General features: G+C 53.2%; 83 protein-coding genes (2 of these 83 only partly in view). 43 read left to right on the top strand and 40 right to left on the bottom strand.

The window, feature by feature from the left end; genetic code table 11:
* The 3 genes from DQG23_RS17435 to DQG23_RS17425 all read right to left on the bottom strand — a co-directional run.
* A protein-coding gene (locus DQG23_RS17435) for an S-layer homology domain-containing protein (RefSeq protein ID WP_113032141.1) crosses the window boundary here: on the bottom strand, positions 1-1,834 show its 5' end (the start). Its footprint begins 3,221 nt before the window's first position; 1,834 of the gene's 5,055 nt are visible here — the first part of the coding sequence; the start codon lies at positions 1,832-1,834; its stop codon lies beyond the left edge, outside the window.
* A complete protein-coding gene (locus DQG23_RS17430) occupies positions 1,827-2,075 on the bottom strand; it encodes a hypothetical protein (RefSeq protein WP_113032140.1) in 249 nt (82 codons plus the stop codon). Before DQG23_RS17430 ends, DQG23_RS17435 begins: the two co-directional genes overlap by 8 nt.
* Positions 2,076-2,736: 661 nt before the next feature.
* On the bottom strand, positions 2,737-5,748 hold the full coding sequence (locus tag DQG23_RS17425; RefSeq protein WP_113032139.1) for an efflux RND transporter permease subunit: 3,012 nt from the start codon (positions 5,746-5,748) through the stop codon (positions 2,737-2,739).
* 499 nt (positions 5,749-6,247) lie between these two features.
* On the opposite strand from DQG23_RS17425, the gene sigJ reads away from it, so the two are divergent.
* The 3 genes from sigJ (at position 6,248) to DQG23_RS17405 (ending at position 11,194) form a co-directional block, all read left to right on the top strand.
* Positions 6,248-7,147 (top strand): RNA polymerase sigma factor SigJ, encoded by a 900-nt coding sequence (gene sigJ / locus DQG23_RS17420; protein WP_158560573.1) that lies wholly within the window; start codon positions 6,248-6,250, stop codon positions 7,145-7,147.
* A gap of 289 nt (positions 7,148-7,436) precedes the next feature.
* On the top strand, positions 7,437-8,273 hold the full coding sequence (locus DQG23_RS17415) for a sugar phosphate isomerase/epimerase family protein (RefSeq protein WP_113032137.1): 837 nt from the start codon (positions 7,437-7,439) through the stop codon (positions 8,271-8,273).
* A 1,673-nt stretch (positions 8,274-9,946) separates the two neighbouring features.
* A complete protein-coding gene (locus DQG23_RS17405) occupies positions 9,947-11,194 on the top strand; it encodes an MFS transporter (RefSeq protein ID WP_113032135.1) in 1,248 nt (415 codons plus the stop codon).
* A 266-nt stretch (positions 11,195-11,460) separates the two neighbouring features.
* Here DQG23_RS17405 and DQG23_RS17400 read toward each other — a convergent pair whose 3' ends face one another.
* From DQG23_RS17400 to DQG23_RS17380, 5 genes are all read right to left on the bottom strand, one after another.
* On the bottom strand, positions 11,461-12,654 hold the full coding sequence (locus tag DQG23_RS17400; protein WP_113032134.1) for a class I SAM-dependent methyltransferase: 1,194 nt from the start codon (positions 12,652-12,654) through the stop codon (positions 11,461-11,463).
* Between the two features lie 153 nt (positions 12,655-12,807).
* Positions 12,808-13,233, bottom strand: coding sequence for a hypothetical protein (locus tag DQG23_RS17395; RefSeq protein ID WP_113032133.1), 426 nt, complete (start codon positions 13,231-13,233; stop codon positions 12,808-12,810).
* Between the two features lie 397 nt (positions 13,234-13,630).
* Complete coding sequence (locus DQG23_RS17390) at positions 13,631-15,184, bottom strand: extracellular solute-binding protein (RefSeq protein ID WP_113032132.1); 1,554 nt, start codon at positions 15,182-15,184, stop codon at positions 13,631-13,633.
* Between the two features lie 40 nt (positions 15,185-15,224).
* A complete protein-coding gene (locus DQG23_RS17385) occupies positions 15,225-16,100 on the bottom strand; it encodes a carbohydrate ABC transporter permease (protein WP_113032176.1) in 876 nt (291 codons plus the stop codon).
* Positions 16,101-16,139: 39 nt separating this feature from the next.
* Positions 16,140-17,111, bottom strand: a complete 972-nt coding sequence (locus DQG23_RS17380) for an ABC transporter permease (RefSeq protein ID WP_113032131.1) — start codon at positions 17,109-17,111, stop codon at positions 16,140-16,142.
* Between the two features lie 213 nt (positions 17,112-17,324).
* On the opposite strand from DQG23_RS17380, the gene DQG23_RS17375 reads away from it, so the two are divergent.
* From DQG23_RS17375 to DQG23_RS17325, 11 genes are all read left to right on the top strand, one after another.
* Positions 17,325-19,622: a helix-turn-helix domain-containing protein gene (locus tag DQG23_RS17375; RefSeq protein WP_158560572.1), complete on the top strand. Its 2,298-nt coding sequence runs from the start codon at positions 17,325-17,327 to the stop codon at positions 19,620-19,622.
* Between the two features lie 131 nt (positions 19,623-19,753).
* Positions 19,754-20,755, top strand: coding sequence for an AAA family ATPase (locus tag DQG23_RS17370; RefSeq protein WP_113032129.1), 1,002 nt, complete (start codon positions 19,754-19,756; stop codon positions 20,753-20,755).
* Complete coding sequence (locus tag DQG23_RS17365) at positions 20,752-21,855, top strand: DUF58 domain-containing protein (RefSeq protein ID WP_113032128.1); 1,104 nt, start codon at positions 20,752-20,754, stop codon at positions 21,853-21,855. The genes DQG23_RS17370 and DQG23_RS17365 overlap by 4 nt, the downstream gene beginning before the upstream one ends.
* Positions 21,842-23,293 (top strand): DUF4129 domain-containing protein, encoded by a 1,452-nt coding sequence (locus DQG23_RS17360; RefSeq protein ID WP_113032127.1) that lies wholly within the window; start codon positions 21,842-21,844, stop codon positions 23,291-23,293. Before DQG23_RS17365 ends, DQG23_RS17360 begins: the two co-directional genes overlap by 14 nt.
* A 572-nt stretch (positions 23,294-23,865) precedes the next feature.
* Complete coding sequence (locus tag DQG23_RS17355) at positions 23,866-24,975, top strand: PRK06851 family protein (RefSeq protein WP_113032126.1); 1,110 nt, start codon at positions 23,866-23,868, stop codon at positions 24,973-24,975.
* A gap of 474 nt (positions 24,976-25,449) precedes the next feature.
* On the top strand, positions 25,450-26,532 hold the full coding sequence (locus DQG23_RS17350; protein WP_113032125.1) for an ABC transporter substrate-binding protein: 1,083 nt from the start codon (positions 25,450-25,452) through the stop codon (positions 26,530-26,532).
* 110 nt (positions 26,533-26,642) lie between these two features.
* Entirely contained in the window at positions 26,643-27,473 is an 831-nt protein-coding gene (locus tag DQG23_RS17345) for an ABC transporter permease (RefSeq protein WP_113032124.1), read from the top strand.
* On the top strand, positions 27,473-28,219 hold the full coding sequence (locus DQG23_RS17340) for an ABC transporter ATP-binding protein (RefSeq protein ID WP_113032123.1): 747 nt from the start codon (positions 27,473-27,475) through the stop codon (positions 28,217-28,219). The genes DQG23_RS17345 and DQG23_RS17340 overlap by 1 nt, the downstream gene beginning before the upstream one ends.
* Before the next feature lie 162 nt (positions 28,220-28,381).
* Complete coding sequence (wrbA, locus tag DQG23_RS17335; protein ID WP_113032122.1) at positions 28,382-28,996, top strand: NAD(P)H:quinone oxidoreductase; 615 nt, start codon at positions 28,382-28,384, stop codon at positions 28,994-28,996.
* A gap of 255 nt (positions 28,997-29,251) precedes the next feature.
* Positions 29,252-29,830, top strand: a complete 579-nt coding sequence (locus DQG23_RS17330) for a thymidine kinase (protein ID WP_113032121.1) — start codon at positions 29,252-29,254, stop codon at positions 29,828-29,830.
* Positions 29,831-29,907: 77 nt separating this feature from the next.
* Positions 29,908-31,029: an MGDG synthase family glycosyltransferase gene (locus DQG23_RS17325; protein WP_113032120.1), complete on the top strand. Its 1,122-nt coding sequence runs from the start codon at positions 29,908-29,910 to the stop codon at positions 31,027-31,029.
* Positions 31,030-31,043: 14 nt separating this feature from the next.
* Here the strand turns inward: DQG23_RS17325 and DQG23_RS17320 are convergent, their stop codons facing one another.
* Positions 31,044-31,253, bottom strand: a complete 210-nt coding sequence (locus DQG23_RS17320; RefSeq protein ID WP_146762327.1) for a hypothetical protein — start codon at positions 31,251-31,253, stop codon at positions 31,044-31,046.
* 150 nt (positions 31,254-31,403) lie between these two features.
* On the opposite strand from DQG23_RS17320, the gene DQG23_RS17315 reads away from it, so the two are divergent.
* Positions 31,404-33,236 (top strand): PAS domain S-box protein, encoded by a 1,833-nt coding sequence (locus DQG23_RS17315; RefSeq protein ID WP_113032118.1) that lies wholly within the window; start codon positions 31,404-31,406, stop codon positions 33,234-33,236.
* Positions 33,237-33,575: 339 nt separating this feature from the next.
* Positions 33,576-34,505 carry a DMT family transporter gene (locus tag DQG23_RS17310; RefSeq protein ID WP_113032117.1) on the top strand — a complete coding sequence of 310 codons (930 nt, stop codon included), beginning with the start codon at positions 33,576-33,578 and terminating at the stop codon, positions 34,503-34,505.
* 767 nt (positions 34,506-35,272) lie between these two features.
* Here the strand turns inward: DQG23_RS17310 and DQG23_RS17305 are convergent.
* The 11 genes from DQG23_RS17305 to DQG23_RS17255 form a co-directional block, all read right to left on the bottom strand.
* Positions 35,273-37,216: an ABC transporter permease gene (locus tag DQG23_RS17305; protein WP_113032116.1), complete on the bottom strand. Its 1,944-nt coding sequence runs from the start codon at positions 37,214-37,216 to the stop codon at positions 35,273-35,275.
* Positions 37,191-37,967: an ABC transporter ATP-binding protein gene (locus DQG23_RS17300; protein WP_113032115.1), complete on the bottom strand. Its 777-nt coding sequence runs from the start codon at positions 37,965-37,967 to the stop codon at positions 37,191-37,193. Before DQG23_RS17300 ends, DQG23_RS17305 begins: the two co-directional genes overlap by 26 nt.
* Positions 37,968-38,214: 247 nt before the next feature.
* Positions 38,215-39,339 (bottom strand): sensor histidine kinase, encoded by a 1,125-nt coding sequence (locus tag DQG23_RS17295; RefSeq protein WP_238177920.1) that lies wholly within the window; start codon positions 39,337-39,339, stop codon positions 38,215-38,217.
* Positions 39,340-39,657: 318 nt separating this feature from the next.
* Positions 39,658-40,356 carry a response regulator transcription factor gene (locus tag DQG23_RS17290; protein ID WP_113032114.1) on the bottom strand — a complete coding sequence of 233 codons (699 nt, stop codon included), beginning with the start codon at positions 40,354-40,356 and terminating at the stop codon, positions 39,658-39,660.
* Positions 40,357-40,522: 166 nt separating this feature from the next.
* Positions 40,523-42,622, bottom strand: a complete 2,100-nt coding sequence (locus DQG23_RS17285; protein ID WP_113032113.1) for an alpha-amylase family protein — start codon at positions 42,620-42,622, stop codon at positions 40,523-40,525.
* Between the two features lie 91 nt (positions 42,623-42,713).
* Positions 42,714-49,124: a DUF4838 domain-containing protein gene (locus tag DQG23_RS17280; RefSeq protein WP_146762326.1), complete on the bottom strand. Its 6,411-nt coding sequence runs from the start codon at positions 49,122-49,124 to the stop codon at positions 42,714-42,716.
* Positions 49,125-49,755: 631 nt separating this feature from the next.
* The gene (locus tag DQG23_RS17275) at positions 49,756-50,946 is read right to left on the bottom strand and encodes a M24 family metallopeptidase (protein WP_113032111.1); all 1,191 of its coding nucleotides are present in this window, start codon (positions 50,944-50,946) and stop codon (positions 49,756-49,758) included.
* 20 nt (positions 50,947-50,966) lie between these two features.
* Positions 50,967-51,647, bottom strand: a complete 681-nt coding sequence (locus DQG23_RS17270) for a PIG-L deacetylase family protein (protein WP_113032110.1) — start codon at positions 51,645-51,647, stop codon at positions 50,967-50,969.
* A gap of 57 nt (positions 51,648-51,704) precedes the next feature.
* Positions 51,705-53,729 (bottom strand): alpha-amylase family protein, encoded by a 2,025-nt coding sequence (locus tag DQG23_RS17265; RefSeq protein ID WP_146762325.1) that lies wholly within the window; start codon positions 53,727-53,729, stop codon positions 51,705-51,707.
* A 148-nt stretch (positions 53,730-53,877) separates the two neighbouring features.
* Complete coding sequence (locus DQG23_RS17260; protein ID WP_158560571.1) at positions 53,878-55,032, bottom strand: hypothetical protein; 1,155 nt, start codon at positions 55,030-55,032, stop codon at positions 53,878-53,880.
* Positions 55,033-55,162: 130 nt separating this feature from the next.
* Complete coding sequence (locus DQG23_RS17255) at positions 55,163-56,299, bottom strand: aminotransferase class V-fold PLP-dependent enzyme (protein WP_113032107.1); 1,137 nt, start codon at positions 56,297-56,299, stop codon at positions 55,163-55,165.
* A gap of 255 nt (positions 56,300-56,554) precedes the next feature.
* Between DQG23_RS17255 and DQG23_RS17250 the strand changes: the two genes are divergently transcribed.
* The 7 genes from DQG23_RS17250 (at position 56,555) to DQG23_RS17215 (ending at position 63,255) form a co-directional block, all read left to right on the top strand.
* On the top strand, positions 56,555-57,259 hold the full coding sequence (locus DQG23_RS17250; protein ID WP_158560570.1) for a GntR family transcriptional regulator: 705 nt from the start codon (positions 56,555-56,557) through the stop codon (positions 57,257-57,259).
* Positions 57,260-57,283: 24 nt separating this feature from the next.
* Positions 57,284-58,588, top strand: coding sequence for a M20 family metallopeptidase (locus tag DQG23_RS17245; protein WP_113032105.1), 1,305 nt, complete (start codon positions 57,284-57,286; stop codon positions 58,586-58,588).
* A gap of 28 nt (positions 58,589-58,616) precedes the next feature.
* Positions 58,617-59,636, top strand: coding sequence for a zinc-dependent alcohol dehydrogenase (locus DQG23_RS17240; RefSeq protein WP_113032104.1), 1,020 nt, complete (start codon positions 58,617-58,619; stop codon positions 59,634-59,636).
* A gap of 12 nt (positions 59,637-59,648) precedes the next feature.
* Entirely contained in the window at positions 59,649-60,644 is a 996-nt protein-coding gene (locus DQG23_RS17235) for a Gfo/Idh/MocA family protein (protein ID WP_113032103.1), read from the top strand.
* Positions 60,645-61,127: 483 nt separating this feature from the next.
* Positions 61,128-62,663: a hypothetical protein gene (locus DQG23_RS42165; protein ID WP_158560569.1), complete on the top strand. Its 1,536-nt coding sequence runs from the start codon at positions 61,128-61,130 to the stop codon at positions 62,661-62,663.
* 26 nt (positions 62,664-62,689) lie between these two features.
* A complete protein-coding gene (locus tag DQG23_RS17220) occupies positions 62,690-62,875 on the top strand; it encodes a hypothetical protein (RefSeq protein WP_113032100.1) in 186 nt (61 codons plus the stop codon).
* A 5-nt stretch (positions 62,876-62,880) separates the two neighbouring features.
* Complete coding sequence (locus tag DQG23_RS17215; RefSeq protein WP_113032099.1) at positions 62,881-63,255, top strand: aspartyl-phosphate phosphatase Spo0E family protein; 375 nt, start codon at positions 62,881-62,883, stop codon at positions 63,253-63,255.
* A gap of 164 nt (positions 63,256-63,419) precedes the next feature.
* Here DQG23_RS17215 and DQG23_RS17210 read toward each other — a convergent pair whose 3' ends face one another.
* The 4 genes from DQG23_RS17210 to DQG23_RS17195 form a co-directional block, all read right to left on the bottom strand.
* The gene (locus tag DQG23_RS17210) at positions 63,420-63,710 is read right to left on the bottom strand and encodes a hypothetical protein (protein ID WP_113032098.1); all 291 of its coding nucleotides are present in this window, start codon (positions 63,708-63,710) and stop codon (positions 63,420-63,422) included.
* Positions 63,711-64,136: 426 nt separating this feature from the next.
* Positions 64,137-65,300, bottom strand: a complete 1,164-nt coding sequence (locus DQG23_RS17205; protein WP_113032097.1) for a Gfo/Idh/MocA family protein — start codon at positions 65,298-65,300, stop codon at positions 64,137-64,139.
* Between the two features lie 103 nt (positions 65,301-65,403).
* Entirely contained in the window at positions 65,404-66,282 is an 879-nt protein-coding gene (locus DQG23_RS17200; RefSeq protein WP_113032096.1) for a metallophosphoesterase, read from the bottom strand.
* Positions 66,283-66,393: 111 nt separating this feature from the next.
* Positions 66,394-67,374: a Gfo/Idh/MocA family protein gene (locus tag DQG23_RS17195; protein WP_113032095.1), complete on the bottom strand. Its 981-nt coding sequence runs from the start codon at positions 67,372-67,374 to the stop codon at positions 66,394-66,396.
* Positions 67,375-67,801: 427 nt separating this feature from the next.
* Here DQG23_RS17195 and DQG23_RS17190 point away from each other — a divergent pair, with 427 nt between their 5' ends.
* From DQG23_RS17190 to DQG23_RS17180, 3 genes are all read left to right on the top strand, one after another.
* The gene (locus DQG23_RS17190) at positions 67,802-68,983 is read left to right on the top strand and encodes an MGDG synthase family glycosyltransferase (RefSeq protein WP_238177919.1); all 1,182 of its coding nucleotides are present in this window, start codon (positions 67,802-67,804) and stop codon (positions 68,981-68,983) included.
* A 153-nt stretch (positions 68,984-69,136) separates the two neighbouring features.
* On the top strand, positions 69,137-70,522 hold the full coding sequence (locus tag DQG23_RS17185; RefSeq protein WP_113032094.1) for a polysaccharide deacetylase family protein: 1,386 nt from the start codon (positions 69,137-69,139) through the stop codon (positions 70,520-70,522).
* 123 nt (positions 70,523-70,645) lie between these two features.
* A complete protein-coding gene (locus DQG23_RS17180; protein WP_113032093.1) occupies positions 70,646-71,317 on the top strand; it encodes an oxidoreductase in 672 nt (223 codons plus the stop codon).
* Positions 71,318-71,347: 30 nt separating this feature from the next.
* Here DQG23_RS17180 and DQG23_RS17175 read toward each other — a convergent pair whose 3' ends face one another.
* The 3 genes from DQG23_RS17175 to DQG23_RS42160 form a co-directional block, all read right to left on the bottom strand.
* Complete coding sequence (locus DQG23_RS17175; protein WP_113032092.1) at positions 71,348-71,833, bottom strand: nucleotidyltransferase domain-containing protein; 486 nt, start codon at positions 71,831-71,833, stop codon at positions 71,348-71,350.
* A 161-nt stretch (positions 71,834-71,994) separates the two neighbouring features.
* Positions 71,995-72,240, bottom strand: a complete 246-nt coding sequence (locus DQG23_RS17170; RefSeq protein ID WP_113032091.1) for a hypothetical protein — start codon at positions 72,238-72,240, stop codon at positions 71,995-71,997.
* A 63-nt stretch (positions 72,241-72,303) separates the two neighbouring features.
* Positions 72,304-72,471, bottom strand: a complete 168-nt coding sequence (locus DQG23_RS42160) for a hypothetical protein (protein WP_158560568.1) — start codon at positions 72,469-72,471, stop codon at positions 72,304-72,306.
* 223 nt (positions 72,472-72,694) lie between these two features.
* Here DQG23_RS42160 and DQG23_RS17165 point away from each other — a divergent pair, with 223 nt between their 5' ends.
* Entirely contained in the window at positions 72,695-72,976 is a 282-nt protein-coding gene (locus DQG23_RS17165) for a hypothetical protein (RefSeq protein WP_238177918.1), read from the top strand.
* Positions 72,977-73,193: 217 nt separating this feature from the next.
* Here the strand turns inward: DQG23_RS17165 and DQG23_RS43440 are convergent, their stop codons facing one another.
* The 4 genes from DQG23_RS43440 to DQG23_RS17150 form a co-directional block, all read right to left on the bottom strand.
* Positions 73,194-73,319 carry a hypothetical protein gene (locus DQG23_RS43440; RefSeq protein ID WP_272949051.1) on the bottom strand — a complete coding sequence of 42 codons (126 nt, stop codon included), beginning with the start codon at positions 73,317-73,319 and terminating at the stop codon, positions 73,194-73,196.
* A gap of 56 nt (positions 73,320-73,375) precedes the next feature.
* Entirely contained in the window at positions 73,376-73,828 is a 453-nt protein-coding gene (locus DQG23_RS17160) for a DUF2269 family protein (protein ID WP_113032090.1), read from the bottom strand.
* Positions 73,829-74,103: 275 nt separating this feature from the next.
* Positions 74,104-75,159: an HD-GYP domain-containing protein gene (locus DQG23_RS17155; protein ID WP_113032089.1), complete on the bottom strand. Its 1,056-nt coding sequence runs from the start codon at positions 75,157-75,159 to the stop codon at positions 74,104-74,106.
* Between the two features lie 14 nt (positions 75,160-75,173).
* Complete coding sequence (locus DQG23_RS17150) at positions 75,174-76,637, bottom strand: sensor histidine kinase (protein WP_158560567.1); 1,464 nt, start codon at positions 76,635-76,637, stop codon at positions 75,174-75,176.
* Between the two features lie 62 nt (positions 76,638-76,699).
* Here DQG23_RS17150 and DQG23_RS17145 point away from each other — a divergent pair, with 62 nt between their 5' ends.
* Positions 76,700-77,404, top strand: a complete 705-nt coding sequence (locus DQG23_RS17145; RefSeq protein ID WP_113032087.1) for a response regulator transcription factor — start codon at positions 76,700-76,702, stop codon at positions 77,402-77,404.
* A gap of 220 nt (positions 77,405-77,624) precedes the next feature.
* On the opposite strand, the gene DQG23_RS17140 is transcribed toward DQG23_RS17145, so the two are convergent.
* Together DQG23_RS17140 and DQG23_RS17135 are read right to left on the bottom strand one after the other, a co-directional pair.
* Complete coding sequence (locus tag DQG23_RS17140; protein WP_158560566.1) at positions 77,625-78,068, bottom strand: DUF2663 family protein; 444 nt, start codon at positions 78,066-78,068, stop codon at positions 77,625-77,627.
* A gap of 127 nt (positions 78,069-78,195) precedes the next feature.
* Positions 78,196-78,993: a helix-turn-helix domain-containing protein gene (locus DQG23_RS17135; protein WP_113032085.1), complete on the bottom strand. Its 798-nt coding sequence runs from the start codon at positions 78,991-78,993 to the stop codon at positions 78,196-78,198.
* 140 nt (positions 78,994-79,133) lie between these two features.
* Here DQG23_RS17135 and DQG23_RS17130 point away from each other — a divergent pair, with 140 nt between their 5' ends.
* From DQG23_RS17130 to DQG23_RS17070, 13 genes are all read left to right on the top strand, one after another.
* Positions 79,134-81,386 (top strand): FAD-dependent oxidoreductase, encoded by a 2,253-nt coding sequence (locus tag DQG23_RS17130; protein ID WP_113032084.1) that lies wholly within the window; start codon positions 79,134-79,136, stop codon positions 81,384-81,386.
* Positions 81,387-81,444: 58 nt separating this feature from the next.
* Entirely contained in the window at positions 81,445-81,687 is a 243-nt protein-coding gene (locus DQG23_RS17125) for a YkuS family protein (protein WP_113032083.1), read from the top strand.
* Positions 81,688-81,922: 235 nt separating this feature from the next.
* The gene (locus tag DQG23_RS17120) at positions 81,923-84,094 is read left to right on the top strand and encodes a helix-turn-helix domain-containing protein (protein ID WP_158560565.1); all 2,172 of its coding nucleotides are present in this window, start codon (positions 81,923-81,925) and stop codon (positions 84,092-84,094) included.
* A 183-nt stretch (positions 84,095-84,277) separates the two neighbouring features.
* The gene (locus tag DQG23_RS17115) at positions 84,278-85,837 is read left to right on the top strand and encodes a type 2 periplasmic-binding domain-containing protein (RefSeq protein WP_113032081.1); all 1,560 of its coding nucleotides are present in this window, start codon (positions 84,278-84,280) and stop codon (positions 85,835-85,837) included.
* Positions 85,838-85,865: 28 nt separating this feature from the next.
* Positions 85,866-87,527, top strand: coding sequence for an ABC transporter substrate-binding protein (locus DQG23_RS17110; RefSeq protein WP_113032080.1), 1,662 nt, complete (start codon positions 85,866-85,868; stop codon positions 87,525-87,527).
* A gap of 130 nt (positions 87,528-87,657) precedes the next feature.
* Positions 87,658-88,617: an ABC transporter permease gene (locus DQG23_RS17105; RefSeq protein WP_113032079.1), complete on the top strand. Its 960-nt coding sequence runs from the start codon at positions 87,658-87,660 to the stop codon at positions 88,615-88,617.
* 16 nt (positions 88,618-88,633) lie between these two features.
* Positions 88,634-89,506 carry an oligopeptide ABC transporter permease gene (gene opp4C / locus DQG23_RS17100; RefSeq protein WP_238177917.1) on the top strand — a complete coding sequence of 291 codons (873 nt, stop codon included), beginning with the start codon at positions 88,634-88,636 and terminating at the stop codon, positions 89,504-89,506.
* 26 nt (positions 89,507-89,532) lie between these two features.
* Positions 89,533-90,540, top strand: a complete 1,008-nt coding sequence (locus DQG23_RS17095) for an ABC transporter ATP-binding protein (RefSeq protein ID WP_113032078.1) — start codon at positions 89,533-89,535, stop codon at positions 90,538-90,540.
* Positions 90,537-91,607, top strand: coding sequence for an ABC transporter ATP-binding protein (locus tag DQG23_RS17090; RefSeq protein ID WP_113032077.1), 1,071 nt, complete (start codon positions 90,537-90,539; stop codon positions 91,605-91,607). The genes DQG23_RS17095 and DQG23_RS17090 overlap by 4 nt, the downstream gene beginning before the upstream one ends.
* Before the next feature lie 151 nt (positions 91,608-91,758).
* The gene (locus DQG23_RS17085; RefSeq protein ID WP_113032076.1) at positions 91,759-93,165 is read left to right on the top strand and encodes a hypothetical protein; all 1,407 of its coding nucleotides are present in this window, start codon (positions 91,759-91,761) and stop codon (positions 93,163-93,165) included.
* A gap of 18 nt (positions 93,166-93,183) precedes the next feature.
* Positions 93,184-94,626: a hypothetical protein gene (locus tag DQG23_RS17080; protein ID WP_113032075.1), complete on the top strand. Its 1,443-nt coding sequence runs from the start codon at positions 93,184-93,186 to the stop codon at positions 94,624-94,626.
* Positions 94,589-96,058, top strand: coding sequence for a hypothetical protein (locus tag DQG23_RS17075; RefSeq protein WP_113032074.1), 1,470 nt, complete (start codon positions 94,589-94,591; stop codon positions 96,056-96,058). The genes DQG23_RS17080 and DQG23_RS17075 overlap by 38 nt, the downstream gene beginning before the upstream one ends.
* 118 nt (positions 96,059-96,176) lie before the next feature.
* Complete coding sequence (locus DQG23_RS17070; protein WP_113032073.1) at positions 96,177-97,373, top strand: trans-sulfuration enzyme family protein; 1,197 nt, start codon at positions 96,177-96,179, stop codon at positions 97,371-97,373.
* Positions 97,374-97,908: 535 nt separating this feature from the next.
* On the opposite strand, the gene DQG23_RS17065 is transcribed toward DQG23_RS17070, so the two are convergent.
* From DQG23_RS17065 to DQG23_RS17035, 7 genes are all read right to left on the bottom strand, one after another.
* Positions 97,909-100,614, bottom strand: coding sequence for a GAP1-N2 domain-containing protein (locus tag DQG23_RS17065; RefSeq protein ID WP_146762323.1), 2,706 nt, complete (start codon positions 100,612-100,614; stop codon positions 97,909-97,911).
* Between the two features lie 2 nt (positions 100,615-100,616).
* Positions 100,617-101,885: a TRAFAC clade GTPase domain-containing protein gene (locus tag DQG23_RS17060; protein ID WP_113032071.1), complete on the bottom strand. Its 1,269-nt coding sequence runs from the start codon at positions 101,883-101,885 to the stop codon at positions 100,617-100,619.
* 519 nt (positions 101,886-102,404) lie between these two features.
* Entirely contained in the window at positions 102,405-103,055 is a 651-nt protein-coding gene (locus tag DQG23_RS17055) for a beta-mannanase (protein ID WP_238177916.1), read from the bottom strand.
* 22 nt (positions 103,056-103,077) lie between these two features.
* Positions 103,078-104,355 (bottom strand): vWA domain-containing protein, encoded by a 1,278-nt coding sequence (locus DQG23_RS17050; protein ID WP_113032070.1) that lies wholly within the window; start codon positions 104,353-104,355, stop codon positions 103,078-103,080.
* A gap of 75 nt (positions 104,356-104,430) precedes the next feature.
* The gene (locus DQG23_RS17045) at positions 104,431-106,782 is read right to left on the bottom strand and encodes a hypothetical protein (protein WP_113032069.1); all 2,352 of its coding nucleotides are present in this window, start codon (positions 106,780-106,782) and stop codon (positions 104,431-104,433) included.
* 271 nt (positions 106,783-107,053) lie between these two features.
* Positions 107,054-110,446: a tubulin-like doman-containing protein gene (locus DQG23_RS17040; protein ID WP_113032068.1), complete on the bottom strand. Its 3,393-nt coding sequence runs from the start codon at positions 110,444-110,446 to the stop codon at positions 107,054-107,056.
* 12 nt (positions 110,447-110,458) lie between these two features.
* The gene (locus tag DQG23_RS17035; protein WP_192894603.1) at positions 110,459-112,255 is read right to left on the bottom strand and encodes a vWA domain-containing protein; all 1,797 of its coding nucleotides are present in this window, start codon (positions 112,253-112,255) and stop codon (positions 110,459-110,461) included.
* 1,452 nt (positions 112,256-113,707) lie between these two features.
* On the opposite strand from DQG23_RS17035, the gene DQG23_RS17030 reads away from it, so the two are divergent.
* Entirely contained in the window at positions 113,708-114,709 is a 1,002-nt protein-coding gene (locus DQG23_RS17030; protein WP_113032067.1) for an ABC transporter substrate-binding protein, read from the top strand.
* A gap of 253 nt (positions 114,710-114,962) precedes the next feature.
* Positions 114,963-115,343: the start of a FecCD family ABC transporter permease gene (locus tag DQG23_RS17025; protein WP_113032066.1), read on the top strand. 630 nt of this gene lie beyond the right edge of the window; the window shows 381 of its 1,011 coding nt (coding positions 1-381); the start codon lies at positions 114,963-114,965; the stop codon falls past the right edge of the window.

The following is a 115,343-nucleotide window of genomic DNA, read 5'->3' as shown; positions in this document are numbered from 1 at the left end:
TTGCGGCATTCGGAATGGCCTCCCCGATTTCCCCAGTTTTATGAGCCCGAACCGTAATGGATATCTTTTTCATCTGTTCTTTAGTTATGTAAGAGGCGGCAAGCAAATCGATCCGTTGCCCGTTCGCATCCAGCAGTTCCACATCCAGTTCCTTTCTCGGGAGCACCTCAAATGCAGCTTCACCCAAAACCTCAATCTGACTCTGATCGTTTATTGGACTTGCATAAAACTTTACCGTGTAGGTTCCCGTCTCAAAAGGAGAAAAACTCCATGCATAGACTAGCCTCTCGCCGTTAGGCGAGTAAATCTCGGAAGGGGGTACTTCACTGCTTTTTGCAATTTGTTTATCGCCCTGCATCACATCCGCAAAAATTTTTCTGCTGAAATCGACTTGCGTTCCCTCGCTATCTTTTGCATCTAAAACAACCGCTGCCGTTTCACCGAGCATATAGCTTTGCCGTTCCGGTAAATTTAAGTAAGTATAATAATAGCTGTGGTCGTCGTATTTACGTATCCCCACATCGGCCAGCTCGCCTGCCCGAAACTCGTATGTATCCGCCGACGGCACAAACTCCCGGACCAGGGTGGCATCGTCGCCGTATCGATTGACCGCGGCATTAAGTTTATACAGCTTTTCATTCTTCTTGACGAAGAGCCTCTTGCCGTGCTGCAAATCGATGATCGTTTCGTTATAGTTCAAGTTGTCGTTCATATACCCGACGCGAATTTTAGCTTTGTCATTGTCTGTATACTCCGCTTCTACTGCAATTCCGGTATAATCGGACGACTGCGCATTGTAGCCGCCGACCGCAGAACTCCCGTTCGGAGCCAGAAGCTCACGGAACATCACCTTGTCCCCCGACTGAAGAGTCCCTACGGTCGTCATTTGATAGGCCGATCCATTGGCCACATAAACGTTTCCGTCATTTGGAAACGATAATTTGCCGATGAAATAGTCCCTATAGATAAGCCTATCCAAGCTATCGTCAATAAGAGAAACTTCATCGATCCTTACCGGTAGTCCGTTCCAAGTGTGCTGAAATGAAACCTTTGAAAAATTTCTGCCGTCCACGATAACGGTTTTCTTTTTTCCCTGCTGAGGAGGCTTTAAATCTTGCGGGCCTAGCGAAAACCAATACTGATCGTTACCGCTTTGAATCGAACCGCTCACCTGCGGCATCGAAGTGGATTTATCTAAAATAAACACGCTACCGCTCAAGAAACGCTGGACTCCGGTTATATATTTCCAGTTGGGGGATACATTCGATATAAACGCACCGTTCCGATCCAAAAAACGGGTTTCGATCAGATAGCTGTCCGGATATTGTTGATCGAAGAGGTCTTCCACGAACATATTTTCCGAAGCAAGCAATTCTTTTGCCCTTATCGAAATGGAAAAATCGTACGAAGCGCCCTCGTTGAGCAAAGCAGGCTTGCCGTTCCGGAAAACGACCAGTTTCCCGTCCGAATCGGTTACCGTTTGAACCCAATTGCCGAAACCGTAATCGACTTCGACATACCGGTTGGCGTAGGGCAACCCGTAAGCATCCTTGACGGCAACCGCAACTTCTTTATCGTCCGATCGAATAAATCCGTCTTCGGCATGCACGGGAGCCATTCCGTCTTTCGCCGTTCTTTCCACCATTATGGATGGCCTGGCCGAAGGAATAAGGTTGAAGGATTGCTCCTGTTCCAGCATGCCCGCCGCACCTTGATAAGTCGCTTTTATACGGTAAGCTCCGTCATTCAATCCAGGGATGAGGAAGCTGTAATCGATTGTGTAAACGGAGTCTTTGACCGTCGATTGAAGCTCGTTTTTGGGGACGCTAAACATACCGACCCGCGACCCGCGACCCGTTCCCGTTATAAACGGCATAGGTCACATCGCTGAGCCGTTCCCAATCCGGCGCCGCCACATCCAGAATGCTATTCACCGAAGCGGTTGCTTGCCCGCCGGGATTTTTGTCAACCCGAACGACTGACGCCTGGCTTGCGGCCGCGGCCGGCAAAGCGCCCGTCATGACCAGCAGAATGGATAACAGGCATAAAAATAATCTGCTCGTTCGCTTGCGCATTTTTTCTAACTCCCCTTTTTGTCAAGTGCCTTCGGATTCGTGAACCCTCGGACCTATTCCTTTGAGTATAGAGGATAATGATACAGAAATTTGTCAATATTTGTCGTAAGTGAATATTTTTGCGGATATTTGTCGAGGACTGGTGTGAGGTGCTAACATACAATGCTTGGAGCGGTACGAAAAATGTTGTTAGACAGCTTGAGATGCTCGGCCACAGGCTAAGACGAATACACCGCCTCTCCGCACATTGTTGGCAGAACGTTCGCCTCGGAGTCACGCAGCCTTCTTCGATTGTTGCCTGCAAACGCTGCAATCCGATTTCGCCCAATTGAACTCGTACCTTGTTTCCTTTCCTCGTCTGCAGTACGAAAACGCCAGCTTACAGCGGCTATTTGACAAGGCATACCGATAAATCGGCTCTCCAAGAAGGCGGAATCTGACTGCAGCGCAAGTAAGACCTCGGCGACTTGTTCTAAGCGGGCAAACTCGAACAACAGCAAAAGGCGTCTTTCGGACTACAGCAAAATACTACTAACGTATCGGGAAGGTTAAGCCGAACAACCGCCAGGTATACGCTTTGATGTGAACAAAACAGAACGCCGAAAACCATTAATGGTCTTCGGCGTTCTTGTATTCGACTAGCAAGCCGGCGTACTTTCTATTAAGCAGCCAGCGTCTGCGAAGCTTTCTGCTCGCGGCGCTGCTTGCGCGACTTGCGGAAGTGGAGCAGCTCGTAGGCGACAGGCACGACGACCAGCGTCAGCAGCGTCGATACGGTCAAGCCGCCGATGACGACGACCGCCAAGCTTTTGGAGACGATGCTGCCGTCCGCACCGCTTTTGAACAGAAGCGGCAGCATGGCGCATACGGTGGCGACAGCCGTCATGATGATCGGGCGAAGGCGTGTAGCGCCCGCTTCGAGAAGCGAGTCACGAATCGACATCGTCTCTTCGTTGTGCTTCACCCGCTCCAGCAATACGATCGCGTTCGTCACGACGACGCCGATGAGCATGAGCGCCCCGATCATTGCGGACGGATCGACCTGCACTCGGAAAACGACAAGTCCAAGGACGGCGCCGACAGCCGCAAGCGGCAGCGAGAACAGGATGGCAAGCGGTGCGCGGAGCGTTTTGAACGTCAGCACCATGATCAGGTACACGATTCCGATCGAAGCCAGCATCGTCATGCCCATATCGGCAAATTCCTTTTGCTGCGCTTCGCTCGCGCCGCCTTGCTGCAGCTTCACGCCGTCAGGCAGCTTGAATGCAGCCACTTGCTTGTTGATTTCCGCGGATACCGCACTCAGCTTATCCGAATTGATTATCACGTTGATACGCAAATACTGATTGCCGTCTTTCCGGAATACGCTGCTCGCTTCGTTCGTTTTCACGATTTTAGCGACTTTGGACAGCTCCGTCGGCCCTTGCGCAGTCGTTACCAGGATGTTTTTCAGCGCATCCTCGGAAGCCGGGTCAGCGAACGCTTGAAGAATGACAGGCGTGTCTTTGCCCTCTACTTTGATCGTTCCGATCGGCATCCGGTTCAGAAGCATTTGCAGCTCGCCCGCGATCTGCTGGGCGTTCGCCAGCGACGGATCGACTTCAATGTTGTAAATCGGCTTCGTTTCTTGCTGATTTCCAATGATTTTATCTACGCCGTCGATCCCTTTGAGCGAATCGATAATCGTACCGGACGATTTGACGAGCTCGTCGACATTGCTGCCGACCAGGTCGAGCGTGATGGTCGAGCTGGCGCCGCCGGTCATCGATTGCGTTGCGATTTCAAACTGCGCGCCTTTATAGTTCTCTTTCTCTTTTTTCATTTCGTCGATAAAATGCTGCGCATCCGCGCCCTCTTTCATCGTCACGTAGTATTCGACCTTCGTTGCCGACTTGACTTCGCCCCATTTGGCGTCATCCGAGCTGTTGCCGGACATCATCATGACCATTTTTACTTCAGGCTGTTCCTTTAACGTCTTCTCAAGCTTCGTTCCGTTGCTCAAAACCTCGGCAACCGGCGTATCGCTGGGATACTCGATCGACATCTGCACCATGCTGGAATCCGATGCGCTGATCGTGCCTTTCGGCATCGCAAAGTATGTGCCGATTGCACCGGCCGTGAGTACGATCGCAATTGTGATCGGCACCCACTTATGATTCAGGCTGAAACGCAGCATGTTCATATAACGTTTCGGTTCTTTATGCTTCGGCATACTCGCTTTCTGCAGCAAGCCTTTGCTCATAAGCGGCACCACGGTCAACGCTACGAGCAGCGAAGACAGCAGCGCATACGTAACGGTCAAGGCGAAAGGAAGCATGAAATCATGCAGCGAGCCTTGCACAAGACCCATCGGCAGGAAAACGGCTACCGTCGTCAAAGTCGAAGACGTAATGGCGCCGCCCACTTCTTTAACGGATTGCGTGATCATTTCGCGGTTTAACGCCTCGCCCTGCTGGGCTTTCCGGAATATATTCTCGATGACGACGATACTGTCGTCAACCAGCCGGCCTACGGCAACGGCTACGCCACCCAGCGTTAAAATGTTCAAAGTAATACCCGTTTGGTCAAGCAGGAACAGCGTCAAGCCGAGCGACAAAGGAATCGATACGATCGTGATCAATGTCGTTCTGATGCTTCTCAGGAAAAGAAGAATGACGATTGTGGCGAACAATGCCCCCATGCCTACTTCTTTCATCATGCTGTTCACGGAATTTTTCACTTGGTCTGCGGATGCCCAGAACACGCTCGCTTCCAGATTCGCATTTTCTTTATTCAACTCATCGATCTTTTTGGCAACGCCTTCGCCTACGGCAACCGCATTTTTACCGGCTTCCTTCATGACGATGGCCATCAGGGCGTCTTTCTCGTTGACGCGGGTGACGTTCTCCGCATCCAGCTTCGATTCGATTTTTGCGATATCGCCCAGCTTGACGCCCGGAACGACCGCGAGATTTTTCAATGCGTCGACGCCGTTCAGGCTGCCCGTTACTTTAATGTTGCTCGCTTTGCCGTCGATCGTCTTGCCTGCGACCGCAGCCGTCATGTTCTGCCCTTGCAGAACGCCCATTACCGCATGCAGCGGAAGGTTCAGCTCCGTCATCTTGGCCTTGTCGAGCGTGACGCTCACGTTCGAAGCGGCACGGCCGTAAATCGATACCGACGATACGCCCTCTACGCCTTCAAGCGCCGGCACGATCTTTTTGTCGAGATACTCCATGTTCGTTTCTGTAATGCCGTCCTTAAACGCAATCGTAATTTGCGAAATCGGAATCATGCTCGTATTCAGCTGAAGGATCATCGGTTTGTTGACGCCCTCCGGAAAAGCAATATCGGCGAGCGCTTCCTGTACCTCCGCTTTGGCCGCCTTCATATCGGAGCCGGAAGTGAAGTTGATGTCTACACGCGAGAAGCCGTCGCCTGTCGTGGAGAACACCTCGGTTTTATGCTTGACGTTCTGCACGGCCTTCTCGATCGGTTCGGTCACGTTCGCCGTCATCGACCCTGCGTCATGACCTTGTCCGAGCGTCGTTACCGTTACTTGCGGCATATTCGCCTCCGGTAAATATTCGAGCGGAAGCTTGAAGTAGCTCATCACGCCGACCGTCATAACCAGCAGCACCATCAGGATAACGGACGCTTTGTTTTTAAATGCCCATTTCGTAAACCAAGTCACGTTCTTTTCCCCTTTCTTCTCGCAAACACCCTTATTTATCTGTTCTTCCTGCTGCAACCCTCGGTGTTTAGCCGTTCGCAATATCATGCTTTTACGTGTTTAAGATTACCGTCTGCGGGTCATATGCGGTTAGTGCCGCCTGTCACAACCTCGGTCATGAGCGAGTCAATCGAGTCACGAGGGATTAATGCCGAAATCAGGAAACCGGTGCGGCAGTCACATGACTGTGAGCCGCCGGTCATATGACGAGGGCATATCGGATGCAGAGCGAAATGACCGCTTTCGGGAAAGGGCGTCAATAACGACAAATATCCGCATATTAATAGCGTGAAATGTACATGATAGTAACTTTTCGGAAGTACGGCTGCATGCCCTCGAAAAAAATAGGCCGCATTTGTCACAAATCTGCTCCCTGCTTCGTTCTATATACGGCCGTTGCACGGCCCTGCGGGGATGCTACAATAGAAACAACACGTTTCGCAGGAACGGAGGAATGACGATGATCGCCATGAACGCCCAAGCGTCAGATTTATATACAACCCATAAGCCGCTTTTGCTTTCGCTTGCTTACCGGATGCTCGGCAGCATGAGCGAGGCCGAAGATATCGTGCACGAAGCGTTCCTTGCCTTCGATGCGTCCGCAAACGAATCGATCGATAACGTTCGTGCCTACCTGTGCAAAATCGTAACCAACCGCTGCATCGACCGTTTGCGCAAACTCAAAAAAGAGCGCACCGCTTATATTGGCCCGTGGCTGCCCGAGCCGTGGGTGGATGATAGCGGCGCAGCCGATCCGCAGCAAAGCCTCGAACGGAAGGATACCCTGTCGACCGCTTTTCTGCTGCTGCTGGAAAAACTGACGCCCGCCGAGCGGTCCGTATTCGTGCTTCGCGAAGCGCTCGATTACGAATACGGCGAAATCGCAGGCATCGTCGGCAAAAGCGAAGCCAACTGCCGCCAGCTGCTTCGCCGCGCCCGCATGAAGCTTGCCGGCTGGGAAGAGGCGCAGCAACCCCGGACGGCACGGAGCAGCGCGCTCGTCGACGAATTCGTCGCTGCGCTGTCCGCCGGCGACGCCGGCCGTTTGATGCGCGTCTTCACTACCGATGCGGCGCTGCTCTCCGACGGCGGCGGCAAAGTCATCGCCGCCAAACGGCCGATTCTCGACCCGCAGCTTATCGCGACATTCCTCGTTTCCGTCAACGAGAAGCGGAAAGAAGCGTCAGGCATCGAAATGACGACGGTGAACGGACTGCCCGGCTTTATCCAGCACGTCGGCGGCTCCGTGCATGGCGTTTATTCCTTCGCCTTACGCGACGGGCTAATCTCGGCGATTTATATCATGCGCAATCCGGAAAAGCTGCGCCATATCCAAATAAGCGCGAGTCATGGAGCTTGAAGAAGCATTGGCCCGACCGCGTACACAACAGGTAACGATGAGAAGCCGGCACGACTGCTCTATGAGCGGTATGCCGGCTTTTTTGTCATTCCCGCGCGGGCTGGTTGTGCCGCCCCCTCTCCGGCGGTACGCTGCGCAGACTCTCGCAGCATCTTGCAAAAAAACACAACGCCCGGAAATGACCGCGCAAATTGTGACGGTTGCCGGAAATAACCAAGGGGTCTACTATGAAGCTGAATCCTCGAAAACCTTTTAACCGAACAACACTAAAGAGCGGAGTGTGACAAGTATGGAGTCGGGTAATCAGAAGGGACGAACAAATCCCGCCGATTGGAAAATAGCGACCTCATGGGGGCTGCGGAGCGAATTCTCGCCGGCGGACATGAAGGCCTCCGGGCTTAGCGGCGTGGAGCTGGTGCTGGAATACAGAAATCTTGAGGAGATCCCTTCGGACGAAAAGCGCCAATCCTATGAAAAAGCGGTGCAGGAAATAAACGATCAGCAGTTGGAGCTGTGGTCGATCCATTTGCCTTTTACGCGCGAGTTGGATATTTCGGTCACGGATCCGGTCCACAGACGCGCCGTGATCGAAGCGCAGGCGGAGCTGCTTCGGATGGCCGCTCCTTGGGGTGCACGACACGCGGTTATTCATCCGAGCTACGAGCCGATTCCGGAAGAAGAGCGGGAAGCGAGGATCGCAGCATGCCGCGAAGCGCTTCGCGAGCTCAGCACGATTGCCGCATCCGTCGGGATCAAGCTGGCGGCCGAATGCTTGCCGCGCACCTGCTTGGCCAATAACAGCGAGGAATTGCTGCGGATTCTCGAAGATGCGCCGGAGTGCGGCATTTGCTGCGACGTGAATCATTTGTATCAAGAGACTCCGGAGTCGTTTATCCGCAAGATGGGGAACCGGCTTACGACCGTTCACATGTCCGATTTCGACGGAATCGACGAGAAGCACTGGATGCCCGGAAAAGGCGTCATCCAATGGCAGGAGGTGCTGGACGCATTAGCGTCAATCGGCTACGACGGTCCGTTTTTGTTTGAAGTTTTCCCTGCCGACCCGGAATCGCTGGCGGCATGCTACAATGAGTTATTGGACGGTTACAATAGAAGGAATAAGTAGTTGCCGCACGGTCAAGTGTTAATGGCAAATTACCTAATAGAGTATGTACGGTCGGCCAATAATGAAAAGTTGCTGCTGAATCCACAATTTTCGGGTCGATCGAGTTCGGCTGTTCGCAGATCACAAGCGTCCGGGTAAGGGAATGAGTGAAATTAATGGCCGGCGATGCTAACCTTGCTGATTTCCGCCCCTCCGCACTCGTTTGGTAAGGGGTAATGAGTCAAATCAATTGCCGGTGATGCTAACCTTGCTGACTTTCGCCCATCTGCACTCGTTTGGTAAGGGGTAATGAGTCAAATCAATTGCCGGTGATGCTAACCTTGCTGACTTTCGCCCATCTGCACTCGTTTGGTAAGGGGTAATGAGTCAAATCAATTGCCGGTGATGCTAACCTTGCTGACTTTCGTCCATCTGCACTCGTTTGGTAAGGGGTAATGAGTCAAATCAATTGCCGGTGATGCTAACCTTGCTGACTTTCGTCCATCCGCACTCGTTTGGTAAGGGGTAATGAGTGAAATCCATTGCCGGCGATGCAAACCTTGCTGACTTTCGTCCATCCGCACTCGTTTGATAAGGTAATTATTGTTAGTGACGCTAACTTTGCCGGTTTTCGCTGATCGATACACGGTTGGTGACTTCATGAATCACAGACTGTGCGATTAGTGGAGAAAACCTTATTGTTTATGAGGCTGTCCTCACTATTCCACCGGTAAAATGATCGTTCTCGCCCATTAGTGAGGCAAATAACACTATCAATTTCGTTTGCCTCACTAATAATTGCGTTTGCCTCATTACCTCGCTTGAACACGGGTTATCGGCGAGAAATAGTAAGGCTTGCCTCACTAATAATAACCTTTGCCTCATTATGCCTTCAGAACACGGGTTATCGGCGAGAAATAGTAAGGCTTGCCTCACTAATAATAACCTTTGCCTCATTATGCCTTCAGAACACGGGTTTTCGGCGAGAAATAGTAAGGTTTCCTCACCAATAATAACTTTTGCCTCACTTTGCCCCCCAGAACACGGGTTTTCGGCGAGAAATAGTAAGGTTTGCCTCACTAATAATAACCTTTGCCTCATTATGCCTTCAGAACACGGGTTATCGGCGAGAAATAGTAAGGTTTGCCTCACCAATAGTAACTTTTGCCTCACTTTGCCCCCAGAACACGGGCTATCGCGGGAGATCGTTAGGTTTGCCTTATTAGCGGCAGCCTTTTCCTTACTAGTTTTCCAGGACACAAGTCATCAGCGACATGGTGATGCATCTACAGCTCTCTGAAGGCTGGATGGCGACGACTTTCTAATGCAAAAGCAAGTGCCTTACCCCTTAATAAAATCAATAGTAAAAGTGCTGAAATGCTGCTGGCCGGCGGGACGAGGTTTGACCGCCGACGTGTGACCGAGCACCGCGTGCCGCGATGGCACCGTGCGCCGGGAGGCGCTCACGGTACAGAAAAATCTAACCCGTTAAATAGTGAGATCGCCCAATGAACAGTGAGTTTTTCTTCACTAGGGCTTCTAAAAGATAGTTTACTTCCGGGAAACATCGCTGCGGCGCAAGCAAGGACTTAACTTGCATCGCACTTGTCATCCTCAAAAAACGCCCTATTATCCAATATAGAAGGGGCGAAGAAAGACCACGGCTTCTTTTCGCGAAAGGGGAACGCGCAAACGTGACAACGACCAACAACAAACGGCCGGTCATCGTCATATCGCTTATCACGGCTATTTGTCTGCTTGGCGATTCGATGCTTTATGTCGTACTGCCGATCTGGTGGCGGGACTTCGGCCTTACCTCTTTATGGGAGGTCGGTATCCTGCTGTCGGTCAACCGGCTTGTCAGGCTCCCGCTCAACCCGCTGATCGGCTGGCTGTATAGAAGGATGTCCAAGCGGTCGGGCATCTTGCTGGCGATATTGCTTACCGCCGTAACTACCGCATCGTACGGCATCGCAGGGAGCTTCTGGCTGCTGTTCGTCCTGCGCTCGGTTTGGGGGCTCGCATGGAGCTTTCTTCGGTTGGGCGGCTATTTTACGATTATCGAGCTGTCGGATAAAACGAATCGCGGCCAATTTATGGGCACGTTCAACGGGCTGACCGGTATCGGCAGTCTCGTCGGCATGCTGGCCGGCTCGTTCGCTGTGGAGCTGTTCGGCATCCGGAACGTCGCCTTTGTTTTCGGCCTTGCCGCATTGGCCGCCATACCTTTCGTGCTCAAATACGTTTCGGCAGGCAAAACGGAATCGGAGCAAAGCGCTTCAAGAACGGACGGCGGGCAGCCGGTCAAGCCTTGGCAGGAGCCGGTCGTCGTCTGGACCCTTATCTCGGGTTTGCTGACGGCCATGGTGTTCCAAGGCATGTATAATTCGACGCTCAGCCGGCTCATTCAAGTGCACGAATCGACTTACGTGCAGCTGTGGACGCTCTCGATCGGCGCCGCATCGCTTGCCGGCATTTTGCAGGCGCTGCGCTGGGGGCTGCAGCCCTGGCTGTCGCCATGGATCGGCAAAAAGTTCGACGCCTCCAATAATCAGAACCGCATGTTCGTCGTCTTGCTTGTCTGCTCCGCTTGCTTGCTGGCGATCGTGCCGTTCGGCATGCCTCTTGCGGTATGGCTTATTTTGCTCATAGGCTTGCAGCTTACCGTCACCGCCGTCACTACAATCATCGATGCGCTCGCGACCAATGCAGCCGAGCGCGCATCGAAGCTTGCCGTCATGACCTCCTATACGGTCGCGACCGATCTCGGCGCATCGTTAGGCCCGTCCATCGCGTATACGCTGGATGAAGTCGTGGGCACCTCGGCCATCTACTGGTGCGCAGCCGGCGTTCTTCTTCTTCTCTCGAGCCGATGGCTGGCGCCTTTCCGCGAGCGAAATCGCGCGGCCCGCACATCGTCGTTGCAAGAGCGACAGCTGTAGCCGGCGCTACAGCTGACACTCCCGTAAATGGAACGGCATCTCCGGTTCCCGAAAAACGCATAAAAGAAGCCTTCGCGTCCACTGTCTGGTGGAAAACGGAGGCTTCTTTCCGCACCGCGTGCGCCTCCCGGCGCGCGGTGCCATCGCGGCACGCGGTGCTCGGTCACACGTCGGCGGTCTAACCTTCTTTTCATGCCGACTCGACAGGCTACTGAACCGAAACTGGCTCGGGCCGTTCCCTTCTAGCTAGCCGTTCGGGACAGCTCTTACGTTTCTTGCGCTTGCGCCAGAAGCGGCGCCAGCTTATCCTGCAGCGCGCGTTCCAAGTACGGCGAGACATGCAGAAACTGTGCGTACTCGCGATATTCCGCCGCCAGCTTGCGCAGAGCCGCGGCAGGCTGCGCCTGTTTGACGGCGCGGATCAGCAGGTTCTTCGGCGTATGCTCGAGATCGATAAATTCGAGCATTTGCGTTTTGTAGCCGACGAGCTCCAGCAGCCTGGCGCGGGCGGCGTCCGTCGCAAGAGCGGCGAAGCGCTCCTTGAGAATGCCGTGCGTGAGCAGCGGCGCGAGCGCCTGGCTCTCGATTTGGCCGAATAGCTCGTGCTGGCAGCATGGAACGGACAAAATCACATTCGCCCCCCAGCGCACGGCCTTCTCGAGCGCCGCATCGGTCGCGGTGTCGCAGGCGTGCAAGGTGACGACCATATCGACGTTAGAGCGTTCCTCGTAGCGGCTTATATCCCCTACGAGGAAACGCAGCCCGTCGTACCGCAGCTTCCATGCCAGCGCCTCGCAATGCGCGATGACGTCGGCCTTCAGGTCGAGGCCCGTTACGTCGATATCAAGTCCGCGCACTTGCGTCAAATAATGATACAACGCGAATGTCAAATACGATTTGCCGCAGCCGAAGTCGATGATGTGCAGCTTCCGCCCTTCCGCCAAATGCGGCGCGACGTCGTCGATCATCTCGAGAAACCGGTTGATCTGGCGGAACTTGTCGTATTTGGCCGCCAGTACTTTGCCTTCCGCGTTCATGACGCCAAGCTCGACGAGAAAAGGCACCGGCTTGCCTTCCTCGAGCACATAACGTTTTTGGCGGTTATGCGTCAGGCTGGCCTCTTTCTTCGTCGCCTGCTTTTTTAAAATTTGCGCCTTCTCCTGGCGGTTGACGAGAATCTGGTAGTCGGCGTCCTTCGCCTGCACGAGCCCTTGCTTGAAGCCCGTGCGCAGCAGCTCCGCAAGCTTGTCCGCCGCCTCTTCCGGCTCAACGTTCTCGTGACGCTCCTGCGGACCTACCGTATATGCGAACTGCACGTGCAGCCGTCCTTTCAAAAGAACCGGCTTCGCCTTCACCTTGCTGGGCTGCTCGGCGTCCTTGCGCCGGGGATTGCTGAGCGTCGCCTGCAGCAGCGACTGCTCCCCGATCAGCTGCTTGAGCAGCGTCAAAACCTTTTCCATGCCTGTTCATACTCCGTTCCGATAGCTTGTCGGGCGTTCGCCCGCATGAGTTCCCGCCTGCCACTCCTGCCGTTCCTTGCCGCTTCAAGGCAGGCAATGCCTTGATCGATCTTGCATGTAGCAGTATATCAGCTTGCCGCCGGCATGCCAACCTTACCGGATCGACCGTTTGCGGTGGGCATAAATCCAATATTTTTTCATATCGCGGACAAGATCGTCTTCATACTCCAGCACCTTGTCGACGTAGTCGTCGAACGTTGCGAACCGGTGCGGCTCCACCTCGAGCGGTTCCCCTTCTCCGTTCAGCTGCAGCCTCCCCCGTCCGCGGTCGGCCAGCAGATGAGCAAGCCTCATGAGCAGAAAGTCCTCCCACGTCGTCGCGTCCTCCTCGCGGCACACCTTGTACCCGTCGGCAAGCTTGAACAGAAACAAACCGTGCTTGCGCAGCATCACTTCGGGATAAAGCACGTACCTGTCCTCCAGCGGCACCAGCTCGCACTCCCACGTCTTTGCAAACTCCTGCAAAAACGGCTCCAGCAGCACATGCGCCGCTTGATTTCGAATATGCAGCTCAGGCATTGTTCCCGCCTCCTTCGGCGACCGGCCGCGTAACAGACGGCTCCCGGCATTTTCCTAAGAAATCTCTTCCTTCATATTATGTCATCCGCCTCAAAAGGACAATCATACCAAGGATAAACGGCTTCGCCGTCCTAAACGCTTTCGAAGAAAGCGGCTTCGTAAGCATAAGCTAAGGATTCGGGCGTTTACCGGGAAATCGAACAATCAGCGGAGATATACTTTCTGCCCTGAAATAACGATATTTCATTCGTCAGTGGTGCCGTGAAGCGGCATGGAAGTCTGCGATTTGCAAAAAGACCATCCGGAAAATACCCGGATGATCCTGATTCGTTACCGATGCCTCCCGCCGGTCATTCACGACGGTTTGCTTTTTGCGGCTGCATCTCATGCCGTCTCGTTATTTCCCGCTCAGCTCGACTTTCTTCTTGTACTCGGCGTTCATTTCCTCGACTACTTTTTTGTAATTCGCGTCTTCTTTCATTTTCTTGACGAATTGATCGTAGGTTTCGATCGTTTCCTGACCGAGGATGACCTTCACGCGGAAATCCGTAATTTTCTTGCTTATGTCCGACCAGTATTTGTTATACGCATCCGAGACGACACCGAGCGCAGGATCCGTGAGGTAAGACTTCGACCGTTCCTCGATTGTCTTCTTGTTCTGCTCGTATACGTCATTCGCAATCCCGACGCTGTCTATAACCTGCGCATAGCCGAGCGGCCGCCAAATGCTGCCCAGGTTGCCGCCCACTTTAACGAGATCCTTCTTGGCTTGCTCCGTGGAAACTTTACGGCCGTCCTTCTCTTCGTAATGAACGCCCTTGATGCCATAGTTGGCCAAATCGTTCCCTTCCTGGCTGTACCCGTAATCCAGGAACTTCAGAATGCTTTTCACCTTGCTCTCCGGAACCTTCTTCGGAATCAAATAAGCCCCGTAAAACCCGCCTGTGGCCGGCACGTATTTAACCCCGTTATCACTCTTAAGATAAGGCAGCGCCCGGAATTCGGCCTTCGGATTCGTATTTCTCAATTCGCCGGTAACCTCCCAAGCGTAGGCCATCGATAGCGACGCCGATCCGGCTTTGCTCCCTTTTACCGCCTCAAGCACCTGATTCAGCTTCAAGATGGCGATATCAGACGAAATGAGTCCTTCATCATACAGCTTTTTGACATAGATCAGCGCATCTTTGGATTTGTCCTCGGTAAGGATCGGATGAATGCTGCCGTCCCGCAGCTTCCACGCGCCGCCCGATTCGTTCATAATATTGTAAACGAAGTTGAAGGAGCCTAGGTAACCGGCCATCCCGATCGTATCCTTCTTGCCGTTGCCGTCCGGATCGTTCTCGGTAAACGCTTTAAGCACCTTGTAGAGATCGTCGAGCGTTTCCGGCGTTTTCATCCCGACCTTGTCGAGCCAGTCCTGCCTCAACATCGGGAACAGCCCGCCCCCGACAATCGGGTAATAGCGCGGAATGACGTAATGCTTCCCGTCGATTTTGCTGTTCTCCCAGGTTTCTTTAGGAAGCTTGCTCATATTCGGATAATCCTTGATGAACGGAGTCAGGTCCCAGAAAACGCCCTGCGAGATCAAGCTGCGGATTTGCGGCGTATCGATGCTCTCGACATAGGTCATTTCGGGCAAATCCCCGGAAGCGAGCATGACGTTCAGCTTTTCCTCAAACGACGCCTCCGGAATCCAGGTTAGCTTGAGCTTCGTATTCGTCTGCTTCTCGAGCTCTTTCCATACGACGTTGTCCTCGCCCACCATGTCCGCTTCGTAGTTCATGATGGCCGTCGTAATTTCGGTCGGCTTCTCCGACGGTTTGCCCGCTTCCTCTCCTTGCTTTCCGTTCGTGCCGCCGGCGGATTCGCCGCTCCCGCAGGCCGTCAGTACAAGCGATAACGTAAGCGGTGCGGCAATAGCCAAGCGGGTCATTCTGGTGCGTCTTTTCATTTCTTTCTTCCTCCCTTAGTTATATTGTACCTCTATGTGATCATTCCTTCACAGAGCCGACCATTGCCCCCTTGGCAAAGTGCTTCTGGAGAAACGGATACACCAGCATGATCGGCAGCGTCGTAACGACGACCGCGGCCATTTTGAGCGTTTCGGAAGGCATTTTTTTGGCGCCCTCGCGCAGCTGCTGCATCCCGTCGCCCGACATCGCGGAGGAAGGATCCGTCAGCATATTCCTTAGCAAAACCTGCAAGGGCCATTTCGTATGATCGCTGATGTACATGACCGCGCTGAAAAACGTATTCCAATAGCCCACCGCATAAAACAAGCCGAAAGCGACCATAGCGGGCAAGGACAAGGGAAGAATGATTCTGAACCAGATGCCGATTTCGTTGCAGCCGTCGATTCGCGCCGCTTCCTCCAGACTGTCGGGAATGCTGTCGTAGAAGCCTTTCATCAGCAGCACGTACCAGCCGCCCGTCAAACTCGGAATGATGAGCGCCCAAACGCTGTTCAGCAAACCGAGCTCGCGTACGACGAAGTAGGTTGGAATCAAGCCGGGCGAGAACAAAATCGTCAGCAAAATCAGAAACATCAGCGGTCTTCTGAAGCGAAGTCTTTTTCTCGACAGCATGTAGGACAAGCCCGAGGTTACAGCCAGGCTCAGAAGTGTTCCCACCGTAGCCAAAAAACCGCTGACGCCGATCGCATTCATAAAGGTTTTCGTCGAAAGCAGGTACCGGTACGCCTCCAGCGTCCATTTCGAAGGAAAAAGCGTCAATTTGCCCTGGTAATATTCGGTCGGGTCCATGAAGGACAGGACGACCGTGTAGTAGATCGGGAAAAGCGTGGCGAGTCCGACTGCGGCCAGAAAAGCGATATTGCATATCTCGAAAAGGCGGTCGCCCATTTTCATCTTCACGTCAGCTTCATTCTCCTTTGGCGAAAAATCGGGTTAAAATACCCCGTCTTGTCCGAACTTCTTGGCGAGGAAATTGGCAGCGCATACAAGGAAAACGCCGACAACCGATTTGAACAGGCCGACCGCCGTGCTGTAGCTGAACTGCCCCTGCTGAATCCCGGAACGGTACACGTACGTATCGAACACGTCCGCCACCTCGGATACGGCTCCGTTCGTCATCAAGTACACCTGCTCGAAGCCCGTTTCCATGATCGAACCAAGCTGCAAAATAAGCAGGATCATAATGATGTTCCGGATGGCGGGCAGCGTGATGTGCCATATTTTGCGGAAACGGCCCGCTCCGTCGACGGTGGCCGCTTCATAAAGCTGAGGATCGACTCCGGCGATGGCGGCAAGGAAAATAATCGTCCCCCAGCCGGCTTCCTTCCACATCGACTGCATGGTAAGCATCAGCCAGAACGAGTCGGCATTCGTCAGAAACCCGATTTTGGCCATGCCGAGCGCTTCCAGCAGCTTGTTGACCAGTCCCTCGCTCTGCGAAAGCATAAGATAAGTCAGCCCCGCGATGATAACCCAAGAGAAGAAGTGCGGAATATACACGATCGATTGAATGATTCTTTTGTAAACCGCGCTTCTCAATTCATTGAGCAGTAAGGAGAGGATGATCGGGAACGGAAAGAAAAACAGCAAATTCATCAGGCTGATCGCCAGCGTATTTCGCAGCAGCAGGTAAAAGTCGTCATTTGAAAAAAACCGCTCGAAATGCTCGAACCCTACCCACGGACTTTTGAGAATGCCGAAGTACGGGCTGTAATTTTCGAACGCGATGATAAGCCCGCTGAACGGAATGTACTTGAACAGCAAAAAATAGATGATTCCCGGCAAACCCAGCATATATAAGTATTTATCCCGCTTGACGTCCGACCAGGCTCTTCGCAGCGAGGATTTTGCCGTCGTGCGCACCTCCGGGGCCGGAAGCGATGCATTGCCAGCCTTCATATTCATCCGTGTACCTCCATTTCGTCTGTGATTGTGCATGACTGCATGATTCATTCTAGGAAGGCGGCTCCGTTTCCGGCAACCGATGACTTTTTGCACGGGCGTTTCCGTCCGTTGCATTCTTTTGCAAACGCAATTTATGAAGGAAATGTAATTGCTGAACGGCTTCGCGGGGTATACAATAAGATTCACCCTGGCGAACGGAGGCGGTCGGAACGAATGGTTGAAGCGAAAATAAAAAGGGGCCTTACTTACTGGAAAAACATGGTCATCGTTTTGCTGGCCACCTGTCTGCCCGCCGTACTGATCGGGAGCAGCATTTACTACGTCGGCAATGACCGCATCATCAGGGAGCTGAACGGCGCCCATCAAGCGCAGCTCAAGCAAACGATCCAGCGGTTTGACGATTATTTGTCCCATCTGGAGGTTTTCTCCGCGCAAATGGCGTTTCAGCCCGATTTCAACGAGTCGCTCAATGAAGTCGATTTCTCGCGGCAGTTCGAGAAAACGCGCGATCTGTATAAATCGCTGCAGCTCATGAAGCAGTCGAATCCGCTGATCGACACCATCACGCTTTATTTGCAGAAGACCGAGACCACAATCAGCGATATGAACGGCGTGAACCGGGTCGCAAGCGACAAGGATAAGGAAATGTATCGTTCGCTGCTCTCCGACAGCCGCAGCATTTACGTCACCGACGTCAAAGAGACGAAGGCCGTTGTCATCAGGCTTCCCAGCGACGGCAGCGCTACCCCGTTCGGCGCTTTTCTCGTCAGTCTCAACCAGAAGGTGTTGGACCGGCTGGTCGACAATTTCGCCACTGAGGATGGAACCGCTTTCCTGATGGATATGGACGGAAATTCCGTCACTTCGGACAGGGCTGCGGCGAATGCCGGCAAGCTGCCGCTCAAGGATGCGCTTAAGCGAGAGGTGCTGGCGATAGGATCGGACGGAAGCACCTTTGTTTATGCGTTCGACGGAATCAGTTATTCGGTTTCTCACGGGCAGCTCTCAAGACTGGGCAGCAAATGGATGTACGTGTCGGCCACGCCGATATCGCAAATTACGCAGCCCGTTACGGCGATGTCGAAGGCGATCATTATCGTCAGCCTGCTCGGGCTCGCCATCGCGCTCGTCATTTCCTGGTTCACCTCCAACCGGGTGTACCGGCCGATCCAGCGCCTGATGAATCTGTTCCAGCCTTCCAAGGAAGCCGTAGTTTCGCACTCGAACGAAATCGCCTATATCGAAGCGCAGTGGAAGCAGCAGCTTCTGGAGCGGCATGAGCTGCAAACGCGCATTCAACAATCGCTTCCTTCGATCCGGGAAGGGTTTTTGCAGCAGTTTTTTGAGGGGCGGTTTTACTATTTGACGGAACGGGACGTAGCGGAGAGGCTGCAGCAGTTCGAGTGGGACGTCGAGGGCAAGCAGTTCGCCTTCCTTGTCGTGAAGCTGCATCGGACGGCCAATCTGGCGGGGAAAATTACGGTGAGGGACGAGCAGCTTGTCGCCTTTGCCGCAACGAACATTATCGACGAGCTCTGTCATTCCTTGGCGCAGCATGTCCACGTATTCAACTTTCAGGATTCGTCGGTCGGGGCTATGCTTGTCATGCCGAAGGAGCTGACAGCGGAGGAACTGAAGAAGCGGATGATCCAGCTGTCCAAGGACATCTCGGGGACAATCGGCAATTTGCTGCGGCTGCAGGTCACCATCGCGCTTAGCAGAATGTCGGACAATATCATGCACACGCCGGAGCTCCTTGAAGAAGCGCGGAAAACGATCCGTTACCGCCATATGACCGAGGTGAACCAGCTGCTGGACGCGGAGGATTTCTATTCGCCTGCGGAAGAGCCGCTCGCGGCTTTTCCGTTCGAGCTGGAGAAGGAGATCATTCACGACCTGAGGATGGGTCTGGAGCGTGAGGCAGTGCTGCATGTCCGCCAGTTTATGGAATCGCTGCAGCAGCAGCTGGGCACGGAGCTGAGGGTGCAGGAAGGCATGCTGAAGCTGCTCGGCAGCATCTATGACGCGATTTGGAAATCGGGCATGAATCCGCATCAGCTGTACAAGGACAGCCATCTGTTCGAAATGCTGCTGAACATCCGGGAGCCGGACGATATGGTCGACTGGTTCCACGGCAAGGTCATTCGGCCTTACGTGAACGCCCTGTCCAAAAGCTACGATACTGGGATGAAGGAAATCGTCGATAAGCTTCTGGCGGTCCTGCAGGACGAATATTTATCGAACGTTTCGCTCGACCAGTACGCGGAACGGCTCGGCGTCAGCGTTTTCAAGCTCAGCAGGGGCTTCAAGCAGGTGACGGGGGAAAACTTCATCGACTACGTGACCCGGCTTCGTCTCGGCAAGTGTATGGAGCTGCTCCTTACGACCGATCTCAAGGTGAACGAAATTGCCGAACGGCTGCAATACAATCCCCCCTACTTCGTCCGCGTCTTCAAGAAGCATACGGGCATGACGCCGGGACAGTACCGGGAAAAGCATAAAAGCATGTAAAAACAGGAAATCGCTTCCGCACGGCGAAGTACGTTATAGAAGTCATTGCGTTTCTTGAGAACGAAACCGAAAGCGAAACCGTTCGCTTCGGCAATACCAAAAATCATCCCCGAAACAAGGTGGTAATCGCGATGGAACGTACGAACCGACCGGCAACGGAAGCCGATCTCGAATCGATTCGGCTGCTGGCCGAACGTATCAAAGCAAACGTCGGCCGCGTCATTGTCGGCAAAGAAGAAGTGATCGAGCAGCTGCTCGTCGCGCTTATCGCGTCGGGCCACGTACTGCTGGAGGATGTGCCGGGCATGGGCAAAACGATGCTCGCGAAGTCGCTCGCGCGTTCGCTCAGCGTCGCGTTTAAGCGCATACAATTTACGCCGGACCTGCTTCCGTCGGATCTTAGCGGCATTAATTTTTATAATCAAAAAACGAGCGCTTTCGAATTTCGTCCCGGACCGCTGTTCTCGAATATCGTGCTGGCGGACGAAATCAACCGCGCGACGCCGCGAACGCAGTCCAGCCTTCTGGAGTGCATGGAGGAGCGCCAGGTCAGCATCGACGGCGAAACGCATACGCTGGCCAGGCCGTTTCTCGTTATCGCCACGCAAAATCCGGTCGAGAACCAAGGCACCTTCCCGCTGCCGGAAGCGCAGCTGGACCGGTTTCTGCTGAAGGTCGGGATGGGCTACCCGACCGCAGAGCAAGGCGTCGATATTTTGCGCCGCTTCAAGGAGACGAGTCCTCAGGAGACGCTGGACCCGGTTGCGGAGGCGGCGGACATCATCGCCGCGCAGACGCATTACAGCTCGGTGCTGGTGCATGACGACCTGCTCCGCTACATCGTGGCGATCGCGGAGAAGACGCGCTCGCACCCCGACATCGCGCTGGGCGTCAGCCCCCGCGGCACGCAAGCGCTGCTCAAGGCGGCGCAGGTTGTCGCCATCCTGCGCGGCCGCAGCTTCGTTACGCCGGACGACATCAAAGCGATGGTCAAGCCGGTGCTTTCGCACCGTATCGTTGCGAACAATGCGCATCGTCTGCAGGCCGGACGGACGGAGGCGATATTGGACCAAATTTTGCGCGAAGTCGACGTTCCTACAGAGGAAGCGCTCGCTCAAGGGCGTTCGCGATGAGCATCCACTGGCTGCTGTTCGTGCTGGTGCTCGTGCTTGCGGCGCAAGCCTATTTGTACCGCAAGCGGGCGCTCGCCCGGGTCGGCTACGAGCGGTATTTCAGCGCGGAGTCGTGCTTCGAGGGCGACGAGGTGCAGCTGATCGAGCGCATTTCCAACCGGAAGCTGCTGCCCGTCCCTTGGCTGCGTCTTGAGGCGCTTATGCATATCGGCCTGCGCTTCGAGCGTCAGCATAACCTGTCCATCAACAGCGGAGAGTTTTATCAGAGCCATCAGAGCTTCTTCAGCTTGCTGCCGTATACGCAAATCGTCAGGCGGCATCAAATCCGGTGCATCCGCCGGGGCTGCTACGACTTGAGCTCGGCGACGATGACGAGCGGCGATCTGATCGGCATGAGCCCCGTCGTCAAGCGGCTTTCCTTGAACTGCCGGCTGCTCGTCTACCCGCGCCCGGTCGCGCTGGAAGCCATACCGCTGCCCTCGCACAGCTGGCTCGGCGATCTGATCGTGAAGCGCTGGATCGTCGACGATCCTTTCCTTGTCGCGGGCGTCCGCGAATACCGGTACGGCGATTCGCTCAACCGGATCAACTGGAAAGCGACGGCACGAAGCGGCGGGCTTCAGGTCAGGCAGCATGACTTTACGGCCGATCACCGGCTGATGATTTGTCTCAACATCGACAACGACGAGAAGCAGTGGGATGCGGTCACGGACCCCGAGCTGATCGAGCAAGGTATCGCCTATGCCGCCGAAATCGGCAGATATACGCTCGGGCAGGGCGTGCCGACAGGCTTCGGCTGCAATGGTTTGCTGACGGACGGCGGACAGGAGCCGGTGCGCATTGCGGCGCAAAGCGGCAATATGCAGTTGACGGCGCTGTATGAAACGATGGCGCTACTCCTGCTCGAGCGGAGCGTTACGTTCGACGATTTCCTTGCGCTCGAAGCCGAGCAAAGCGGACAAGCTACGGACTACCTGCTCATTACCGCCTACGTCGATGCCAAAATGCAGCGGCAAATCGACAAGCTGCGCGAGCTCGGACATGCGGTCGAGCTGCTGATGCTGCGCCGGGAGGAGGAAGCCAGCCATGAGGGAGCCTGATGCGGATCGCTCCGCCCTAAGCGAAAACGAAGCCGGCATAGCAGCGGCGGCCGTAACCCGCAAGGGAACGTTTAGCCGCGAGCTGCTGCTGGCCGTAGGGTACGGCGCCGTCGAGCTGCTCGTGTTTTTCCCGCTGGCGTTAGCCGCCTTCATCTATTTGTCTCCTGCGGATCTGCCGCTCGGCATATGGCTTGTGCTGCTGCTGGCGTGTTACCCGCTCGGCCGGTCGGTCGGCAGTCTGATGAAGCGGCTTCCCAAGCTCCTCGGCTTCGCCGGCACGGCGCTGGCAGGCGCGGCTCTGACTTACGCAGCCGTAACCTTGCCTGCTGGCGCCTTCGGCGGTATCGGCCCGCTTAACGTCCTGCCGGACTTGGCGCGCGCCGCCGCCGTATGGGTGATCGCCTGTTTCCTGCTGGGCCGAGGGGCCAAGCTCGTTCGCCGGTCTTGGGCCGATGTTTTTCCGTCCGTCTTGTATGCGGTAGGATTGATCGCCTATTTTCTGGCTTCCGTCGTCGCCCGTTTCGCCGAAGCATGGAAGCCTTATTCCTCCACGCTATGGTGGGTCGGCTTATGCGCGGTTCTCGTCTGCCTGTTTCTAACCAACCGCCGCCATCTGCAGGCAAGCGCCTATACGGGCGAAAACGGCAATGAATTGGCCGCCTCCGTCCGGTCGCAAAATACGATCTGGACGGTCGTCATCTTCGGCGTCGTTCTCATTGCGGCAGCGTTCACACAGATCAAGGATGCGCTGGTTTCGGCATTCAAAAGCACGGTACGGTTTATATTTTGGCTCTTCTCGCTGCTCGGCTCGGAAAGCGAACAGCCGCCTCCGGAGCCTGAGCAGTCTCCCCCGCCGCAGCAGCAGCTGCCGCCTCCCGGCGAGCCTTCCCGCTTTGCGGAGGTATTGGAGAAAATCTTTTTCATCTTCGCCTACACCTTGATAACCGCCGCGGTTATTTACGGCTTGTATCGGCTCGTAAAGTTTGCTGTTCCCCAAATCCGCCGGTTAATCCGGAAACTGATGGAACAGTGGGGATTGGGGCGGTCGGCGGACGAAGCCCGAAGCGGCTACGTGGACGAAAAGCAAAGCTTGCTCGATTGGGCCGACGTTCCCGCCGCTTGGGGAAAATCGGTTCGCGACCGGCTCTCCGCCCTGCTCGCGCGCGAACCGAAGTGGGACGATTTACGAACGAACCGGGAGCGCGTCCGCTATTTGTACAGGTTGACGGTCATGAACGCGATGAAACGCGGCTATGACTGGCAATCGAGCAGCACGCCGGCAGAGACGATGCGGGAGTTGGAACGCCGGGCGGCCGCAGCTCGTTCCGGCCCTCCGGAAGCGCAGGCGCTTTCCGCCGCATACGAAGAAGCCCGTTACGGAGAGCGGGACATTTCCGACGAGCGGGCCGCCAAGCTGCGCAAGGATGCTTTGAAATAAGCAGAGCTGGCGGGATAACCGATCTAGATCTAAAACTGTGAAATTCGTAATGACAAAATCCCTGATGACAGGTGCATGGAATGTAAAGCAATCCATAGGTTAAGATCTGATCGTGTACTTGTACGCGATCAAGTCTAAAACTAGGGATTGTTGAAGACACGGTTACGAAAGAAAACACGGATATCGTAATGGTTATGCTTGGACCGAGCGCTTAGTGGAGAAAACCTCACTGTTAATGTGGCTTTCAGCACTATTCCACCGGTAAAATGCTCGTTCTCGCCCCTTAGTGAGGCAAACGGCACTATCAATTTCGTTTGCCTCACTAATAGTTGTCTTTGCCTCATTAGCCGACCCAATCACCGGAGAATGGCAAGAATTAGTGGAATTTGGCTCACTAATAATTGCCTTTGCCTCATTATCCCGCCCGCCGAAAGCTCTTGCTCTTTCTTATCGAAACAAACACCTCTTTGCACGGTCCCGAATATACAGGAGCATAGGCATTTATCCCATGTATGCTTATTCTGTCGAACCTCGCTTGAACCCTCAGAATAGGCACAAAGGAGTGTTTCAGGTTGATCGAAAATTGTTCCCACTACTTTGCCCGCGGCAACACGGCGCGCGGAGCCCATTTCTTGTACGGCTCCGCCTTCGAGGGGCTGAATCGGATATACGTCCTCACGGGTCCCCAAGGTACGGGGAAATCCACGGTTATTCGCAGCTTGGCGGATAGCCTGCTCGCAAAAGGCCGGCATGTGCAATGCTTCCACTCCCCGCTTCGTCCCGACGAACTGGATGGCATCATAGCAACGGAATTGAAGATCGGCATTGTCGACGGGCGTGTCTGCGAGGGGGTTCCGAGTAAGGAGACTGGGGAAACCGTAACCGTCAATTTCGCGGAGGCGCTTGATAACAGCCGGATCTCATCTAAGGATTTGGAAACGATCGACGATCTTAAAGGGAACCTTATTGAGATCTATTCCAAAGCGTATGAAACGTTCTTAACGGCACTCCGGATTCATGACGAATGGGAGAAATATTACATCGAGAGCATGGATTTCATGAAGGCGGACCAGGTTACGCAGGAATTGATTCAAGACCTTTACGCCGGTCATGAGAACGATACGCCGACAGCCGGACGTCACTTGTTTTTCGGAGCGGCGACTCCGAAGGGCGCCTTCGATTTTATTCAAAGCTTAACCGCACAGCTGGAGAGGCGAATTTTCATCAAAGGAAGACCCGGCTCCGGTAAATCGACACTGCTAAAAAAGCTGGCTGCCGCTGCCGAAACGAATGGAATCGACGTTCAAGTGTATCATTGCGGCTTTGATCCGAACAGCCTGGATATGCTGATTTTTCCAGAGCTGAGTACAGCCATCTTTGATAGCACCGCCCCTCACGAATACTTCCCGGATCGGGATGGGGATGAAGTTTTGGATATGTATACGCGTACTATGGCCCCGGGTACCGATGAAGCGTTTGCTGCCGAAATAGCCGACATTAAAGAACGCTATTCCGCCAAAATGAAAGAGGCTACCGCCCATTTGGCGTCAGCCGAGGCCATCGATACTCAAATTAAGGCCATCTATACGGCGGCAACCGATTTTGCGATCGTCGAGGAACTGCGCTTGCAATTACAGTCAGAACTAAATGAACTGCTAGGCCCTTATCCGCTTACCAAATAGGCGCCTGCCAAAAGCTTATCGCACCGCGTGCAGCTCCCTGCGCGCGGTGTTGCGCTTGCCTAACGGCAGCAAGCGACATACGCGCTTTCCACACGGCGGTTTAGCTGCTCGTGTGAAAGGCAGCCCCTTTCCAACTACAGCATCATGTACCTATTTTGTGTGCTTGCTCCTGAATGGTTCAGAAAACTTGCCCTTACTGCGATGCAATTCCATTACCACTTCCCCTCGCCGGACACGCCCCAACAAGCGATAATCCGCCCGTATTCACCTGATCCCTTTGCTGTTCACTAATCCCCATCGAATTTATATGATTTATTTTCCCATACCTATTGACGATCCAACTCAACCCCCATATAATAACCCTATTATACTGCTAGGAATTACCGGGAAACTCGGCTGCATACATCTTAAGCGAACGCTTTATTTAATCAGGCGGCAAAATAAAACCGGATATATTATGGGGGGAAGATTTTCATGATTAACCGTTTATCACGCAAAGCACGCTTCACATCTCTGCTGCTGGTCGGCGCGCTGGCTGCGGCAATCGCAGGCTGCGGCACCAAATCGGAACCGGCCGATACGAAGCAAGGCGCATCGCCTTCCGCGTCCGCTTCGGCTTCACCGTCCGCTGCGCCTAAGAAAGAGACGAAAGACATCACGATCGGCTACCTGGCCGTTATGGACGATGCGCAGGCGCTGCTGGCAAAAGAAGCTCAGTTTTACGAGAAGCAAGGCTTGAAAGCGGAAATGAAGCTGTTCGGCAGCGGAACCGATTTGATTAAAGCGATCGTCGGCGGACAAGTGGACGCAGGCGTGCTCGGATTTACGAACGCAGCGACATGGGCGGCGAAAGGCGCCGATCTCAAGGTCGTCGGCGGCGCTCAAATGGGCTTTCACAGCATCCTCGTAAACAAGGACAGCGATATTAAAAGCGTAGCCGACCTGAAAGGCAAGAAGCTCGCCTCGCAAAAGCAAGGCAGCACCGCCGACGTCGTTCTGAACGGCGTTGCGCTTGCAGATGCCCAATTGACGAATAAAGACCTGCAAATGGTTTATGTAGAGCCGAACGTAGCCATCCAATCGCTGCAAGCCGGCAAAGTCGACGCGGCATTCGTTTTCGAGCCGTTCGATAAAATCGCTCAAAAGCAATTCGGCGCCAAACAAATTTATGAAATCGGCAAAGTATGGCCGTTCCCTTGCATGGTCGTTATTACTTCCGGCGACGTGCTTAGCAAGGACCGGGATAAAGTGAACCGGATGCTGGACGCCCAGAAGGAAGCGATCGAGCTGCTGCAGAAGGATTCGGCAAAAGCGGCTACCTTCATCACGAAGCACTTCATCGAAGGCGAATCGCTCGATACGCCTGACGGCAAAGTGAAGGCGGTTGACATCATTAAAGAATCGATCGACTCGCAGAAGTTCACATGGGAAATTACGGCTGACGATACGAAGCGCATGCAAGAAATCATAGACATCATGGTGAAGCAAGGCTCGATGGAAAAATCGATCAAGGTCGAAGATATTCTTGACCTCAGCTGGCAAAAAGCTAACAAATAACGGATTTCGATCCGGATCCGTCAACGGTCATCCTCGCAGCCGTCGTTTATGTGCCGCTTCCGGCTCTAGACGGCGGCGCGTGTCATTCTATGGTAAGGGAGTACAACCCCATGGGCACGAACCAGTCACCGTCCCTCAAGCCTGCCGGTAAAACCGGCTTTTCGCGTCTTCGCCGCATGTTCAAAAGCTGGCCGTTCTTCGTTGCAGTCGGCAGCCTGCTTTTGTTATGGCAAATCATTTCCTGGATTATCGGAAAAAGCTTTCTTCTCCCGAGCGTAGCGGATACGCTGCCGCGCTTGTTCAGCATTTTCAAGGATAAAGAATTTACGAGCGGCATTCTCAACAGCTTGTACTGTCTTGCCATCGGCTATCCGGTCGCCTGTCTTCTAGGCTCGCTGTTAGGCTTGCTGGGCGGCATCTCCCGCCACTTCGCGCTCTACCTGCGCAGCCTAGTCTCCATCCTGCAATCGATTCCGCCTATTACATGGGCGCCGTTCTTCATGATCCTGCTCGGCTTCGGCAATATGACCGTCATCTCGATCATTACGATCGCCAGCTTCTTCCCGATGGCGCTGTCGGTGCTGAACGGCACGGAGGGCGTCAACCGCACGCATATCGAGCTGGCCAAAACGCTCGGCGCAAGCCGCGGGCAGCTGCTCACGAAAGTGTTTGCGCCGGAATCGCTCGCCGCTTTCATGACGGGTGCTCAGGTTTCGTTCGGTAACGCCTGGCGTTCCCTTATTTCGGCCGAAATGGTCGGCGCCGCCAGCGTCGGGCTTGGACGATACTTGAGCTATCGTTCCGAAATCGCCGATATGAAGGGCGTCCTTATAAGCATCATCATTATCGGCAGCATCGCCGCCTTCATCGACCTCGTCCTGCTGGAGCGGCTGAAGCGCAAGCTGCTTCACTACCGGTACGTTTCGGGAGGGGACAAGTAATGCAGACGCTGCACCTAAATCAAGTAACCAAAAATTTCGGCGACCTTGAAGTATTGTCGAGCATCGAGCTCAAAATCGAAAAAGGCGAATTCGCCGCCATCGTCGGCCCCTCGGGCTGCGGCAAAAGCACGGCGCTGCGCATGTTCGCAGGCCTTGAAACGGCGACGACCGGACGCGTGCTCGCCGATGGGGCCGTCATTACGAAACCGGATCCGCGGAGAGTACTCATTTTTCAGGAGCACGCGCTGTATCCGTGGCGGACGGTCGAGGCGAACGTAGGATTCGGCCTGGAACTGGCAGGCGTATCCAAGAAGGAAAGAAAACCGCGTGTCGACGAAGTGCTCGAGAAGGTCGGTCTAAGCGGCTTTCAGCGCTATTACCCGCATCAGCTTTCCGGCGGCATGAAGCAGCGCGTATCGATCGCCCGCGCGCTGGTGATGAACCCCGATGTGCTGCTGCTGGACGAACCGTACGGCGCTCTTGACGCCATCACCCGTCTGACGATGCAGAACGAGCTGATCAAGCTGTGGCGCGGTACCGGCAAAACGGTGCTGCTGATCACTCACGATATCGATGAGGCGGTTTATCTTGCCGATACGATCCATGTGATGAGTCCGCGCCCCGGCCGTATCGTAGAAACGGTGCAAGCGGGCATGGCCCGTCCCCGCAACCGGAACGGAAACGAATTCGTAGCGCTGCGCCAGCGTATTATGGACGCGCTCGACATCGGCACTTATTCGATTTAATAGAGAAGCCTTGATTGCGTTTCGTTGATGCGGTCAAGGTTTTTTTCCGTTTTGCCATACATCCCTTGCCGGCATTCATGGCACATGGCTCGCATGCATGAACCGTGCTGCAAACGGGCATACCAAACCATGTATGCAAATTGTAAGGAGGCCGAAAAAAGTATGGGCAATGTGAAAGCAGCTATCGTTTATTACAGTTCCACCGGTACGAACTACGAGTTAGCGAAGGCGGCCGCGGAAGGCGTGAAAGAAGCCGGAGGCGAAGCCAAAATCGTCAAGGTTACGGAGCTCGCTCCTGCAGCCGCCATCGAATCGAATCCCGCATGGAAAGCGCACGTGGATGCGACGAAGGACGTGCCGACCGTGCAGCTTGCCGATTTGGAATGGGCCGACGCGATCATCTTCAGCACGCCTACCCGATTCGGCAACATGGCGGCCCAAATGAAGCAATTCCTCGATACGACCGGGGGCTTGTGGTTCCAGGGCAAGCTCGCCAATAAGGTCGTGTCGGCAATGACAAGCGCCAGCAACGCCCATGGCGGCCAAGAAGCGACCGTCTTGTCGCTGTATACGACGATGTACCACTGGGGGGCTATCGTTGTCGCGCCGGGATATACCGACCCGATACTGTTCCAATCCGGAGGCAATCCGTACGGAACAAGCGCGACAGTCGTAGAGAACCAGCCCATTCCCGATACGGTTCTTGCCGCCGCCAGGCATCAAGCCAAACGCGTCGTAACCGTTGCCGGTTGGGTGAAGAACGGACAAGGCTCATAATGGCATCGCCCCTGTTCAGCGGTTCGCTGCTTGAATAGGGGTTTTATTACGCTCTGGGGACCCCTGAGACTGCAGAAACGGCCAGTCAACCTGCATACGCTCGTTCTTGCCCGCACTACCATCCCCGAAATGAAATATTTCCGGCCGTCTCCCCCTCCAATTAGCCTCATGCAGCATGCGAAAAGCGCCGAAACGTGATATGATGGATTTTAGTCCCACTACATACGAACGTACCCGGAGAGGATAACATATATCGTGGCAAAGCTATATTTTCGCTACGGCACCATGAACTGCGGCAAGTCTATCGAGGTGCTGCGGACAGCCTACAATTACGAAGAACAAGGTAAAAAAGCGCTGCTCTTTACCCCGGCCATCGACGACCGTGCCGGCAGCGGAATCGTCGCATCCCGCATCGGTCTTACGAAGGAAGCGATCATTGTCGATGAATCGACCGATCTGTACGCCATCGCCGAAACGGAGCGCCCCGACTGCATATTGATCGATGAAGCGCAATTTCTAAGCCCGGAGCAAGTAGACAGACTGACGGACATCGTCGACCTGCTCGATATTCCGGTCATCGCGTACGGTCTCCGAGCCGACTTTGTAGGCAGCCTATTTGAAGGAAGCGCCAAACTTATGGCGATCGCCGACAAGATGGAAGAAATCAAAACGATCTGCTGGTACTGCTCGAAGAAAGCGGTCATGAACATGCGCCTTAAGGACGGAGTACCTGTGTTCGCAGGCGAACAGATCCAGATCGGCGGCAATGAGAGCTACTTGCCCGTGTGCCGCAAATGCTACCGGGATAAAAAACAAGCGTTCGGTACGATATGACCGGTCACATGACCATTGTCACTACCTGCCGACGATAATCATTAGGTATAGTGAGAATGAAGGTCAGGTGAACTGTTTTGAGAAAAAAGAGGGTGCTTCTTTTATCCGAGGGCTTCGGCTCCGGCCATACGCAAGCGGCCCATGCCATATCGGACGGGTTGCGCCAGCTTTCTTCCGGCATCATGACTCGCGTGATGGAGCTAGGCGCTTTTCAACATCCGACCATTGCGCCGCTTATTTTTTCCGCCTACCGCAAAACGGTGACATCGCAGCCCAAGCTCTATGGCATGCTGTACCGCCATCAATACAAAAAATCGCTTAACCGCGTCCTGCAAATGGCGCTGCATCGTATTTTTTACGCCCGGACGTCGAGCATTATCCGGCAGCTTCGCCCGGACATGATCGTATGCACACATCCGTTTCCCAACGTCGTCGTTTCCCGTCTGAAGCGTTCCGGCTTAAGCGTCCCGCTTTGCACGGTCATCACCGACTACGACGCCCATGGAACATGGATCAGCCCGTCCGTAAACCAGTATCTCGTTTCGACGGATTCGGTGAAGGCGAAGCTAATCGGCAGAGGCGTGCCTTCCCAGCAAATCGTCGTTACCGGCATTCCGATCCATCCGAATTTTTGGGAGACGGATCCGAACAAGGATGAAATCCGCGCCCGCTTCGGGCTGAAGGAAATGCCGACCGCTTTGATCATGGGTGGCGGCTGGGGCCTCATCAACAATGAGGAGCTCTTCCAACATGCCTCGAGATGGCGCGACCGGATTCAGCTTATCTTCTGTATGGGCAGCAATGAGAAAGCCCGCCAGAAGCTGGCCGAAGACGAACGCTTCAAGCATCCGAACGTGCATTTGCTTGGGTTTACGAAGGAAGTCGACAAGCTGATGGACGTCTCCGATCTGCTCATTACGAAGCCCGGCGGGATGACCTGCACCGAAGGCATGGCCAAAGGGATCCCGATGCTGTTTTACAGCCCGATCCCCGGTCAGGAGGAAGAGAACTGCCACTATTTCATTGCCAACGGCTTCGGCGAGCAGCTCGATTCGCCCCGCACCCTCGACATATGGTTTGAGCGGCTGGTCCGGGATTATCCCGATTTCGTGAGCCGGCACCGCGATTTTTTGCGGCAGCAATCGCTGAACTACAGCCCGCAGCAGTGCTCGCAGGCCATTATGGAGCTCCTGCAATAGAACATAAGCCGCCCTCATATCCGAGGGTTGGGAAACTCGCAATCGCGCATATGCCGGGGATGAATCCCCTTCTCCCCTTCGATCATAACGATGTTTCTCATAAGCGTTTGACGGCCTTGCCGTCCCTTATGGGGGCATCGTTTTTGATTATGCGCTTTCGTTCCGCCTTTCATTCCGCCGTCCGGTCCGGTTTCGTCGGCCGTTTTCATTTTCTTTGTTTCCAATTTGGCGCCTCTCTTTTTGAGCGAAAGCTTTTTTCTTGCAAAAAACATTTTTTCTTGTTGCTCCTACTTGCAAAATATGCCATAATTTGGTCAAAACCAATCGGAATAATATTGTATGCAGTATTTTGACAAAGCGGGGAATGTCGTCTTATGAGGCAAAAAGCTTTTATCCACCATCTTTCTTCCTTTATCGAGAACGTATCGGATGCCATCACCTTGCTTGAAGTCTCGCCGGGCCCCCGTTTCCGCTATATCGATGCCAACCGCGCATGCGAAAGGTTCAGCGGCATACCGCGCGAGAAAATGATCGGGATGTACTTGGGGGAATCCGCCTCCGAACGCAATTACGAGCTGTTTCTCGATTCGTTTACCAAAGCGGTCAACCGGAAGCGGTCGGTTCATTTCGAGGACGTATACATCGGAGATACGGAGACCTTCATGTTCGAAACGACGCTTGCCCCTCTCTTCAACTCTGACAACGATTGTACGCACATTCTTCTCTTTTCCCGGGATATTACCCAGCGCAAGCTGATGGAGGCGCAGCTTTACGAGAGCGAGAGGAAGCACCGGCAGCTCGTGGAATCTTTCCCCGAAGGGATTATCATCATCAGCGACGACAAACTCGTGTATGTAAACCCGTCCGGCGAGCTGCTGCTTAAGGCGAACGGTAATGATGAGCTGATCGGGCGATCGGTGTACGATTTCATTTTGCCGGACGACCACGAGCCCGCTAAAATATATTTCGAAGGACTATTGAATCTTCCGGGCTCCCCCGTCACCGAACAGCATAGAATTTTGCGTCTGGACGGCACCCGGCTCGATGCGCAGACCACCGGCTTCTCATTCGAGTACGCAGGCAAACCTGCCGTCATGTCCGTCCTTCGCGACGTCTCTTCGATGGTCAAAATGCAGGAGGAGCTCGATCATTTTTTCAACCTGTCCCAGCAACTGCTCTGTATCTGCACGCTCGACGGACAAATGCGGGTAAAGAACCCGGCATGGGAAGCCCAACTCGGTTATTCCGAGGAAGATATGCAAGAGAGCCGCTTCCTGTGCTCCATCGTGCATCCCGACGATAAAAATCCGTTTCTGGCACTGGCTGAGATGAATAGCGGCGCCAATGTCCTGCATTTGGAATCCCGCTTTCGCCATAAAGACGGCCATTACAGGCTCATTCGCTGGAACGCCTCCATTATTCCGGAGCGCGGAACGATATACGTTACCGGCACCGATATAACGGACCAGCACGCGCAGCAGGAGCTGCTGCAAAAGTCGGAGAAGCTTTCCATCGTCGGACAGCTGGCTGCCGGCATCGCCCACGAGATCCGCAATCCGCTGACCTCGCTCAAGGGTTTTCTGCAGCTCTTCCGTTCGAAGCTCGGGAAAGAAAAGAAGTATGACGATTATTTCTCGATCATGTTCAACGAATTTTCGCGTATTGAAGAAATTGTCGGGGAATTTCTCATTCTCGCCAAGCCGCAGCCCAAAAGCTTCAAGGCGATGCCGATCGACCTGCTGCTAAGGGACATTGTGAAGCTGCTGGATATCCAAGCGATCCTGAATAACGTTCAAATATTTACGGATGTCGAGCCAGGCTTGCCGCCGATCTGCTGCGACGAGAACCAGCTTAAACAGGTATTCGTAAACATTCTCAAAAACGGAATTGAAGCGATGCCTTACGGGGGAATGATCATGGTGTCGGCGCGCCGAAGCGAATCGGGCGACCTGTCGCTGCGTTTCGCCGATCAAGGGCCCGGCATCGCCAAAGAGCAGCTTGCCAAGCTCGGCGAGCCTTTCTACACGACCAAAGAAGGCGGAACCGGCCTCGGACTCATGATATGCCACCGGATCATCGAATCTCATCAAGGCACGATTTCCATTTCGAGCGAAGTCGGACAAGGGACGACCGTCGAAATTATTTTGCCGCCCGCAATGCCCCACTGCATTTCGAACTCGGCGCCTCAAGAGTCTCAAGATGGTTAAGATGCTTAATAGAATGCCGGCAGGCGAGTGCGGCAGGCCCGTGCAGGAAGCCAATGCAGCAAGCCTGTGTGTGGCAGGCGAGTGCAGTATACCAGTGCGGCAACCCAGTGCGGCAATCCAGTACAGCAAACCCGTGCGGCAACCCAGTGCGGCAATCCAGTACAGCAAACCCGTGCGGCAATCCAGTGCGGCAATCCAGTGCGGCCTGCGCAGAGCATCTCCTTCTTCGCCTGCATCGTTCCGGAGCCGTGGAAGTATCCGGTAATCGCTTTTGATATCGAAGATAGCGTGCTATGATAGGGTAATTAACATCGATCAATCAGTCAGAAGGAGCAACCCATGAAAGCCCGGTCTTTGCCTGTACCGATACCCTTGCTGCTTGCCGTCGGCATTGCGGCTATTTCTTTTTCCGGCATCTTCGTCCGGCTGTCCGACGCCCCCGTTTCGGTAATGGCGATGTACCGGCTTTTGCTGACGAATATCATTCTTCTTCCCTTCATGCTAAAATTCAGACCCGCTATCAGGCGGGCTTCCTTCCGCGATTGGACGCTCACCGGACTGTCAGGCATCTGTTTAGGCGTACATTACTTGCTCTGGATGAACTCTTTGCGGCTGACCTCCGTCGCCAGCTCGACGGTCATCTTGTCGCTTCAGCCGATTATCGTGCTGATCGGCGCTTTCTGGCTGTTTAAGGAGCGGACGACCGGCAAAGCGATCGCGGGAATGTCCGTGGCGATCGGCGGCACGCTGCTGATCGGCTGGGGCGACCTGCAAGTCGCCGGAGACGCGCTGACGGGAGATTTGCTCTCGCTTGCGGGGACGTTCGCAATCGCTCTCCATATGCTGTTCGGCCAGCTCGTGCTGCGCCGGATGCCGGCCATGCTGTATAGCTTCACGGCATTCGCGTCGGCTGCACTCGTTATCGCCGTCTATAACGTCGCTTTCGGTTTTTCGTTCGGCGGTTATTCCGGCCAAAACTGGCTTATTTTCGCACTGCTCGCTTTCGTGCCGACCGTGTTCGGGCAGTTGCTGTTCAACTGGCTGCTCCGCTACGTCAGCGCCACGAACGTTTCGATGAGCGTGCTTGGCGAACCGGCAGGCGCAAGCCTGCTAGCGTTCTGGCTGCTCGGCGAGCGCATCACCGGCATGCAAATGGCCGCGGGCGCCATTATTTTGCTCGGCGTCTGGTATTTCCTCAAGCACAACAAAACGACGGAAGCTGCTGCAAAGCCGCAGCAAGCTGCCATTGCAGGCAGCTCTAACGGCTGATCGGCAATGGCACCAAGGGTACGTTCCTTGGGGCTAGGCCATGATGGACAATCAGCCCAACGTACTTTATACCGGTTGAATAGTGGACCTTGGCTCATTTGTAGTGAGTTTTTCTTCACAAGATGCGCCATCAAGTCCCTGGCTACGAAAGCAATTACGGATATCGTAGTGGTTATGCGCGAATCTTGCGATTAGTGGAGAAAACCTTATTGTTCATGAGGCTGTCCTCACTATTTCGCAGGTAACATGCTCGTTCTCGCCCAAGAGTGAGGCAAACACCACTATCAATTTCGTTTGTCTCACTAATAGTTGCATTTGCCTCATTACCTCATCAAAACACGGGTTTTCGGTTTGAAATAGTGAGGTTTACCTCACGAATAGTAATCTTTTCCTCATTATGAGGATCACTACCCGTTGCACGATCAAATGCCTAGATGCGCGGTCAACGCCATAACACCCATTTCAAAACCGCCTTTTTCGTCGAAATAGGAGCTATGGCTTCCGTTAGAGAAAAAAGCCCGCTTCCCTAACCCAACCGAATAGCAGGCTGCCCCTGTCGTTATCGAATGGAGCAAGCGACATCGCTTACGAAATCTATCGTTTTGGCGTTACACGCGATCTAGCCACTACCTCATTACCTTAATTACCACCTCAACCATCCACCGTAAAAAAACGGCGTCCAAACCAACCGGTTTGAACGCCGTCTCTATTTGCCGCCTGCCGGACCCTGCCGCGGACCCGCCGATCCGCAGCCGGATCCTTTTCTATCAATCCGCATAACCCTTCACGATTTTATTTAAATACGAACGGCGCGCCGCGAGGAAATAAACGCTCTGCATCACGATGTAGATGCCGATGACGACGAGCGCATACAGCATCGCACTGGTAAAGAGCAAATTGCCGAGCGCCTTCATCGCGAACATCGTATGCACGATGCCGACGACGCATGGTACATAAAACACGATGGCGATTTGCGTCGTTACGGTTTTGCTTATTTCCTGCTTCGTCATGCCGATTCGCGTCAACGCCCGGAACTGCTCGCGATCCTCCTCCAGCTCGGTAAACAGCTTGAAGTAGATCATACTGCCGGAAGCGATAAAAAACAGGAAGCTGACAAAAAGACCAATAAATAATGTCAGAGAAGCCAACTGCATCGTTTCTTTGTAGCTCGCCACCCGATTTTCGAAAAAATGGTTCTGCTTTTCCGGCACGAGCGCTGCGATTTTGGCGGCCGTTTCGCCGGCCGACTCCCATTTTTGCAGCTCAAAGCCATAAACGGCAACCTGCTTATCCTCCGGAACGCCTTGCATGATCGCTTTATATTGCTCGTCATCCACGACCAGCAGCTCCGTCGCTTCGAAACGCGGAAACGCGATGGCCCCGTTCACCTGCTTATCGATCGTCAGCTCGAGCTCGCTTTCGTTCGCCTTCATTTTCAGAGGCACGCCGGTTTCGACAAGCTGCATCTTCATTTCTTTGTACGGGTACACGTATACGGCATGCCCGTTGGCGATATCAAGCTTTTCCCGCTGCCGCTTCATCAGCGCCGCGTACTTGTTGTAATCGGACTCCGGAACGATCAGAGCGTTCGTTTCCTTGCTATACCGCGAGCCGACGATCGGAAATGCAGCCGTAATGCCGGCCAGCTTAAGCTCGTATTCGACTTGGACGCCGTCCTCCTTCAGGATTTGCCGAACCTTTTCGGGATCGACGACGTTATGCGTATTCAAGCCTCTCTCGAAGAAAGCGATCGTCTGAGGGAAGTTGTCAAGAAGCTGAGCCTTGCTGCCCTGGAAAAACACATAAAACGTTCCCGACGCCGTCAGGATAACCGCGCTCATGATCGATACCATGAACAAAATACGCGCGTTGTCTTTTATTTTGAAAACGAGCTGCGATACCGTCATCAAATTCGTGCCCTTGTAGTAAAAAGGCGTCCGGCGCTGCAGCCGGCGAAAAATCGAAACGCTGGCTTGCGTGAACAGGAAATACGTGCCGACGACAACAAGGAACAAAATCGGCAGCATATAGATCATAACGTTCATCATGTTCATATTGTATGCCATGTAATAGCCGGCCCCGATACATACGATAGACAGCAAAACGAGCCATTTGGATGCGATCGGCGGCGTTTTCGGCTTCTTGGACGCTTTAAGAAGGTCGATAATTTGGCTCCGCCCGATTTGGAAAAGCGTGAACAGCGTAATCACGAGGAACAGGACGAAAAAACCGACACCCGTTAACAAAAGCGCCTTCGCCGGCAGCGTAAACCGGATCGGGTTGCTGACGTCGAGAAGCTCCGCGAGCGCCATGAAAAACAGCTTGCTGAACAAGGCGCCGAATGCGATGCCCGTTACGATCGCGAGCAGCGAAATAACGATGTTCTCGTACAGCACCATGCGGCGGATTTGCCCGCTCGTCATGCCGAATAGCGAAAATAAGCCGAATTCCTTTTTACGCGATTTGACGAAGGCCGACATCGAATACAGGACGAAGAAAAACGAGAAAATCATGATGATATACTCGCACAAAATCATCCCTTGCCGTACCTTGGAAGCCGCTTCGATATGCCCGTTCACGACATCCGGATGGAAAATGAACGCCGCATAGATGTAGAAAATCGCGACCGAAAATACGCTGCTTAAGAAAAAGGCGCTGTATTGATGCCAATTTCCCCTTACATTCTTAGCCGCGAGCTGGCGAAACTTCATCGAAATTCCCTCCCAACACGCTGAGCGAATCCAAAATCTGCTGGAAGAACGCCTGTCTGTTCGTGCCCCGGCGAATTTCCGAGAAAAACTTGCCGTCCTTGATGAACACGATTCGCTTGCAATAACTCGCCGCAAAAGGATCGTGCGTCACCATCATGATCGTGGCGCCCATCTGCTCGTTCAAATCCTTGAGCGAGTCCATGACATCCTTCGCCGATTTCGAGTCGAGATTGCCCGTCAGCTCGTCCGCAAGCAGAATAGCCGGCTTGTGGATCATCGCCCGCGCGATCGCCGCGCGCTGCTTTTGGCCCCCGGATACTTCGTACGTGCGCTTGTGCAAAATATGGCTGATGTTCAGCAAATCCGCGCTCGTATTCAACCGCGTCTCGATTTCATTGACGTGCGCGTTCTCAAGTACGAGCGGCAAAATGATATTTTCCTTGATCGACAGCGTGTCGAGCAGGTTGAAATCCTGAAAAATAAAGCCGAGCTCGCGCCGGCGGAAAAGCGCCAGCTTTTTGTTGTCGAGCGATGCCGGATCGGTTCCGTTGATCTCCACCTTGCCCGACGTCGCTTTATCGATCGTAGCGAGAATGTTGAGCAGCGTCGTTTTACCGCTCCCGGACGGACCCATGACGCCTACGAACTCGCCTTTTTGTATGTCGAGATGGATGTCCTCCAGCGCTTTGTAAACCATTTTGCCTTTCGTGCCGTAAACCTTCGTCAGCCCCTGGGCTTTAAGTACGCTCATGTTTTTTACCTCCGCTTGCATGTATTATGTGCTTGTTGAATCGTTATTTGTCCTGGTGCAGCATTCAGATTCGCTTGATCGATTCCCAGTATAAGCGATGGCCGGCGGTTTACGTATTGATTTTCCTTTCATTTTCAAAGGGAAAGCTTACAATGTTGTCACTTTCGTTAGCAAGCGCGGGGAAACGGAAGCCAAAAAAAGCCGCCCGCTTCGCTCTTTGCGATCAGACGGACAGCTTTTTTTCAATCTATGCGAGCAAATCCCGATGAATGGAATCCGCTCTGAAACGAATCGTCACGGTCGTGCCCTCGCCCAAAACCGACTCGATCGCGATTTCATGCCCGAGCCGGCTGCAAACCTCCTTGGCCAAATAGAGCCCCATCCCTGTCGATTCCTCGATCAGGCGCCCGTTCTCCCCGGTGAAAAAGGAATCGAACACCCGCGGCAAATCATGCTCAGCGATTCCGATGCCTTCGTCCGTCACCGACAGGCTGCAGCCCGTTCCTTCGTTCTTCACCTTAAAAAGCAGCTGCTTGCTGCCCGGCTTGTCCTTCGAATATTTGATGGCGTTCGTGACAAACTGGTTCAGTACGAACGCAAGCCATTTGGCGTCCGTTTCCACAGCAGCATCGTCGCCTTCGACACGCGGGAAAATCGAGGCGCGAATGCAAGCCTTTTTATGGCCGTTAATGACTTGGCGGACGAGCGGCAGCAAAGCGACGCGGTCGATGCGGACGTCCATCCGGAACTGATCCAGACGGGCGGTGTGCAGCATCATTTCGAGCCCGCGGGAAATCCGTTCGTTCTCTTCTTGAATGCTGCGGAACAGCGGCTCGCCCGAAGCCCCTTCCGGCAGCTCGCCCGCTTGCTGGACCAGCAGATCGATAACCGAGACCGGCGTTTTCATATGATGCACCCACTGGTTCGAGAAATGCAAATGCTGTTCCCGCTGGCGTCTATACTCGATAAGCTCGTCCGAATACGCTTTGTATTGCCGCTCCAGCAGCTGCTGAACGGCCAACTGTTCGCGGGTGATGCCGTCTCGGATCCGAACGGTCGCTTCCAAATCGGGCTTGACGTCGGAAAGCACGCTTGCGACCTGCCTGTAATACAAACGCTGGCGCAAATAGTCCCAAATCAGCCAGCCGGCCATTACGACAGAAGCAAGCACGAACATGTACACGATGTTGCTTGCATTCGGAACGAAGCCGTCGCGCAGCCTTTCGAGCGAGATGACAAGCACGACGAAAAAGAGCGCCATATAAAACGCCGCAATATACGGAAGCCTGTCCAGCAAAAACGGCTTGACGAACCATCTCCGTTCGCGAGCCGCCACCCCGTCCGCAGAATGATCATGCTTGTTGCGATCCATCATTGTCCTCCCTTACTTAACCGCGATCAAAGCTTCTGGTCGTCGGCTCTACCGTATCCGATCGGCAGCCTTGATCGCGGACGCTTCCGATCCATCGGAGCACAGCCGTCTCTTTACTCTTCATCAGTCGCTCTCCGTCGGCACTAACCCGGTCATACCGCACCTCAGCGGTTCCCCGACCGCGAAATGTGATCCATCGGAGCCGTCCCTTACCCTTCATCAGTCGCTCTCCGTCGGCACTAACCCGGTCATGCCTCACCTCAGCGGCACCCCAAGCACGGGTCGCTTCCGAGCAGCCGAAGCCGCTCGCACTCACGCCTACCCCGTCCACGACGTATCCAACCGGTAGCCTTGCCCGCGTACCGTTTCGATCGCTTTCGGCAAACCAAGCTCCTCGAGCTTCTTGCGGACGCGCGTCACGTTGACGGTCAGCGTATTGTCGTCCACGAAATGGACGTCGTCCCACAACGCTTCCAGCAAATCCTCCCGCGTGACGATACGTCCCGCCTTGGCGATCAGCGATCCCAGCAGGAGACATTCGTTGCGGCTCAGATCGGCCTTTTTGCCGTTCCATTCGACGACGTTTTTGGCGCGGTCGAGCGCCAAACCGTTCGCTTCCAGCGCATCCGAGCCAGCCGAGGACGAAGCGTATTCGCCGTAAGCCCGGCGCAGAGCGCTTTTAATTTTGGCCATCACGACATCCAGATGAAACGGCTTCGTGATATAATCGTCGCCCCCGTTTTCGATCGCCATCACCTGATCCATATCGCCCACACGCGCCGACAAAAAAATAATCGGCACATTCGAAACGGTGCGGATCTGCCTGCACCAATAAAAGCCGTCAAAATGCGGCAGATTGATATCGAGCAGCACCAGATCGGCCTTCACCTCGGCAAATTCCTGCTTCAAGTCGCGGAACCGGACGGCGCGCACCACTTCATAGCCGTATTTGACAATATACTCCTTCAAAATCGCCGCGATTTTGTCGTCATCCTCAATGATCATAATGCGGTACATCAGGGAGCCTCCCCTTCATGCAAATGTATGCCTATACTTTAGCGAATCCCGCCGGGAGGCGCAACAGGGACTCCTATTTCATCTTAAAAAAAGAAACCTCCATCCCCGTCTTAACGTGGATTTTGAAGGCTTCATGAGGAAAAGAAAACGAGCGATAAGGCAAAGTCTATTGCGCATAATGAACGGCAACCATATGGAAGGTTTCCAGCCGCGGCAGTCTGAACTCCACATATTGCCCGTCATATTGATAAGGAATCGGCTCGCGATTCGGAAGAAGGCTTACTTCGGAAGGCTTCCTATGCTCCAGCTTCACGCGAAGGCGTATATGGTCCACGGGAATATTAGGCAGCTCTTTCTGAAAATTTACGGCATTAAGAATAAAACGGTTGTTTTTCGCTTGATGGAACAAGGTAATTTCTACAGACTTTGGCGCATCCGATTCAAACCAGGCCGGCTTGTCCATCAGTTCCTGTACTATGCTTACAAAACAGCTGCGCTGCGCTTCCTTTTCCATCGCCTCGATAGCTCCGGCTGCATACACCGTCCTGCCCGATCCGTACATATTCGAGACGATCGCCGGATAAGCGGTCACGATTTCCGGCGGACTGCTGATTGCCGACGAAAACCGATGAACATTATCCGGATCGATATCCGGCAAAACAATCGTAGCCAAAACCGCCGAGGCGCCGTCCGCTTGGATAAGCTGCTGCCCGCTTTGCAGAGTCATAGGGTATTTTTGCGAATAGTCGGGCAGCAAGGAACGGCCAATCTCCGTAGGCGCCGCATAGGTGATGTTCTCCGGCGTTCGTCCAATAAACGTTACGCCCAGTACCTCGGATAGCATAAAATTGCTTCTACGATTGCCATTCGCATCGAGAAGGGAAGTATCGGCGCTCGCGTATAACCTTCCCCCCTTCTCTACATAGGTTCGAAACGCCTCGATTTCCCGCTCGTCCATCACGACTAAATCCGGCAGTACGATGACTTGATACTTATCGATTTGGGACAAGCTGCACTTGTTTATGACTCCAAACGGAATATTCGCATGGATGAACGATTTAGCTGCCGATACGGATGCCATATAGTGAGGAGATTCCGCCACCTTGACGTCCTCTGCCCGCGTACCGTTTTCCTTCAAATCTATCAAGGATTCGAAATTCGTATAAATACCGACATCTTGACAAAATTCCGCATCTGCATCCAAATAAGCCTCATACGGCTTCAATTCGTTAAACAGCTCTCCCATTAGCCGGTAGGTTCTTTCATTTAACGTTCCTGCCGGATCGATCGCGTCGATAAATCCGAATGAGCCGTTATGCGCGATCGTCAAGAAAAGCTTGGCGCGGAGATATTCTTTGGATTTCAAAATCGTATGCTCCAGCAAGTTCGAATCGGCTACGGACGTCATAAATTCAACGGAATGAGTGGGGCTTGCGCTGTAAAATAGCTTACACGTATAGGTAACCGTAAGCGGTTCTCCCGAGACGTCTCCGCTCAAATAATCGTTCAGGTTGAAAAACTCTACGTTGCCGCCTAATTGCCAGCCCGCCGAATATGAACTTACGTTATAGGCCACGGATGCTTCCGGCTTTATCCGATTCACCGTATTCCTCAATAGACTCGTAAAATCGTTCAACCAAACCTCTCTTCTTCTTTGAAAAGCGACGAAGTCGGGGTTTTCCCAGTTAATGGTGCGAGGAAGCTCGCTGCAGCCTGTCTCATCGTAATACCTTTTCCTGCAGCTTGAACAATAACAAATCGTTTGCGGCAGCAGAATCATGTCGATCCATAAGCCGTCGAAAGCGTAATTTTCGCATAATTCTTCGATCTGTTCTTTGACAAAATCACGGTAGGGGCTGTTGAAGCAGCAAACGCCGTATCTTCCAGGCTGGTCCCACATGTAGTCCGCGGTCCCCTGCCCTCTGGCATTCACGACGCGCCACTCCGGGTGATTGTCGTACGCCCACTTGGACCATATGTTGTAGTAAACGATGACGTTCATCCCTTGTTCCCGGCCGGACTCCGTAATTTCTTTGATAATGTCCTTACCATTAAGCCCTTTGTGCATATTTGCCGCTTTGGCAGGGAAATTGGCAAGGCCGACGCAGGAAGTCGCGTAAATGTATAAGGAATCGACGCAGGCCAGCTTCATCAATCTCACATATTCCTTACTATCGAATTCGGACAGGAACCTTTCGTCCCAATCCGGAATATGCATGTCCACCAAGCTCCTGCGATAGCTCTTTTCAAACCATTTGCCTGCCATCTTTATACCCTCCCTAAGCCGGGGTATTTCCCCTTTGCTTTGGCAGACACCACCAAAGAGGGGGTGTCTGCCGTTTCCAATTAACTTACATTTATATCATTTCTGACTTTTGCAGCAGCTTATGAATGATCGTAGCAACCTCGGCCCTTGTCATAAATTCCTTAGGGGCGAGGAGAGTGCTGCTTCTGCCGGATACGATACCGGCTTCGATGCATTCGGCGATGCTGATCTTCGCCCATTGGGCAACGGCGTCGGCATCTTGATAGATCTTGAGCATCTCCGCCGGGGCCTTGGAGTGGAGCTTCGCCTTCAAGTTGGTGATCGACATCGCTCTGGCAAGTACCATCATCGCTTGTTCGCGAGTGATGCTGTCATTCGGCCGGAAAGTTCCGTCTTCGAATCCATCGATCAAACCGTAAGAGACAGCTGTGTGAATAGCGCCTGCATACCAATCAATCGATTTCACATCGGAGAATGCCGATGCAGCATTCTCGGGCTTGATTCCCAAACCTCGAACAACGATTGCGACAAATTCGGCACGTGTAATATCCCGGTCAGGATCGAAGAGCTGATTCCCTATTCCGTTAATAATCATGCGCGAACCGATGTCTTGAACGGTCGCTTCCGCCCAATGATTCGCCGTATCGCGGAATGCAATTGCATTCTTGATCAGTGTGTAAGTGCTGTTTGTCAAACTGCTTATTTTCGCATAGTTTTTTCCGTCAATACTTACGATTTTGGTCGGCACATGACGCACCGTTCCGTCTTTGTCAACGACGACAGCCGTCGTGATGATATCGGGATCGACATTGTTTGGAATGGCAATCATACGTTCTACGTATGCATTGAAGGCGGTTACTTCGTACGTCTTATCTCCATAGGTGTATTTGACGGTAAAGTCGATCGGCGGCACGATGACTTCGAACAATCCTTGGTTCGCCGCACTTTCAACAAGTTGGATCATGTCGGCTGTCGGAGCGGCGATTTCGATCTGAATCCGGATGTCGCCCAAGGAAACCGATTGGCCCAACTGAGCCGCTATTGCATCAATGTCGATTTGCTGTGCAGGCAACGTATACGTTGCACGCTCCGTTTGAATTTCTACAATCGCTTGTTTGTCCTCCAGACGCTTAATCGATTCACCGTTCAGTTCAGCGATCACTGCATCGGCGTTCGCGCGTACCGGGATCGTCACTTTTACCTGTTGTCCTTCCGAAGCAAGCTTGTTTTCCAGCTTATTCCTGTCGACAGCAATTGTGAAGACAGTTCGGCCATTCTGGCTTACAGTCTTTGTCGTTCCCAAGCTTTCCGGTTTGCCGTTAATGAGGATCTCTATCTCGTTGTTGGACGTATCCGGTTTCGTCGGTTCGGTCGTTGTCGGATTTCCAGAGCCGGATACGGCATTGACCGTTACTTTCGCGATGCTGCTGACGGCTGCTGCGGTCATATTGCCGGTAGCGCTGTCATCCGTATTCGTTACGATCGCGTAGTAGTACTTGACCCCTTCATTATTTGTCGGCACTTGATACGATTCTTCAATCGCTCCGTCAATGGCTGTGCCGCCATCCGTGCTGTTAGACGAGCTGCTGTACCACTGGTAGCTGAGCGTTCCTTGACTAACGCCCGCGTATACCGTCAACGTAACGCTGCCGCCGGTGTTTACCGTTCGATCCTGCGGTTGTGTCGTGATTATCGGCGTTTCCGCATCCGTCAAGATCGGAAGATCATTGACCGTTACTTTCGCGATGCTGCTGACGGCTGCTGCGGTCATATTGCCGGTAGCGCTGTCATCCGTATTCGTTACGATCGCGTAGTAGTACATGACTCCTTCGTTATTTGTCGGCACTTGATACGATTCTTCAATCGCTCCGTCAATGGCTGTGCCGCCATCCGTGCTGTTAGACGAGCTGCTGTACCACTGGTAGCTGAGCGTTCCTTGACTAACGCCCGCGTATACCGTCAACGTAACGCTGCCGCCGGTGTTTACCGTTCGATTCTGCGGCTGTGTCGTAATCGTCGGCGTTTCCGCATCCTGAACTTCTTGTTTCTTCAAGTGGACGGGGTGGAACTGATCGACGCGCCACGGCTGGCTTCCCGTCCAACCGATAAACACCGAGTGACCGTGATAATTCCGGAAGAAATGACCCAGCAGGCTGTCGGTTTCATTCGGGTCGACGCCGATCATATCGAAAGGAATCGCCTGCACCACATTCCAGCGATTATCATGAATTGCGGCGTTGCTCTCGATTTGAAGCTGCGATTGATATACCGGACCGGACTGAGGCTCCGTATGATAGATCAAATTCATGGCGAGCGGATTCGTCATATACCCTTTATAAGCACTTGTCTTATCTTTCGCGATGAAGGTTTCGACAGAATCGTCTCCGCCGCTCTTCCACCAGCCATTGACAATCTCGTTACTAATCTTCACTTTATCGGACATCATTTCGCTGTCTGCATTCTCATATCCCACATATAAATAATCTTCGTCCCACAGCAAATAAACACGGGTGTCAACCGGCGGAGCCGTACGTTCGCTCATCACAAGGAAATCAGAAAACGATTGGGCATCCGTCCAAGGACCGGAAGTAAAATCAAGCGAATTCAAGATGTCCTGCTTGCTGGCCGAAGTCTTAACCGCCGTAGCGCTGTAGTCCTTATAGCCGACCTGTATCAAGAAAGAATCCAACTCTTCAGCTACATCGGCAGCCTCGGGATGGTTTTGTAAGTACTGCTGCAAAGCGTTAATCATCTTGAATTGAATACCGTCCCATTTAGCTGCATTAAGGTAATCCGAAATTTCCAGAATCGGATCGCCTCTGAACGATTCGCGCAGCTCCACACGTTTCTTTGCATATGCATAACTGTTCTTGATGAACGCTAAATAATGTTGAGCTTCATCTTCATCGGCCGGTACGGATGCCGAAGTCCTTGGAAAGGACAATGCCGATGCTTCATAATACTCGAACGATTGCATCATCAGCCCCGCCCGAACCTTTTGCTTTCCCTCAGTAGCCTTCTCGACTGCCTGTTCCATTAGTGTGCGCGCAGTTGCCAATTCTTCCTCCGTTACGTTTTCAAGATAACGGTAATCGTTAAACAGCAGGAAATTCGTTTTGACTTCACGATTCGCCCAGCTTAAATACCAATCCGTCTCAAAAATGCGATTGGTCCAGAAATTTTCCCAGATCGCGAAATAATCGGCCATATAGGGTGCCGCATCCGCGCCTACTGCTCTCACGAACCATTCGTTCATCAATTCGTCTGCATCCTGGTTCGGATCCCATTGCAGCTTAGCCATTACCCAAGGCTTCGGACCTTCTCCTCCGAAGTTAGGGAACAGCTCACCGACATGTCCGACCACCTTGTTATTGATCGCGTATCGGTATACATCCTCCATAGTTTGCATATAGATGCGTGGCACATGGTATAAAGAGCCGTAAATATAATCATAAAATCCTAGTTTGGATGCGGCTGCCGTCCAAGCTTCGGTTAATGCATGATCCGCTGCCCTTGCATCGTTATCGCCCCATATCATGCGATCAACCGTAATGTACGGAACCACATTCTCATGCAGGGTGAATCCTGTCGGAGGATCAATAACGTTCCAATAGGCGAGCAGGCCGAAATATTTATCCGCAAATTTCCCATTGTTGTATTCCGTAACGCCTTCCGCCACTTTATTGACCCAAGCGTAGTAAATATTGGACATATCGACATAGCCCATCGAATTGATCTTATTCGGATAATCCGGATGATTCGGATTCGCCTCGCAATAGTTACTGCTGTCGTTAATGCCGAGCGAATAGGAAATCGCTTTCGGATTATTCTCGAAATATTGTACGATGCGGTTAATTGCTGCCGATGCAGTGACGTCATTGAAGCAAGGCTGCCAATCATATGGATGTGTCGGTACAACGCCATTTGGGTAATATTCAGGGTGGTCGCTGAATACCTTCGGATCAAACAAGGTGCTTAAGTTATGATGGAAGCTCAAGCTGTCATGCATGCCATTGCGTCGTGCCCACTCGGCATAAATATGCAGGCCGTATGATTCGTCCGTGCCGAAGAAATGACGCGCGATTACCGCCGGCTCGTCTTGAATAAGTCCCCTTGGCACCTCAATCGTGCTTTGCTTGACCACATCGTCGCCATCAGGACCCGGCAGGAGCCAGACCGCGCCTGCAAACTGTTCCAAGAAGCGGTAGACACCGAATTCCGTTCCCCACTCCGTAGGCCCTACAATCGTAATCGATGTGCCTTGCGTATCAATGAGGTAGCCATCATCCTTCATCGGATTCAGCAGATCCCGATGACGAGCATCTATACTGAAGCCTACATAGATGCGAGCAACGCCGCTTGGGTCCGTCAAAGCCCAATCGCGGGACATCACGGGCAGTTTGGCGCCCGTTGACTGCTCAATATAATTTTGCAAGGTAAGGGCGGCCTTAACAACCTGCTGCTCCGCTTGCTCCGGATAAACAATGATCGCATTGACTGCGCCGTTATTCACAATCGTTACGGATTCCGTTTCGTTCTCTTCATATTTCACGGCAATGATCCGGTCCACGTATAGGTTTTCGATGAAAGCGCCGTCCGTATCGAAGTACAGATATTGCACCTCTGCTTGCGGATCGGCTTCATAAATCCAAGGCACTTCGACGTAATGATACTTGCCGTCTGCCAGTGGCGCACGGCTGATCGGCGTTCCGAGCAGCTCGGAAGGATAGATGCCGACTTGGAATGCCTTCGTACCTGACGATAATGCTGTCTCGATACGGACATTGGCATACAGCTTCCATTTCCCAGCAGAAGGCATCGCCGATTTTTGCAGCTGGATCGCCCAGACGTTCGTATTTCCGGGCAGTTTAACCGCATTTTGATTCCATGTATTCGCATCACCGACGACTTCAGCCGGATCGGCCAGTTGGAATTGAGTCTCCTCAATGCTTACCCAATCGCTCTCAGGCACATCGATAAGAAAGTCCGGTTTTTCCGCCGGCGCTATAGGCTCGTCTTTGACAGCGATAATCCGATCCACGTACAAATTGTTAATTGCTGCGCCGCCTGTAGAGAACCATAAAGATTGGTAATCCTCATTTGCATCATATTCATAGATCCATGGGAATTGGATATAATGATATTCCTCGTCTGTAGAAGTCGTAAGATTCAATTGTCTCGATTGTGGAATCGACGAAGATATGCCGTAGTTTACTATCCGATCCCCGACTTGCGACGATCCGCGTTCAATCCGTACTTTCCCGTAAATTTTCCACCGGCCTTCGGCAGGCAGCGCTGATCTCGGCACCTGTATGGCCTGATCCTCGATATTCCCGGCAAGTTGTACAGACTTGTGGTTCGTGGCCTTCGTATCAACGATAACGGCTGCCGGGCTGTTCAGAACAAATTGATCCTCTTCTATTTTCAGCCAATTATCTTTTGGCACGCCGACAAGAAAGTCCGGAAGCTGTTCTTCGGGCACATATTTGACTGCGAATATTTGATCCACATACAAGCTTTCAATTGATGTGCTGGCTGTAGAAAACCATAAATATTGAAAAGCCTCATTAGGATCGAATTCATAGATCCATGGGAATTCCACATAATGATATTCCTCATCCGCATAGGCCGAAAATTTCATCGATGCCGTATACGCAAGCGGCGGATAAATCCCATAGCTAAACGCATTTCCTGCTGTCGCCGATCCGCGATTTATCCGCACCTTCGCATAGATCTTCCACTGGCCTTCTTGAGGAAGCTTTGCTCTATGCAATTGTATCGCCCAATCCGGTTTATTGCCGGCTAATTGCGCGGCTTTCCGATTGGCTGCCTTCGCATCGTCTACAACTGCCGCCGGATCATAAAGCGTAAATTCATTTTCCTCAAACTTTACCCAGTCGCTCTCAGGCACGCCATCTAGGAAATCCGGAAGTTCTTCAGGCACCTGTTTGACCAAAATCATCTGATCCACGTACAAATTGGCCGCTGAACTCGTAAAGAAATAATATTGAACGGTCTTATTTGCATCAAATTCATAGCTCCACGGGAATTTCACATAATGATATTCACCGTCAGAATAGTTTGAGAGACTCGGATAATCCATCACCGATTCGACCTGGCTATTCAGATCGATTTGAACATTACCGATAGCAAATGCATGACCTTCCGTCGCCATGCCCGGATCAATGCGCACCTTGGCGTAGATCTCCCATTTGCCTTCTTGAGGCAGCACATTCCTTTGCAGTTGTATCGCCCAATCAGGTTTATTGCCGGCTAATTGCGCGGCTTTCAGATTCGCTGCCTTCGCATCATCTACAATTACTGCCGGATCATAAAGCGTAAATTCATTTTCCTCAAACTTTACCCAGTCGCTCTCAGGCACGCCGACAAGGAATTCCGGAATATCGGAAGCAGCTTCCGCCTCAAGAGATGCAAAAGCAACGCTTTGGAAAACGGACAGTACAAGAACAAAACTACACAATATCGCTATCGATTTTTTCAACAAATGATCTCATCTCCCAATTCTCAGAATAGTCCCTAGCTCGAATCTCGGAAAATGGGGCATAAGTGAGCATCTTCTTGTTGTCTTCATCGCAGGAGTCTTTGTCCCAGTCCGCATGTTGATGACTTACGTGACATCGGCATCCTTCAAATATCCATATTGCGCGTTGTTTGTAGTATAAAGGAGCGGCGGCCTTAAAAAGCTCAGATCATTAATTCAGCCGAATCGGATGAAATCAGTATACTTGCTGCAAAAACAGCGAGAGCGGCTCCCAATGAGCGGCCTTTTCATCCCGTTTTTCATTTAACCTCTTTATCACCTTCCTCCGTTTTTCAGCTAATGATTTAGCTGCTTGAGATATCAATCATTACTGCGGAATAACCTTTCTTCAGGCACTCGAGGCTCAGTCCAATGACGCTGCCCAAAATGGGACGTTTGCCGGTTTTGCTGTTTGCACCTCCTTTCTATGCTTATTTTCGGACAACGGCAGCAGGCTTCGACTGGAATAGACGTAAGCTTTTCCTGTCGAGGCCTGGCTGTTCGTATATATAAATTCGTTTATAAATAACACCGTCATAAATTGCCGCCTGCGTGCATTCCTTCCGTCTGCAGCTTGTCCGATTCTATAGTCTTACCTGGCTCCTCGCTCCGCCGTCCACTTCCCGCATAATTGCCCGACCAGCGCCGACATCGGCTCATAACCGTCCTCCGTGACGACGAAGCACTCCTCAATGCGGTTCGAGCCGTCCGGATGGCCGAACAGGCTGATGTCCGTGTTCACCGTCATCCCGGGCGCGAATTCGCCCGTAGAGGCTTCATTCGGGTACGGCGACTCCGCCTCGGCGACGCCGCAGCCATGCAGCGGAGGGTATAAATCGTAACGGTCGACGCCCTGGCCGCGGAAATAATCTTTAACCGCTTTAACCAAATCGGCTTGCTTGCCGCCCGGCTTCAGCTTCGATTTGGCGATATCGTTCGCCTCGATTAGTAAATCGATGAAACGGCTTTGCTCCTCGCTGCGGCTGCCGGCCACGAACGGAAAATTAATCGTCGCGATATAACCTTCGTATTGAACGGACAGCGCCGCCATGATCATGTCGCCGTCCGCGACCGTCTTGTTCGTCGCCCTGCCGATAATGGTGTCGACCCGCTTACCGCTCGAGACGAGGCAGAACGGCACCGTCTCCGCGCCGTTGCCGTAAGCGGCGTCGTGCGCGGCTGCGGCAAGCTGCAGCTCGGTCCTGCCGGGCTGAGCCGCATCCATAAGCGCTTTATAAGCGCTGTCCGCTATACGCGCCGCCTCTTTCAGGCAGGCGATTTCATTCGGCGACTTGATCAGCCGAACCTCGTGCAGCATAGAGTTGGCGTCGACAAGCTCGCAATCCGCAAGGCTGTTTAGGATCGTCAGGTACACCTGATGCGACATCGCGTCCGCGCCGACCAGCCCCGCCTTGCGAAGCGGGCCGCGCTGCCTGAGCTCGTCAAACACTTTTTGGAACGTCGTAAAATGGGCCTGCGGATATTCGATTTCCTCCGGAACCGTTACGCAAGCGAAATCCGGAATAACGCGGACATCCTGCCAAGCGGTCATCTCCCGGCATACCATCTCGCCCTCCGGGGCTGCCAGCAGCACCGGTTCTCCCGCCAGAGGAACGATCAGCGCCCCTCTTTCGAACAGCGGCCAAAAATTGCTGACATACCGCAAGTTTTCCCGCCTGTATTCGTCGCCGTAAACTACGCACGCATCAAGGTCAGCCGCACGCATGAGCTCCCTCAGCCTCTCGATTCTTTCTCCGAATTCCGATACCGGTATGTGGACCATGCCGATTCCTCCTCTTCAAATTAACGAATGATTTCCGGCCGATTAATGTTTTTGAGGAACGCTTCACCGTATTTCAAGCCGACCTGCGCGCCCCGCATCAACGCCTTGCCCTCGATCTGCTGCAGGGCCCCCGAGACAACGGTGCATTGGGAGGCGTACGCCCGCATCGCTTCCATTTTGGCTTCGAACGTATCCGTAATATCAACCATGTGGGAAACATGCGGCAGCAGCTCGATCACTTCAAAATGATACAGCGCCTGCGCCTTCCAAGGATCCCCGAGGTCGAGCGAGCAAATCCAGCCCGCCTGCCAGAACGCGTCGCTGGCGATGGAGGCGACCGATTTGTGCGTGTTGTATTCTTTCCAGTAGTGTGTAAAGACTGCATCCGGCTTGTACGTGCGAATGGCCTTCATGCAAATTTTATAGGTGACTTCGTTGGCCGGTATGGCATAATCCTCGTAATCGTACGTTTCAAAATGGCGGATGCCCAAAATCTGCTGCACAGCCTCCCGCTCTTTGCGCCTGATATCGACGATTCGATCCTTGTCCTCCATCGTCGTGTACCCCTCATTGCCATTGGCGAACATGAGCACATCGACTTGGATGCCCGCGTTCGTCATTTTTTTGATCGTGCCGCCTAAACCAAGCACCTCATCATCGGGATGCGCGCAAATGACGAGCGCCCTTTCGATATCCAGCATTTGTTTGTTCTCCTTTCTCTTAAGCCGTGGTTTTCAACCTATCAGCATTTTTTGCCGTCAAGCGAAACGAACCTCGAGCATAACCATCCCCCGGCCGGGCACCTTCACCCTGAGACTCGATCCTTTATGCGGAACGGGAAGATACGGATACCCTCCGCGAGCGCTGACAGACGCGATCGGACGGCCGACGTCGATCGTAGGGCTTCTGTAAATCAAGCTCGAGTTGCCGATCACAAGAAACCAAGTGCCTTCCGGCGTTTCCGTCGAAGCTAAGGTGACGAACTCGTTTTCGGTCATAATCCGGGGCGAGCCTGCGCATTCCGTCATTCCCGCGGCGCATTCGCTAAGGAACGAGTCGGAGACCGGCTGAAACCGCAAGCTGTAAATCCATGAGATCGCATCGTCCGCCGCCTTAATTTCCGTCCGCTCCCGGCTCTCCGCCCTTTCGACGGCAATAAGCCTGAAGCTCTCGTGATCGGGAAGCTCGCGAACCGCACAAAACAGATCGTCCGGCTGCAGCCCGTCTTCACCGGCGAGACGAATGCCGGCCTCGCTCAGCCGTCCGCTCAGCCTGCCCAGCACGACGACCGGCCCGTTCCGGTAGTCCAGAACACGGCGGAGCTCCTCGTCCGGCAGCAAATGCACGTTTGCGGCCAAAATCGCTCCATGTTTCCGCCCCAGATCGCCGGACCGGACGATCGAATGAAGCGGCGCTCCCTTGCCGATTAATTCGTGCGCGAATTTGTGGGAGGAAAACTCCCTGCTTTCGCTATACTCGCCGAGCTCGTCATACAGAACCTTGTCGGACCATACGAGGCTTACTCCAACCGTACCGGCCGGCTGATGAGCGAATCCGAAGTCCCACCGGCTGCGGACCCATTTCCATTCCTCCCGGCTCATGCCGTCGGCAAGGCACGCCATCAGTCCGGAGGCGCAGCGGATCGCTTTCCCTTCTCCGTCATGCAAGAACACGTTCGACAGCGCGTAAATATCCCGCTCCAGCAGCGTAGGCGCATGCTGAATGGCATCCCATTGCTCCATCGTATCGTGAATCGTGTTGAGATAGATCAGCTTCATCTCCGGCACATACGCTTTGATCGCCATCAGCGTCGCCTTGAACTCGTTAAGCGGCTCCATCTCGATGTCGACTCCCCCGGCCGACAAAGCGGCGGCTCCGGCTTCGACAATGAAAGCGTCTACACCCGCATCCGCAATTCGTCTGTAATCGACGCCATACCGGTAGAGCGCTTCGAACGGGTCCCTCGTCCAAGCCGTATTAAACACAACCTTCTTGCCGTCCTTGTGCACGGCCGAAACGACTTTCCGCCAGAACGTTTCCCACCGTTCCGCATAAAAGCGTATCCACTCCAGCCGCTTCGACTCCCAAATCCATTCGGACCGCCGCTTCATCCGTTCAGCGTCGCCGTCGCAGGCGGCAAGCCTCTCGTCGCCCGGATCCGTGCCGCCGGACATGACGAACTGCTCCACCATATCGTCCGAGTAGTCCGCATATGCCAGACACATCCGGGGACTCGTATAACCGTCCGCGCCATGGTAGCCGTCGAAGCCGTAGGCGCTCATCGCTTCCGCCAGACGGAGAACGAAATCGTCCTCGTAAAACGCGCCGTCCTTATACCGGCGAAGAGGGTTCAACATTTGAAACGGCTTGCCGTTTCCGCCCATTTCGTAAAGCTCGGGATGACTGCCGCACCACTCGCCGTTGTAAATCTCTCCGTCCAGCTCGTACTGAAACAAATTGAAAAAGCTGCAGTAAACGCCGACCCCATGCTTCTGGAGCTCTGCGACAAGCTGCTTTAGCTGAACATTCGTCCATACCTGCCGGTCATGTTCCTTCCCGGTCGGCCGCGCGGCATACGAGCAAATTTCGGGCGGCAGGGTGCGCTCCTCGTCCAAGCTTCCATAAACATGAACGAAGTCCGGTGTAAAAAAGAGCAGCGAAACGCCGGCTGGCGTAAACCCGATTTTGTCGAGATAGGCCGCAACTCCGAAATCGGGAAGCTCGTTATCGAAACCGATCAGTTCGATCCACAACCATTTTTCATATGCCTGTTCATTCAGCATTTGTTCGTCCCCTCCTATGATTACCCGTGCAGCCGAGTACGGTGCCGGAAACTGCCGAATCTTCAATGATACGCGAGCCTGCGGCCGCATGCGGCCAGCCTCCGTAGTGAGTCTAACCACCGGACGATAGGAGCCGCGCGCGGTTTCACTAGACGCCTTCTCCCGCTCCAACTCCTTCGCCTTCCCCGTACAGCTCCCGGTACAGCTTCCTTGCCTCAAGCACATGTTCGTCCGTTACCGCCTGCCATTTGAGCCCTACCTCCGGCACCGGATTGCCCATCCCAAGATAGCCGTCCAAACCGAGCCTGACGCTGAAATCGTAAAAATCGCGGATATCTTTCGTTTTTACAGCCGGATCGAAGCCGTTCCTGCCCATCGTCACATCGCCGATATAACAGACGCTGTGCCCGTCCCGCTTCCACTTCTCCATAAGCTCTTTGGAGGCTTGCTTCCTTCGCTCCGTCCGCTCGGACTCGTCCTCGAACACCCAGTAATTCCAGGGAACCAGCCACCAGCGGGCATCCGGAACAATATCCGGGTAAATAAACGCTTCATAGCCGTAGGCATGATAAACGACGCCGACAATGCCTTCATAACCGAGTTCGTCCGCAGCTTCCTGCACCGCTCGAAGGTTAAGACCGTAATAGTGCCGCATCATCGCATGCACCTCGTCCGACCAAATAAGCTCCGGCTGCTGGCCTATGCGTTCGCAATGCGCGGCCCTCTCCGGATCGTAATGGACGTTTTCCGGCCCGGGAAGTCCTTTGTCCTGCGCCCACTTCTCATAAATCGCTTGCAATGCGGCGCTCTTCACGCCTTCGAACTCCAGAAACAAATAATCGATGCCGGGAAATTGCGTCAGATGCTCCTTAATGATTTCCTTGATTCTTATCTGGAAAAGAGGGTTCGTAAAGTCGGCAATCCGGACGGGAAAATCCGTTTCGGCGAATTCTCCGACATCCCATTCGTCAATCGTCAACTCGCGTTCCCATACCTGCCGGTCGTAGGTCAAAAATTGAATCATGGCCCCGACGGAGACGTTTTTTTCGTGAAGATGGCTAACGATCCTTCTTCCCCATTCGTTATTCGTCTTCACATTTGACGCTTCCGGATGATTGCATAAATACGGGAGCTCGGAGCGGATACCGTTCGTATACCATTTGGTATAAAACGTAAAATTGTTAAAGTCGATATCCCGCTTCAGCTCATCGATCGTTTTGGCGGCCGCTTCGAAATCCAGCTTCCAAAATCCGCTTATATTGTCCCTCGTGGGAACCCAATGATCCATAAAGCCCTTAAGCATGCCACCCGTCCTTTCAAAAGGCCGGCGCTCCGCGCCCATCCCGGCCTGCCGCCGGCGACGCGGGCCGCCTCCGTTTTTCATTCCGAATGACCCGGCGCAGACGAAAAATAACCGCTCCGGCCGCTTGACGCTAGCCGACAGGCAATAAGCCCATAAGCGTGTCGATATCCGCCGTATCGTTAAACAGATGAACGGAAGCTCTGAACCTGCCGTCCCCTCCCCAAACGAACACCTGCCTGTTCAAAAGCTCCTTCGCGATCTCCTCGCCCCGTTCGGTCGCTACGCTGATGTTGCCCGCCCTGCAGGCCGGGTCTAACGGAGTCATAATATCGAAGCCGGCGGCCGTGAGGCGTTCGATCAACTGTCCGCCCAGCTCGAGAACATGACGCTCGATGCGTTCGGCGCCCAGCTCCAGAATAAGATTGGATGAAAAATGCAGGGCGTAAATGGCCGAATAGCTTGGATAACCAAGCTCGAATTTTCTCGCATCTTCGTGAAAAGCAAATGATTCGAAGCGATCTGGCGAGAACATGTCGGCCACGCTCCTCCACCCGACGTAGCGCGGCTGCAAATCGGCGATTCTCGCCGGATTGACGGCCAAAATCCCCAGGCCATGAAAAGCCAGCAGCCATTTGTAAGAGCTGCAGACGGTAAAATCGGCGTAATTCATATCCACCGGAACGACGCCAAGCGATTGCGTAACGTCCAGAAGCAGCAGGGTACGGGTTCCCTTCAGCTGCTCATACAGCTCCTTGTAGTCGAAGCGCGCGCCTGTAATATAGCTGACGTGGCTTGTGACGACCAGCCTCGTGCGATCGTCCGCCTGCGCCATGATGTCGGACACGGAAACCTGCCCTTGATGATGCTCCACCACGCGAACTTCAACGCCCTGCCGTTTCAACAGCAGCCACGGAAGCACGTCCGAAGGGAATTCCAGCGTATTGATGATGACGTTATCGCCCGTCTTCAAATCCAAAGCTTGTGCGATCATCGAAATCGCTTCCGAGGAATTGGACATGAAGGCGATGTCCGACGGCTTTCCGTTCAGCAGGCGGGCGATATTGCTTTTGCAGGCGTATTCGGTCTCCGCGTTTCTGTCGCGCCCGATCGGCCCCATTCCCCGATTCCGCAAATATTCCTGAACCGCATCAAGACAGCCTTGATGCGGCGGCGTCTCCGCTCCGCTGTACAGCCACGTGCAGTTGTCGAGACCTATGAACGAGCTTTTTCCGATAAGAGGCTCGATCCGTTTGTTTCCGGTTGTCATTTCTGTAATAGTGAACGCCTCCTTTTACCAAATATCTCTTTCCAATTGTTGATACCGTAATATAGATTATATATAATCCATAATCGATAGTTATGTCAAAAGTTTTTTCGCCCGCTATCAAAATAACTGAAGAAACGCTTGTTTCCTCGCATATCTCCTTATTATTAGATCTTATTCATGATACATATTGACAAATTCGCCTCGATTAAATTATATATAATCTATAATATTTTAGAGATGATGAGGACTGATCCCATGCCAAATGAAACAGTGACCAAACAAAGCATTATAGGAAAACAGAGCATCAGTGAGGATTTGGTATCGCTGATCAAGCAGCAAATCATTGACGGGACATTGAATCCCGGGGATCGGATCGTGGAAACCAAGCTGGCCAAGGAGCTCGGCATCAGCCAGACGCCGGTGCGCGAGGCGATCCGCCAATTATCCGGCGAAGGCATCATTACGATCGTTCCCAATAAAGGCCCGATCGTGCGTAAAATCGATTCGAACGATATTTTCGAAATTTATTCGATTCGTTCTTTCCTCGAGGGCTTCGCCATCCGGCTGGCCACCCAGTATGCGACGGACGACGATATTAACGAACTGGCCGCCTTCTACCAGGATATGAAAACGAAGCTGAGCGACGACTCCGTCAAAACGCTCACCGCAGAATCGCTGCACATCCATCGAACGATCATCCGTCTTTCCCGTCATGCCCGGCTGATTAAGATGTACGAATCGATCTCTTTTCAAATCGCGCTTGCAGGCCGGATTCTCGGCGTCATTTCCACGAAGCAGAAGGAGGTCGCCCAGCACTGGGAGCTTGTCGACGCCATGATAAAACGGGATCCCGAGCATGCGGAAAGGGTGATGCGAAGCCATATTTACCAGTCCTTCTGCGAATGCGCGGTATTGATGGACGACAAAGACGAAAAGTTCGAAAAAATCATTTGGATCTAGCGGTCCCGCAAGGGATTTATCGCTATGCGGCATTCGGCATCGTTCGCGGAATCGCGATCGGCTGCGGCAGGCGAAGACCATCTCTTCGGCGCCGTGCTGCAGGGAGCCGCACCGTTTCCGCAAGCAGTAAACCATCATGGAGAAGGGAGACTTACTATGGCGCATCAGGCTAATGGAGCCGCGCATCGCTCGTTATCCATTCTGGAGGATCTGATACGTATACAAAGCGTCAACCCGCATTACGGCGAAAATGCCAACGGCGAGGGTCAGGTCGCCGATTATATCGAGGACCGCTGCCGGCGCATTGGGCTGACCGTTACCCGCCAGCCCGTGCTGCCCGGCCGGGACAACATCATCGCCGAGCTGCGGATTCCCGAGCCGCAAGCCGTGCTTCTGTTCGAATCGCACATGGATACGGTGTCGCTCGACAGCATGGCCGATCCGCTTGTACCCATTTATAAAGACGGCAGGCTTTACGGGCGCGGCGCCTGCGATACGAAAGCGACGCTCGCTGGCATGCTTTATGCCATGGAGGAATGCGTTAAGCAAGCGGAAACGCTGCGCTCCGACATCATTTTCTGCGCGTCGGTCGATGAGGAGCATGCCTTTCGCGGCTTGTCGGCTTTCATGGAGCTGAACATCCCGATCAGCGGCGCGGTCGTCGGCGAACCGACGGAGCTCGGCATCGTCGTCGAGCATAAAGGCTGCGCCCGCTTCGTCGTCCATACGCACGGCAAAGCCGCGCACAGCTCCGTTCCGCAGGAAGGCGACAACGCGGTATATCAGATGATGCGCGTCGTCCACTACATCGAGGAGAACGAGCAGCTGCGGCTTGCGGCTAAGCAAAGCGCCCTGTGCGGCTCCCCGTCCATCGTGGTCGGAACGATCCGCGGCGGCGTGCAGATCAACATCGTCCCCGAGCGCTGCTCGATCGAAGTCGACCGCCGGATCATCCCGGGCGAAACGCCGGAAGAGGCGCTGGCGCAATTCGAAAGCGGGCTGCGTCAGGCGGTCGAGCCTCTTGGCGTCCGGCTCTCTATCGAGCCTCTGCTGCTCGACCCCGCCTTAAACACGCCGCATGATGCGGACATCGTCGCCACAGCCCGGCAAGTCGCCGGTACGCTCGGGCTGAACGGGCAAATGTGCGGGGTGCCTTACGGCAGCGATGCCAGCAAGCTTCAGCAGTGGAAGGGCATCCCGACGATTGTTTACGGTCCAGGCTCGATTGCCCAAGCCCATTCCAAGGAGGAATGGGTGCCGGTCGACGAAGTGGCGAAAGCCGCCGAGTTTTATTTGCAGCTGGCCCGCTCTTATCCGAGCAGTTATTAAACACTTAAACTCAAGGAGGTTTTCTCTTATGAAAGCATTGGTTTGGAACGCAGCGGAAGTGATGGATTTTGAAGAATGCGAACGGCCCGCGCTGCTGGCCGGCGAGGTGCTGATCGACGTCGAGACCGTCGGCATTTGCGGCTCCGAAATCGAAGGATACCTGGGGCATAACAGCCTTCGTATTCCTCCCCTCGTCATGGGACATGAATTTTGCGGACGAATCGCCGAGGTAAGCCCCGGCATCGACGACCTGCAGCCCGGGCAAAAGGTGGTCGTCAACCCGCTTTTGTTTTGCGGCCATTGCGACCGCTGTCTCAAAGGGCTGACGCAGCTGTGCGACCAGCGCAAAATTATCGGCATCCATCGTTCCGGAGCGTTCGCCGAAACCGTTGCCGTGCCGCGAAGCGCCGTCGTACCCGTGCCCGAAACGATCAGCTCCTTCCGCGCCTCCCTGGCTGAGCCGCTCGCTTGCTCGCTGAGGGCAACCCGGCGCGCTTTGCTCAATCACTCGCTTGCCAACGTCGTCGTTTTCGGGGCCGGCGGCATCGGCCTTCTCTGCGCCATGACCGCCCGCATCTTGGGGGCCTCTCGCGTCATGATCGTAGATACGAATGCAGAGCGGCTGCGGATAGCCCAGCAAGTGGGCATTGACGCCGTGGCAAATCCGCGCGAGCAGGCGGTGGAAGAAAAAGCCCGCGCCGTATTCGGGACGAAAGGCATCGATGTCGTTATCGACGCGGCCGGCTTTCAGCCGACGCGTGAAGCCGCGGTCAAGCTGCTGAATCCGGGCGGCACGCTGATGAACATCGGACTCGGGATCGACGGCACCAACCTGCCGATCAACCACACGATCCGCAGCGAAATCGAGATTTTGGGATCCTTCTGCTACACCCGCCAAGACTTCCATGATGCGGTCGAGCTGCTCGTCAGCGGCCGTATAACGGAGCAAGGCTGGACGGAAATCCGCCCGCTGTCCGAAGGCGGGAACGCTTTTGCGGACTTAGTCGGCGGCAGAGTGAACGTAGGCAAAATCTTTTTACAGCCATAAGGGGTGCATGGGATGAAAACGGTAAAAGTCGGCATCATCGGCTTGGGCAGCTGGGGAGAATGCCACCTGGAGGCGTTCCGCTCCTTGCCTCAGGCGGAAGTCACGGCGATTTGCGACACGCGGCAGGATCGGCTTGACGAGCTCGGCGATAAATATGGCGTCCTTCACCGCTACACGCAATACGAAGAGCTGCTCGCGCGCCCGGATATCGATCTCGTCAGCATCGTCACATACGAAAAGCATCATTTGGAGCCCACCCTGTTCGCCTTACGCTCCGGCAAGCACGTATTCGTGGAAAAGCCCGTTTCGACGAGCTTGCTTGAAGCGGAAGAGATGGCGCGTACGGCGGCGGAGTACAACCGGCATATCATTCCCGGACATTTGCTTCGTTTCGATCCGAAGTATGCGGCCATTCATCAATCCATTCAAACGGGCGAAATCGGCAATCCGATCAGCATGCATCTGAAGCGTTCCAGGCAAAAATCCTTGTATGCGACTTATCGCCGTACCCATACCGTATACGAGCTCATGGTCCACGATCTGGATCTCGCCATCTGGTATGCAGGCAGCAGAGTCAAGACGGTCAGAGCGTATGGTAGGGGCGAATCGCCCGCCGAAGCGCCGGAGGTTTTGTGGGCTTGCCTCGAATTCGCAAACGGCTGTTTAGCCATGCTGCACAGCAACTGGATGACGCCGGACGAAGCGGGCATTGCCATCGCGGACTCTGCGGAAGTGATCGGCGACAAAGGCACGGCGCACTTCGAAACGAGCCTGTCGGGCCTGCAAATTTGGAACGCTGCCGGCAGACAGTCCCCGGATACGGCCATTCACGCCAAGCTGCTTAACCAGACGGTCGGCTCCCTAAGGGAACAATTCATGTACATTTGCCATTGTCTAGCTGCCGGGGAGTCGCCTGCCTACGTATCCTTCGAGGATGCCATCCACGGAGTTGCGGTAGCCGACGCCATCGTAAAGTCCTGCAGAACCGGGCAGGAAGTGCAATTATAGAATAGTAACGATCAATGCCGCCAACCCGCTGCTGTCAGACGGGAAGGCGGTTTCTTTTTTAGCCGGGCGAACGTTTGACATAACTCCCGAAAAGCAAATTTCCCGCAGCCACAAAGATAAAATAATGACTGGCGGGCAAATTCCATTACGCCAAAACACGCGATTTATTCAGTTTAGACTTGACCGCGTACTACCTGGACTAGGCCCAAATAGCAAAAATAAACAGACCTGTACCATCCTTTCGGTCTAGAAAAATAGTCCCGCAGATAACAAACCAGGACTTGAAACCGTGTCTTGGGCATTAAGATTATTAATAGTTTCGACTTTTTTTGTATCGGAAAATGCCGATTATCCATAATTTTCACTATTTATTTCGGTTCATCCAGCTGCGCCTTTATTCCGATGACAACCCTTCGACAGTTTTTTATAATATTCGATAAACACGACTCCTAATTTTTGGAACACAGAAAGGAGGTGATCATGATGAGCGTATGGATCAAATGCTTATGCACCTTCTTGTTAGCGGTTTGCATGTGTTCGTTTTTCGACAGGTTGGCAGATGCTCGCGAATCAGCTGTACAGATCGGCAAAGAGGATTCCGCAGAACAAATGCCGAATGGCCTTGGCCTGCTTAAGGCGGCTAAAGGCATAACAGGGATATTGGAAGAAGCGGCCTCTCCTATGAAAGAACTGCCGGTCCCCGGGCTTGGCGACACGATTGATCAGACAAAAATAATTACGGTAAATTTGGTAAATAGTGTCCTGCAAACCACTGCTGCGGTACCGGAAGAAGCGGGAGTTGTTAGGAATGGACCAGGTTCTTTACGCTCCCTGGAAGAGAAACTCCCGTCGGGGCAAAATCCGACCGGAGCCATCAATGCCGCTCCCGGCATTGTCGAATCGGCGACATCCGCCTCTGTACAAACGGTTGAGACCTCCGCTGATAAAACCGGACATATTGTCGAATCCGCTGTTTCTTCCACACACAGGCTGCTGCCTCTACCAGGACTCCTAGATAAACTGGATGATGCAAGTAAAGCTCCGAATGGAATTGTCGGAGGTATAGTCGATGGCGTCGGCAGTACCGTCGGCGGCGTTGTCGATGGCGTCGGCAGTACCGTCGGCGGCGTTGTCGAGGGCGTCGGCAGTACCGTCGGCGGCGTTGTCGATGGCGTCGGCAGTACCGTCGGCGGCGTTGTCGATGGCGTCGGCAGTATCATTGACGAAATCATCGGCTCCAAACCGGATAAAGGCGGCCCACCGGTTTCCACAATGCCTCCTGAGATTGAAGAACATGTCGATATTCCGGTTGATCGGGAGCCGTCCGACACTGACATAGTTCGGGAACCTCCTGTTGAACAAGGAGGAGACTCTGTCGATGCAGATCGGGACAACCCTTCTATTGATCAGGCGCATAACCGGGCTAATGAAGAACGGGATGATACTTCCGCCCGCCATGAGATGAGTAATTCCAACGAGGAACCGGCAGTCAACCAACACAGATCAAGGCAGCATCCGCAGTATTCCAATAACGCCAATAAAACGGACAACACTTGGGCTTTTATTCCCGATAGCCAGCCCTCTTCTAACGATACGATCGCTTTCAACGAACAACATCCGGCGCAAAATGCCAAAAGCGATATTCCGGTGTGCTGCACAGCGCATTCCAAGCTGCCGGCAGAAAAGCCCGTCAAAAACGGCGGCGTTCAACCGTCTACTGCATTAAAAACGGCAATACCGGACAAACCAAAGGCCCCTCTGCCGGTTCATAAAAAAGATATGCCGATTGCGCCGCCTGTAACTTTTTCAGTCAAACAACCTGCTCAAAATAAATCCGGATCGTCCGGCGGCGGCCCTCATCTTACAGGCAGTACGGATGCGATACTGGCGGAAAGCATTTCTATTAAACTGACAAGCAGACGAATATATGCCAAAAATACAAGACAATTGATCACCAAATGGGCTAACGAGCCCCCTAATAAACCGCCTAAATATTTCCTTTTCTCAACAATGAATTAAAAAATGAGAAAAGGAAGTGGAAGGATATGAAAAAAAGCATTTCTTTCGGTATTGTTCTTTTTGGCTTGATGTTCGGATTATTGACGATTAATTGGGATAACAAAACGCATGCGGAACTTTCTCTTCCGCATAATCTCGATCAAAACCTGCTTGTTGCCATGGCGATACTGTTCTTGCTCACAGGCTTCGCGCTAAGAAAAAGAAGAGTATAAGCCATATGAAAAAAATCGAGAGATTGCGCAGCGAACTGAACCAGCTAACTCAACAGCGTAGTTTGCTGGATCCCCTAGTCATCAAAAAATCGCAACAGTTGGACAAGCTTATCGTCCACTACATGAAGAGAATACCGCGAAGAAAAGCTTCGTACGTACCGGATACAGCTACAGATACGATTAAAATGAACTTTTTCTTCCGAAAGGTTCGTTCCCCTATAAGGAGAGAATTGGATAATTACTTCGGTAAGGTGGAGAGATTACATAGAGAGATCGAGGAGTTGGCTAAGGAACATCATTTATTCGACCCTGTTGTTACTGAGAAATCCCGCGAGTTGGATAAGTTGATTATGAGCGGCATTAAACCCCCGCGATCGTAAGTTTCGGCAAAAACCGCACACTTCGAAAGGGGCTGTCCCAAAAGGGTAGTGCGAAATGGACTAGTCCCAAATTGTTGTAAACAAAGAAGCTTCCAAAACCACTGACAAAGTGGGGATGGAAGCTTCTTTTACTTTTCATTTAGTGCTCAAATGGGACGGAAAAATTACAAAAATGATTTTGCCCCTTTTATGGGAGGCGATAACTCGATGAAGCTGGCAGGGAATCTCTTAATCAGCTCATCTCGCTCTTCGCTTGCATGTGCTGGAGTCCGATTTTGCCCACTTGGAATCGAGTATGGCTTCCTTTCCCCGCCTATAGTCCGAAAACGCCCACTTGCAGCGGGTATTTTGCTCGGCACACCGGTAAATCCGTTCTCCAAGCCGGTAAAATCGGATTCCAGCGTTAGGCGTACCTCGACTTCTTGCTGCAAGCGGGCGATTTCGGACTCCAGCATATTGAGGAGCCCCCAAAGGCAGCATAAGGATAAACGAACGGCTTTGCCGTCCTTTAAGGGACCGGCGTGTTACCGGAAATTTGAACAATAACGGAGACATGACTTCCGGCGTGACAGGTAAGTTATTCGCTAATCCATAAAAAAAGGACTGCCGAGATACATCCTCAGCAGTATCCCAAATTTTGCACACGTTAACAAAACAAAGCATAAAAGACTCTCCCCGCATTGAACCATGCACAGTGAAGCCCCGCCCTTTTCGCCGATTGGCAAGCAAGACGCCGTGCAGCAGATAACCGCGATACCTCATCCGTTCCGTCACGCCCGAATTAATGCGTGCCTTCAACGCTTTAACGTTTTGCTGCCCGCTTCCTGCTAAATTTCGCGGTGCTCTTGCAGCTTTACCTCATCCGTCCCGTCATGCCCGAATTAATGCGTGCCTTCAACGCTTAACGTTTTGCCGCCCGATTTCTTGTTCATCGTAGAATTGGCGATGCGCTCCTGCAAATTCGAGTAGTACAGCTCTTCGTCGATCGGCAGGTCGACCCAATTGTCCGTCCACGACGACAAATGCATGGCGTTGGACAGCGTCAGCCCTTTAATGCCTTCCTCGCCCGGCGCGAGCAGCGGCGTTCCTTTTAGGATGTGGTCTACGAAGTTTTGCGTGATTTTCTTATGCTGCGAGTCGTTGTCGTCCTTGACAGGCACTTCGCATTTCCAGCATTCCGGTGCGCCGAAGCCGCCCGTAAACGTGCTGTTGAATTCCGGCTCCGGTACGCGCAGCCGCCAGAAGGTCAGCTTGCCGTCTTCGATGACGATTTTGCCGCGGTCGCCCGTTACCTCGAAGCGGTTCGTTCCCGGCGCTTCTCCCGTCGTCGTGACGAATAAGCCGGTTGCTCCGTTCTCGTACTCGACATATGCCGTAACGTCGTCTTCCACTTCAATTTTGCGGTATTTGCCGAATTGACAGAACGCTCTGACGCGAACCGGCATCATGCCGACCGTCCACTGCCACAAATCGAGCTGATGCGGATCCTGATTGAGCAGTACGCCGCCGCCTTCGCCTTCCCATGTCGCGCGCCAGCCGCCGGAGTCGTAATAGCTCTGCGAACGGTACCAGTTCGTAATGATCCAGTTCGTCCGGCGAACTTCGCCGAGCTCCCCCGATGCAATCATCTCGCGAAGCTTTTGGTAAATCGGGTTTGTACGCTGGTTGTACATGATGCCGAATTTGCGGTCCGTCTTTGCCCACGCCTCGTTCATTTCGCGAACTTGCTTCGTATACACGCCTGCCGGCTTCTCGACCAGCACGTGCAAGCCATGCTCGAACGCTTGTATAGCCGTACGCGGATGGTCGTAGTGCGGAGTGGCGATCAGCACCGCATCGATCGTACCCGAAGTCAGCAGCGCCTCTACGCTATCGAACAGCTTGACCGAATCGCCGAATTTCTGCCTCGCCCATTCCAGACGCGCCGGATTCGAATCGCAAATGGCCGCAAGCTCGCCTCCGCGAACGCCGCCTTCGTGCAAATAGCCGGCATGCGAGGAACCCATGTTGCCTACGCCGACAATGCCAATACGTACTTTATCCATTTGTGCCTCCCGCATAACTGATAATGGTCAACCCTGTCTCTATGACGTCTATATTATATCACCCAAAAATGTTCACGTGAACATAAAAATAAAAATGTTTCCTTTAGCCTCTTTTCAACGTAATCACCGTAATTTCCGGCCGGCACATAAAACGAACGGGAAGAACCGATGTCCCCAGCCCGCGATTCGTGTACAGCTTCATGCGGCCGCCATCCAAATCGTAAAGCCCCTCGATATACGTCTTGGCCCCTTCCGGCGTAAAAAGCGCGCCGACGAACGGGAGCCGCACCTGCCCACCGTGGCTGTGCCCCGAAAGCTGCAGGTCGACGCCGTAAGGAACGGCGATATCCGCATAATCCGGCGCATGCGACAAAAGCAGCGTATACCCGCGTTCGCCCGCGTCCCGCAGCGCTTCATCCATGCTCGGCTTTCCGTATATCATATCGGTTACGCCGGCGAGCCAGATGCGTTCCCCGCTCTTTTCGATCACCCTATGCTCGTTGTCCAACACCGTAAAGCCCGCTTTTTGCAGCTCCGCCGCTACCCCCCGCGCATTCAAGCCGTAATCGTGATTGCCGAGCACCGCCCATTTGCCGAACGGGGCGTGCAGTTTTTCAAGAATGGGCGTGCAAGCATCCGTCAATTCGCCGTGATTGCGGTCGAACAAATCCCCCGTAAAGCAGATCATATCCGGTTCTAGCGCTTGTATTCGTCTTGCCACGGCTTCCACATGCGGGGTTTCGAAATCGCGGCCGTGGTGAACATCGCTGAACTGGACGATTCGCATCCCGTCGAAGGCGGCCGGAAGGTTTACAAAGGAGAGCGTCAAACGATTCGTCTTATACCAGAACCGTTCCCCAAACCGGGCATAAAAGCCCGCGAGCACCCCGGATGCAATCATCCCGCCTGCAGCTTGCAGACCCAGTCGAAGAAACGACCTTCTGGTCATCGGTTTACCATGCCGCGATTTTCTCGATTCCATACGTCGTCCCCCCGTCCCTGCCGGCCGCCGCTGCTCTCAGCGGAGTGCCTCGCTGTTAATCGTTTATTTCGCCCGACAAAAATACGCCGGTGTGTTTTACCTTATCTATCATTAACGGTAATAACCGCTCAGCAGCGCATCCATGACCCGGCTCGTGCGCAGCGCACTGATCCCCGTACTCGGACATGTTCCCCGACCCAGCAGATCGTCGACGATCGTCTGAACGAGCGGCTGTTGAATATGCGCCGGATTGGCGATCGTCCACTCCTCGGTCCCTTGATCCGTCTCCAGCTTGATCGGCCCTTCCCCGAAGGTGGCGAAGCTCAGCTTGCCTTTCGTTCCGACGATTTCATTACTGTCTTCGGCGCCGTAAGCGCAATAACACCAGTTTCCGATCCCGTGCACACCCGATTCGAACACATAAGATCCGCTGACATGATCCTCGGCCGGATACAGTCCTGCCCGGTTGGAGGCCCAGCCGCTAACGTCGCGTACCGGTCCAAGCAAAAAATCGAGCACATCGAGCGTATGGCTGGCAAGATCGATAAAATGGCCGCCGCCGCCCACTGCAGGGTCAAGGCGCCATATTTCGCCCGGACGCGTCATCTCCGCTTCGGACGGTTTTCGCAGCTGCGACGTGCGCACGAACCGGATGTCGCCGACCGCACCGCTGTCCAGCAATTTTTTGATATGCAGGAACCTGGGCAGCGCACGCCGGTAATAAGCGACGAAAAGCGGCACGCCCGCTTTTTGGCAAGCTTCGATCATCGCTTCGCATTCCCCTGCATTCATGGCCATCGGCTTTTCCACATAAACCGGCTTGCCCGCCTTGGCGGCCGCTATCGCATAGGCCATGTGGGACGACGGAGGCGTCGCCACATAAACCGCATCAACCTCGGCGTCGCCGATCAGCGCCTCCGCCCGGTCGTACCAGCGCGGTACGCCGTGTCTTCTCGCATAATCCTCCGCAAGCGCTCCGTTTCTGCGCATGACCGCTCTAAGCTCCGAGCCCTCCGCCTTCTGCAGAGCGGGCCCGCTCTTCACCTCGGTTACGCTGCCGCAGCCGATAATTCCCCAACGTATTGCCGCCATGTCCGCTTCCTCCCATTTTGTGATCTTTTATTGCTTCAGGAAAACCTTTCCATCCGTCATTCTGTCTTTCTATTATAGCGAAAAATACATCTCAACAAAAAATTAAGAAAAATTTCACAAAAAACCGAACATCATATTAAAAAATATCGTCTAGTATTAATATAGAACTATGGATAAACGAATACGGCATTTTGCCGATTGCGTTTACCGTAGGTTTAGAGCCAAATCCGTGGTATGCTATCCGATGAACCAAGGATAAACGATTACCGGCAGTTTTGCCGGCGGCGTTTACCGAGAAGGAGCCAATAAGAATACTGGTCCCAGGTCCAGGTCGGACAACCTACTTTCGGCCGTTTTGAAAATCGTGCATTCGGCATAAGCTTTTAGTAGATGAACGATGAACGAAAGATGACGAGGTGCTCATGAAATGAACATGACCAAAAAGCATAAAGTACTCATACTTTCCGGAGATTTGGGCGACGGCCACAAACAGGCCGCCCGGGCGATTCTCGAAACGTCGCAGCTCTACCGTCCCGATGTGGATGCGACGATCGTCGACTTTATGGAATGGACTCACCCGCATCTGCATTCGCTTGGACGCTTCTGCTACATTCAATGGGTGAAAAACTTTCCGTCCGTCTACGGCTATTTGTTCCAAAAAACGCGAGGCGACAACTCTTTCTCCCACCTATTCAAAAAAATCAAGCTGTTCGCACTGCACCGGATGGTTCAACTGCTCGAGGAGGTACAGCCTACCGTCGTCGTCAGCACGTTCCCGTCCGCCGCTGCCGCCATGTCGATCCTCAAATCGCAAGGCCTTACCGACGTGCCTACCGTAACCGTCATTACGGATCATACGGATCACAGCTATTGGATACATCCTTATACCGATCAATACCTTGTCGGCTCGGAGCATGTGCGCAACGCGCTCATCGCCAGACATGTGCCGGCGTCCCGAATTTCCGCGACCGGCATTCCGATTCGCCCGCAGTTCAGCCAAACGTTCGACCGAGACGAGCTCCGCTCGAAGCACGGTCTAAAGCGTTCGCGCCCTGTTGTCCTTATTATGGGCGGAGGACTCGGTATGATCAGCCGGACATTTATCCGGTTGCTGCAATCGGACCCGCGGCTGGAGCCGATGCAGTTCATTATTGTCTGCGGCCGCAACGACAAGCTTCGCGAGAAGCTGACGAACGAGCTTAAAGACGGCAAGCACCGTTTTATCGTCACCGGCTTTGTCGACCATGTACACGAGCTGATGGCTCTGTCCGACTTAATCATCACGAAACCGGGCGGACTCACGACTTCCGAAGCGATCGCCCTCGACCTGCCGATGCTGCTGTACAAGCCGCTTCCCGGGCAGGAGCAGGACAATGCGGCCTTCCTCGTGTCGGCCGGCGTAGCCTTGCAGGCGTTCGACGAGCCCGATTTATTCGAAAAATTGACGAGGGTCTTCCAAAATCCGCAAATCCTTACTACAATAAAGTCTAGGACGAAACAAATTCAGACAAAAACAGCCACGTTCCAGGCGCTTCGAACGATAGTCAAAACCAAAACGGTCGTTCCGGTTCCGCGCAGCGTAGGCCGGGCGGTTTATGCGGAAGCATAATTTGCTATTGCGTCCGAGCGAAAGTCGGCAAATAATAAAAGGAGAAGACTTCGTTCTTCGAAGCATTTCTTCGGCTCGGATCGCATAGGAGATTGAATACGGGGATAGTTTGACCGCCTCGACATTCGGTCTGATGAGGAGGAGAGAAGGATCATGAGAGAGAAGCTGCTATATGGGGGCTTGATCTTTCTGACTGTCTATATGGTAACCCCCTGGGTGTTGACGAGGGTGTTCGGAATCGGCGTACTGCGCAAAGGCAAACGGCGCGGACAGATCGCTTTTACGTTCGACGACGGCCCGGATCCGGTGTATACGCCGCTGCTTCTCGAAATGCTGCGAAAATACAATGTGAAAGCCACGTTTTTCGTACTCGGATCGAAAGCGGAATGTTATCCGGACCTTATACGACGCATACACCAAGACGGTCATTTAATCGGTGTCCATAACTACACTCACAAATCCAACTGGATAATGCCTCCATGGACGGTATTTCAAAAGCATGTAGATCGTTCTTCCGATATCGTCGAGTCGATAACGGGACAACGTCCTATTTACTACCGGCCTCCATGGGGGATTATCAACGTTTTCGATTTTTGGCTGAAGCGCCGTTATCGGATCGTACTCTGGTCGCTTATGGGACGGGACTGGAACCGCGATATCGGCAAATCGAAGCTAAGAGGCAAGCTGCTCGAGCGGATGCAGGACGGCTCCGTCATCCTGCTGCATGATAGCGGCGACACGTTCGGAGCCGATGCGGATGCTCCTTTCTTCATGCTGCAGGCTCTTGAAGATGTGCTGGCGGAAGCCGCCAAACGGGGACTGTCCTGCGTGCGGATCGACGAGATGTTCGAAGAGCGCGATAATAAATTTGTGCCGCGCCGTTCCCCTGTTGCCGCAGAAACCGCCGCCGCTTTAAGTCAATCGAATATACCGGCCGCGCCGGTTTCGCGTTCCGTTGTCCGCTCGCCGCTCAGCACAAGCAAACGCGCTTTGGTGTATGTCTGGATGTTATGGGAACGATGCTTTATCCGGCTGTTCCATATCGAAGCGATCGACAGCAACAATCCCCTGCTGAGGCTGCGGGTTCGCGAATATTCCGGCAGCTATCCGATTCTTCTGGAGGATGGCGAGAGCATTCAGAAGGGCGACCGGATCGCCGAGCTGCACCTCGACAACGACATGCTGTTCAAGATTGGGCACGATTCTCGCACTTCCGTTCATTTAGCGATCCAAATCATACGCCGGGTCGAACAATTAATGCCGCAAATATTACACCTCATGCAAACCGATCCTGCTTACAAGGACGTCAAAGGATTATACGGCATCAGTATGATCCATCGCGGTACGAAGCAGCTTGGTTTTACCGTAGTGGACTTGCCGAAGGGCATGTTTACGAAGCTGACGCAGTGGTATTTGCGCATCTTGATGGCCGTTATTCACCCCCAAGGCAAGGATCGTCTAAAAACCAAATCAGAGCTGCTCGTACCCAAAATAATCGCCATTTCCAAAAAAGAACTCATGAATCGCTATATCGCTTAGCTCTAACGGTTCGCGGCGCGTCCCGAACACAATAAAATCCCCTTCCGATCGGGAATCCGATTCGAAGGGGATTTTCATCCAGGCAATAAGCGAATCGCCGGATGCTGAAGGAGGCCTTTATCGATGGGAAGCAAAAAAGCGCTTCTATTCGGAGCAACCGGCTTGATCGGCCGCGAGCTCTTATCTATTTTGCTGGAGAGCGAGCAGTACGAACATGTTATCGCGATGGTCAGGTCCCCTCTGCCGCTTTCCCATCCGAAGCTGACCCAGCATACGGTCGACTTTGCGAAGCTGGAGGATCATGCAGCCGCTTTTGCGGTAGAGGACGTATTCTGCTGCCTCGGGACAACTATACGCAAGGCGGGCTCGCAGGAAGCGTTCGCCAAGGTCGACGTCGATTATCCATTGGCGATCGCACGACTGGCCAAACAAGCCGGTGCCCGGCATCTGGCCGTCGTCTCCTCCATCGGCGCGAACATCGATTCCCGGACGTTTTATTTGCGTATGAAGGGGAGAATGGAGGAAGGCATTCGCCGGCTCGGGCCGCCTTCCGTACATGCATTCCGCCCTTCCCTGCTGCTCGGCAAACGCGAAGAAGTACGTTTCGGCGAGCAATTCGCCTCCGTCCTCTCCCGCATGTTCGCCTTCCTCATGGGCGGTCCGCTACGCAAATATAAACCGATCGCCGGACGTACGGTAGCTTTGGCGATGCATAACGCCGCCGGCAGGCCGGTCCAACAAGGCTTCACGGCCTTCGAGTCCGACAAGATCGCGGACATGGCGATGCCTGTATAGGGCTTGCAGAAGCGTCTGCAAACAAACAAACTAAATTTGGTGTTGATCCCGCCGCATCCATTCGAGAATCGCGGTGGCTTTTTCATGCCTGTCCAACGCAACATAAGCCGAGTGCTCGTATTCGAGCGACAGCACGGGAATCGGAAATCCGCCAACGTCGATGATACGCTTGTGCGCGTTCAACGGGGTCGGAGCTCCCCAAACCGTCTCGCCGGGCTGCTTTTTTTGCACGTCACCCATGATTTCCACCTTAACGCCGTCAATCAGCAATTCGCCGTAATGCGACCGAATCCGCTCCGCTTCGGATAACCGCACGCTCCGCACCACATACTCCCGAAAACGGTTTTCGATCTCGTAGGCGCCCTTTGCGTCCGTCTGCAGATCGATATCGCCTACGGTCACCGGCATGCCTTGCAGGGCGAAGCCGAGGCTGCCCGTGATGACCCAGTTGATTTTGCCGTCGCTCAATTCGACGCAAAGATGCTCCAACACCTGCAAATGGCTTTCCTTGATCACCTATATCCCCCCTGACCGCTCTCAATCGTCCGTTATATCCAAGTAGATGAATGTTACCCCAAACGCAAACTTTTTTCAACGTCAAAAAAAACAGACCTCCCTTCCGCAGAGACGTCCGTTTCACTGCTTGCCGTTCATCTGTATACCGGCCAATCGTTTCTTCATCTGCGGCCCTTCTGATTCTTTCTCGGCGTAATGTCGGGTTCGGCTGCAGGAGGACTTTGGAATGGTCCGGCGGATACCGGGCTGTTTTTAAGAAGGCGGTTTAAGGCGGCGGACATGGATTTCTTATCTTTATTCTCCGAGTCGGCCTTCTCAAGGGCAAGCAGCGCCAAGCCGTAGCCCAAAATCGAAAAAGTAACGGATATTTTGGACAGATTCTCAGACGTTATTTCATTGTCGGACATCGGCCTTCTCCTTCCCTGCCTTACTTTTCTATAAAATCATGTATCGCTTCCGAATAGCCGGCTTCAATCGGAAGAATCCTTCTCGGTTCTGGCTTTCAATAAGGCAAACAATGCGAATAAATCGCCTATTATTACAATAACCGCCGACCACAGAGCGAGATCGTCAGCCGACAATTCCGTTATTTCCGCCAACTCTGCCGTTTCTTGTCTTACCGGTGTCGTTTTGGACATTCGCATAAACCCCTTACTCTTATGACTGATAACAGCCTATGCTCAAAAATATTTATAAGCTTAGGCGAATGCTGCTGTTTCTAAAATAATTATGACGAATCGTTCCGGTACGTTGTGGGCATGTTAACCGTATATGGCTTGGTTTTCGGCTGACCGCCCCGCTGTAACCCCGACAGTTTTGTGCGGAGGCTGCAAAACCGCAAGCCGATGAGGAGGGAAACGCGTGTCCAATAACAACCCCATGATGAACCCCATCTCCGGCGAACCGGTGGAAGCTGACGGCGTATACTCCAATGAGTGGGGGAGAACGATGATGCTTAAGGCAGGCGATATTTTTCCTGCCGACCCGCAGCTTGGAACGACGACTTGGGAGATGGTCGCCTTGCCGATCGAATCCGAGGAGTCGGGACGCAAAACCGTCGATGCCCAATTCCGGCCGGAAAGCGATATTAAACGGAATACGAACGAAGGCGTTCGTTTCCATGTCGACCAAGGCGACAAATAGGACAAACATTTCTTTTCAAGAAATGCCGTTACAACATCAACAAAGAGCTGCCCGGCGTACGTTTTTGACGTACACGGACAGCTCTTTTGCACCAGAGGGCTAAAAGCCCGGAAAGCGTTAACCTGACAGGGTAGGGGCTCGATCGGGTCCGGAACTTGATTAGGAGGCGGAGCGGGTTCGGCTGCTCCCTCCCCCGCTCCGCCGCCTTTATACCCGCTTACTCGTTGTCGTCGCACATAGGCTTCGTTTTCGGCGGCGTTTGCTCCTTCTTCACGAACTGGCCGAGCTGCGAAGGATGTCCTTCCGGCCCGCGGTTTTTCGGCTTGCTGTTTCTGCCCGACATGACGCATCACCTCCGCCAATAGTGTGCATCAAACGGCAGGGCTCCATACCGGACTATTACGGCTTAACGATCATTAGGATAAATAACAGCGTTCCCAGCGTGCTTGCAAGATACAGCAAGCCGTTTGCTTTCCTGTAAAGGCGTAATTGTTCGGCGGGCAGCTCCTTCGCATCCTTGTTGACGGGATCGTGAATCCAAGCGGCGAATCGGTTCGAAACCGGCATCAGCATGCCGATGACCACCGCCTGGATCGCGATATACAGAATAAGCGAGCCGAGCAGCCACAGCTGTGTAAACTTGCCGTAATCCTCCGTAAAGTACAAAATAAATCCGCTTATTACCGCGATCGTCCCTCCGATTTTCGGAAAAAAATCGAGCCGCTTGCTAAGCTTGGTGCTATGCCGAAGCTCCTCGATCGACTGCCCCTTCCTCATCAGGACATGCGCATAGAATGTCGGCCCCACTCCGATAATTGCGGATAAAACATGCACAAGAACAAGCCATTTCATCGGTATCCTCCTTAGTTATAATAGTTCGCTTCTCAAATTTATAAAGCCATTTTAATATCTGCATGCTTACAAACTTCTTACAACTATCCAAACGGCCAGCGCAAAAAAGGCCGATCCCAGCTTTACAGCTGGAACCGACCGGTTTCTTCTTAACTCCGATAACCATTCATCACCATTCAGAAGTTGCGCCGCGGGCGGAATTTACCTCGAAAAGGCTTATGCTTTCACTCCGCCTATAAGCAACTTTCACAAGCACCGACTTGATTCGTTTTGTGTCACCCGGCAATCGATAACACCTGAACATCCCGGTTTTGACTTAGGTCGATGTATTGGGAGCCGATCTTCACAAGCGGGCGTCCCGGGTCGTCGGCATGAATCAGAACGACTTTACCGCGTCTGCCGTCGGTCAAAATCACCTCGCTGCCGACAGCCATCTCCATCATTCGCCTTACAAAAACGGAGCAGATCGCAGGATCGAGCTTGCCGAACCGGTCTTGCTGCATCTGCATGATGACTTGGTAAAAAGGCGAAGCCTCCCTATACACTCTGCTCGAAGTCATCGCATGGAAAACGTCGGCGACGGCAATGATTTTGCTGAAATCATCCATCTCTTTGCCGGAGATGCCATACGGGTATCCTTTGCCGTCTTCCCGCTCATGATGCTGCAAAGCGGCCAGCGCGATCCGCGGCGATAAATCGCTCATATTGCGGATAATCTCATAGCCATAGATCGTATGTTTCTTCATTCTTGCAAATTCGGCATCCGTATACTTGCCCGGCTTGTTCAGAATGTCGTCCGCCACATTGATTTTTCCGATATCGTGCAGCAGCGCCGCAGTCGTCAACTGCTCCGTCTCGTAATGCGAAAGCTTGAGCCATTTGCCCAGCATATTGGACAGCACCGAAACGCCGATATTATGACGATACGTATAGTCGTCCTTCGCTTGCAAACCGGACAGCAAGTGATGCAAGTTTACATTGGAAGCCGCCAAATCGATGGACGGAAGCAGCTTTTCGTTGATTTCCTTAAGCGGAATTTTGTTTTCGTGAAGCACGGTTTCGAACAGATGCTTCACTTCTTCGGTCGCTCCCGCAATAAGCCGCTCGTTCTGTTCAAGCAGCCGTTCCGATGGGGTCATCGGAAGCATTTCCCCCGCAGGCGTCCAGTCTTCGGGCACCTCCACCGCCAGCTCTCCGGCTTGAATACCGTGCTTGGCCAGCAGCTCCAAATGATCCCGGGCAAGTATCGTCTGCTCCGGAATAACGATCAATCCGAACCGGTTGTATACATCCTTCGTCAGTCTGAATCCGGTCACATCGTTCAGGTTCATAACGCTACCTCCCTTTATTCGCCGCCTGCGGCCATTCGTGCCGCTCTCATCAGTGGTATGGTAAACGTAATCGCTGTTCCTTCCTGTATCCGGCTTTCGGCCCAGATGCGTCCGCCATGAAGCTCGACGATCTCCTTGCCGATAGCGAGCCTATTGTCCCCATTCCATGAGGAAGAAGAGTCAAAAAGCTGCGTCAGGTCGTCAGGTTCAAGCCCTTCCCCGCTCCCGGCAATGCGCACAGCCAGCTCGCGTTCCTCAAGCATAAAGCCGATTCGGACCGCCCCGCCTTCCGGTGTAAGGCTAACCGCTTTATATACGATGTGCGTAAACAACTGATCGATCCGGTTTACGTCCACCTCTATCTCGCAGCTATCGCTGCCCGCAAGCGGGACGATCAGCTCGTATCGGCGCTTCGTCGCGGCCACCTCCATTTCGTAGCGGCTGTCGACATGCGCGATAAGCTGACCTACCGACATTTTTCGATATTGAAAACGGGTATTGCTTGCCTCCAGTCGGGAAACCTCGAACAAATCCTCCATATGATGCTGCATGCCGGCCATTCGGGAGTGAATGAGCCTTAAGTACTTTTGCCGCTGCGCGGGGCTGACTGCTTCGTCATCCATAATCGCTTCGAGATAACCCTTAATTAGCTTAAGAGGCGTACCGAAATCATTCGACACTTTGGCCAGCATACTCCTCCGCGAGCGTTCCGACCGTTCCAATTCCGCGTTCGCCTTCTCCAGCTCCAGATTAGCCACAACGAGTCCGGTCGTCCGCTCGGTCATTTTTGCCTCCAGCATGCTGTTCCGCGCCTTCAGATCCCGGGTCTGCTTCTCGGCCGAAGCCATTACCTTGGCAGCCCCCGCTCCCAACATGTAAGTCTGGGTAATGATAAGCGCGATAAGTCCTGCGGTAAACCAAACGCCATGATCGGCTTTCTCGCCAAGCAATGCGATGTCGTGAATCGATCCTCCGACAAAAACCCCCCAGCCGCACAGAAGCAAGCTTGCTCCCTTGCGCCTGCGGCGAATCGCCGCGGCGAGCATCGCCAGGGTGTAGCCCCCGAAGCATATCGCCAATCCGAGTATCATGGGAACCGGATCGGCAAAAATACGCTCAGGCGCCAGCAGCGTTAACAAGGATAAGACAGCGCCGTATAATTGAATGAACCATATGGCAGGCCGCCATCTCTCGTTAGGAAACAACGAATGGACATACATGGATAGCAGCGGCAGCCCCAAGCTAAAGGACAAATACTCCCCTTTTCCGGAAATCCCCCCGAGCGGCCATTGGAAGCCTAGGCCGGTTGTCGGGGTATGAGCCGTCATCGCGATGCCGAACAGCACGAAATAAATAGCCGACGGCTCTACGGACCGGCGAATAAAGGAATATCCGAGATGGGAGACGCCGATGACTAACATACAACCGATCACAAGCGTTTCCAAGCCTACCCCTCCGCGAATAAAAATCTTTTTCAAGGGCATATCTTCTGCCAGTGTGGTAGTATAAAATTATTCCAGCGAGGGAGAATCCAGTTGTCATGCCGCCAAGTAAAATCATGATTGTCGATGATGAAGCCAGTATCGTAGAGCTTGTCAGTTTATATATGAAAAGAGAAGGCTTTGAGGTCGTGAGCACGAATGACGGACGAAACGTCATGCCGTTCATTCATAAGGAGAAACCGGATCTGATTATTCTAGACGTTCTGCTGCCGGGTTTAGGCGGCCTCGACGTATGCCGGGCGATCAGGAAAACGGCCGATATTCCGATTATTTTCATCAGCTGCAAACGGGACGATTCGGATATCATCGAAGGCCTGGCTATCGGAGGCGACGATTACGTCACGAAGCCGTTCAGCCCCAATCAGCTTGTCGCCCGCGTCAAAGCTCAGCTGCGGCGCAGCCGATTCCAGCTTAAATACGCGGATGAAGCGCATACATTAGTATTTCCGGGTCTGGAGATCGGTTTATCCGACCATACGGTGCGTGTAGACGGGGCGCTCGTTCCCCTTTCGGTCAAAGAATTCGAGCTGCTGTCCCTTCTTGCCAAAACGCCCAACCGGGTATATAAAATCGATCACCTGTATGAAACGATTTGGGGGCTCGACGGTTTGGGTGATACCCGAACGCTGCTCGTCCATATAAGCAACCTTCGCAAAAAGATCGAAGCCAATCCCGCCGAACCGCGGTTTATTGTTACGGTCAGGGGCTTGGGCTATAAATTTAACGGCAGTTTGTCGGATTAGCTCGGAATTTTGAAATCATCGCGCACTTCAATTCCAATTATACCAAACTAAGTTAAAGTTTTCTTAAAGATTGACGAATTTTATCGAATTTCTAAGATGATTTTAATCTTCCTATACTTACAAATTTCTTACAACTCGCAAAAACCGGACTCCCCTCCGTCCCGGAAGACGAAAGGCAGCCCGGCTCTTTGAACCGCCCGCAAAAGAGCTTGTGTGGAAGTTAATTTTTAAAAGACAAATTGATATTGTACGTATCTTTCAAATGTTTGGATATGACGTCGCGGATCGTCGAGCTTTTGGCTTTGATCCACGTGCTGTGAAAATGATCGATCGCTTCGATTCGAAGCGTTTCGTACTTGCTTTTCTGTTTGCTGTACGTTTTCATATAATTGTTCGTCACGATATATAACGTCGCCAGAGCGGCGAGCAGGAGCAGATTGGCCGCATTGCCCGAAAACATGCCGACGAGCTTCAGCATATCGTTCTTGGACGGCACAAGCAGAAAGCGGTAAAAATAATAGACGGAAAAAGCGACGACGATCAGCGTGACCGCAGAAAACATATTTTTCATCATCGTGACATGATTCAGCTTTTTCTTGCGCTCCACCAGCTCCTTGAGTATCGTTTTGGTGTCCTCCGAAATGTCGACATGCTCCCAGTCCATCGCGCTCTCCTCCTCTACTAATGAGCTTATGCGCTTGTACACGAACAAATGCCCGCTGCTTAGTTGAAAGAATAACACCCGCATTAATTAAAAGAATACGGTTTAGGTAGAATTTTGCAGAAAACGGCTACACCCGATACAACTTGCGGTAAGCGGACGGGCTCGTTCCTTTCTTCCCATGAAAAACGCGGCTTAAATAAAAGCCGTTCTCGTAGCCGCATTTTTGGGCGATCGCGTCAAGCGGTAGGCCGGTTTCCGCCAGCAGCCTGCAAGCGCGCGCCAGCCTCAGCTCCGTCACGAATGCCGTCGGCGTCATGCGGTAAGCGGCCCGGAAACGGCGCGTCAGCTGCACGGGACTAATGCCCAGCAGATCCGACAGCTCGCGGTAAACAAGGGGCGCATACGCATGGGCGAGCAGCCATTGCCGCGCGGTTTGCATCGCGGAATCGGCTTCCGCAGCGGCGCTGCCGCGGCCGTCCGCAGAGCTTCGTTCCATGTCGACCAGCTGCCAAATATCGTGAAAAAGATGCTTCATTCTGCCGAAAGCAGGCTCCTGTCTGCCGGCAAAGCCCACTTCCCGCATATACCGGTAATTCGAGGAAAGTCTGTCGACGTCCGACACCGAATGTTTCCCCGACAGCTCTCGCTCGTATTCGTCCGTCATTTCCGAATTCCACTCGAAATGAATGAAATGAAACGTAAGCGGGGTAATCGTACGCCGAATGAACGGCACGCCTGGCCGGCACACGACCAGATCGCCGAAACCCGCCTCCCCTTTGCGCTCTCCGATCTCATAAGAGAACCGGCCGTCCTCCACCGCAAACATCGTCCAGCTTTCGTACACATCCCTCTCGAGCGCAAACGCCGATTTCTGGTGCCAATAGGCGTATGCGACCGGAGTCGCCGCCCAATCGTAACGCAGCATTCCGAAGCCACCCTTTCCATCCCCTTGCTTATGAAATAAAGTATATGTTATTTCGCAATACGATGCATGTCATTTGAATATACGATTTCCTATTATGAAATCAAGGATATACCAAATTCAGAATAGGGAGAGGCATAAACATGAGACAGGAAACGGTTCGGTCCGAAATAACCGTCATCGGCGGCGGTCTGGCAGGCGTCTGCGCGGCGATTGCCGCCGCACGGCTGGGGCAAAGCGTATCGCTCGTACAGAACAGACCGGTTCTCGGCGGAAATTCCAGCAGTGAGGTTCGGGTATGGGTATGCGGAGCTGCAGGCCACGGGATAAACCGGTATGCAAGGGAAACCGGCATCATGGGCGAGCTGTTCGTCGAAAATCAGTACCGCAACATCGACGGCAATCCGTATATTTGGGACATGGTCGTTCTGGAAGCGGTTCGCGCGGAACCGAACATCACGCTGTATCTGAACACCGACGTGCACGAGGTCGAAGCGGAAGGCGGCGAGCACGACCGGACGATCCGCTCGGTCACCGGGTGGATGATGGGCTCCGAACGCCGCATTACGTTTGAAAGCAGCGTTTACCTCGACTGCACCGGGGACGGACTGGTAGGCTTTCTGGCCGGCGCCAAATACCGGATCGGCCGCGAAGCCCGGGAAGAATTCGGAGAAGATTGGGCGCCGCTCGTCCCCGACGACATCACACTCGGCAGCACGCTGCTTTTCTACACGAAGGATGCCGGCCGTCCCGTCAAATTCGTGCCGCCGAGCTTTGCCAAGGATATTACGAAGACGTCGATTCCGGAACGGCGCGTCATCCGCAGCGGGGATAACGGCTGCGCGTACTGGTGGATCGAATGGGGCGGCGAGATGGATACGGTGCACGACAACGAACGCATTCGCGACGAGCTATGGTCGGTTATTTACGGCATATGGGACTATATCAAAAACTCAGGCAAATTCGAAGCCGACAACATGACGCTTGAATGGGTCGGTTCGATTCCGGGCAAACGCGAATACCGGCGCTTCGTCGGGGATTATGTCCTGAACCAGAACGATGTGCTGGCACAGCGCCCGTTCGAGGATCGGGTCGCTTACGGCGGCTGGTCGATTGACCTGCATCCGCCGCAAGGCGTTTACTCGACCGAGCACGGCTCGAAGCATCTGCATACGGACGGCATCTACCATATTCCGTTTCGGTCTCTCTACTCCGCCAACGTAGACAATATGCTGATGGCCGGCCGCGACATCAGCGCGACGCATGTCGCCTTCGGCACGACGCGGGTTATGGCGACATGCGCCGTCATCGGCGAAGCGGCCGGCACCGGCGCCGCTCTCTGCGCGCAAAAAGGCATCACGCCGCGTGAGCTATACGCGAGCCACCTGGCCGAGCTGCAGCAAACGCTGCTCCGGCAGGACGCATCGGTAATCGGTTTGCGTAACGCCGACCGCTCGGACCTTGCCCTGTTGGCATCGGTTTCCGCTTCCAGCACATTGACGCGGCTTGCCGTAGAGCAGCCGGTATGTACCGCCTCGCTCCAAACCGATATCGCGCTGCTTCTGCCGGTCGACAGGACGTTGGCGGGACTGGAGCTGCTGGTCGACGCCTCGGCCGACACGGAGCTGATCGCGGAGGTATGGGATACGGGCCGGGCGGAAAATTACGTGCCGCATGCAAAGCAATCCTCGGTTTCCGCCGGCGTTCGGCAGGGCGACAAGCAATGGGTGAAGCTCGACATCGCCTGGACGGCGGATACGGCGCAAAACGCCTTCGTCATCATCAAGGCGAACGATGCGCTTTCCATCCACGCGGCTGATCGCGGGCAGAGCGGAGTGCTCGGCTTCCGCAGAAGCAACCGGCCGATCATCGTGCACCGCGACGAGCCTGACCGGCCGCAGCCGGCTCAGCCGACCGTTGAATGGAGCATGCGCGAGTTCGAACGCAAGCTTCCCTGCTTCCGGCTGCTGTCCCCGACAAGCGCGCTTGCGCCGTCCAAAGCGACGGACGGCTACGTCCGCCCTTATGGCGGACCGCATATGTGGTCGTCGGAGCCGATGCAAGCGGGCCGATCCGAGTGGCTGGAGCTGAGCTGGGAGAAGACGGTGACCGTAGGTTCCGTGCATCTCACCTTCAACGATGACGTGAACGAGGACCTCATCAACCTGCATCATCATACGACGCCTTTCGAAGCTATCCCTGAGCTGGTCCGCGACTACCGGCTGGAGGCGTATGCGAACGGCGAATGGTCGGTTATCGCCGAACGGAAAAACAATCATAAGCGCAAGCAAGTCCATCATCTGGACGCTCCCCTTGCAGCCGACCGGCTTCGCGTCGTCGTAGAAGCGACCAACGGCAGCCCGTGCGCCGAAATTATCGAGGTGCGGGTATATTAGGATAAAATTTTAGCAATTGTTTACACTACGATGGAACGCATATCAAGGAGGTAAACAAATGGCTAAAATCGCTCTGGAAGACAACTTGAATCACATGTCGTCGTATTTGCAAAGCAACGGACACGAGATCGTGTCCATGAACAATCTCGCCGACTGCGATTGCTGCGTCATTTCGGGACAGGATAATAATGTGATGGGAATCAGCGATACCGCTACGAAGGCTTCCGTCATCAACGCACAAGGCATGAGCGATTCGGAAATCCTGCAGCAGATCAACGAAACGGTCGGCAAAATACAATAACCCGATACTAAGGGGCTTGATGGTTAACGAACTTAACCGTCAAGCCCCTAGTTGTTCCCATAGACGTTGTTTTAACGCCCCCTCTCCTATTGGCCAAACCGATTGCTTGCGCTTTTGGCAGATGCGCTGAAGATCGCTGGAATAGCTGGCGAACCATGTCGTTCATTGTCCGCAAACAGCGATGATGCTATACTGTAAGCACTTACAAATCATGGTCAAAGAGGGGTTTACTCTCGTGAAAAGCCGCTATTTCTATCAACTGCTCCTTATCATTTTGCTGATATCGATCCCTCCGTTATTGCTATGGAATATTTACGCGACCAATTCCTTTGTTGCACAATCCACTACGCTGATTAATGAGAAGAACGAGCATGAATTGAATCGAACGGGATATCTTATGAACCGTACGATTAACCAAATTAAGGAAATCGCCATGTCGGGGCTGAATGTCGATATTGTCGGCGATCCGGGCGATCTTTCCATTGTGGATCGATTAAATACGATGGATAAGCTGTCCAAGCTTGTTGCAAGCAATGAATATTTGCAATCGGTTTATTTGTACAATGCCTTAGACGGGTCCATGCTGGCTTCGGATTACGGCATCGTGTTCCAGCTCGACCGTTCGGGATACCGCTGGATCAAGCAGCACATTCAGAACATGGCGATCAACAAGGATTTGCAGATGACGAACACCCGTTTGAATCAAACCAACAATACTTATACCGTTTCGTTGGTACTGAACATTAACACCATCAAGCAAAAGCATCAGTATTTGATTTACAACATCGATATTGAAAAGCTGTACAATGATTTTTTCAGCCGCTTGAATGTCGATTCCGAAATTTACCATTACTATATTGTAAACCGGCAAGGCGAAGTGATTTTCCCGCTGCCGCCCGAAGCAAGCGAAAGCTATGCATCGGACCAGCCCATTCAGTATGTGAAGCCGAATCCGGAACGTTATGTTTCCGCAACAAGATATCAGCTGCCGGGATTGCAGTGGACTTTAGTAGGCGAGGTCGATACGCAAGCGTTATACCAAGGTGTCGATGCTTTCAAGAAACGGATGTATGTTTTAACGATCGTCATTGTCGTCGCTCTGGCGGGACTTGTATTCATAGGCTCAAGACAGTTATACAAACCGATCCGGTATTTGACGAAGCGATTCAAACAAGGCTGGCAGCAAGAGCCGGCGGATGTCAGGCAGGCGGATGAATTCGGGTTCCTCCACTCTACCTTCGATCATATGGTCGATTCGTACACGGAATTGAATCAGCGGCTTGCGAACAGTCAAAGCCTGCTGAACCGAACGCAGCTCTACTACTTAATGAAAACCCGGAATCAAACGGCGGATTATAAAAGCATTGCAAAAGCTTTTCAATTGGAAGGCTCTTTTGTCGTTTTCGTCTTTAAAATGAATGGCGCCGATGCGGAATGGTCGTATGATATGCTGCGCGAGGATTTGGAAAAGCGCTTTGCCGTCTCGGAACGCTGCGAAATGTTCAGCGACGAACAAGAGTGCTTTGCCATTATCCAACTGCGGGAAACGGAATTGAACGGGCTTTTGGTCCGCATATTGCTGCTGATGGATGATGAAATGCTGCAGCGAATCTCCATCAGTGCCGGAAACGTTTATCAAGACCTTGCGCAGCTGCACGAGTCGTACACGGAAGCCAAATATGCCTATCAAGTCGGACGGATGTATGACACGGAAGAACATATTTATTGTTTCAATAAATTGCCGATGGATTATCATAAGCCGGTAATGGAAGAGCTCTCGATGGATGCTCTGGAGCATGCCGTCCGTCAGCAGCAGGCGGATGACTATGCAGCGATGCTGAATCGCTTATTCCGGGACGATACGGGAATTATGGAGTACAATACGAACTTTTATATGGTGCTGTCGATGCTGCGCAAGATGCATGACCGGGAAGAGGTCAGCTTCCTTCATGAAGTGAACGAGCTGATCGCTAACAACAGCATCATGAACAATGTCACGTTAAAAAGCTTCTTTATGGATCAATTCAAGCTGTTTGCCCAAGATTCCAAATCTGCAGCCTCCGAGAAAGATCAATATATGAAACGGATCGAGCGTTATGTGGAAGCGAATTATCCGGGCAGCTTCTCGCTGGACGACGTATCCGATGAAGTCGGCATCTCGAAGCAGTACATTTGCCAGCTGATTAAACAGCAGTACAACATCACCTTTATCGATTACTTGAATCAATACCGCATCGATCAAGCCAAACGTTTTTTGGAAAGCGGTCCTATGAAAATATCGGAGGTATACGCGAAGGTCGGCTTTAATAGCTACAGTTATTTTTCCAAAGTTTTCAAGCAATACACGGGCCTTGTTCCGAGCGAATATCGCGAATTATCCATGAGCAGGGAACGGACAACGAGCTGACTGCCATCTGCAATACAGCCGAAAAAGCGCGCCGCATCAACGTTTTTTAATATCGTGTTGATCATTTTAACATTGTGTTGTTGAAAGAAGGAGCCGCATAAGGCATTGTAAAAGGCAGGTCCCAACCGTCATCCGTTTCATCTGCAGAAGGTCCAGGATAATGCAAAGGGCGTTGAAACGAATATGAAAAGAAAAGTATCCAGCATCGTGTTTTTTCCGGTACTGCTTATGGCGCTGTCCGGTTGTCAATTCGGTAAAGAAATCAAAGGCGGGCTGCCTGCAGCGACCGGTCCGGTCATAAGCCCGTCGCAATACGGCGAGTCTACCGTTGTAGCCATGGCCGTGGCGCATGAGTTTATTTCCGACAAAGAATATGCCGGACAAGTGCACGACCGCATTATGCAGGAGACGGGCATCGATCTCCAGATGGTTTATGCGTCGCGGGCACAAGCAGCGAATCGGGCAAAGCAAGTCATGTCCAAAGGCGAGCAATTGGATATTCTTTATCAGATGACGATGGACGAGGCGGTAGAGTGGTATCGCAGCGGAGATATTCTCGGCTTGAACGACTTGATTGAGAAGTACGGCCCGAATCTGAAGAAAAATCTGGATCCTCGCCTGTGGGATGAAGTGACGGTGAACGGACAGATTATCGGCATCCCGGGAGACGCTCCGGTATCCTCTCCGCGTATTTTGCAAATTCGCAAGGATTGGCTGGACAACCTCGGAATGAAGGTGCCCGAAACGATCGGACAATTCGAAGCCGTGCTGGATGCCTTCATCAACAAAGATCCGGACGGCAACGGCGTTCGGGATACCGTAGGCTTAATGGCCGGCAAGTCGGAAATTACGGATTTCGAAGCGGTCTTCGCTCCCTATTTCATGCCGCAGGCCATGGAATGGTGGGTAAACGAGGACGGAACCTTGCTTCCTCCCGAGCTGCATCCGAGCTATAAGCGGCTGCTCTCCGCCTTACAGCGCTGGTACGACAAGGGGTATATTTATCCGTACGAGCTCATCTCCAAGCTGGACCAGAAAAAAGACAGGCTGGCTAAAAATCAGGTGGGGGCAACGGCAGGATGGTTCTCCGATATGATCTTGGGCGCAGGAGAATTATTGCACATCGCCAAGCCTGGCGCGGCTTATTTGCCCGTTATGCTGAAAGGAGAAGGAATCAACCGCGTTCCGCAAGGCAGGCCGCTGGCTGCGGTGACGCCGATCTCCTCGCGGACGAAGGATGCCGCCGCCGCAATCAGGCTGTTGGATTATCATGCGACCGAGCAAGGACATGAAGTAATGAGCTACGGAATCGAAGGAGCAACCTTCGAGAAGCTGCAGGACGGCAGCTATGCATTTTTGGGCAAAGAGAAGGACGAGCTGAAGAACGCCCCCTATTACGGCGATTATTCCTTATTCGATATTCACTATAAGCGGGAGCAGCGCTGGCCGTTCACCTCTTGGGTACATCGAACGTACACCGATATCGTGAATATCGTCGAGTCCTGGCCCTCCTTCGAGCCGGTTGACGCGAAGGTCCGTTATGACGCCTTGCAGTGGAAGGCTTTGGACCGGCTGCCGGCGATGAAACGGTATTTTTGGGAGCAAAAGGTACGTATTTTTGTAGGCGAGCTTCCGGTCGAGGAATGGGACCAGGTCATTGAAAATTGGCTTGCCCTCGGCGGAGAGCAATGGATTGCCGACAAGAACAAAGCGTTCAAGCAGTACGTTCGCAGCACCGAATGAAAACGTTTACAAAAAGGGAGGCACTTCCATGAAACGTTGGATGATGACCATGCTGTCCGTTGTTATGGCGGCTGCATTGCTCATATCTTGTACTTCTACGCCCGGCACCGGCCAAAGCCCTTCGCCGGATGCTTCCGCCAAGCCGGGCAACAGCCCGAGCACGGGGAAAGCGTCGGACGGCATTCTCCGTATCGGAGGCGGGCCGCAAGAGAAATTCCAGTCCTCATGGAGCGACTACGGCGGATTTGTACGCACCAACCTCTTCCGCAGACTATTGATGCTTGATAAGGATATGCAGCCGGTTTACAAGGATTTGGCATCGGATTACACCATATCCGACGATCAGCTGACGTATACCTTCACCATCCGCGACGGCGTCAAATGGCACGACGGCGAGCCCTTCACGGCTGAAGACGTGCGGTGGAGCATTCAGGCCGCGTTAAAATCTGTATCCATCAACTCCGTATTTGCAGGCGCATTCAGTAAAATCGCCGGAGCGAAGGAATTCAAAGCGGGCACATCGAATGAGGTGCCTGGGCTTTCGGTACAAGGAAACGTCCTTACCGTTAAGCTGACCGAGCCTGTGGGGGCGTTCCTGCTGACGATGGCTCAATGGCCGCCATACCCGAAGCATTTGCTCGAGAAAGAGGATCCGTTGACCTTGCATCTGGCCGCTTTCTGGGAAAAGCCGATCGGCAACGGACCCTACAAGGTGACGGAAGTCGTTCCGAACAATTATGCGATTATGGAGGTCAACCCCGATTTCTACGGCGACAAGCCGCAAATCGAGAAAATCATGCTTCAAACGTTAAGCGAGGACCAAACCGTGACGAAAGCGCAAGCGCAAGAGCTTGACTACTTCTCCGTTATGGATTTGGCCCAAATGAACGAAATCAAGAAAACAGGCCATTACGATATTCACGAAGTGGATATTTTGTACATCCGTTATTTGATGGCGAACATGCAAGGCTCTGCCGAAAGCGGCAAGAAAAATGAGAAAATCGCCGATCTTCGTTTGAGACAAGCCTTGCTGTACGCCATTGACCGCAAAACCATGGCGGAGCAATTGTATCCCGGACAGGCAACGCCCATTCAAACCAAAGTTCCGAACGCCTTGCCGGAATTCAACAAGAACACGCAGCCTTACAACTACGATCCGGAGAAAGCGAAACAGCTGCTCAAGGAATCCGGCTACGATGTGAGCGTCCCCCTTCGTCTGGCTTACTTTTATTCCGATCAAGCCACGATCGATTTGATCGATACGATCAAATATTACTGGGAGCAGCTCGGCTTGAAGGTAGAGACGACCATGCTGCAAGGCAACTTGGTTGAGCTTATTTACACCAAACGCGATTACGACTTTATTTATGCCGGGCTGTCCGCAATGGCGATGGAAGAGGTTTACGGCATTTTCCACTCCGACAATGTGGCGGCTACGGGCGTAATGGGCAACAACAAGGATGCATGGGATTCGGCGGTGGACGCTTTGCGCCGCGAGTCCGATCCTGCCAAACGTCAAACGGCGCTAAACAAGCTGCAAGAAATGGAAGCGGAATACTTGTGGCAGATGCCTTTGTTCGCCATGAAGCAATACACGGTCGTGAACAAAAACCGTCTGGAAACGGCGGGTATCTACGGCAACGAATGGACGAACTACGATCGTAAAATCGCAAATTGGAAAATGAAGTGATGAAACCCGATACGGCAAGGCGCGGGTATACCCAGCCTTGCCGTACTTATATCGACGAGAGCATGCTCGCAATGGATCGGCGGGATATTCGTGCTGGAGTTCGAAGCGTGTCCGAGGAGATGAGCGATTGATGATGAAGTACTTTACGTTCCGGTTTTTATCCATTATCCCGATGCTCCTGCTTGTAACGGTTATTATTTTTGCAGGCTTGCAGCTTACGCCGGGAGATCCGCTTTCTTATATGATCCCGCCTGAGCTGCTTAGCTCATCCCAATTTGACATCGAAGGCTACAAGAAAGCGATGGGTCTGGATGCTCCGGTTTATGTGCAATTTTATAAATGGTTCGGCGATTTGGCGACGGGCGAGCTGGGCTACAGCTTGGTGGATGGAACGAGCATTGCCAAAATGATCGGGAACCGTCTTCCTGCAACGTTCGAGCTGGCCGTCGCGGCATTGATTATTTCTTCGGTGCTCGGCATTGTGCTTGGCCTATTGTCCTCCATTCGGCAAAACTCCATGTTGGACTATGGAAATACGACCTTCGGAATATTGGGCATATCGATACCGGAATTTTTCGTCGGGATCATAGCGATCCAAATTTTCGCCATAAAGCTAGGCTGGCTGCCGGTCAGCGGCCGGATCGGATACGGCGACGTCACGTTTTTCGACCGGATCGAATACATGATCATGCCGGCGCTTGTGCTTGGCATCGCTTTGACGGCGGCGCTTATGCGTTATACGAGAGGCACGATGCTGGATGTGCTGAATAAGGATTATGTGAAAACCGCAAGAAGCAAAGGAATACCGGAGTACAAAGTCATTATCAAGCACGCCTTTCGCAATGCGCTTATGCCTGTCGTTCTGCTGCTTGTCTTCCGGCTGCCGATGCTCATTGGCGGCACCGTAATCATTGAAAGCGTATTCGGCTGGCCCGGCATGGGAGGGATGATTCTTAACGCGGTGTCGGCGAAGGATTATCCTGTCGTCATGATCAGCACGATGCTGGTTGCTTTCATGGTTTTGTTCGCCAGCTTTCTGGTTGATTTAATTACGGCTATGCTGGATCCGCGCGTACGCTTTGAAAGCTGATGAAGGAGGAAGGACATTGGAACAGGCTGTGCAATTGAAAAAACAAAAATCCAGTCTGGCGCTTCGAAGCTGGAACAAGCTGCGCCGGAACAAACTGGCCATGGCGGGCTTCTCCATTATTGCGATTATGTCATTGGCCGCCATTCTGGCACCCTTGTTAACGAGCTACAGCCCGAATCAAATCGATCTGGCGAATCGCGCCAAGCCCCCATCGTGGGAGCATTGGATGGGAACGGACAAAATCGGCCGGGATGTCTTCGCCCGTCTGCTGTACGGAGCCAGAATTTCAATCTTGATCGGACTCAGCGGCGCATTGGGCGGAGCGGTGATCGGCAGTATCCTCGGCTGCTTCAGCGGTTATTTCGGCGGCTGGTTCGATAAAATCATGCTGCGCGTGTCCGAGATTTTCATGACATTCCCGCAAATCGTTTTAATTTTGATCCTGGTTGTGTTTTTAGGACAAGGCTTATTTAATTTAATCTTTATTTTTGCGATTACGGGATGGACCGGAACTTACCGGCTAGTGCGGGGACGATTTTTTTCCCTTAGAGAAGAAAGCTATGTCGAAGCCTGCAGGGCATTCGGAATCGGAGAGATATCGATTATGTTCCGTCATATTTTGCCTAATACATTAAGCCCCGTCATCGTATCGGTCACATTGGCTACAGCCGGCTTTATTCTGGCCGAATCGGGACTCAGCTTCCTTGGTTTGGGCGTGCCTTCCGGCATCCCCACTTGGGGCAACATCATTAACGCCGCAAAATCCGTTGATGTCATACAAAATAATCCTTGGCTGTGGCTCCCCCCGGGTCTTGCGATCTCTCTGTTTGTTCTCGGGGTTAATTTTTTCGGAGACGGTCTGCGTGACGTACTGGATCCGAACCAATAAGGAATACGGCGAGGGGGATACGATTTGTGCGTTCGCAGCATGATTTGCTATTAAAAGTTGAAAACCTTGAAACATCCTTCGACCTTGGCAGCCGGGTCGTTAAGGCCGTTAACGGCGTTTCCTTCACCGTAAAAAAAGGAAAAACCCTTGGTGTAGTCGGAGAAAGCGGCTGCGGCAAAAGCGTAACCGCTCATACGATTCTGCAACTGCTGCCGCGTCTCGGCAAAATTAATGCGGGACATATTACGTATTACGGCAAAGAAGAAGCCGTCGTCTTGAACCGGTTGGAACGAAACGGCCGCAAAATGCGCAGTATCAGAGGCAAAGAGATCGGCATGATTTTCCAAGATCCGATGGCTTCCTTGAATCCCGTGTATACGATCGGCAATCAAATATGCGAAGCCTTGTTGCAGCACGATGCGATGAGCAAGAAAGAAGCGGCCGATCGCGCCGTTGAAATGTTGTCGCTATTAGGCATTCCAAGCGCACGCGCCAGATTGAAGGATTATCCCCATCAATTCAGCGGAGGCATGAAGCAACGCGTCATGATCGCCATGGCAATGGTTTGCAATCCTAAGCTGCTGATTGCAGATGAGCCGACGACCGCGCTCGATGTCACCATACAGGCGCAAATTTTGGAGCTGATGAAGGACGTACAGAAGAAATACGATACCTCGGTCATCTTAATCACCCATAACATGGGCATTGTGTCCGATATGGCGGATGAGGTGGCGGTCATGTATATGGGGAAAATCGTCGAGTTCGGAACGGTAGAACAGGTGCTTAGCCGTCCGCAGCATCCCTATACCCGCGCCCTGCTCCGTTCCGTTCCCGTACTCGGCATCAGAAGAAATATGCGGCTGGAAACGATTCGCGGCAGCACGCCCGATCCGTCCGAGATGCCGGAAGGCTGCGCCTTTGCTCCACGCTGCGATTTTGCAACCGACCGCTGCCGCTCGGCTCCCCCTCAAACGGACGAGGGTCAAGGCCATCTCGTTCGCTGCTGGAACTTGGAGGAGGTGCGTAAAGGATGACGACGTCTACACAATCAAATCATAGCGATCAACGGAAGCAATCGGATCCTGCGACGTCCGGGCAAGATGACATCATACTCGATATCCGCCATTTGAAGAAGTACTATCCGGTCTACAAGGGCTTCCTGAAAAAAGTGGTCGGCCATGTCAAAGCGGTCGATGACGTCAGCTTGTTCGTCCGCAAAGGAGAGACGCTCGGTCTCGTCGGCGAGAGCGGATGCGGCAAAACGACGCTCGGCAAGACGATTGTGCGGCTCCATCAGCCTACTGCAGGAGAGTTGCGTTATCGTTTTGAGGACGGCGGGATGCGAGACATTCTGAAGCTGAATCGCGAGGAAAGCTTCCAAATTCGCAAGAAGATTCAAATTGTGTTTCAGGATCCCTACTCGTCGCTGAATCCGGTCAAAACGATCTACGAATCTTTCGATGAACCGCTTCGCAAACACAATATGGGAAATAGAGCCGAGCGTAAAGCGATTATTTCCCGCTTGCTGGAATCCGTCAATCTGCGGCCCGAATATATGTACCGCTATCCGAACGAATTCTCGGGAGGACAGCGTCAACGAATTTGCATCGCCAGAGCGTTATGTATCAATCCGGATGTCATTGTTTGCGACGAACCCGTCTCTGCGCTGGATGTATCCATTCAAGCGCAGGTTCTAAACCTGATGAAGGATCTGCAGCAGGAATTGAAATTGACGTATATTTTCATAGCGCATGACTTAAGCGTCGTGGAGTACATGAGCGACCGCATTGCGGTCATGTATCTCGGGCAAGTCGTAGAGCTTGCGGAATCGGGCGCGTTGTACCAAACGCCGCAGCATCCTTATACCGAAGCTTTGCTGTCCGCCGTGCCGACGCCCGATCTGAACAAGAAGAAGGATCGCATCGTACTGAAGGGGGACGTGCCGAGTCCGGTGAATCCGCCCGGCGGCTGCCGCTTCCATACGCGCTGTCACTTATGCCAAGACAGATGCCGCACCGAGATACCCGCCTTGCGTAAAGTCAAAGGCACGGACGATCATTTTGTAGCCTGCCATTTGGCAGAGACGGAAGATGCGATATAGCTGCGGGAGATAGGGCTAAATCGAATTACAGAGCATATCCTTGTTTTGACCGCACACGCAAGCGTGTTTTTTCGGACTACAGCAACGATTAGCCGAATGCAGCACTAACGATCAGCGCGATAATTCTAAAGATGATTCCGGAGGAATAAACATGGCTAACAAAAGACCGGCACCGCTTACGATTGGACAACGGGTGGAAATGTTCGTAGACGACTTCCTGATCGGAGCGATGCATAACGCTTCGTTGAAAATGAATCCCCCGCAAAAGCGGGAAACGGCGCTGAAAATCGATCGGCCGTGGGAAGGCTTGGCAAGCGGCATTTATTCCTGCGTATTCAAAGCGAACGATAAGTATCGGATGTATTACCGCGCTACGTTTCCTAATACGTTAACGGATAAATCGGAAGGACAGGCCTGCTGTTATGCCGAAAGCACGGACGGGATCCACTGGGAACGCCCTCATATCGGTTTGCATGAATTCGAAGGCTCCACGGATAACAATATCGTCGTAGTCGGCTCTATCGCCCACAACTTCAGTCCGTTTCTGGATACGAATCCGAATTGTCCGCCGGACGAAAAATACAAAGCGGTTGCCGGTTACGCTCCTGAAGGTTTGTTCGCCTTCAAATCGCCGGACGGCATTCATTTCACGCCTTATCAGGAGGAGCCCATTATCAAAAAAGGAGCGTTCGATTCCCATAATCTCGTATTTTGGGATGCTGAAGCACAGCACTACAAATGTTACTCCCGTTACTTCGCCTCGCCGGCAGAACCGAATATTCAGGCGCCGGAGGATTCTGCGATCTTCATGGGGGTTCGCGCGATTCAACTCAGCATATCGGAAGATTTCATAAACTGGTCTTCGCCGCAGCCGAACCAGTACAAGCATAACGCGCCGTTGGAGCACTTCTATACGAACGCCACCATTCCATGCCCGGGCGCGGAGCATATTTATATGTCTTTCCCGATGCGCTTCATGCCTGAGCGGCAAAAAGTAGAAGGCTACTTCAAAGTGGGCGTCTCGGATAATGTCATGATGTCCAGCCGCGACGGCGAGCTTTGGGATCGCACGTTTATGGAAGCTTGGATGCGTCCCGGACTGGACCGGCGCAATTGGACGCAGCGTTCGTTAATGCCGGCATGGGGGATTCTCGAAACCGAAGGAGACGAGTTCTCTATGTATATTAACGAGCACTACCAATGGGACGATTCCTTCGTCACGCGGGTGACGGTTCCGAGATTCCGCTTTGCATCGGTTAATGCAGATTACAAAGGCGGCGTTATGACGACCAAACGTTTCGTAGCGGAAGGCAATCGCTTGATTCTCAATTACAGCACTTCGGCGCCGGGCTCCATCCGCGTCGGTTTGATCGATCAGGATGGCTGGCCGATTCCGCATTTCAGTACGGAAGATTGCGATGTGATTTATGGGGATGAGTTAGAGCGTGAAGTGAGCTGGAGAGGCAGTTCGGATTTGTCTCCGTTCCGCGGCAAGACGATTCGCCTGAAATTCGAATTAAAGGACGCAGACTTGTACGCGCTGCAATTTGCGGACTAAACGAAGGAGACGATCGGAATGTCAGATGTTATCGCCATTGGGAATCGGTTGGAACTGTTCATCGATCATTTTTTGTTGGAGAAGATGGATCGGGCTTCTTTAAAACCCAATGTGCCGGCACCCAAGGAAATCGCGCTTACCATGAATCAGCCTTGGGAAGGGACCGGCAGCGCGGCTTATCCGACTGTTTTCCAGGACGGCGATACCTATCGTTTATACTACCGCTCCAATTCAGCCGTAACCGAAGCATATGGCAAAGCTCAAGCGCAATGCACCTGTTATGCCGAAAGCAAAGACGGAATCGATTGGCACCGCCCCGTCCTGGGTTTAATGGACTTCCATGGCTCCAGCAGCAACAATATTATTTTGCAAGGCGGCATGGCGCATACGTTCGCTCCGTTTCTTGATCTGAAGCCCGGAATTCCGCCCCAAGAAAGGTTCAAGGCATTAGCCGGCAATTGGCCGGAAGGCCTGGTCGCTTTCAAATCGGGGGATGGCGTGAACTGGACGAGGATGCGGGAAGCTCCCGTTATTACCGACGGCGCATTCGACTCCCAGAATATCGCTTTCTGGGATCGCGAATCCGCTCAGTACCGCTGCTATTCCCGATATTTCGAGCGCTGCTTCGACGTAACGGAATTTTGGCACGGCATTCGCGCCATTCAAAGCTGTACGTCAACGAATTTTATGCAATGGAGCAAACAGACCCCTAATCAATACGATGACGAGGTCCCGTTGGAGCATTTTTATACGAATGCTGCAATACCTTGCCCCGGAGCGGAGCATATATATTTGTCCTTCCCTATGCGTTTTATGCCTGATCGCTGCAAAGTGGACGGCTTTCCGAAATCGGGGATATCGGATAGCGTGCTGATGTCCAGCCGGGATGGCGTTCATTGGAGCCGTCCCTTCATGTCTTCATGGATCCATGCGGGGCGCGACGAGCGGAATTGGACGGCGCGAAGCTTGACGGTCGCTCACGGCATCGTGTCTACATCGCCTGACGAGTTTTCGATTTATGTTGCAGAGCATTACGAATGGGAGGATGCCCGTTTGCGCCGTTATGCACTGCCGCGGCATCGTTTCGGCTCCATTCATGCGGATTATGCGGGTGGATATGCAGTAACGAAGCCTTTCACGATGGACGGTGAGCGGTTGGTGCTTAATTACAGCACATCGGGTGCCGGCTCCATTCGGCTGCAGCTGGAGGATGAGACCGGGCAGCCGCTCGACGGGTTTGCTTTTGCGGATTTTGGAGTCTTGTTCGGGGACGAGCTGGATTACGAAGTGGAATGGAAAAGCGGCCTTTCTGTCGCACCGTTATCTGGCATTCCTATCCGATTGCGCATAGAACTCCACGATGCGGATCTGTATGCATTCCAGTTCGTTCCGGCGGAAAAACAAATATGCGAGGTGCAGAGCGATGAGAAAAGAGGAGCAAATCAAGTTCAGTTTTTTTGACAATCGTACGTACGAATACTTCAAGGGCTTTCAAAGGAAAAGCGGGAAAGCCGTCAAATCGGAAGCGAATCCGGTCATCAAGCCCGAGCTGCCCCATGAATTCAAGCGTGTGCATTATTACGGCTCCGCCGTTTACGATTCCAAGGATCAGCTGTATAAAACCTGGTACTCGACCCACTATTACGGGCCTACATTAAATGAGAGCGATTCAAAGGCTTACTCTTACTTGTGTTATGCCGCATCGCAAGACGGCATTCGTTTCCATAAGCCCGAGCTTGACGTCGTGTCGGGCACGAACATTGTGATGGACAACGATCAGCGCGTACACGGGCCGACCGTCATTATTGACGATCTCGACCCGGATCCTCAGCACCGCTTCAAATGTGCGATGGGACCTTACACGAGGGGCTGTGCGGTTCATCTCTATTCTTCACCTGACGGCATCCATTGGAAGCCGATGTTCGACGGTCCCGTACTCGATGTGCACAGCGATTGTCATATCGGCTTCTACCGCGATCCGAAGACCTTGCATTACCGGTTAAGCTTCCGGGTAGCGATTCCGGACCGCCGCGTATGGGTTTCGGAAAGCTTGGATTTGAAAAACTGGACGCGGCCAGTGATGAGCATTGAGCCAGACCAATATGATCCTTGCGAAACGCAATTTTACGGCATGCAAATCACACCATACGGCGCTTATGCTCTTGGCATGATCAATACGTATAATACGTTCGATTACACCGTGTTCCCGCAATTTCATAAAATGGCGGGAACAATGGACATTGAGCTGGCGTACAGCCGGGACGGGTTCTGTTGGCATCGTTCGATGCAAGGCCAGAAGCTGGTTGAGCTCGGGGAGGAAGGCAGCTGGGATTCCGGCTGTGTCCTTCCGTCGAGTACGCTGATCTACCGCCCTGAGGAAATCGTTATTTTTTATGCGGCGAATTCCTTCGATCATTCCGGTCCCATCACCATTCCCTATGAAGAGATCGACGAAGAGCGGATCGGCTTTGCAACGCTGCGGCCGGACGGCTTTGTGTATATGGATTCGGGAGAAGAAGCTTGCGAACTGATGACGCGTCCTTTCGCAGTGGAGCGCGGCGGGTTGTTCGTCAACGCGGATGCAAGCGCGGAAGGCGGTCTCCTGCTTGCGGAGCTAACCGATACGGAAGGCAATGCCTTGCCTGGTTTTAGCTTTGAGGCGTGCGTCCCGTTTACCGGCAGCAGTTTGAAGGCCGAGATGACTTGGCGGGGAAATCCGGACTGGACGCTTGCAGAACGGACAGTGATTCGCGTGAAGCTTCGCTCCGTGAATACGAAGCTGTATTCCTTCTTCTTCCCGAACGGAACCGTAGATGCGCCGTATTGGTCCTTCCGCGAGATTTCTTGTCTCAACCCGCTGAAGTATGATATCGAGCCGCGTGAAGATAGGTAAGCACGACTTAACCGGCGATTCGAAATATGTCATGAATGGCAATAAATGCTGCATAGCTATGAATCAAACCGCTTTCGATGAACCGGTCATGAGCTAACTTTAAGGAGGTAAAAGACGCATGTGGCGTACAGTGGAAGGTATAGGAATCGAACGCACGCCGGAAGACTCTCCTTTTAGGCGCGTTAACGATATTGTCACGGGAATCGACGAGAAGGACGACCGGTTCATGGGGGCGGTTGCCCCTCCGATCTATGAGAATTCGATCTATCGTTTGCCTGACTTCGCTACGGCCAAGTCCTTCAACAAAGGCGAAGTCGAGCGCTACATGTATGGAAAAAATGCGAATCCGACCACGGATGCATTGGCTCATAAGCTTGCTCTGCTCGAGGGCGGGGAAGCGGCGTTATGCTACAGCTCCGGAACCGCAGCGATCTTCACTGCCTTAATGGCCGGCCTTCAGCATGGCGGACATATCATAGTCGTTAAGAACGTATATGGACGAACCTCCGGTTTTCTGAAGCTGTTCCACCCTCTCGGTGTCACGGCGACGTTTGTAGACGGCACGGAGCTGCAAGCTATCGAAGATACGATTCAGCCCGACACCAAAGTTATTTATTTGGAGAGCCCAACCTCCTGGCAATTCGAGCTGCAGCCGATTCAAGACGTAGCCGAGCTCGCCCGCAAGCATAACATTACAACTATGATCGACAACACATGGGCAACGCCCGTTTTTCAAAATCCGATCGGGCTTGGTATCGATCTCGTCATCCATTCCGCATCCAAATATTTAGGTGGGCATAGCGATCTGGTTGCGGGTGCTATCATCGGTTCCAGAGAGCGGATCGCGCAGCTGCCGCAGCTTGGAGCGGTGTTATCCCCTCATGAAAGCGCGAAGCTGATGAAAGGCTTGCGAACGCTGCCGATTCGTATGGAGCGTCATGAGAAAAGCTCAATGAAAATAGCGGATTATTTGAACCGCAATGGAATCATTCATGAGGTGCGTTACCCGGGACTCCCCGCCTTCGGTCAACATGAACTCGCCCGCCGGCAAATGCACGGCTGCAGCGGATTATTATCGTTTAAGCTGGATACGGATCTGGCGGGTGTAGAGCGTTTCATCAATGGCTTGCGTCATGTTTCCATAGGCGGGAGCTGGGGCGGCTTCGACAGCATTATTTATACGACTGCGATGTCCGCTAATGTTGAGGAGATGCTGTTGGAGGGCTTCATTCCTACGCAATGCCGGCTTTCGGTCGGATTGGAGCACGTGGACACATTACTGGAGGATTTGGATCAAGCATTGCGAAAAGTTTGATTACAAGGCGGCTTGAACGAAGCATGCAGCAGCGGCGAGTCGTTTTCGCATCACGCGTAGCCCCAGTGCGCGGTGTTACGCTGCATAACGACAGCCGGTCGACCACATGCGGCAGAGGGGAAGCCGATCCGACATTTCGTCTCTTTCGCACACGCTGCGCCGCCTTTTAAGGACAGACGTATTTACACAAATTGTATATGATTTTTCGTATAGAAATGTCGAAATTATGCGCGGAAGGATCAGATGTATATGAATGTTCATATAGAATAGCAGGAATGGACCCGGAATGATCAATTGTATATGAATTTTCATATAGATTCGTCCGAATTACCACTATGACGGTGAGCGACCACACTTCATGGAAAAAGCAAGAACCAGCAAGCCGAAAAAAGAGCAAATGCCACCTAGCCGGCGTTTGCTCTTTTTTGTTCCATTTATCGGACATTGCTCCACTTCACAGCAGTCCACCCCTCAACTCCGATAGGCTCCTGCTGACCCGAAGTACTGCTGCAACACTCGAATGTGACGACAGCAGTTATCTCGCATTTCCCGCAGCTCCGCTCGTCTTACCGGGAGATGCCGTCGAAGCGCCTTTGGCCGCGCCGTTTGCAGGCAGCGCAGGCCCGTAAGTCGGCGCCGAGGTAGGCGAGCCGCCGCCTGGCGAGACGCCTGGGGATGCGCTCGACACGCCGGACGTCTTGCCCGGCGACGACGCTCCTCCCGCCGGCGACGCCCCTGACGCGCCAGCCGAATTCCCCGGCGTTGCCCCAGGCGACGCTCCCGGCGAGCCGGACGGGCCCGCCGACGGCGTCGGGCTTATATCAGCGCCCGACGGGCTCGGCGATAACGAAGGCGCCGGCTCGTCCGGCTTGGCGATCAGCTTGTCGTAAACGAGCCAGCCGCCTCCGCCGAGCACTCCGATCAGCACGATCGCGCCTCCGCCAAGCACGAAAAGCCGCCGGAACAGCATTTTGTTCCGCTTGTACAGCTTTTTCAAACCGGAAGCCGTCTTGTCGTCGACATAATCCAGTACTTCGTCAACGCCGGCATTGCCGAGACGCCTCCACTTTCTTCTCAGCTGCGCGTCCTTCATCGACTCCCGATCGCGTTCGACGAAATGCGACTTCAGCTCGGCAATGAACGTGCGGGGCAGCCGCCCTTTATCGAGCATCCAAAAGACGAGGGCGTACACGCCCGCCTCATTTTTCTCCGCATGCACGGCTTGAAGCAGTGCGCCGTAATCGATAAAATCGGCGCTTGCCTGCGCGCTCCGCTCCCTTTCCTTCAGCGGTCTGTAAAAGGCGATGATCAGCCTGCCGAAGTCGGTCTCGCCGGATTTGCCGCCGATCAGAAATTTTTTCAGCAGCTGCTGAACCTGTCCCACCGCATCGAGCGGCAGGGAATCCAAATATTGATCCGGTCCCTTCACCTTCGTATCGGTCATGATCGCATCCAGCGTACGAAGCGCATCGTAATGATGCCGCCCGCGCTCGTCCAGCGATTCGCGGAACGTTTTTTTCCGCTCCTTCATAATGCGGATCACGTTGTCGTAATCTTCCTCGCTCAGCGCGTTTAACTCCAGCTTCCACAACAAGCATTGGTCGACTTCGGAAAGGACGTCCTCCCGGAATCCTTCAAAAGCTTGGGCGTACGGCTTCGCAATAACGAACGTATCGAAAAACCGGTGAATATCCAGCGTTCCGGCGACGAACCTGCGGTCATGCTCCAGCAGCTCCGGCAGCTTCGTTGCGAACTTCTCCCGAAAAAAAACATTTCCAAGCGCATCGGGCGTATTGTTCAGCCAGAAAGTCAGCTCCTTGAGAACGTCCTTATGCTTGCTCAGGTTTTTGATCCGTTCCTCCAAATAATCCTCAAACAGCGGCTTTGCCAGCTGAGCGCCGTACTGCACGAACACTTGGTTGAAAAATGCGACGAACAGCGGCTGATTCGCCGCAAGCGCCTTGTACACTTCAGCTACGTATTCGCTTTGCTGCGCGGACTTCCCGGCGTTGGCGACCAAAATCAAAAAAACGATGAACGGACGCTGGCTGCTCTCCTCGGCGATGCCGTAGTAATCGATAACCAGCTTCACCGCATCCAGCGGCGGCAAATTGCGGCTCGTAATCGTTTCCCGCTCATGATCGAACAACCGGATGAACAACCGATTCATCCGCTCTTCCCGCTCAATGCCGTACGCCTGCAAATAACCGTATATCCCATGCAGCACGCCAGCTTTATTACGCTCGTAAACCGTGTAATCGCCCGCTTCGATCCGATACAACGCACATAGCTCGTAGTAAGTCGAAACCGCAAGCGCCTTCGCTTTGTCGGCGGGAGCCAGCACCTCGTCGGCGAATTCGAAGAACGGAATCATCCGGTCCGGCTCCTGTATGTGCTCCCACGCAAAGTTCAAATATTCGTGATCGTCTCCTTGCAGCTCCACATTGGCAAATCGGCGGTTCGCGAAATCGAACAAATAATCCTTCTCGATGTTGCGCTCGCTTGGGCGAATATTTCCTTTCTCCACAAACACCACATGAAGATGATCCTTTCGCACCGGCTCGTAGCTGTAGGTCGTAAATCCGAGATGACGGCGTACGGCGTATGGCAGGCTGCGGTACAGCACCTCCATCAACCTTTTGGCGTATACGGACGTTTCCGAAACGTCGACATCGAGGGAAATATATACTTTCTTCTTGCTTGAAACGGCCATCATAATCGCGTACAAAAGCTTCTTGAACATGTCCTCGTTTATGGCGAGCTTGTTCCGCACGGCATTCAGCACCTCTGCATAAGGCACCCTTTCGAGCGGAATCTCGTCCAGCTCGGGAATCGTCTTACCGTTCCCGATATCGTACCGGCGCTGAAAACTCGCAGCATGGAAAACGGCCGACGGCTCAGCGACCAAGCCCTCAGCCCGTTCCCCCGGAACGATCAGATGATGGGCGAAAAACGTGTTCCGCTGGCCCGTAAAATCCGCTCCGGCGAATACGCTGCTGCCCAAAACCGTTTCCCCCGAATCGGCATGAAAAACCGTGTACGATTCCGGGTACTTGTCAAGATCGCTTTCGTTCCGGTCCGTCAATTCCTTCGGCGCATCGTATCCGCAGTACGGATGCAGCACTCTCTTGATAAATCCGCCGTCCAATCCCGCAGATTTGGCAATCGAATCGTAGCCCGCATTGGACCGGAACAGTCCTTCCCGTTCTCTGGTGTAATAATGCTGTTGGATGTCGGCCACGCTCATGCTCCCTCCTTGCCTTCGATGTACCCGAGCCGGTACAGGAGCCAGAGGAACGGTTCGTCAACGCGGATCGGCGTGATGACGCCTTTCACTTTCAAATCGACCGGATTGCTGCCGAGAGCCGACACGGCAAAGTAAGCTGTATCCGAGAAATTCACGTCGATCGCCCCCTTGAGCGGACGGTCCACCTTCTCGATAAACCGGCGAATTTCGCCGTTAATATTTTCGAACTCGGTCACATTGAACGTTTTGGCGTGCACCATATTATGAAACACGTTGCTGTTGCTGCGTATATATTCGCCGTCCTCTTCCTTCAAGAAGTGGAGCATATCGCTTTTGGTCAGCACAACCGCCGTCGGAATGTCCGTCTTGCCGCCCTGATGGCCGATGAAGGAGTCGAATAAGTTGATAATGACCTCGCGCGGACTGTCGTAACGGTCCGTAAAATCGCCGGGGCTCTCGCCCACGTTGATTTTGATCCGATCGCGGATCGTCTTGATTTGCAGCGGATCGATCAGCAGCAGCATGCCCGTCGAATTTTTGACGTGGGACGCCCGCATTTCCATATACGCGCGATCGGTCATGCCTTCCCCCGCGACATCGAAAAAAACGAGCGTCAACGGGTCCTTCGACTCGTCCTTAAACGTAAACTGGAAAATGAGCGGCTCCTGCACTTCGCTAACTTGCGTGGAACGAAGCACGTTACCCTGCTCGAACAGCGGCTCCTCGTACATGTCCCGGTATTTGCGGCTGATCTCCGTATTGATCGGCATGCAGGCCGCGTCGAAATTTCCGGCCGTCACGTGCTCCAGCGTATGGATAAGCGACGTCATATAAACCGACTTCCCCACCTGCGAAGGACCGATGATGGAAATAATATTGCTCGGCGTTTTACCCACGGTCAGAGGCAGATCGTTATGGCATTTCGGGCAAAGCCTTCTGCGGCTTACTACGTTGTACCGGTCGGTAATGCCGACGAGAACCCGTCCCGCATATATTTTGTTTTCCTCCGGAATCGTGTCGGGCGGAATGACCGCTTCCAGCTCGTCGAACGTACCGAGACCGAACCGCTTGCGGTACTGATTCAGCACCTCGTCCTCCGCCAGCGCGTAATCCTCGTCATCCTCCCGATAGTGGGCCGCCCTGAATTCGACTTCGTCAGGATGGTACTTTTCGAAGCAGAAAGGGCACACGATGTCGTAATACGGAGGTTTTTCCTTGACAACCGCCTTCTTGGTCCCGAATAAATTTTTTAAAAAACCAACCATGCCGATCCCCTCCCTAAACATTAGTGCTGCCAGTTGAACTGCTCCTCAGACCGTTTGCGGCTTGAGGCTGTCCGCTGCCTTTGTCGCGCCTCGGATCATTTCAAAACCTGCGGCTGCTGGTCTTCTATCATGCCATCGGGACATTTCGGGCTTGCGACACATCGCCTTCGAACGAGCCACTCCTGCAACTCGATTTTGCCTAATTGGAGGAGGAACACTTCCTTCGTTCACCTCTCGAGTCCGATAATGCACGCTTACAGAGCGATTTTTAGCATCTCTCCGCCAGATTCCTCATCCCAATTGGGCAAAATCGGATTCCAGCAGCAACAATGGCGCTTCTCCTCGTTGCAATTGGGTAAAATCGGACTCCAGCGAACACGGCCCTAGCCCTTCTCCAGAATTGCGGCTGTCTGTCACTTGCCCCGATCCCGGGCCCAGGCCATTCCCCGGGCTTTCGGCTGCCTTTTACACCCGCCTGCACGATCCAGCAAGCCCGAAGTCGCGCCGCCGAACAGCTCCCTACTGCCCGACAAACAGCCGGTACATTTCGGCGTATTTTTTCCCGTCCGTAAAAAACACCTTCACGTAATCGTTCTTGCCGATTTGAATATCGGCCATCTCGTTCGGCCCGGGCTCGAGATCGCGGATAAACGGGAATATCGTTCCGTCGTCGATGCTTGCCGGTATTCCGCCCTCTTTCTTGACATAACATAACGCTTCCTTGGGAACGGAAATATCCGCATAAAACGTAATTCGCACCAGCTTCGTCTTGCTGAACAGCCCGGTTTTATATTTGATTTTGCAATCGATCTTCGCTTTCCCCGTGCTGACCCGGATCACGTTGCCGCCGTCGGTTTGCCGGACGAGCCTGCTGCCTTCCCCGTCCCGGATAAACGGGTAGAGGTAATAAACGAATCTCCCGATCCCGTCGATTTTGTCGCGAAGGCCTCCGTTCGCCTTATACTCTTCGATCGTATAAAGCTTCATTTGCTTCTCGCCGGCCGGCTCGGCGGCCTCAGGCTCCGCATCGGCGGGAACTTTATGAATGTAAACGAATTGGAGGCCGTCCGGCCAATGCCAGTTCAAGATGCATTCGTGATTATGCAGGCGGGACGTCAGATTGGTTATGCGGAAATCGCCGTTTGCATATTCCACCCACTCCATCGCCATCACCCTTTCTCCGCTCGCTTCTTCAAAAGCCCTTGTTGATTTGATCCCGCTTGTCGCTGCCGAAGCCGCTGTCAGCCCGGCGTAGAGGCGAATAGCTTCGCATCGTGCGCGGAGCGTCGCCGCCTTCCTTGATCGGAATGACCGCAGAGAACAACGTCACGACAAGGGCCAAAAGGAGCGCGGCGAGCAATCTCCACCATTCCGAGTTTTCCGGCCAGCCGGAGATACCCCACTCCAGGGCCAAACCGGCCAGCAAACCTGCAACCGCTCCGCCGATGGAGAAATTGCGGGCCAGGAACCGGTTGTCGAACAGGAAGCCCAGCGCCAAGCCGAACAGGATGCCGATCCCCATGATCAGAACGACCCGCAGCAAGGCGGACAGCATGCTGTCTTGCGAAGAACCGGTTCGTTCGCCGACAAGGTGCCGGACCTGATTCTCTTCATAAATGCGGTCGAAGATGAACGTAAGCTCGCTCGATTCATCGACCCTGTGGTAGCTGCCGCCTGTTTGGCCGGCAATGTCCCGAAGCAGTGCCTCGCCTCCGGCATCCGCAGATACGCCGATCGTATGGATCGGTATTTGTTCTTGGCGGAACGGCTCCGTTACGGCCGGGACGTCCATGCTGCTGTAGCCGTCCGAAATGAGAATGACCAGGCTTCTGCGCTTTCCGGAGTCCGCTTCGATTTCCTTGCGCACCTCCGCAAGAGCCCGCGAAATTTCCGTGCCGCCGCCCGTCCTTTTGTACTCATTCAATTTCTGCGTAATCTCGTCCTTGACCGCTTGGCTTTGCAGCCGCATAAGCGGCTGGATCACGGTGGCTTGATCGTCGAAAGCGATAACCGCAGCCTGATTCGATTTTTTCATCTTCTGAATCAGATCCGTAGCAGCTTGAAAGCTTTGACGGTTCGGATCGTTGCCGTCCATGCTGCCCGACACGTCGATCGCCATCACGATATTTTCCGGCCGCTTAAAGCTGCCGACATTCAAGCCGTAAAGAAATTGAAATAACGCCCCGGCGGCAAACAGGAGCACCAGAGAGCTCGGGACGAGCATTTTCCATGACGTGCTTGCATACCGCTGCCGCCACCCTTTGCCGTTCAGCGCAGGAGAAATGATTTCGGCAAGCAGACAAAACAAGCTGACGAAAAACGCAAGCTGGCCGAAATAAATCGCCATTAAGACCACGTTCGGCAGCGAGCTTTCGTATTCGGCCAGCACGAATTCGCCGATGCCATATCCGACGGTTCCGCCGATCAGACTAAACAGAACCATCAGCCAATTTATTTTTCTTGTCATCATCTTATATGCCACTCCTTCCCCGGTGATAGCTGTTCGGATAACATGATTGCGACTATGTCCTTCCTCCCGGCCGGATCAGAGATCGGGAAGCTCGCTTAACGCGATCCCGTGCAAGCAAAACCCGTTGTCCAAGTAGGATTGGTAGTATTTCTTGTTGTTAATGACATAAAGAAGGTCGTTTATCTGAAACCCGCCCATGATGTTCAGCTTCTCAATCCCGCTCGATCGCTTCTCATGCACGCAGCCCAGCTTGTAGCCTCGCCGGCCTTCGTCGAATTGAAAAGCGTAGGTAACGAACTCGCTGTAGAAATCCCCGAAAACATACTTTTCCTCGTACCGGTTTTTGTGCGTATAGTTGTACACTTCCAAATGAATGACGGCCTGTTCCTCGAGCATGCCATAAAGCTCCTTGAACAGATCCTCCTTCGTCAGAACGTCGCGATGCTCATAACGGGCGGCGACGTTGGCGCGCTGCAGCAGCTCCTCCTCGAACGCAAGCCGGAACGGCTCTGCAGTCAATATCTCCTTCGCGCTGAAATCGATAAACCGCTCCAGCAGAGCCTGTTTTCCTCGCTTGAGATGCTCGAAGACGCTGCCGATATACCGGTCTTCGAAGTAAAAGGAGCCGCCCCGCTTGGCTTCCAGCTCAGCCGTTATATCCTCGACGACCTTCTCGTAATACAGCTCGATATTGTTCCCCAGCTCTTCTTCCGCTTCCCTTACGCTCAGCTGGCAATAGTCGGATAAACACCGCTCGATGTCGTCCATCTCTTCCACTTTCGTCTTCAATTCGCGGTGGACGTCCTCCAGCGCGAGCTCCATAGCTTGCAGCATTTTCAGTCCGAGCTCCAGCTGAACGACACGGTATTTACGGCCGTAAATCTCCTGGATAAAATACCGGATGAACTGCGTCAAATTGGCTTTCCCCTGAAACGGAAGACGGGAACGGGAAAACGGCTGAAGCTCGACCTGTTCCTGGTACAAGCTCTCCAGCTCGTCTTTGACAAGCGCAAGCTGCCGGCCCGCCTCTTTCATCGTTTTGCGGATTTCCTCGAAGAGGTTCCAACCGCCGCTTTTTTCCTCCATCCAATCGTAAGCGCAGTACAGACCGTAGTGAGGATCGGCAACGATATGGTACTCGACGATCCCTCTAACTTCCTCGCGAAAACGATGCGAAGCGAGCTGCTCCCGGGAAGGTTCGGCGACATTCCTCTCGAAAAACGCTTCCGCCGTATGGCCGTAAAGCTGCAGCTCCGCCTCCCGCAAGGATTGCTTGCGGATATCGTCGTAGGAAACCTTCTGCATCATGAGTGAAACCATTTCCTCGATACGCCGCTCATCCGGCATCCAAGCGCTTATTTTGCGTTCAAAGGCGGCGGGGCTCAAGCCGAACAGGTCGGCGATTTGCCGAGTGTCCACGTCCGCCGAAACTTTGAGCTTTCGCGTAATCTTCCGAAAAACCTGATAAATGACGGCTGCCGCAATCGCCTTATTCGGACGCTTGATTTTGGCGAAGCCCGCGGTCGCAAAAGCAGGAGCGCCGGAATCCGTCATGATGTTTTGCTTGAACTGCATATTGTTGTAGATATCGTTCTTCTCGGTGTAATCCGTCACCATCTTGCGGTTTTTCAACAGATTCATGCTGCAAATGATTTCGTAATTTTCTTCCATACCGCGTTCCGTAATGATGCCGCGCTCGTTTTTGTCGCTGAGCACGTACACAAGATCGAATAACGGCGCCGCATGCTCGACCGCCAGCCTGATCCCGTCCTCGGTCACCTGAAGTTGGCCTTCGTACCGGTAACGGTCGTTCTGGTAATGGTTCAATTCCCGCAGGAAGCCGACACTGACGGAAGAGGAGAAGCCGAACTCCTCCCCTTCCGATTTTTCCCTTATGAGCGTATAAAGATCGACCTGCACGATCCGAAACGAAGCGCCGAGTATCGACTTGGCCAAAAGCGTAATTTCCGGCACGAGCACATTGCAAGGGTCCTCCGCGCACGTGACGACAGATACGTTGATTCGTTGAAAAGACGAGTACAACCGTCCGAATTCGGACAGCTTGGAGCTTACGGCACGCAGCGTGCGGTTTAATTCCATGAGCTTCCGGTCGTCGCGATAAAATTCGGCGTGCAGCTCCTGCCGCCGCCGTTTGCGGTCTGCAGCGCCGTCGTTCACCTGAAATCGGACCACGTTCTCCTTTACCGCCGGTTCGTTCCCATAAACATGCACGTACATCACGCCCGCGCTGTTGCTCCATTTGCGCTCCACCAGGTCGGAGACTGCCGAGACGGCCGCCTTCGCTTTGTCCCCGATAAAGAGAAACATGACGGGATTATTGACGCTTCGCTGCTCGTCTCCGCTATCGGTCCGCTTCTCCATGTCGGCCGCATATCCTGTTGTAAACCGCCGCAGTACATCCCTCATGCTTGTTCCTCCATGCCGCTAGGGCGTGTCTGAATACTCCGTGGGGAGCAGATTTTGCCGAATTTTTGTTCCTCCATTAGCAAGGTTAGCTACGCTTTACCTTGCTGATTCCCCTACGGTAAACGCAACCGCCCAAAGGAGGGAGGAAACGTTTATCCTGGCCTGCAAGGCGCGTTTGTGAAGGCGTACCGGGGGTACGTCAAGCAAACGGAACGAAGCAGGGGGCGAAAAGGCGGTGAAAGATGACCCTGAGTGGGTGTTCAGACACGCCCTACTTCAAGTTTCTGCTCAATTCGCTCACTTTGGCCGCCGCTTTGCGGTAAAAGCCGTAAACCTCTTCGCCGTTTATGAGCTCGTCGCGGGTGAACTCCAGGTCCGATTTGGCTTCGTTCATGGAGGCGCCCATCTCGTCCAGCTTGCGGATCAGCTCCGCCACCTTCTCCTCGGAAGCGACCATATCCTGGTTGCGCCGCTCCGACTTGCGCGCGATCATCGCTTTGCGCTTGGCGTCCAGCTTTCTGAAGTGATCGAAAATCGTAAATTCCACATATTTATTAACCTTCGTCAAATTGACGAACGGCTCCCAATCGTCTTCCTCGTCGTTACGGTCATAGACGTATACCGCGCCGCGCTTGACGATCGTTCCGGTATACATGGCCTCGACGAATTGGTCGAGCAGCTTTTCCTCGTCCTGGAAGCCGCTGAGCACCGAATCGAGCACCGCGATTTGCGCTTCGATCGCCGTATATTTGTTCACTTCCTCACGGATTCGCTTCACAAGCTCCGGCGAACGGATAAAGTTGTCCAGCGCGACTTCCTGACCGCTGCTCGCAAAAATATCGCGTGCCCCTTCTTTATCCAGCCCTTGCTCAAGCAAAGCTTTCAGATCGTTGATGCACCGCTTGATTTCGCCCAAATTCGGACGCTGCTCCTGCAGCTGCATATTATAGCGGGCGACGAACGGCTCCACCTGGAACGGCTTCGTGTACACGCACTCGAACAGATTGCTCATCGAATAGTCGCTTTTCTTCTCTACGATGCACTTGTACTTCAGCGCCAGGCCGAACAACTCGCGGAGCTGGTCGTTATACGCTTTGATTCGCGCATTATGGTACATGTCGCCCCACGATTTCTCGGGAATCGGCGAAGGCAAATAGGTCCAGTTGTCTTTGTCGGTTTGGCGCAAATGCCGGCCTACGCCCTCTTTCTCGAGAATCGTCCGCTCATAGCTGTCTTCATAAACGCGAAGCGGCGTATACGTGAAGAGCGGTATGCCGTTTTTGGTGTTCAGCCAGAATATCCGGTTTTTGACTTCACTTTCCTTGACCGTAAACCGGGAATGGCTGATCGCGGTATTCTGGTAGTTCTTGACTCCTTTGAGAATGCTCGGCGCCTTGAGCGGCACGGAGACGAAGCCCCATGAAGGGAAATGCATGTTCCCCGAGCTGTTGCTCAAATGGAATACCGGAATCGATTCGTCATCCAGCTTCTTAGCGATTTTCGTCTCGATGATTTTCTCGATCGACTGGTCGTCGCCGTACTTGATCGTAAGAAACTCTTCCATCGATTTCGTAATCAAATCGCCGAATTTATCGCTGAGGAAATCCGAGATCGAGCCGACGATGTCGATTTCCTGCTCTTTAACCCAACGGTTCGAGTGCTCCAGCAGCTCGGCCGCGAAATCGCGGGTCAGCTCGTCGACATTTTTGCCGTCCATAATGGAGCCGACAACCTTCGCAATGTCCGGAACGCTGACAATGTTCCAGTAGTACGTCTTGTTGCCCTTATGGTCGACCGCTTCCTCCGCGTTCGTGAGAATATCGCCGTTTTTCTCGAAAATCTGGTTCAAGGCGTTTAAAATTTCCGTAAACACTTCGTAAATACGCGAATTTTGCTCGCGCAGCAGGTTGCGCACGTCGTCGTAAAACTCGAGCATCTGCTCGGCCCGCTCCATGTCAGCGACAAGCAAATATTGATTGATTTTCGCTTCGATGTACGCATTTTTCTTCTTATCCTTCGAAATAAAGGCGCTTCTCGCGTCGGTCAGCTTCTCGTTAGCCTGCTCCTTGGCGGTCTCGATCGCGCGCCGGCTGCGGTCCAAGCTCTCCTGCAGCGATTCGATGTAGGTGGAGATCATGTTCAGCAGGCAGTAGCCCTTCTGCGAATAAATGATCCGCGAAGCGAAGAACGGCCCCTGCGCCGGATTCATGAAAATGCGCTTCATCTGATCCGTAAACTGCTCCATAATGTGGGCGGGAGCCTGTTTTTTCGTTTTGACGTATTCTTCCTTCGCCCTTGCGATGAAGCCCTGCTCTAGCTCCATATCGATATTGACGACCTGCTGCTTGACGACATTGTTATAGCTGAGCCGTTCGCTGTTCTCGTAGCCGGGAAGCGGCTCCGGAACCCGTTCCTCGAATTTCCGGTGCACGGAGTCGGGATCGAGCCCGAGCTTCCTGACGAGCTTCTCGGTTTCGTCCTGGGACGGCATGGAGGCGAACATGTTCTCCATTTTTTTGAACAGCCGGTACGCCAAGTAGGTGGTCATTTCCTCGATCGGAAGAACGGCCGAGGAAGCGCCGATAATGTTGTACTTGTAGTTGGCCGGATACGGCTTGGGCATCTGGTTGATATTCATGTTGATGTTGCTGATGTAATCGTGTATGGCGAATTCCTCGCCGGAATGCTTTTCCTCGCTGGCCATGAAGTTGGTGATGTTCTCGGCCGTTACGTTCATGCAATAGTCGTACGCATTTTCAAGCGGCTTGCCTTCCAAATTTGTCGCCGATATGAGATGGCACAGATTGAACGGCGGCATGATGGAATTAACCTCCAGTACGCTCCCGTACCGCTGGCGGAACCGCTCGTTCCGCTCGTCGGTGTTCATCCAGTAGTCAAGCTCCTTAAGCGCCGCGTAGCCGTTCTTCTTGATATATTCGCTCGTATGCGCGGTGAGGCTTTTGTTCGACAAATTGACGTCGGGGGTAAACAAATAGCCGAGCATGCTGACCCGGTCGACGCCCGCGCTGCCGTGCTCCCGCTCGATAATGCCGCGCACGATGTAGGAAATATCCAGGAAGCAGCCGCTGCCCGTACCGCCGGAAAGACCGGTAAGTACGAAAACGAACAGCTTCTTGTTGGTGCCCTCGCAAAGTGATTTGATTTTGCGCTCGATCGTTTGCACGACTTGGTTGATCTTCGTAAACAGAAGCAGCCGTCCCGCCTGGCGTACGCCCTGCGCCCCGTTGATGCCGTCCGTCACGTTCAGCTCGGGCGACAGCCATTCGGTGATGTAAGGCTCGAGAATCGAGCGGTTCTGCAGCAAGCTGCCGATCTCCGCGTTCGACAGCAGGACGAATTCCGAAATCGGATCGAGCCCGATTCCTCTATATTTTTTGTTGCGGTCATGCTCGTTCGTCTCAAAAGCGAGAAACTCGACCTTGTCGGGCTTCTCCTTTCTTCTTTTGGAGATCGGATCCTCCGGAAGCTTGAACCGCCGGTTGATCTGATATTTTAAACGGAGAAGGGCGTCGATGCCCGTTCCCCCCAATCCGATAATAAGCATCGGGTTGTCGATCGTGTCTACGCGAATTTTATCGCTGACGATGCCGCCGCCTTGCGAGACGTCCAGCTGTTGAATATGTTCACGAACTACGGCTTTCATCTTGCATGCCCCCTAGTCGATGTATTCCATATAAATCGATTTTTGCACGTTTTGCAGCGATATTTTGATGCGGTCGTTCTTCTTCAGCTCTTTGCCCTTCGCGGCGTCCAGCGCCCTGCCCGCTTTCTCGATAAGGCAGCCGGATTTGTTCTGAATGACGAGCGAATCGTGCGGTCCCGGCAGCAGGACGATTTTATCTGTCTCCGCCAGCTCGGGAGCAAGCTGCAGCAGCTGATGCAGACGGAAGCTGCCTTTAAACGCGTTAAGCTTCTTAAATTGCGGATTCGACTTTTCTCCCGTATCCTCGTCGTGAATTTCGATCATGACTTGGCCGACGAAGCCTTTGTTTTTCTTACGCATATAAGCCATAAGCAAAATAGCTGCGGCAATGAGCGCAAGAAGCCCAACGCTTCCTAGTACTACGGTAAGCCATGGAAAAGGTTTCCCCTCTTCCTTCGGCTCCTCAGGCGCCGCAGGCGGCTGTGCCGTGCTTGCGGCCCCGCCGCCCGCCGATATTTCGACCGGCTTCGTCTCGCGGAAGAAGCTGCTGTCCTCCGCCTTCACCACGATTTGGTAGCGGTGTTTGTCTTTTATCTCAAAGCTTCCTTCGAAGCCGGCGCCCGCAACCGACATTTGCGCCTGCTCCGTCTTCAGCGTATCCATATCCGTGATGAGCAGGGTCGCTTTCATATTTTTGTACAGATCGGCACCGGTCTGCTTCTGCCCGTTATCCTCAAAATACGACTGTACCTTGACGGTATCGCCGACTTTGTACGTTTTGGCGGTGAGCGGGGCCATGACCAGCTGCAAGTCGTAATTGAAAATCAGGTTGATATCGATTTTATCCTGACTGACGCCCTTAACCTTCAGCTTCCAGTCGCCGCTTGCGGGCTTGGCCAGCTTTAGCAGGGAATACGTCTTCGATTTGGACAAGGTGACGCCTTCCGACGGAATCGCCTTCTGCTTGCCGGCCGGATCGATCAGCTGCAGCTCCACCGGCTTGCCCGACATGACGGAAATATTCGCCTCCAGCACATTGGCGTTCGGAATTGTGACGACGACTTCCTGGAACTCCCCGTTCGCCACGATGTTTTTCATCGGGATGACTTTCAGCTTCATGTGACTGGCGAAAATTTCGCTCAAAATTTGCGGCAGCGTGTCGGCCGTGCTCGTTACGAACGATTTGCCGTTCGTCTCCGAGGCGATTTTGGCGAGCGCGTCTTTGTTCAGCGATCCGTCGGCGTTCAGCCCGATCGTATAAATCGGTATGCCGTTATCCTTGGCCGTCTTCACGGCGGCCGCCAAGTCCTTGTCGGCCTGCTCGCTCGTGCGTCCGGAGCTCGGATTAAAATCGTTGTTGCCGTCGGCCATAAGCACGATCAGCGGAGAATGCCCCGGCTCCTTGCCGGACTGCAGCACCTTGAGGCCTTCCTTGAGCCCGACGGATATATCGGTGTAAGGTCCTCTCGTCAGCTGATCGATAAAGCTTTTAAGCTCCTCTTTGTCCTGCTCGGAGTTCATTTTGAGAAGCGCTTTTTCCCTTACGATCTGGTCGGTGTATGCGACTACTCCGATCTTGTCTCCCTGCAGCGAAGACATGTCCGTAAACATTTTCATCGCTTCGTTGCCGATTTTATTGCGGTCGCTGTCGTTCATGGAATTGCTGACGTCCACGACGAGAACGGCATCCAGCTTGGTTCCTTCATCTGCGTCCGCTGCGAAAACGGAAGGCATGAACGCGCTCCACAACAGCATGATGCAAATGGCCGCCATCAACAGGCGGAATATATAACTCTTGCTTATAGCCATCGATGTCCCCCCTATGGTCGAGTCTGTATGTCTCCCTGGTCAATTGACCCCAAAAGTTGTAATACTGCCCATGAATCGACGGGAAGCTCCAATATTCGCCACCTCAGACTCCATTCCATTATATTCTATTTCGGCTTGGAAAGACTAGAGCGCCGGCTCGTCTCATAGGCTCCCGCAGGAAGCGTTCTTTACCCGGTACGAACCTTGCCGGCATGCGGGAAATACAGCGGCAATGCGGCATTCCGTCTCCAAAATGATCCCTAGGATAGACGGCTGAACCGAGCGAAATGTTTCTTAAGACTTTCTTAGTTTTTTTAGGGCGTGTCTGGAGACTCCGAGGGGAGCAGATTTTGCCGAATTTTCGTTCCATGCAAGGCGCGTTTGTGAAGGCGTACCGGGGGTACGTCAAGCAAACGGAACGAAGCAGGGGGCGAAAAGGCGGTGAAAGATGCCCCTCAGTGGGTTTTCAGATACGCCCTAGCAGTCTATCCATAGTTCCATAGTTCTATAGTACACCATCGATAAGTCGGGATCGACTTTTACACGGCAGCTTGCCTCCGCCGGCATCGAGCGTCTGCTTCATCCGCAGTTTTAGGGCTGACCGGGGACAAATTCTCGCCCCCTCGTACTAGCGGTACCTTCCGTTCACTAGCAGGTTGACCACATCAAAATAAAGATACAGACGCAGCTGCGCTGCATACGAACCTGCTGTTTACCTGCGAGCTATTTACGAAAAGCCGGGCGGCAAACCTTAGATCAAACGCGGTCAATCTAACAGTAGCGTTTCAACTCTTAAACTGTAGTTTCCCCGCCGCTTCAAAGGCGCCATGATGAATGGAATTCGCTTCGCCCCTGCCCCTTTGTGCGATTAGTGGAGAAAACCTTATTGTTCATGAGGCTATCCTCACTATTTCGCAGGTATAATACTCGTTCTCGCCCATTAGTGAGGCAAACGCAACTATCAATTTCGTTTGACTCACTAATAGTTGCATTTGCCTCATTATGCCACCAGATCACGGGTTTTCGGTTAGAAATAGTGAGGTTCGCCTCACGAATAGTAATCTTTTCCTTATTATGAGGACCACTACTCGTTGCACGATCAAGTGCTTACATCTTAAGAATCGATAGTATAAGTGTTGAAATGCTAATAGTACGTTGACCGCATGAAATGCAAGGTTTGGGTGCTCGCGGCCTTATACGAACCCGTCCTTTCCACTGCGGATTTTCTCATGAAAAGCGCGGGCAGAAAACCTAGATCAAACGCGATCAAGTTAATAGCAGCTTTCCAACTCTAACGATAGACCCGCAAGTCAGCATCCTAAAATTTCGCCTGATAAAATCGGTATGTCAAACGGATAAAATCATTCATGTACAGAAAATGTGACAGTCGATATTATTGATAATGGTTATCAATATCAATTAACCTTTTGCAAATTTAGGGAGGACACAGAGATGAAAGCTTTACGATTGCTGCTGATGTTGCTGCTTACCTTCGCGGTTACTGCGTGCGGGGCCGGAAATTCAGGAGAGTCGGGCGGGCAAAAAACGGACGCCAAGCAAGCGGCAAACTCGCCGCAGCCCTCAGCCGCCTCCGGCACGGACGGGGAGAAGACGATCCAGCATGCGATGGGGAGCATTACCTTAAAAAAACAGCCGGAACGGGTTGTCTTATTGTTTAACGGGATGGTCGACAATTCCATTGCGCTTGGCGTCAAACCGGCGGGTGCCGTTGAATCTTGGGAAGAAAAGCCGTGGTATCAGTTTCTGCGAGATAAAATGGACGGAGTCAAAAATTTGGGCGAGGAAACCCAACCCAATATCGAAGCGATCATCGCTTTAAAACCGGATCTCATTATCGGCGCCAAATCGCGCCACGAGAAAATTTATCCGCAATTATCCAGTATCGCGCCGACGTTAATGGTAGAGAACGTGTTTGACTGGAAAGGAAATCTGCAGCTTGGCGCTGCCGCGTTGTACAAGGAAAAGGAAGCGGAGCAAATTCTCAGTAAGTGGGATAAGCGCGTAGCTGAGTTCAAGACGAAGGTCGGCAGCAGTCTGAGCACAACGGAAGTTTCGATCATCCGATTCGAGGGCGACGGCAGCTCCCGTATCTATATAACGGGGTTTGCCGGTTCGATTTTCCAGGAGCTTGGTCTTACGCGGCCGAAGTCCCAACAGGTGGAAGGCAAAACGGTGGTTAATCTAACCTCCAAGGAGCAAATGGCACAGCTGGACGGGGATTATATTTTCGATATCACGCGATTTACCGAAGGGGATGAAAGCAGGCGGCAAAGCCATGAAGCATGGACATCGCATCCGCTGTGGAAAAATTTGAAGGGCGTCAAAGCCGGCAAATACTTCCCCGTCGACGTCATAACGTGGAATTTGAGCGCAGGTGCTTTGGCGGCGCAATCCCTGATGGACGACTTGTACAAATATTTCGAAATCAAGTAACGGCAACTTTCAAGGATAAACGGCTTCGCCGTCCTAACGCTTTCGAAGAAAGCGACTTTGTAATCATTAGCTAAGGGCTGGCGCGTTTACCGGGGTTGAGAGCCGCTTCCACGATATACTTTTCTGCCCTGAAATACGATATTCATTCATCAGTGTGTGCCGTGAAACGGCATGGAAGTCCGATAAACTCATAAAATGCCAAATGAATGAGCGGTCCGCTCATTCATTTGACATGACGAGGAGATTTTAGCAAATGCCCGTAAGGAGAACGAATGGTTGGAGAGCGGCGGGACTGGCGGCAGGCTGCCTCGTGCTGCTGCTTAGCATGGCCGCGAGCGTCATGTACGGCTCCGTCAACTACAACTGGTCTATCGCATGGGACGCCGCCTTCCACTATGACGAGAATGTCATGGAGCAGATGATTGTCCGCACGACGCGAATGCCGCGGGCGTTTATCGCCGCCGCGGTCGGGGCGAGTCTGGCTGTTGCGGGAGCCTTGATGCAGACCTTGACCCGCAACCCGCTTGCTTCGCCGGGCGTGCTGGGCGTCAATGCCGGAGCGAGCTTCATCGTGGTCCTGGCGGCCATTATGTTTTCGGTTTCGTCCATGCAAGTATTGATGTGGCTTGCATTT

Origin of the sequence: Paenibacillus contaminans, from assembly GCF_003285015.1 — a bacterium.
Lineage (GTDB): Bacteria > Bacillota > Bacilli > Paenibacillales > NBRC-103111 > Paenibacillus_V > Paenibacillus_V contaminans.
This window is presented reverse-complemented; position numbering and strand designations above follow the sequence as displayed.

Coding starts and splice junctions, on each gene's coding strand:
- DQG23_RS17130 (WP_113032084.1), top strand. CDS start 79,134: ATGAGACAGGAAACGGTTCGGTCCGAAATAACCGTCATCGGCGGCGGT.
- DQG23_RS17210 (WP_113032098.1), bottom strand. CDS start 63,710: ATGCTGGAGTCCGAAATCGCCCGCTTGCAGCAAGAAGTCGAGGTACGC.
- DQG23_RS42165 (WP_158560569.1), top strand. CDS start 61,128: ATGAGCGTATGGATCAAATGCTTATGCACCTTCTTGTTAGCGGTTTGC.
- DQG23_RS17255 (WP_113032107.1), bottom strand. CDS start 56,299: ATGACAACCGGAAACAAACGGATCGAGCCTCTTATCGGAAAAAGCTCG.
- DQG23_RS17220 (WP_113032100.1), top strand. CDS start 62,690: ATGAAAAAAAGCATTTCTTTCGGTATTGTTCTTTTTGGCTTGATGTTC.
- sigJ (WP_158560573.1), top strand. CDS start 6,248: ATGATCGCCATGAACGCCCAAGCGTCAGATTTATATACAACCCATAAG.
- DQG23_RS17050 (WP_113032070.1), bottom strand. CDS start 104,355: ATGATGACAAGAAAAATAAATTGGCTGATGGTTCTGTTTAGTCTGATC.
- DQG23_RS17115 (WP_113032081.1), top strand. CDS start 84,278: ATGAAAAGAAAAGTATCCAGCATCGTGTTTTTTCCGGTACTGCTTATG.
- DQG23_RS17200 (WP_113032096.1), bottom strand. CDS start 66,282: ATGGAATCGAGAAAATCGCGGCATGGTAAACCGATGACCAGAAGGTCG.
- DQG23_RS17055 (WP_238177916.1), bottom strand. CDS start 103,055: ATGGCGATGGAGTGGGTGGAATATGCAAACGGCGATTTCCGCATAACC.
- DQG23_RS17160 (WP_113032090.1), bottom strand. CDS start 73,828: ATGAAATGGCTTGTTCTTGTGCATGTTTTATCCGCAATTATCGGAGTG.
- DQG23_RS17145 (WP_113032087.1), top strand. CDS start 76,700: ATGCCGCCAAGTAAAATCATGATTGTCGATGATGAAGCCAGTATCGTA.
- DQG23_RS17040 (WP_113032068.1), bottom strand. CDS start 110,446: ATGAAAGCCGTAGTTCGTGAACATATTCAACAGCTGGACGTCTCGCAA.
- DQG23_RS17250 (WP_158560570.1), top strand. CDS start 56,555: ATGCCAAATGAAACAGTGACCAAACAAAGCATTATAGGAAAACAGAGC.
- DQG23_RS17285 (WP_113032113.1), bottom strand. CDS start 42,622: ATGGCAGGCAAATGGTTTGAAAAGAGCTATCGCAGGAGCTTGGTGGAC.
- DQG23_RS17235 (WP_113032103.1), top strand. CDS start 59,649: ATGAAAACGGTAAAAGTCGGCATCATCGGCTTGGGCAGCTGGGGAGAA.
- DQG23_RS17245 (WP_113032105.1), top strand. CDS start 57,284: ATGCGGCATTCGGCATCGTTCGCGGAATCGCGATCGGCTGCGGCAGGC.
- DQG23_RS17390 (WP_113032132.1), bottom strand. CDS start 15,184: ATGAAAAGACGCACCAGAATGACCCGCTTGGCTATTGCCGCACCGCTT.
- DQG23_RS17370 (WP_113032129.1), top strand. CDS start 19,754: ATGGAACGTACGAACCGACCGGCAACGGAAGCCGATCTCGAATCGATT.
- DQG23_RS17265 (WP_146762325.1), bottom strand. CDS start 53,729: ATGCTGAATGAACAGGCATATGAAAAATGGTTGTGGATCGAACTGATC.
- DQG23_RS17070 (WP_113032073.1), top strand. CDS start 96,177: ATGTGGCGTACAGTGGAAGGTATAGGAATCGAACGCACGCCGGAAGAC.
- DQG23_RS17140 (WP_158560566.1), bottom strand. CDS start 78,068: ATGGACTGGGAGCATGTCGACATTTCGGAGGACACCAAAACGATACTC.
- DQG23_RS17180 (WP_113032093.1), top strand. CDS start 70,646: ATGGGAAGCAAAAAAGCGCTTCTATTCGGAGCAACCGGCTTGATCGGC.
- DQG23_RS17170 (WP_113032091.1), bottom strand. CDS start 72,240: ATGTCCGACAATGAAATAACGTCTGAGAATCTGTCCAAAATATCCGTT.
- DQG23_RS17295 (WP_238177920.1), bottom strand. CDS start 39,339: ATGGATCGCAACAAGCATGATCATTCTGCGGACGGGGTGGCGGCTCGC.
- DQG23_RS17135 (WP_113032085.1), bottom strand. CDS start 78,993: ATGCTGCGTTACGATTGGGCGGCGACTCCGGTCGCATACGCCTATTGG.
- DQG23_RS17060 (WP_113032071.1), bottom strand. CDS start 101,885: ATGGTTGGTTTTTTAAAAAATTTATTCGGGACCAAGAAGGCGGTTGTC.
- DQG23_RS17395 (WP_113032133.1), bottom strand. CDS start 13,233: ATGCCTGAGCTGCATATTCGAAATCAAGCGGCGCATGTGCTGCTGGAG.
- DQG23_RS17300 (WP_113032115.1), bottom strand. CDS start 37,967: ATGAGCGTACTTAAAGCCCAGGGGCTGACGAAGGTTTACGGCACGAAA.
- DQG23_RS17345 (WP_113032124.1), top strand. CDS start 26,643: ATGGGCACGAACCAGTCACCGTCCCTCAAGCCTGCCGGTAAAACCGGC.
- wrbA (WP_113032122.1), top strand. CDS start 28,382: ATGGGCAATGTGAAAGCAGCTATCGTTTATTACAGTTCCACCGGTACG.
- DQG23_RS17340 (WP_113032123.1), top strand. CDS start 27,473: ATGCAGACGCTGCACCTAAATCAAGTAACCAAAAATTTCGGCGACCTT.
- DQG23_RS17185 (WP_113032094.1), top strand. CDS start 69,137: ATGAGAGAGAAGCTGCTATATGGGGGCTTGATCTTTCTGACTGTCTAT.
- DQG23_RS17030 (WP_113032067.1), top strand. CDS start 113,708: ATGAAAGCTTTACGATTGCTGCTGATGTTGCTGCTTACCTTCGCGGTT.
- DQG23_RS17195 (WP_113032095.1), bottom strand. CDS start 67,374: ATGGCGGCAATACGTTGGGGAATTATCGGCTGCGGCAGCGTAACCGAG.
- DQG23_RS17080 (WP_113032075.1), top strand. CDS start 93,184: ATGTCAGATGTTATCGCCATTGGGAATCGGTTGGAACTGTTCATCGAT.
- DQG23_RS17155 (WP_113032089.1), bottom strand. CDS start 75,159: ATGAACCTGAACGATGTGACCGGATTCAGACTGACGAAGGATGTATAC.
- DQG23_RS17215 (WP_113032099.1), top strand. CDS start 62,881: ATGAAAAAAATCGAGAGATTGCGCAGCGAACTGAACCAGCTAACTCAA.
- DQG23_RS17290 (WP_113032114.1), bottom strand. CDS start 40,356: ATGTACCGCATTATGATCATTGAGGATGACGACAAAATCGCGGCGATT.
- DQG23_RS17260 (WP_158560571.1), bottom strand. CDS start 55,032: ATGCTTAAGGGCTTTATGGATCATTGGGTTCCCACGAGGGACAATATA.
- DQG23_RS17125 (WP_113032083.1), top strand. CDS start 81,445: ATGGCTAAAATCGCTCTGGAAGACAACTTGAATCACATGTCGTCGTAT.
- DQG23_RS17090 (WP_113032077.1), top strand. CDS start 90,537: ATGACGACGTCTACACAATCAAATCATAGCGATCAACGGAAGCAATCG.
- DQG23_RS42160 (WP_158560568.1), bottom strand. CDS start 72,471: ATGTCCAAAACGACACCGGTAAGACAAGAAACGGCAGAGTTGGCGGAA.
- DQG23_RS17045 (WP_113032069.1), bottom strand. CDS start 106,782: ATGAGGGATGTACTGCGGCGGTTTACAACAGGATATGCGGCCGACATG.
- DQG23_RS17105 (WP_113032079.1), top strand. CDS start 87,658: ATGATGAAGTACTTTACGTTCCGGTTTTTATCCATTATCCCGATGCTC.
- DQG23_RS17085 (WP_113032076.1), top strand. CDS start 91,759: ATGGCTAACAAAAGACCGGCACCGCTTACGATTGGACAACGGGTGGAA.
- DQG23_RS17400 (WP_113032134.1), bottom strand. CDS start 12,654: ATGGAAAAGGTTTTGACGCTGCTCAAGCAGCTGATCGGGGAGCAGTCG.
- DQG23_RS17275 (WP_113032111.1), bottom strand. CDS start 50,946: ATGGTCCACATACCGGTATCGGAATTCGGAGAAAGAATCGAGAGGCTG.
- DQG23_RS17110 (WP_113032080.1), top strand. CDS start 85,866: ATGAAACGTTGGATGATGACCATGCTGTCCGTTGTTATGGCGGCTGCA.
- DQG23_RS17305 (WP_113032116.1), bottom strand. CDS start 37,216: ATGAAGTTTCGCCAGCTCGCGGCTAAGAATGTAAGGGGAAATTGGCAT.
- DQG23_RS17270 (WP_113032110.1), bottom strand. CDS start 51,647: ATGCTGGATATCGAAAGGGCGCTCGTCATTTGCGCGCATCCCGATGAT.
- DQG23_RS17075 (WP_113032074.1), top strand. CDS start 94,589: ATGAGAAAAGAGGAGCAAATCAAGTTCAGTTTTTTTGACAATCGTACG.
- DQG23_RS17310 (WP_113032117.1), top strand. CDS start 33,576: ATGAAAGCCCGGTCTTTGCCTGTACCGATACCCTTGCTGCTTGCCGTC.
- DQG23_RS17415 (WP_113032137.1), top strand. CDS start 7,437: ATGGAGTCGGGTAATCAGAAGGGACGAACAAATCCCGCCGATTGGAAA.
- DQG23_RS17430 (WP_113032140.1), bottom strand. CDS start 2,075: ATGCGCAAGCGAACGAGCAGATTATTTTTATGCCTGTTATCCATTCTG.
- DQG23_RS17360 (WP_113032127.1), top strand. CDS start 21,842: ATGAGGGAGCCTGATGCGGATCGCTCCGCCCTAAGCGAAAACGAAGCC.
- DQG23_RS17365 (WP_113032128.1), top strand. CDS start 20,752: ATGAGCATCCACTGGCTGCTGTTCGTGCTGGTGCTCGTGCTTGCGGCG.
- DQG23_RS17350 (WP_113032125.1), top strand. CDS start 25,450: ATGATTAACCGTTTATCACGCAAAGCACGCTTCACATCTCTGCTGCTG.
- DQG23_RS17375 (WP_158560572.1), top strand. CDS start 17,325: ATGGTTGAAGCGAAAATAAAAAGGGGCCTTACTTACTGGAAAAACATG.
- DQG23_RS17380 (WP_113032131.1), bottom strand. CDS start 17,111: ATGAATATGAAGGCTGGCAATGCATCGCTTCCGGCCCCGGAGGTGCGC.
- DQG23_RS43440 (WP_272949051.1), bottom strand. CDS start 73,319: ATGTCGGGCAGAAACAGCAAGCCGAAAAACCGCGGGCCGGAAGGACAT.
- DQG23_RS17385 (WP_113032176.1), bottom strand. CDS start 16,100: ATGAAAATGGGCGACCGCCTTTTCGAGATATGCAATATCGCTTTTCTG.
- DQG23_RS17240 (WP_113032104.1), top strand. CDS start 58,617: ATGAAAGCATTGGTTTGGAACGCAGCGGAAGTGATGGATTTTGAAGAA.
- DQG23_RS17190 (WP_238177919.1), top strand. CDS start 67,802: ATGAACATGACCAAAAAGCATAAAGTACTCATACTTTCCGGAGATTTG.
- DQG23_RS17035 (WP_192894603.1), bottom strand. CDS start 112,255: ATGGCTATAAGCAAGAGTTATATATTCCGCCTGTTGATGGCGGCCATT.
- DQG23_RS17205 (WP_113032097.1), bottom strand. CDS start 65,300: ATGGATAAAGTACGTATTGGCATTGTCGGCGTAGGCAACATGGGTTCC.
- DQG23_RS17315 (WP_113032118.1), top strand. CDS start 31,404: ATGAGGCAAAAAGCTTTTATCCACCATCTTTCTTCCTTTATCGAGAAC.